This is a genomic window from Streptomyces pacificus, from assembly GCF_011766325.1.
Lineage (GTDB): Bacteria > Actinomycetota > Actinomycetes > Streptomycetales > Streptomycetaceae > Streptomyces > Streptomyces pacificus.
Genome location: NZ_BLLG01000009.1, coordinates 1 through 115343, shown reverse-complemented (window position 1 = coordinate 115343; position 115343 = coordinate 1). Strand labels below are relative to the sequence as shown.

The 115343-nt window shown below is 71.3% G+C and carries 97 protein-coding genes, 2 tRNA genes and 4 pseudogenes (1 of these 103 running past the window's edge); 46 read left to right on the top strand and 57 right to left on the bottom strand.

Features of this window, described 5'->3' with window-relative positions:
- From mfd to SCWH03_RS16710, 3 genes are all read right to left on the bottom strand, one after another.
- Positions 1-1258, bottom strand: partial view of a transcription-repair coupling factor gene (gene mfd, locus SCWH03_RS16720; RefSeq protein WP_173265050.1) — the 5' portion only. Its footprint begins 2273 nt before the window's first position; 1258 of the gene's 3531 nt are visible here — the first part of the coding sequence; its start codon is at positions 1256-1258; the stop codon falls past the left edge of the window.
- A gap of 546 nt (positions 1259-1804) precedes the next feature.
- Positions 1805-4378 carry an ABC transporter permease gene (locus SCWH03_RS16715; protein WP_173265049.1) on the bottom strand — a complete coding sequence of 858 codons (2574 nt, stop codon included), beginning with the start codon at positions 4376-4378 and terminating at the stop codon, positions 1805-1807.
- Complete coding sequence (locus SCWH03_RS16710) at positions 4375-5163, bottom strand: ABC transporter ATP-binding protein (RefSeq protein WP_173265048.1); 789 nt, start codon at positions 5161-5163, stop codon at positions 4375-4377. The genes SCWH03_RS16715 and SCWH03_RS16710 overlap by 4 nt, the downstream gene beginning before the upstream one ends.
- Before the next feature lie 698 nt (positions 5164-5861).
- Between SCWH03_RS16710 and SCWH03_RS16705 the strand changes: the two genes are divergently transcribed.
- Entirely contained in the window at positions 5862-7277 is a 1416-nt protein-coding gene (locus tag SCWH03_RS16705) for an MFS transporter (protein WP_443098661.1), read from the top strand.
- Between the two features lie 67 nt (positions 7278-7344).
- Here the strand turns inward: SCWH03_RS16705 and SCWH03_RS16700 are convergent, their stop codons facing one another.
- From SCWH03_RS16700 to SCWH03_RS16690, 3 genes are all read right to left on the bottom strand, one after another.
- Positions 7345-8232, bottom strand: coding sequence for a hypothetical protein (locus tag SCWH03_RS16700; protein ID WP_173265047.1), 888 nt, complete (start codon positions 8230-8232; stop codon positions 7345-7347).
- 444 nt (positions 8233-8676) lie between these two features.
- Positions 8677-11316 (bottom strand): SUKH-4 family immunity protein, encoded by a 2640-nt coding sequence (locus tag SCWH03_RS16695; RefSeq protein WP_173265046.1) that lies wholly within the window; start codon positions 11314-11316, stop codon positions 8677-8679.
- Positions 11317-11324: 8 nt separating this feature from the next.
- Positions 11325-12332: an SMI1/KNR4 family protein gene (locus SCWH03_RS16690; RefSeq protein WP_173265045.1), complete on the bottom strand. Its 1008-nt coding sequence runs from the start codon at positions 12330-12332 to the stop codon at positions 11325-11327.
- Positions 12333-12561: 229 nt separating this feature from the next.
- Between SCWH03_RS16690 and SCWH03_RS16685 the strand changes: the two genes are divergently transcribed.
- The gene (locus SCWH03_RS16685) at positions 12562-13083 is read left to right on the top strand and encodes a YwqJ-related putative deaminase (protein ID WP_173265044.1); all 522 of its coding nucleotides are present in this window, start codon (positions 12562-12564) and stop codon (positions 13081-13083) included.
- Positions 13084-13093: 10 nt separating this feature from the next.
- Positions 13094-13588, top strand: coding sequence for an SUKH-3 domain-containing protein (locus SCWH03_RS16680; RefSeq protein ID WP_173265043.1), 495 nt, complete (start codon positions 13094-13096; stop codon positions 13586-13588).
- 182 nt (positions 13589-13770) lie between these two features.
- Here the strand turns inward: SCWH03_RS16680 and SCWH03_RS16675 are convergent, their stop codons facing one another.
- Positions 13771-15156 (bottom strand): sensor histidine kinase, encoded by a 1386-nt coding sequence (locus tag SCWH03_RS16675; protein WP_173265158.1) that lies wholly within the window; start codon positions 15154-15156, stop codon positions 13771-13773.
- Between the two features lie 419 nt (positions 15157-15575).
- On the opposite strand from SCWH03_RS16675, the gene SCWH03_RS16670 reads away from it, so the two are divergent.
- From SCWH03_RS16670 to pth, 6 genes are all read left to right on the top strand, one after another.
- A complete protein-coding gene (locus SCWH03_RS16670; protein WP_173265042.1) occupies positions 15576-16448 on the top strand; it encodes a hypothetical protein in 873 nt (290 codons plus the stop codon).
- Between the two features lie 6 nt (positions 16449-16454).
- Positions 16455-16525: transfer RNA gene (locus SCWH03_RS16665), tRNA-Gln, on the top strand.
- A gap of 114 nt (positions 16526-16639) precedes the next feature.
- Positions 16640-18088: a bifunctional UDP-N-acetylglucosamine diphosphorylase/glucosamine-1-phosphate N-acetyltransferase GlmU gene (glmU, locus tag SCWH03_RS16660; protein WP_173265041.1), complete on the top strand. Its 1449-nt coding sequence runs from the start codon at positions 16640-16642 to the stop codon at positions 18086-18088.
- 126 nt (positions 18089-18214) lie between these two features.
- Complete coding sequence (locus tag SCWH03_RS16655) at positions 18215-19189, top strand: ribose-phosphate diphosphokinase (RefSeq protein WP_109294430.1); 975 nt, start codon at positions 18215-18217, stop codon at positions 19187-19189.
- Between the two features lie 205 nt (positions 19190-19394).
- A complete protein-coding gene (locus tag SCWH03_RS16650) occupies positions 19395-20000 on the top strand; it encodes a 50S ribosomal protein L25/general stress protein Ctc (protein ID WP_173265040.1) in 606 nt (201 codons plus the stop codon).
- Between the two features lie 105 nt (positions 20001-20105).
- Positions 20106-20705 (top strand): aminoacyl-tRNA hydrolase, encoded by a 600-nt coding sequence (pth, locus tag SCWH03_RS16645; protein ID WP_173265039.1) that lies wholly within the window; start codon positions 20106-20108, stop codon positions 20703-20705.
- 152 nt (positions 20706-20857) lie between these two features.
- Here pth and SCWH03_RS16640 read toward each other — a convergent pair whose 3' ends face one another.
- Together SCWH03_RS16640 and SCWH03_RS16635 are read right to left on the bottom strand one after the other, a co-directional pair.
- On the bottom strand, positions 20858-21070 hold the full coding sequence (locus SCWH03_RS16640) for a DUF397 domain-containing protein (protein ID WP_173265038.1): 213 nt from the start codon (positions 21068-21070) through the stop codon (positions 20858-20860).
- The gene (locus SCWH03_RS16635; protein WP_254076800.1) at positions 21067-21933 is read right to left on the bottom strand and encodes a helix-turn-helix domain-containing protein; all 867 of its coding nucleotides are present in this window, start codon (positions 21931-21933) and stop codon (positions 21067-21069) included. The genes SCWH03_RS16640 and SCWH03_RS16635 overlap by 4 nt, the downstream gene beginning before the upstream one ends.
- Before the next feature lie 112 nt (positions 21934-22045).
- Here SCWH03_RS16635 and SCWH03_RS16630 point away from each other — a divergent pair, with 112 nt between their 5' ends.
- Both SCWH03_RS16630 and SCWH03_RS29115 read left to right on the top strand, forming a co-directional pair.
- Positions 22046-22351 carry a hypothetical protein gene (locus SCWH03_RS16630; protein ID WP_173264972.1) on the top strand — a complete coding sequence of 102 codons (306 nt, stop codon included), beginning with the start codon at positions 22046-22048 and terminating at the stop codon, positions 22349-22351.
- A 68-nt stretch (positions 22352-22419) separates the two neighbouring features.
- A complete protein-coding gene (locus SCWH03_RS29115) occupies positions 22420-22626 on the top strand; it encodes a hypothetical protein (protein WP_254076799.1) in 207 nt (68 codons plus the stop codon).
- A 310-nt stretch (positions 22627-22936) separates the two neighbouring features.
- Here the strand turns inward: SCWH03_RS29115 and SCWH03_RS16625 are convergent, their stop codons facing one another.
- Positions 22937-23524 (bottom strand): NERD domain-containing protein, encoded by a 588-nt coding sequence (locus tag SCWH03_RS16625; RefSeq protein WP_173265037.1) that lies wholly within the window; start codon positions 23522-23524, stop codon positions 22937-22939.
- Between the two features lie 196 nt (positions 23525-23720).
- Between SCWH03_RS16625 and SCWH03_RS16620 the strand changes: the two genes are divergently transcribed.
- Positions 23721-24839, top strand: a complete 1119-nt coding sequence (locus tag SCWH03_RS16620; RefSeq protein WP_173265036.1) for an AAA family ATPase — start codon at positions 23721-23723, stop codon at positions 24837-24839.
- Entirely contained in the window at positions 24836-25507 is a 672-nt protein-coding gene (locus tag SCWH03_RS16615) for a DUF4276 family protein (protein ID WP_173265035.1), read from the top strand. The genes SCWH03_RS16620 and SCWH03_RS16615 overlap by 4 nt, the downstream gene beginning before the upstream one ends.
- 519 nt (positions 25508-26026) lie before the next feature.
- On the opposite strand, the gene ppc is transcribed toward SCWH03_RS16615, so the two are convergent.
- Positions 26027-28756 (bottom strand): phosphoenolpyruvate carboxylase, encoded by a 2730-nt coding sequence (gene ppc / locus SCWH03_RS16610; RefSeq protein ID WP_173265034.1) that lies wholly within the window; start codon positions 28754-28756, stop codon positions 26027-26029.
- Positions 28757-28974: 218 nt separating this feature from the next.
- Between ppc and SCWH03_RS16605 the strand changes: the two genes are divergently transcribed.
- The gene (locus SCWH03_RS16605) at positions 28975-29955 is read left to right on the top strand and encodes an acyl-CoA desaturase (RefSeq protein WP_173265033.1); all 981 of its coding nucleotides are present in this window, start codon (positions 28975-28977) and stop codon (positions 29953-29955) included.
- Positions 29952-30626, top strand: coding sequence for a TetR/AcrR family transcriptional regulator (locus SCWH03_RS16600; protein ID WP_173265032.1), 675 nt, complete (start codon positions 29952-29954; stop codon positions 30624-30626). The genes SCWH03_RS16605 and SCWH03_RS16600 overlap by 4 nt, the downstream gene beginning before the upstream one ends.
- A gap of 497 nt (positions 30627-31123) precedes the next feature.
- On the opposite strand, the gene SCWH03_RS16595 is transcribed toward SCWH03_RS16600, so the two are convergent.
- A complete protein-coding gene (locus tag SCWH03_RS16595) occupies positions 31124-31945 on the bottom strand; it encodes a trans-aconitate 2-methyltransferase (RefSeq protein WP_173265031.1) in 822 nt (273 codons plus the stop codon).
- Positions 31946-32076: 131 nt separating this feature from the next.
- Between SCWH03_RS16595 and SCWH03_RS16590 the strand changes: the two genes are divergently transcribed.
- A complete protein-coding gene (locus SCWH03_RS16590; RefSeq protein ID WP_173265030.1) occupies positions 32077-32574 on the top strand; it encodes a MarR family winged helix-turn-helix transcriptional regulator in 498 nt (165 codons plus the stop codon).
- Here SCWH03_RS16590 and SCWH03_RS16585 read toward each other — a convergent pair.
- Entirely contained in the window at positions 32533-33312 is a 780-nt protein-coding gene (locus tag SCWH03_RS16585; RefSeq protein WP_173265156.1) for a response regulator transcription factor, read from the bottom strand. The genes SCWH03_RS16590 and SCWH03_RS16585 overlap by 42 nt on opposite strands.
- Positions 33313-33559: 247 nt before the next feature.
- Here SCWH03_RS16585 and SCWH03_RS16580 point away from each other — a divergent pair, with 247 nt between their 5' ends.
- On the top strand, positions 33560-34006 hold the full coding sequence (locus tag SCWH03_RS16580) for a GNAT family N-acetyltransferase (protein ID WP_173265029.1): 447 nt from the start codon (positions 33560-33562) through the stop codon (positions 34004-34006).
- Between the two features lie 444 nt (positions 34007-34450).
- Here SCWH03_RS16580 and galE read toward each other — a convergent pair whose 3' ends face one another.
- The 3 genes from galE to SCWH03_RS28625 all read right to left on the bottom strand — a co-directional run bounded on the left by galE (position 34451) and on the right by SCWH03_RS28625 (position 37593).
- Positions 34451-35416, bottom strand: a complete 966-nt coding sequence (gene galE / locus SCWH03_RS16575) for a UDP-glucose 4-epimerase GalE (protein ID WP_173265028.1) — start codon at positions 35414-35416, stop codon at positions 34451-34453.
- 673 nt (positions 35417-36089) lie between these two features.
- Complete coding sequence (locus tag SCWH03_RS16570; protein WP_173265027.1) at positions 36090-36791, bottom strand: helix-turn-helix transcriptional regulator; 702 nt, start codon at positions 36789-36791, stop codon at positions 36090-36092.
- A gap of 574 nt (positions 36792-37365) precedes the next feature.
- Positions 37366-37593, bottom strand: a complete 228-nt coding sequence (locus SCWH03_RS28625) for a hypothetical protein (RefSeq protein ID WP_216854758.1) — start codon at positions 37591-37593, stop codon at positions 37366-37368.
- Positions 37594-37677: 84 nt separating this feature from the next.
- Between SCWH03_RS28625 and SCWH03_RS28620 the strand changes: the two genes are divergently transcribed.
- Entirely contained in the window at positions 37678-38304 is a 627-nt protein-coding gene (locus SCWH03_RS28620) for a DUF4573 domain-containing protein (protein ID WP_216854757.1), read from the top strand.
- Positions 38305-39186: 882 nt separating this feature from the next.
- Here the strand turns inward: SCWH03_RS28620 and SCWH03_RS16560 are convergent.
- The gene (locus SCWH03_RS16560) at positions 39187-40992 is read right to left on the bottom strand and encodes an ABC-F family ATP-binding cassette domain-containing protein (protein ID WP_173265026.1); all 1806 of its coding nucleotides are present in this window, start codon (positions 40990-40992) and stop codon (positions 39187-39189) included.
- A 273-nt stretch (positions 40993-41265) separates the two neighbouring features.
- Between SCWH03_RS16560 and SCWH03_RS16555 the strand changes: the two genes are divergently transcribed.
- Both SCWH03_RS16555 and SCWH03_RS16550 read left to right on the top strand, forming a co-directional pair.
- Positions 41266-42081, top strand: a complete 816-nt coding sequence (locus SCWH03_RS16555; protein WP_173265154.1) for a helix-turn-helix domain-containing protein — start codon at positions 41266-41268, stop codon at positions 42079-42081.
- Positions 42078-42323, top strand: a complete 246-nt coding sequence (locus SCWH03_RS16550) for a DUF397 domain-containing protein (RefSeq protein ID WP_173265025.1) — start codon at positions 42078-42080, stop codon at positions 42321-42323. Before SCWH03_RS16555 ends, SCWH03_RS16550 begins: the two co-directional genes overlap by 4 nt.
- On the opposite strand, the pseudogene SCWH03_RS16545 reads toward SCWH03_RS16550, so the two are convergent.
- Positions 42291-42566 (bottom strand): annotated as a pseudogene (locus SCWH03_RS16545) (acyltransferase family protein); the annotation flags it as partial. The gene SCWH03_RS16550 and the pseudogene SCWH03_RS16545 sit on opposite strands and share 33 nt — an antisense overlap.
- Before the next feature lie 170 nt (positions 42567-42736).
- Between SCWH03_RS16545 and SCWH03_RS16540 the strand changes: the two are divergent.
- On the top strand, positions 42737-43186 hold the full coding sequence (locus SCWH03_RS16540; protein ID WP_173265024.1) for a hypothetical protein: 450 nt from the start codon (positions 42737-42739) through the stop codon (positions 43184-43186).
- Positions 43187-43259: 73 nt separating this feature from the next.
- On the opposite strand, the gene SCWH03_RS16535 is transcribed toward SCWH03_RS16540, so the two are convergent.
- From SCWH03_RS16535 to SCWH03_RS29105, 6 genes are all read right to left on the bottom strand, one after another.
- A complete protein-coding gene (locus SCWH03_RS16535; protein WP_173265023.1) occupies positions 43260-43703 on the bottom strand; it encodes a hypothetical protein in 444 nt (147 codons plus the stop codon).
- Between the two features lie 107 nt (positions 43704-43810).
- Entirely contained in the window at positions 43811-46186 is a 2376-nt protein-coding gene (locus SCWH03_RS16530) for a hypothetical protein (protein ID WP_173265022.1), read from the bottom strand.
- A 13-nt stretch (positions 46187-46199) separates the two neighbouring features.
- Positions 46200-46640, bottom strand: a complete 441-nt coding sequence (locus SCWH03_RS16525) for a hypothetical protein (RefSeq protein ID WP_173265021.1) — start codon at positions 46638-46640, stop codon at positions 46200-46202.
- A 136-nt stretch (positions 46641-46776) separates the two neighbouring features.
- The gene (locus SCWH03_RS16520; RefSeq protein ID WP_173265020.1) at positions 46777-46956 is read right to left on the bottom strand and encodes a hypothetical protein; all 180 of its coding nucleotides are present in this window, start codon (positions 46954-46956) and stop codon (positions 46777-46779) included.
- A 304-nt stretch (positions 46957-47260) separates the two neighbouring features.
- Positions 47261-47704 (bottom strand): hypothetical protein, encoded by a 444-nt coding sequence (locus tag SCWH03_RS29110; RefSeq protein ID WP_254076798.1) that lies wholly within the window; start codon positions 47702-47704, stop codon positions 47261-47263.
- The gene (locus SCWH03_RS29105) at positions 47701-47994 is read right to left on the bottom strand and encodes an AAA family ATPase (protein ID WP_254076797.1); all 294 of its coding nucleotides are present in this window, start codon (positions 47992-47994) and stop codon (positions 47701-47703) included. Before SCWH03_RS29105 ends, SCWH03_RS29110 begins: the two co-directional genes overlap by 4 nt.
- Between SCWH03_RS29105 and SCWH03_RS29905 the strand changes: the two genes are divergently transcribed.
- Positions 47933-48322: a DUF397 domain-containing protein gene (locus SCWH03_RS29905; RefSeq protein ID WP_371872688.1), complete on the top strand. Its 390-nt coding sequence runs from the start codon at positions 47933-47935 to the stop codon at positions 48320-48322. The genes SCWH03_RS29105 and SCWH03_RS29905 overlap by 62 nt on opposite strands.
- Here the strand turns inward: SCWH03_RS29905 and SCWH03_RS16505 are convergent.
- The 7 genes from SCWH03_RS16505 to rsmI form a co-directional block, all read right to left on the bottom strand.
- Complete coding sequence (locus SCWH03_RS16505) at positions 48290-49615, bottom strand: acyltransferase family protein (RefSeq protein WP_173265019.1); 1326 nt, start codon at positions 49613-49615, stop codon at positions 48290-48292. The genes SCWH03_RS29905 and SCWH03_RS16505 overlap by 33 nt on opposite strands.
- Positions 49616-49773: 158 nt before the next feature.
- Positions 49774-50667 (bottom strand): 4-(cytidine 5'-diphospho)-2-C-methyl-D-erythritol kinase, encoded by an 894-nt coding sequence (locus SCWH03_RS16500; protein ID WP_173265018.1) that lies wholly within the window; start codon positions 50665-50667, stop codon positions 49774-49776.
- Positions 50664-51620, bottom strand: a complete 957-nt coding sequence (rsmA, locus tag SCWH03_RS16495) for a 16S rRNA (adenine(1518)-N(6)/adenine(1519)-N(6))-dimethyltransferase RsmA (RefSeq protein WP_173265017.1) — start codon at positions 51618-51620, stop codon at positions 50664-50666. Before rsmA ends, SCWH03_RS16500 begins: the two co-directional genes overlap by 4 nt.
- Entirely contained in the window at positions 51617-52999 is a 1383-nt protein-coding gene (locus SCWH03_RS16490; protein WP_308788877.1) for a resuscitation-promoting factor, read from the bottom strand. The genes rsmA and SCWH03_RS16490 overlap by 4 nt, the downstream gene beginning before the upstream one ends.
- A gap of 235 nt (positions 53000-53234) precedes the next feature.
- Positions 53235-54161 (bottom strand): TatD family hydrolase, encoded by a 927-nt coding sequence (locus SCWH03_RS16485; protein ID WP_173265015.1) that lies wholly within the window; start codon positions 54159-54161, stop codon positions 53235-53237.
- Positions 54162-54414: 253 nt separating this feature from the next.
- Entirely contained in the window at positions 54415-55041 is a 627-nt protein-coding gene (locus tag SCWH03_RS16480; protein ID WP_173265014.1) for a hypothetical protein, read from the bottom strand.
- 227 nt (positions 55042-55268) lie between these two features.
- Positions 55269-56174 (bottom strand): 16S rRNA (cytidine(1402)-2'-O)-methyltransferase, encoded by a 906-nt coding sequence (gene rsmI, locus SCWH03_RS16475; RefSeq protein ID WP_173265013.1) that lies wholly within the window; start codon positions 56172-56174, stop codon positions 55269-55271.
- A gap of 74 nt (positions 56175-56248) precedes the next feature.
- Between rsmI and SCWH03_RS16470 the strand changes: the two genes are divergently transcribed.
- The 4 genes from SCWH03_RS16470 (at position 56249) to SCWH03_RS16455 (ending at position 61929) form a co-directional block, all read left to right on the top strand.
- A complete protein-coding gene (locus SCWH03_RS16470; protein WP_173265012.1) occupies positions 56249-58012 on the top strand; it encodes a dolichyl-phosphate-mannose--protein mannosyltransferase in 1764 nt (587 codons plus the stop codon).
- 493 nt (positions 58013-58505) lie between these two features.
- Positions 58506-58661: a DUF6131 family protein gene (locus SCWH03_RS16465; protein ID WP_173265011.1), complete on the top strand. Its 156-nt coding sequence runs from the start codon at positions 58506-58508 to the stop codon at positions 58659-58661.
- Between the two features lie 776 nt (positions 58662-59437).
- Positions 59438-61102 (top strand): penicillin-binding transpeptidase domain-containing protein, encoded by a 1665-nt coding sequence (locus tag SCWH03_RS16460; protein ID WP_173265010.1) that lies wholly within the window; start codon positions 59438-59440, stop codon positions 61100-61102.
- A gap of 308 nt (positions 61103-61410) precedes the next feature.
- Positions 61411-61929: a YbaK/EbsC family protein gene (locus tag SCWH03_RS16455; RefSeq protein WP_173265009.1), complete on the top strand. Its 519-nt coding sequence runs from the start codon at positions 61411-61413 to the stop codon at positions 61927-61929.
- Between the two features lie 64 nt (positions 61930-61993).
- Here the strand turns inward: SCWH03_RS16455 and SCWH03_RS28615 are convergent, their stop codons facing one another.
- Positions 61994-62284 carry a hypothetical protein gene (locus SCWH03_RS28615; RefSeq protein WP_216854756.1) on the bottom strand — a complete coding sequence of 97 codons (291 nt, stop codon included), beginning with the start codon at positions 62282-62284 and terminating at the stop codon, positions 61994-61996.
- A 344-nt stretch (positions 62285-62628) separates the two neighbouring features.
- Here SCWH03_RS28615 and SCWH03_RS16445 point away from each other — a divergent pair, with 344 nt between their 5' ends.
- Both SCWH03_RS16445 and SCWH03_RS16440 read left to right on the top strand, forming a co-directional pair.
- Complete coding sequence (locus SCWH03_RS16445) at positions 62629-63258, top strand: hypothetical protein (protein ID WP_173265008.1); 630 nt, start codon at positions 62629-62631, stop codon at positions 63256-63258.
- Positions 63240-63992 (top strand): glycosyltransferase family 2 protein, encoded by a 753-nt coding sequence (locus SCWH03_RS16440; protein WP_173265007.1) that lies wholly within the window; start codon positions 63240-63242, stop codon positions 63990-63992. Before SCWH03_RS16445 ends, SCWH03_RS16440 begins: the two co-directional genes overlap by 19 nt.
- Positions 63993-64003: 11 nt before the next feature.
- Here the strand turns inward: SCWH03_RS16440 and SCWH03_RS16435 are convergent, their stop codons facing one another.
- Positions 64004-64792 carry a hypothetical protein gene (locus tag SCWH03_RS16435; RefSeq protein WP_173265006.1) on the bottom strand — a complete coding sequence of 263 codons (789 nt, stop codon included), beginning with the start codon at positions 64790-64792 and terminating at the stop codon, positions 64004-64006.
- Positions 64793-64854: 62 nt separating this feature from the next.
- On the opposite strand from SCWH03_RS16435, the gene SCWH03_RS16430 reads away from it, so the two are divergent.
- Positions 64855-65760 (top strand): polyprenyl synthetase family protein, encoded by a 906-nt coding sequence (locus SCWH03_RS16430; RefSeq protein WP_173265005.1) that lies wholly within the window; start codon positions 64855-64857, stop codon positions 65758-65760.
- A gap of 193 nt (positions 65761-65953) precedes the next feature.
- Here SCWH03_RS16430 and SCWH03_RS16425 read toward each other — a convergent pair whose 3' ends face one another.
- The 4 genes from SCWH03_RS16425 to SCWH03_RS16410 form a co-directional block, all read right to left on the bottom strand.
- Positions 65954-67114: a serine hydrolase domain-containing protein gene (locus SCWH03_RS16425; protein ID WP_173265153.1), complete on the bottom strand. Its 1161-nt coding sequence runs from the start codon at positions 67112-67114 to the stop codon at positions 65954-65956.
- A gap of 625 nt (positions 67115-67739) precedes the next feature.
- Positions 67740-68516, bottom strand: a complete 777-nt coding sequence (locus SCWH03_RS16420; protein ID WP_173265004.1) for an energy-coupling factor ABC transporter ATP-binding protein — start codon at positions 68514-68516, stop codon at positions 67740-67742.
- Positions 68513-69274, bottom strand: coding sequence for a cobalt ECF transporter T component CbiQ (gene cbiQ / locus SCWH03_RS16415; protein WP_173265003.1), 762 nt, complete (start codon positions 69272-69274; stop codon positions 68513-68515). The genes SCWH03_RS16420 and cbiQ overlap by 4 nt, the downstream gene beginning before the upstream one ends.
- A 14-nt stretch (positions 69275-69288) precedes the next feature.
- On the bottom strand, positions 69289-70401 hold the full coding sequence (locus tag SCWH03_RS16410) for an energy-coupling factor ABC transporter permease (RefSeq protein ID WP_173265002.1): 1113 nt from the start codon (positions 70399-70401) through the stop codon (positions 69289-69291).
- Between the two features lie 179 nt (positions 70402-70580).
- Between SCWH03_RS16410 and SCWH03_RS16405 the strand changes: the two genes are divergently transcribed.
- Both SCWH03_RS16405 and SCWH03_RS16400 read left to right on the top strand, forming a co-directional pair.
- Complete coding sequence (locus SCWH03_RS16405; RefSeq protein ID WP_173265001.1) at positions 70581-70946, top strand: SsgA family sporulation/cell division regulator; 366 nt, start codon at positions 70581-70583, stop codon at positions 70944-70946.
- 188 nt (positions 70947-71134) lie between these two features.
- Positions 71135-74299 (top strand): NACHT domain-containing protein, encoded by a 3165-nt coding sequence (locus SCWH03_RS16400; protein WP_371872687.1) that lies wholly within the window; start codon positions 71135-71137, stop codon positions 74297-74299.
- 308 nt (positions 74300-74607) lie between these two features.
- Here the strand turns inward: SCWH03_RS16400 and SCWH03_RS16395 are convergent, their stop codons facing one another.
- Entirely contained in the window at positions 74608-76773 is a 2166-nt protein-coding gene (locus SCWH03_RS16395; protein ID WP_173264999.1) for an MMPL family transporter, read from the bottom strand.
- A gap of 260 nt (positions 76774-77033) precedes the next feature.
- Complete coding sequence (locus SCWH03_RS16390; protein WP_173264998.1) at positions 77034-77621, bottom strand: TetR/AcrR family transcriptional regulator; 588 nt, start codon at positions 77619-77621, stop codon at positions 77034-77036.
- A 160-nt stretch (positions 77622-77781) separates the two neighbouring features.
- Between SCWH03_RS16390 and SCWH03_RS16385 the strand changes: the two genes are divergently transcribed.
- Positions 77782-81315 carry a S41 family peptidase gene (locus tag SCWH03_RS16385; protein ID WP_173264997.1) on the top strand — a complete coding sequence of 1178 codons (3534 nt, stop codon included), beginning with the start codon at positions 77782-77784 and terminating at the stop codon, positions 81313-81315.
- A gap of 165 nt (positions 81316-81480) precedes the next feature.
- Here the strand turns inward: SCWH03_RS16385 and SCWH03_RS16380 are convergent, their stop codons facing one another.
- On the bottom strand, positions 81481-82362 hold the full coding sequence (locus tag SCWH03_RS16380) for an SDR family oxidoreductase (RefSeq protein ID WP_173264996.1): 882 nt from the start codon (positions 82360-82362) through the stop codon (positions 81481-81483).
- 238 nt (positions 82363-82600) lie between these two features.
- Positions 82601-84145 (bottom strand): flavin-containing monooxygenase, encoded by a 1545-nt coding sequence (locus SCWH03_RS16375; RefSeq protein WP_173264995.1) that lies wholly within the window; start codon positions 84143-84145, stop codon positions 82601-82603.
- A gap of 187 nt (positions 84146-84332) precedes the next feature.
- Here SCWH03_RS16375 and SCWH03_RS16370 point away from each other — a divergent pair, with 187 nt between their 5' ends.
- Positions 84333-84950 (top strand): MerR family transcriptional regulator, encoded by a 618-nt coding sequence (locus SCWH03_RS16370; RefSeq protein ID WP_173265152.1) that lies wholly within the window; start codon positions 84333-84335, stop codon positions 84948-84950.
- 420 nt (positions 84951-85370) lie between these two features.
- On the opposite strand, the gene SCWH03_RS16365 is transcribed toward SCWH03_RS16370, so the two are convergent.
- Positions 85371-86180, bottom strand: a complete 810-nt coding sequence (locus SCWH03_RS16365) for an exodeoxyribonuclease III (protein WP_173264994.1) — start codon at positions 86178-86180, stop codon at positions 85371-85373.
- 50 nt (positions 86181-86230) lie between these two features.
- On the opposite strand from SCWH03_RS16365, the gene SCWH03_RS16360 reads away from it, so the two are divergent.
- On the top strand, positions 86231-86716 hold the full coding sequence (locus tag SCWH03_RS16360; RefSeq protein WP_173264993.1) for a GNAT family N-acetyltransferase: 486 nt from the start codon (positions 86231-86233) through the stop codon (positions 86714-86716).
- 191 nt (positions 86717-86907) lie between these two features.
- Entirely contained in the window at positions 86908-87879 is a 972-nt protein-coding gene (locus SCWH03_RS16355) for a trypsin-like serine peptidase (RefSeq protein WP_173264992.1), read from the top strand.
- Positions 87880-88126: 247 nt separating this feature from the next.
- Here the strand turns inward: SCWH03_RS16355 and SCWH03_RS16350 are convergent, their stop codons facing one another.
- The 3 genes from SCWH03_RS16350 to SCWH03_RS16340 all read right to left on the bottom strand — a co-directional run bounded on the left by SCWH03_RS16350 (position 88127) and on the right by SCWH03_RS16340 (position 90338).
- Positions 88127-89047 carry an aldo/keto reductase gene (locus SCWH03_RS16350; RefSeq protein ID WP_308788878.1) on the bottom strand — a complete coding sequence of 307 codons (921 nt, stop codon included), beginning with the start codon at positions 89045-89047 and terminating at the stop codon, positions 88127-88129.
- Positions 89048-89441: 394 nt separating this feature from the next.
- Positions 89442-89996, bottom strand: coding sequence for a hypothetical protein (locus SCWH03_RS29100; protein ID WP_254076794.1), 555 nt, complete (start codon positions 89994-89996; stop codon positions 89442-89444).
- Positions 89997-90338 carry a hypothetical protein gene (locus SCWH03_RS16340; protein WP_173264991.1) on the bottom strand — a complete coding sequence of 114 codons (342 nt, stop codon included), beginning with the start codon at positions 90336-90338 and terminating at the stop codon, positions 89997-89999.
- Between the two features lie 176 nt (positions 90339-90514).
- Here SCWH03_RS16340 and SCWH03_RS16335 point away from each other — a divergent pair, with 176 nt between their 5' ends.
- Positions 90515-90808, top strand: coding sequence for a GntR family transcriptional regulator (locus tag SCWH03_RS16335; RefSeq protein ID WP_173264990.1), 294 nt, complete (start codon positions 90515-90517; stop codon positions 90806-90808).
- Between the two features lie 214 nt (positions 90809-91022).
- Here the strand turns inward: SCWH03_RS16335 and SCWH03_RS16330 are convergent, their stop codons facing one another.
- The 3 genes and pseudogenes from SCWH03_RS16330 to SCWH03_RS29095 form a co-directional block, all read right to left on the bottom strand.
- Positions 91023-91970: a phosphotransferase family protein gene (locus tag SCWH03_RS16330; RefSeq protein WP_173264989.1), complete on the bottom strand. Its 948-nt coding sequence runs from the start codon at positions 91968-91970 to the stop codon at positions 91023-91025.
- 1209 nt (positions 91971-93179) lie between these two features.
- On the bottom strand, positions 93180-94442 hold the full coding sequence (locus tag SCWH03_RS16325; protein WP_173264988.1) for an MFS transporter: 1263 nt from the start codon (positions 94440-94442) through the stop codon (positions 93180-93182).
- 691 nt (positions 94443-95133) lie between these two features.
- Positions 95134-95472 (bottom strand): annotated as a pseudogene (locus SCWH03_RS29095) (ISAzo13 family transposase); the annotation flags it as partial.
- Positions 95473-95565: 93 nt separating this feature from the next.
- Here SCWH03_RS29095 and SCWH03_RS16315 point away from each other — a divergent pair.
- The 4 genes and pseudogenes from SCWH03_RS16315 (at position 95566) to SCWH03_RS16300 (ending at position 99257) form a co-directional block, all read left to right on the top strand.
- Positions 95566-95751: a hypothetical protein gene (locus SCWH03_RS16315; protein ID WP_173264986.1), complete on the top strand. Its 186-nt coding sequence runs from the start codon at positions 95566-95568 to the stop codon at positions 95749-95751.
- 116 nt (positions 95752-95867) lie between these two features.
- Positions 95868-96272 carry a hypothetical protein gene (locus tag SCWH03_RS16310; protein ID WP_173264985.1) on the top strand — a complete coding sequence of 135 codons (405 nt, stop codon included), beginning with the start codon at positions 95868-95870 and terminating at the stop codon, positions 96270-96272.
- A 75-nt stretch (positions 96273-96347) separates the two neighbouring features.
- A pseudogene (locus tag SCWH03_RS16305) lies at positions 96348-97342 on the top strand (IS5 family transposase).
- A gap of 208 nt (positions 97343-97550) precedes the next feature.
- Positions 97551-99257, top strand: a complete 1707-nt coding sequence (locus SCWH03_RS16300) for an IS1182 family transposase (protein ID WP_173264984.1) — start codon at positions 97551-97553, stop codon at positions 99255-99257.
- Between the two features lie 294 nt (positions 99258-99551).
- On the opposite strand, the gene SCWH03_RS16295 is transcribed toward SCWH03_RS16300, so the two are convergent.
- The 7 genes and pseudogenes from SCWH03_RS16295 to galU all read right to left on the bottom strand — a co-directional run bounded on the left by SCWH03_RS16295 (position 99552) and on the right by galU (position 105255).
- A tRNA-Ala gene (locus tag SCWH03_RS16295) sits at positions 99552-99625 on the bottom strand.
- A 132-nt stretch (positions 99626-99757) separates the two neighbouring features.
- Positions 99758-100819 carry a divisome protein SepX/GlpR gene (gene sepX, locus SCWH03_RS16290; protein ID WP_173264983.1) on the bottom strand — a complete coding sequence of 354 codons (1062 nt, stop codon included), beginning with the start codon at positions 100817-100819 and terminating at the stop codon, positions 99758-99760.
- Between the two features lie 141 nt (positions 100820-100960).
- The gene (locus tag SCWH03_RS16285) at positions 100961-101566 is read right to left on the bottom strand and encodes a GNAT family N-acetyltransferase (RefSeq protein WP_173264982.1); all 606 of its coding nucleotides are present in this window, start codon (positions 101564-101566) and stop codon (positions 100961-100963) included.
- A gap of 203 nt (positions 101567-101769) precedes the next feature.
- A pseudogene (locus SCWH03_RS16280) lies at positions 101770-102345 on the bottom strand (MogA/MoaB family molybdenum cofactor biosynthesis protein); the annotation flags it as partial.
- Positions 102342-102833, bottom strand: a complete 492-nt coding sequence (moaC, locus tag SCWH03_RS16275; protein ID WP_173264980.1) for a cyclic pyranopterin monophosphate synthase MoaC — start codon at positions 102831-102833, stop codon at positions 102342-102344. The pseudogene SCWH03_RS16280 and the gene moaC, both read right to left, overlap by 4 nt.
- A 55-nt stretch (positions 102834-102888) precedes the next feature.
- Complete coding sequence (locus SCWH03_RS16270; protein ID WP_173264979.1) at positions 102889-104349, bottom strand: molybdopterin molybdotransferase MoeA; 1461 nt, start codon at positions 104347-104349, stop codon at positions 102889-102891.
- 3 nt (positions 104350-104352) lie between these two features.
- Positions 104353-105255 (bottom strand): UTP--glucose-1-phosphate uridylyltransferase GalU, encoded by a 903-nt coding sequence (gene galU, locus SCWH03_RS16265; protein WP_173264978.1) that lies wholly within the window; start codon positions 105253-105255, stop codon positions 104353-104355.
- A 93-nt stretch (positions 105256-105348) separates the two neighbouring features.
- Between galU and SCWH03_RS16260 the strand changes: the two genes are divergently transcribed.
- Entirely contained in the window at positions 105349-105954 is a 606-nt protein-coding gene (locus SCWH03_RS16260) for a 5-formyltetrahydrofolate cyclo-ligase (protein WP_173264977.1), read from the top strand.
- On the opposite strand, the gene SCWH03_RS16255 is transcribed toward SCWH03_RS16260, so the two are convergent.
- Positions 105944-108943: a penicillin acylase family protein gene (locus tag SCWH03_RS16255; protein WP_173264976.1), complete on the bottom strand. Its 3000-nt coding sequence runs from the start codon at positions 108941-108943 to the stop codon at positions 105944-105946. The two genes, SCWH03_RS16260 and SCWH03_RS16255, sit on opposite strands and share 11 nt — an antisense overlap.
- A gap of 193 nt (positions 108944-109136) precedes the next feature.
- Here SCWH03_RS16255 and SCWH03_RS16250 point away from each other — a divergent pair, with 193 nt between their 5' ends.
- From SCWH03_RS16250 to SCWH03_RS16235, 4 genes are all read left to right on the top strand, one after another.
- A complete protein-coding gene (locus SCWH03_RS16250; protein WP_173264975.1) occupies positions 109137-110675 on the top strand; it encodes a potassium/proton antiporter in 1539 nt (512 codons plus the stop codon).
- Between the two features lie 1085 nt (positions 110676-111760).
- A complete protein-coding gene (locus tag SCWH03_RS16245) occupies positions 111761-112921 on the top strand; it encodes an MFS transporter (protein WP_308788876.1) in 1161 nt (386 codons plus the stop codon).
- Between the two features lie 68 nt (positions 112922-112989).
- Positions 112990-113364, top strand: coding sequence for an FmdB family zinc ribbon protein (locus tag SCWH03_RS16240; RefSeq protein WP_173264974.1), 375 nt, complete (start codon positions 112990-112992; stop codon positions 113362-113364).
- A 614-nt stretch (positions 113365-113978) separates the two neighbouring features.
- Positions 113979-114830 (top strand): S-methyl-5'-thioadenosine phosphorylase, encoded by an 852-nt coding sequence (locus SCWH03_RS16235; RefSeq protein WP_173264973.1) that lies wholly within the window; start codon positions 113979-113981, stop codon positions 114828-114830.
- Between the two features lie 53 nt (positions 114831-114883).
- On the opposite strand, the gene SCWH03_RS16230 is transcribed toward SCWH03_RS16235, so the two are convergent.
- Positions 114884-115264, bottom strand: a complete 381-nt coding sequence (locus SCWH03_RS16230) for an integrase core domain-containing protein (RefSeq protein ID WP_272491073.1) — start codon at positions 115262-115264, stop codon at positions 114884-114886.
- Between the two features lie 5 nt (positions 115265-115269).
- Between SCWH03_RS16230 and SCWH03_RS29900 the strand changes: the two genes are divergently transcribed.
- Positions 115270-115343 (top strand): DUF5372 family protein (locus SCWH03_RS29900; RefSeq protein WP_216854740.1); only part of this gene is annotated, 74 nt, incomplete at its 3' end.

The following is a 115343-nucleotide window of genomic DNA, read 5'->3' as shown; positions in this document are numbered from 1 at the left end:
ACGCCGTGCCGTGGCCCTCGGTCACGAACACCGTGCGCCAGCCGTCGGCGAGCCAGCCCTTGGTGTCGGCGAGCGCGCGGGCGGTGTCCCCCCGGTAGGTCTCCGGGGCGTGCATCCCGAGGGTCAGGGTGTCGCCGCCCGGCTCCTCGTCCGCCGCGAACGGCGACACGGACCACCACATCATGCCCAGCTCGCGCGCCCGGTCCCGGACGTCGGCGATCCCCCGCAGCGAGGCCGCGCCGAGGTCGATCGGCGCCTGGCCGCCGCCGGCCGAGGCGGCCCACGACGCCTGCAGGAACTCCTGCGAGGTGGCCACGAGGTCGGCGGCCCGGGTACGGACCCGCTCGGGGTCGCACACCACGGCCATCGAGCCCGCCGGCATGACGTCGAGCAGCAGCTCCATGTCGTCCACGAGGACGGGGGCCAGGGACTCCATGCCCTCGACGGCGATCCCCTCGGCGATCTTCCCCAGCAGTTCGCCCAGCTCCGGGTGCTCCTCGGCGAGGGCCGCTGCCCGCTGCCGGACCTCGCCGGTCAGCAGCAGTTCACGGCACGGCGGCGCCCACAGCCCGTGTTCGGCGACCTCGAGCGAACGCTGGTCGGCGACCTTGAAGTAGCGGATCTCCTCGACGTCGTCGCCCCAGAACTCGATCCGGAGGGGATGCTCCTCGGTCGGCGGGAACACGTCGAGGATGCCGCCGCGCACGGCGAACTCGCCGCGCTTCTCGACCAGCTCAACCCGTGAGTACGCCGCGGCCGCGAGTCCCGCGACGACGTCCTGGAGATCGGCGGTCCACCCGGTGCGCAGGGCCACAGGCTCCAGGTCCCCGAGGCCCTTGACCTGGGGTTGGAGCACCGACCGGACGGGAGCGACGACGACGCGGACGGGCCCGGTGGCCGGGTCGTCCGCGCTGGGGTGCGCGAGCCGGCGCAGCACCGCGAGCCGCCGGCCGACGGTGTCGGAGCGGGGGGAGAGCCGTTCGTGCGGCAGCGTCTCCCAGGAGGGGTAGTCGACGACCGTGTCCGGGTCGAGCAGCGACCGCAGCGCGGCGGCCAGGTCCTCGGCCTCGCGGCCGGTCGCGGTCACGGCAAGCACGGGCCGGGCGGCCTCACGGGCCAGGCCCGCCACGACGAAGGGCCGGGCGGCCGGCGGTCCGACCAGATCGACGTGGTGCCGGTGACCGTCGCCCGCGGCTTTCACCGCTTCGACGAGGGCGGGGTCCTTGACGACGGCGTCGAGCAGACCGTGCAGGCTCATGAAGGGTTATCCGTCCGGGGTCCGTAAGAGGGTGGGCAACGAGAGCGGCCCGACCCGTCTGGGTTTCCCTGTGTTCCAGGGCCGGGCCGGGACTGTCCAGGGTACGCCCGCCCGAAATCCGGTGGGACGGGTTGACCGGGGCCGGGGCCGGGGCCTGGGCCGAGGCCGGGGCGGAGGGGCGCGGGCCCGGCCGGGACGGCGACGCCCGACCGTGGGAACGGCCCGGCAGCACGCCGTACGCCGGGCCCGGCCGCGGCGCCGCCCGACCGCCGGCCGCCCACCGCCGCCGGCCGCCGGCCTCTCGCCCGGATCGGCCTCCCGCCCGCGCCGGGGTACCGGAACAGGCTGCTCCGGTACCCCGCGCAGGCCGGCGTCCGCGGTGGGCGGCCCTGCCGGGGGTGACCGCTTCGGCTCTGGGGCACCCGGCGCCAGAGAGCCCGCGGCCCCCGCCGCGGCGAACGCCCGCAGGGGCGGCGACGGCTCCGGCCCGGCGCGCGTCTTCCCCGCTCGCCGGGCCGGGCCCGCACACCGCGAACCGCTCCGCCGCTACTCGGTGGCGATGGCGTTCAAAACGTTCATCCGGCCGGCGCGGAACGCCGGCACCAGCGCGGCGAACAGTCCGACGAACGCCGAGCCGACGAAGACGTACAGAATCGTCGGCCAGGGGATGTCGAGGACGCCCAGCCCCTCCAGCGCGAGCAGCTTCTGCGCCGCGGTGCCCCAGCCCATGCCCAGGCCGAGGCCGAGCAGGGCCCCGAAGAGCGCGATCACGACCGACTCCAGGCGGATCATCCGGCGCAGCTGGCGGCGGGAGAGGCCGATGGCGCGCATCAGGCCGATCTCCCGGGTCCGCTCGACCACCGACAGGGCGAGGGTGTTGACGACCCCCAGGACGGCCACGATGACCGCGAGGGCGAGCAGCCCGTACACGATGTTCAGCAGCTGGCCGACCTGGTCCTTCAGGACCTGCTTGAAGTCCGTCTGGTCCAGCACCCGGTACTGCGGGTAGGCGGCGAGGGCGTCCTTGAGGGCCTCGTAGGTCTGCTGCTCCTTGCCCTCCTCGGCATCGGCGAACATCATCGTGTTCATCGGCATCCGCTCGGGCGTGAGGTACCGCTCGGCGGTGGTGACGGCCATGTACATCGAGCCCTTGTCGACGTTGGTGTCGTCGGAGGTGACGGCCGCGACCGTCAGCTTCGCGGTCTCACCGCCCGTGAACGCCACCGTCATCGCGTCGCCGACCCGCACCCCGTGCCGCTCGGCGTAGTCCTCGCCGACGGACATGGCGTCCTCGCCGTAGGCGGCGGCGAGATCCCCGGCGACGACCTCGCGTCGCAGGACCTGCGCGTACGTCGGGTCGGCGGCGACCAGCCACTCGTCGTCGCTCGACGTCCCGTCGGGAGCGGTGACCGTCGCGCCCACCCTCCGGTACTCGGTGACGCCGGTGACGCCGGGGGTCTGCTCCAGGGCCTTCTGGGCCTGCGGCACGATCATGCCGTTGGCCGACTGGACGACGAAGTCGGCGCCGACGGACCTGTCGAGTTCCTCCGTCGCCGAGGCGACCATCGACGAGCCGACGACCGACAGGCAGGCGACGAGCGCGAGCCCGATCATCAGGGCGGCGCCGGTGGCCCCGGTACGGCGCGGGTTGCGCAGGGCGTTGCGTTCGGCCATCCGCCCCACCGGCCCGAAGACCCGCAGCAGGACCGCGCCGAGGACCCGTACGACGACCCCCGCGAGCAGCGGGCCGACGACGATGAAGCCGACGAGGCTGAGGACGACGCCGGCACCGAGCCAGACCGAGCCCCCGGCGGCCTCGTCGGCCCGTGTCGCCGCCCACAGGGCGGCGCCGCCGGCACCGGTGAGGACCAGGCCGATGACGCCCCGGACGAGTCCGGCCCGGCCGTCGGCGGGGGTGCCGGCCTCGCGGAGGGCGGCCATCGGGGAGACCTTCCCGGCGCGCCTGGCCGGAATGTAGGCGGCGACGAGCGTGACGAGGACGCCGAGCACGAGGCCGACCGCGGGCGTCGTCCATTTCACGGTCAGATCCGCGGTGGAGAGGTTCATGCCCACCGACGACATGAGTTCCATCAGGCCGACGGCGAGCCCCACCCCGGCGCCGACGCCGGCGACCGAGCCGACGGCGCCGAGGAGCAGCGCCTCGGCCAGAACCGACCGGTTGACCTGGCGGCGGCTCGCCCCGACGGCGCGCATCAGGCCGATCTCGCGGGTGCGCTGGGCGACCAGCATGGAGAAGGTGTTGACGATGAGGAAGACGCCGACCAGGACGGCGACGCCGGCGAAGCCGAGCATCGCGTACTTCATGACGTCGAGGAAGCCGCTGACTTCCTCCCGGCCCTCGTCCGCGGCCTCGGCCTGCGTCTGGAGCGTGTACGGGCCGTCGACGGCCGCCGCGACGCTCTTCTTCAGCCGCTCGTGGCTCACCCCGGGTTCGGCATCGACCAGGATCTGGGTGAACTGCCCGGTTCCCCCGAGAAGTTGCCGCTGGGCGGTGGCGGTGTCGAAGTAGACGATGGCGGCGCCGGGGTTGGTGACCTTGAAGGACGCGATACCGGAGATCGTCGCCGTGAAGTCGCCGGTGACGGTGATGGTGCGCAGCCTGTCGCCGATCTGCAGGCCGTGCTTCCCTGCGGTGTCGGCGTCGACCATGACGTCGGTGGGGCCGCGAGGGGCGCGGCCGGAGGTGATCTCCATGGAGCGCAGATCGCCCCGGCCCCAGTTGGCGGCGATCGTCGGCGCGCCGGTGCTCGACCCCATGTTCTCGTTGCGGTCGTCGACGACGGTGACGCCCGCGGAGACGACGGCGCCCCTTGCGGACTCCACTCCCTCGGCCTTCTCCACGGCCGGCAGCAGCGAGGCGGGCAGGGTCTCCGGACGGCCGCTCCCCGGCGCGCCGTCGCCGGTCCCGTCCTCCTCGGGGCCGACCGTGACATCGGCGGCGGTGACCGCGAAGAGCTTGTCGAAGGTGGTGTTCATCGTGTCGCTGAACACGAGTGTCCCGGACACGAACGCCACGGACAGCAGTACGGCGACGGCGGACAGCGCCATGCGCCCCTTGTGCGCGAGGAAGTTCCGCAGTGAGGTCCTCAGCACGGTCACGAGGTCCGCCCCCGGGCGTCGAAGTCCTTCATGCGGTCGAGGACCTGCTCGGCGGTGGGGTCGAGCATCTCGTCCACGATCCTGCCGTCGGCCAGGTACAGGACGCGGTCGGCGTAGGAGGCGGCGACCGGGTCGTGGGTGACCATGACGATGGTCTGGGCGAGTTCGTCGACGGACCGGCGCAGGAAGCCCAGGATCTCGGCGCCGGAGCGGGAGTCGAGGTTCCCGGTCGGCTCGTCGCCGAAGATGATGTCGGGCCGGGAGGCGAGGGCGCGGGCCACGGCGACGCGTTGCTGCTGGCCGCCCGACAGCTGGCTGGGGCGGTGCTTCAGCCGGTCGGCGAGCCCGACGGTCTCCACCACCCGGTTCAGCCAGGCGGTGTCCGGCGCCCGGCCCGCTATGTCCATGGGGAGCGTGATGTTCTCCAGGGCGTTCAGTGTGGGCAGCAGGTTGAACGCCTGGAAGATGAAGCCGATCCGGTCGCGGCGGAGCCGGGTGAGCTTGGCGTCCTTCAGCGAGGTGATCTCGGTCTCGTCGAGGTGGATCTCGCCGGAGGTGACGGTGTCGAGTCCGGCGAGGCAGTGCATCAGCGTGGACTTCCCGGAGCCCGAGGGGCCCATGATCGCGGTGAACCGGCCCCGCATGATGTCCACGTCGACGTGGTCGAGCGCGACGACCCGCGTCTCACCGGACCCGTACGCCTTCACGACCTGTCGCGCCCGGGCCGCGACGGCCGCATTCCCTCCGGTACCCCCGTGCTTGGGAGTGGTCACAGCCGTTGCCACGGTAAGTCTCCTCAGTCAGTGAACGGTCAGCCACAGCCGAGGGCGCCGCTCGCGGTACGGGTCCACGGGAGGAGAACGACCCCGGCGCGCTCGCGCACAGCCGGGTTCCCACCCGGGCTCTCCCCCACCCCGCGGCGGCTCGGGTGGCCGTGCCGCCGGTACGGGTCAACGGTACGGAGGGCCCTGTGGTCCGCTCGTCCTCCCGGGGGACGAACGGTACCTGGACGAAAGTAGGGAGATCCCCCTAGGGGCCCGTTGGCCCCGCAACGGCCCGGGCCTTCGCGCGCAAGCCCCTCCCCCGGTGGGGCGCGAGGTGAGAGGCTGTGCCCGGCGGGAGATACGTGCATAGGGAAGGAATCTCGATGGGCGGGGGCGGGGACAGGGGCGCGGCGGATGGCATAGCCGGGGACGGTACGGACGGGGACAGTGCCGGCACCGGCACCGGCACCGGCACGGACGGGAGCGGGGACGGGAGCGGGAGCAGGGACGGGAGCGGGGACGGGAGCGGGAGCGGGAGCGGGGACGGGAGCGGGGACGGGAGCGGGAGCAGGGACGGGAGCGGGGACGGGAGCGGGAGCAGGGACGGCCGGCCCACCGGGCGGCCGTTACGCGAAGGCACCGGCCCCGGCGAGGACGGGCGGCCCACCGCCGGCACCGCGGGCCGACGCGGGCCGGTGGTCGCCGCGCTGATGCTCGGGATGGCACTCGCCGCCCTCGACGGGACGGTCGTGTCGACCGCGGTCCCCCAGATCGTCGGCGACCTGGGCGGCTTCTCCGTCTTCTCCTGGCTGTTCTCCGGCTATCTGCTCGCCGTCACCGTCACCCTCCCCGTCTACGGCAAGCTCTCCGACTCCTTCGGCCGCAAGCCCGTACTGATCGCGGGCATCGTGCTGTTCCTGGCCGGTTCGCTGCTGTGCGCTGCCGCCTGGAACATGGCCTCACTGATCGCCTTCCGCGTCGTCCAGGGGCTCGGCGGAGGAGCGCTCCAGGGCACGATCCAGACCATCGCGGCCGATCTGTACCCGCTGGAGGAGCGGCCCAGGATCGTGGCGAGACTGTCCACGGTGTGGGCGGTCTCGTCGGTCGCGGGACCCGCGGTGGGCGGCCTGCTCGCCGCCTACGCCGACTGGCGCTGGATCTTCCTGATCAACCTCCCCGTCGGCGGGCTCGCGCTCTGGCTGATCGCCCGTCACCTCGTGGAGCCGGTGCGGGAGCCCGGGCCGCGCCCCCGGGTCGACTGGCAGGGCGCGCTCGCCGTCTTCGTCACCGCGACGCTGCTGCTGACCGCGCTCGTCCAGGGCGGAGTGGCCTGGCCCTGGATCTCCGCCCCCTCGCTCGGGCTCCTCGCAGCGAGCGCGGCCTGCGCCGCCGTCACCGTACTCGTCGAACGGCGGGCGGCTGAGCCCGTCATCCCCGGCTGGGTGTGGCGGCGGCGCACCATCGCCTCCGTGAACCTGGCCATGGGCGCGCTGGGGCTGCTGATGGTCGCCCCGACGGTGTTCCTGCCGACGTACGCCCAGTCGGTGCTCGGACTCGGGCCGATCGCGGCCGGATTCGTGCTGTCCGCGATGACCCTGAGCTGGCCGGTCACCGCCGCGTACGCCAACCGCGTCTACAACCGCATCGGGTTCCGCGACACAGCCCTCGCCGGGATGGGCGCCGCACTGCTCGTCCTGCTGGCGTTCCCGCTGCTGCCGTACCCGGGCGAGCCGTGGCAGCCGGCCCTGATCATGCTGCTGCTGGGGGCGGCCCTCGGCTTCTTCCAGCTCCCGCTGCTCGTCGGGGTGCAGTCGACCGTGCCGTGGGCCGAGCGCGGGACGACGACGGCGTCCGTGCTGTTCTGCCGTCAGGTCGGGCAGAGCGTCGGCGCCGCGCTCTTCGGGGCGCTGGCCAACGCGGTGCTGACCGCCCGGCTCGGCGGTGCGGGCGATCTGGACTCGGTCTCCCGGGCGCTGGCGGACGGGTCCTCGAACGCCCCTCTGCGGCGCGCGGTGTCGGCGGCGGTCGACCTGGTCTTCGTCGGCGCCGCGGCCGCCGCGGCGCTCGGGCTGCTGGCCCTGCTGTTCGCACCGCGCAGGTTCGCGGTCCTCAAGGAACGGCGACCGGAGGTCTGACGTGCCCCGCCGGCCGAACGCGGTCACTTCGCGGCACGGGTCGGCACGGAAACCGCAAGCGGCGCAATCAGCCCTGGGACTGCGGGCGTTCCGTGAGGCCGGCCAGCACATCCCGGACGTGGTCCAGCTGCTCGTGGATCTCCTCGGCCCGCCGAACGTGCTCGCGGAGGACCCGGTCGGTCTCCCGGGAGACACGCGCCGCCCGCACACCGGCCTCCTCCACCAGGCGCGCGGCCAGCACCTGGGCCTCCTCCCGGTCGCGGCGCGCCGACTCCTCGGCCTCCGCGAACGCGCACAGCGCCTCCGACAGCCGGGCCTGCGCCCGCGCGGTGAGGGCCCCGTAGCGCTCCGCCGCCTCCGCGTCCCGCGCCGAGTGCTCCCGCTCCGCCTCGTAACGGCGGGACACCCGCATCCGGTCGAGTTCCCTGAGCAGGTCCGCGGCCCGGCACCCGGCCGCCTCCAGAACGGCCATCGCCTCACCGTGTTCCGCCGCGGCCTGCACCCGCGCCGCGTCGCGGAGCTCCTCGGCCTCCGCCCGCGCCGAAAGGACGATCCGCCGCGCCCGCGCGTCCGCCTCCTCGCGGGTCTGCCCCGCCCCCACGGCGGCCAGTTCCCGCAACCGGCGCGCCTCGGCCTCCACCGCCTCGCACACGGCCCTCGCCTCCTCCCGCGCGGTGGACAGCACCACGGCCGCTTCCTTCTCCGCCAGGTCGAGGACCTCCTGGGCGCACGGACCGGGTGGCTCGTGCGCCGGCGGTCCCAGCGCCTCGGCGAACTGCCGGAGCGACACCGCCTCCGCCGACAGCTCCCCCACCACCCGCGTCAGCCGTGCCGCCCGCCGCCGTGCCTCGTCCCGCTCCCGCCCGAGCGCGGAGACATACCGGTCGACCTGGTCCAGCCGGTAGCCGCGGCCGCGTACGGTGACGAAACCTCCCTGAGCCGGTCCCGCATTCATCTCTGGCTTACTCCTCCCGGAGCGGTCGACGCGGGAACATCGTGCTCGATCACGGCGAGGCGCCCATACCGCGACACTCCGCCGCACAGAAGTGCACACCGGACCCGAGGCATCGATCGAGCACCCGGACGGCGCACGCTCCGGCGCGCAGACCTGCCTCACCACCGGCTCGGCGTGCAGCCGGACGCGGCAGGCGCCAGGGGCCCGGACGCGGGAGACACCACCGGCCCGACCCACCGCCAACCCGTACGGCAGTGCCAGCGGCGCCCCGGCGGCAGCCGGCCGCCACCGCCCGCGGCGGCACCGCGGCACCGCGGCACCGCCGCCGTCAGCCGCCGTCGCGGCGCGACCGCCCCACGGCCGTACCAGGCGCCGCACCAGGCGTGCGGCGCCCCTCGTCCGCGAAACGGTCACGCCGCCCGTGACCGCCGCCCGGTCAGCGGATCAGAGCAGCCCGTCCCACATCTGCTCCAGCAGCACCGACCACCAGCTGTCCGGCGACGACAGCGCCGCCGGATCCAGCATGGCGAGCTGCAGCTGGAAGTCGACGGTCCACCGGCCCGCCTGCTCCGGGCTGAGCCCGAACCGCAGCCGCCACATCCGGCCCAGCAGCGCCAGCGAGCGGGTGAATTCCGGAAGACCGGTGTTGACGAACTGGGGTTCCGTCGGCTGCCCGCCCGCACCGCCCGCACCGCCCTCTACGGGTACCGCCACGATGTGCGCGGTACCGTACTGGACACAGATCGCCCGGCCGAAGTCGCTGCCCACGACCAGGTAGGCATTCGCGTCCGACGGCGGCCGCACCTGCCGCTGCGCCGCCAGCTCACCCAGCGTCGGCACCACCGGGTGCGCCGGCTGCGCCCAGAAGAACGGCCCGAGGTCCACGGGGAGCCCCGCCCACACCAGCGTCCGCGCCACGATCTCCGGCACACCCTGACGGGACACCGCCCGCTGGTCGTACCGGCAGATACCCTGCGGACCGAACGCCCCCACCAGCTCGTGCGCCACCCCCTCCGGCGGGAGGGGCGGGGCCTGCTGTACCCGCGGCAGCGGAGCGCGGACCGGGACGGGACGCGCCGGACCATCCGCGACCTGGTGCAACTCGCCCTGATGGGTCAGCAGTTGCCGCATGCCTGCCTGCCTGCCCGCGTGGTCCCTGCCGTACGGGGCGATGCTCGTGATCCTGGCCTGCGGCCAGGTCTCCCGGATCATCCGGGCGCAGTAACCCCCCGGCAACTCGCACGACTCCAGCTCGGTGTGCAGCTCGAGCACCTGGTCGCTGGGGACGTTCATCGCGCGCAACTCGTGGAACATCTGCCACTCCGGGTGCGGTGCACCCGGTGAGGAACGGCGGATGAGCTGCTGCTCGGACCCGTCCGGCGCGCGATAGCGCAGCACGGCCTGGTAGCCGGGGCCGACGGTCGGCACGGTGGCAGGCTGCTGCGGTGGCTGCTGCGGATAGCCGTACGCGGTCTGCTGACCGGACTGGGGCGCGTGCGGCACGGGCCCCGGAGGTGCCGGAGGTCCAGGCGGTCCCGGCGGCTGCGGAGGTTGCGGAGGTTGCGGCACTGCCCGACCGGCCGGTCCCGCACCCGGCCCCGCCGCATGGGGATCCGGATGCGGACCCGGATGCGGACCCGGGTGGTGATTCGCCAGCACCGTCGCCGCATGGTGCACCCCACCCGGCGGAGTGCCCGGGACGCCCGGCCGGCCAGGAGGCTCCGGCGCACCCGGCGGCCGCGCGCCCTCGGGGCCGGGCCGGGAGACGATCTGCGTCGGTACATACCCATCTGCGGGCCCACCCGGGCTGCCCGGCCCCGACCGGGGCGGCGTCACCCCGGGCTGGCCGGCCGGGGCGCCGGGCGGCCGGGCCGGTGGCGGAGGAATCGCGGGGCCGGTGCCGCGCGGTGGCACCGTGTTCCTGCTGGTCGCGGCGTCCGCCAGGTCCTCCGCTGAACGCGGCGCGTGGGTGCCGGGGGGCGGTGTGGCGCCGGAACCGCCGGAACCGCCGGTCCCGGCGCCACCCGCGGCAGCACCGGCACCGGCACCGGCACCGGCCGCCGCGGCGGCACCAGGACCAGCACCAGCACGCTGGGGGTCGGGGCCGGGCGGCTCCACCGTGCGCGGCGGTCGGCTCCCGTCGGGTGTCAGCGCCGTCGGCGCCTCCGCGCCCATCGAAGCCGGCCGGCCCGCCTCGTCGTCGGCACCCGCCGGCGGCGGGGAGAACACCGTCGCCGGCAGAGGTACGGAACCCTCGTCCGAGCCTGCGTTCGTGTCCGTCCCCGCCCACGGCGTCGCACCCGGCGGCGCGGCCTGCTGCATGTCGGGGGCGGTCGGCTCGTGCTCGCCGTCCCCGGGCCGGCCGGCGGCCGGGCCGGCCGCACCCACCGCCGCAGCGGGGGGCGTCCCCGGCGACCCGGCGACCGAAGCCGCCGCCGTACCCGGCCACGCGGTGCCGCCCACGTGCGAACCACGGCCGCTCGTCACCCCGCCCCCGGTCGCGTCCCGGGGACCGGCCGCGCCCTGCGCAGACCGCGCCGGGCCGGCGCCCCGCCCGCGGCCCGCGGACGCGTCCGCGGGCGACGTACCCGCAGCCGGGGCACCCGGCGCAGACGCAGCCGCCGCCGAAACACTCCCCGTCGCCCCCTCCTGCGTCGGCGCACCCGGCGCAGACGCACCCGTGCCACCGCGCGCACCCCGCTGGTCCGCCATGCCCAGCCTGTCGGCCGCGTCCTGCAACCACTCCGGCGGACTCAGCAGAAACGACGTCTGGTTCAGATCGATCCGCTCCGGCGGCACCGCGGCCGGCACCGGAGCTGCCACGGGAGCGCCGTACTCCTCCTCGTAGCGGCGGATCACCTCCCCCACCGGCAGGCCCGGCCACAGCGTGGCCTCCCCGCTGTCCCGGGCGATCACCATCCGCTGCCGGCCGCCGTCCGACGTCGCCCCCTCCGGACGGTCCTCCGCCCACACCACGAAGCCCGACCCGAACTCCCGCACCCGCACCTCCCGGTGCCGGTAGGCGGGCAGTTCGCCGTTGACCCACTCCTCCGCACGCTCCTGCGCCTGCGCGAACGTCACCATCGAGAAGTTCACTCCCCCACCGGGACGGCGTGCGCGAAGCCGCCGTCCACCATCAGGTTCGCCACGGTCTCCAGCTCCGGCGGATTCCCCACCAGCCTCTCCAGGAGCACGTCGAAGTCCTCGCCGCACGGCAGCAGCAGGCTCTCCACCCGCTCACCCGCTGTCAGGCCGTCCCGGTCCCGGGCGTCGTCGTAGGCGCAGAACCACACCGAACCCGCCGCCGCGCCGCGGACCTTGACCGCCAGCAGTCCGCCCTGGACGAAACCGACCCCCAGATAGTCCTTCGTCAGATGGTCCCGCAGACACTTGTTCATGTACACGAGGTCGTTGACCGCCGCCTCCTCCCGCACCGTGAAGAACGGCTGGTCCACCAGCAGCCCCAGCTCCGCGTCGAGCGCGACGCCCGCCGGGGCACACCCTCCGGCCGCCTTGAGGAAGGAGCGGTACGCACCCGGCAGGCGGTACCCCAGGTCCTCCTCCACATCGAGCAGTTGCCCCTCGGACACGGAGACCGCGCCCTTGGGCAGGCCGAAGTGCACCGGCCGCGTCTCCCGCAGCGGACGCGTCCCGCGCTTCCCGTGGTCCACGACCGCCGTCGCCACACCGCCGTGATGCCGCAGCAGGGCCTTCACCTCGACCGGCACCAGCTCCAGCCGGCGGCTCCCCGCCACGTGATGCCACGTCCAGCCGTGCGGCGTCGCCACCGGGGCGATCGTGTCCCACAGCTCATGACCGGCCCCGGCCAGCGCCGCGTTCGCCGACACGTAGTCCGTCAGGCGGAGTTCGTCGACGCCGAAGCCCGCCGGGGGCTCAGCGATCTCCGCCGCCGCCCGCGCATAGGGGGCGAAATCCGGAAAACCGCGCTCGTCCACCCGGACACCCCGAGGATGCCGCGCGGCCCTCACCGGGTCCGGGAAGTGAACGACCTGTCCGGCGTAGGCCGCGTTCGGCGGCGCTGCGTTCCCCGGGCCCTGGGGACCGGGAGGCGCTCCCGGTCCCATCCGACCTGTCGTCATGGCGCTCTGCCCCCTGCCGCGTCCTGCTGGTTCACCCCAGCCTATGCGCAGGGGCGGCAGCCGCCTGCGCCGCTCCGTTCCCGTAACGGCCCATCACCTCCGCGTGACGCTCCGACCAGGACAGGACGACACAGCCACACCTTTCGGCCACCCCGCTTCCGCGCCGCCGGACCCGTTTGGCAGGCTGTCCCAGCGACTCGGGGGGATTGCAGGGAGGAACAGCACCACGATGCACACGGCACCGCAACCGTCGCCGACAGCCACCACGGGTGACCCCAGGCTCAGCTGGAGCAGCGCGGAGTCCGCGGGGCGCCCGCCCGCACTCCGCTTCCGCCGCGACGGGATCCTGCCCACCGTCGCCGCCGCGCTCTCCGTCCGCGGCACGACCCTCACCTGCACCGCGGCCAGAGGGGACCAGCCGCCCACCCTCCATCCGCTGGTCCAGGACTTCCTCGACACCCTCACCAGCGGCCAGCGCGAGCGCTTCACCGGCAGATGCCCCGAGGCCATCCTGCTCTCCCGCCACATCGGCGCCACCGACGCCGCACGATCCAAGCGCGCCCGGCGCAAACCCCTCACCCCCGGCGAAGCCCGCCGCTCCCTCAAGCACGCCAAACTCACCACCCGGCGCATCCGGGAGGACGGCGACCCCCTGCACGGCGGCTACGCCGCCCCCTGCCGCTCCTGCGCGGCGATGCTCGCCCACTTCGGCGTGCGCACCGTCGAACCCGCCCAGACCGAGAACGGCTGAACGCACGCACATGCCCGACCACCCCCTCAGTACCACCCGATTCCCCGTCGGCGTCGACGCGGCCCTGCGCGACGCGGGCTGGCAACCGGGCCGCTGGGACATCCGACTCGCCGAGCGCTGGGCCGACACCCTCCGCGCCCATGTCTCCCCCGGAGGCCACCGGCACACCGTCTTCCCTGCCGCCGTCGAGGCCTGGGCCGAGTTCGGCGCCCTGCGCATCACCCCGCCGGGCCCCGGCCGCCAGACCGCACCCGCGGTCCTGCGCCTCGACCCTCTCGCCGGCCTCCACCTCGCCCGCACCCTCGGCGACCTGGGCCGCGCCCTCGGCACCGAGGTCGCCCCCCTCGGAGAGGAGGGCGACGCGCAAGCCGTCCTCGCCATCGACGCCGAAGGGCGCGTCTACAGCGTCGACCACACCGGCGACTGGTACCTCGGGCCCGGTCTCGACCAGGCCCTCATCTCCCTCGTCAGCGGCAACCTGCCCGCACGTCTCACCACACCCTGAGCGGACGGCACCGGGAACACCAGGGGCGGCGGAACACCAGGGGCGGGGGGCACCACGAGGGGGAGGCCGTATGCGCGACACCCAGGGCGGCGGGCCCAGGGCAGCGGACCCCACGGCGGCTCGAGCCGTGGCGGTGCGGGTCCCGGCGGTGACCCGCACCGCCACGGCTCGGCCCAAGGGACTCACCCCGCCGGTGACTCCGCCTGCGACCCCATCGGCAGCACCGCCGACACCCGGAAACCGCCCCCGTCCGTCGGCCCCGACACAAACACCCCGCCCAGCGCCGACACGCGCTCCCGCATGCCCACCAGACCGTTCCCCCCGCTCGGCAGACCCGCGTCCGCCGCGCCGCGCAGCGAGGGCCCGTTCTCCACCTGCATCGCGATCTCCGCCGCACGATGAGCGACCCGTACCCACGCCTTCGCACCCGCCGCGTGCTTGTGGACGTTCGTCAACGCCTCCTGCACCACCCGGAACGCCGTCTGCTCCACGTCCGGCCGGTACACACGCGGCTCGCCGTGCACCGACAGTTCCACGGCCATCCCCGCCAACCGCGACTGCTCCACCAGCGAACCGAGATCCGCAAGCGACGGCCCCTCCCCCGCGGCCGACGCCTCCCCGGCCTCCCCGGCCTCGCCGAACTCGCCGAACTCCCCGGCGGCCTCCCCGGCCTCCCCGGCCTGGACGCCATCGCCCGCCTCAGCCGCCTCAGCGGCAGCCGCGGCCGCCGCCCCCACCGCGGCCAGTGGCACCGGCTCGGCCGCCGCCCGCGCCACGGCCTCCTCACCGGACCTGAGCACCCCGAGCATCTCCCGCAGCTCCGTCAACGCCTGCCGGCCCATGTCCCCCACCAGCGCCGCGTTCCGCACCGCCTTCTGCGGATCCTTCAACGCCACCGCCTGCAACGCCGCCGCGTGCACCACCATCAGGCTCACCCGGTGCGCCACCACGTCGTGCATCTCGCGCGCGATCCGCGTCCGCTCCTCCGTACGCGCCCATTGCGCCCGCTGCTCCGCACGGTCGGCCAGCAGCGTCAGCTCCTGCTCCAGACTGATCGCCCGCTCCCGCAGGCTCTCCATCAGCCGCCGCCGCGCGCCCACGTAGAGCCCCAGCAGCAGCGGCGGGGCGGTCAGCCCGATCGACATCACGACCGACACGACCGGCACATACCAGGGCCCGGGATCGAAGTCGGCCGTCGCCACGTCCTGCCGGGTCCGCACGAACGTGACGACGAGCGTCCCCAGCAGCGACATCCCCGCCAGCGCCGCGATCACCCGCCGCGGCACCTCCGAGGCCGCGAGCGTGTACAGGCCGACGATCCCCATCAGGAAGCCCATCTCGGCCGGGGTGACCGCGATCGACACCAGCACCACGGCGACCGGCCAGCGCCGGCGCAGCACCAGCACCGACCCGGCGAGCAGCCCGAAGACCACCCCCACGAGCGCGGGCAGCGAGGCCCTCTCCGCGAACCCGGCACCCTCCAACGCGCACTCGGCGGCGGACAGGAGAGCGAGTCCCCCGTCCAGCACCGCACTCCGCCGGCGCCCCCACCGCAGCGATCCCCACAGCGCTCCTCCCGGCGATCCCCACGGCGATCCTCCCGGCGACGACCCGCTCCACAGGGCGCCCCGTGTGCCACCCCGCCCGCCGCCCGTCGTGTCTCCCGGCCCGCCCCCCGCAGACCCGCCGTCCCGCCTGCTTCCCGAAGCCTCGCCCCGCCCGCCCTCGCCCTGGCCGGTCCGTCCGCCCTCCGGCGCGCCTTTCCGCCCGCCTCCGCGCCCGCCTCCCGGCCCGCCGTCCGCAGAGTCCCGGTGTGCCCCCGTTGTGGTCATGTCTCACAGCGTACGAAAGCGGTCGAGCGGTTTTCCGGCGGCTTCCGCAGCACGAACCGCCGCCCCAGAGGGCCGTGAACCGCGACAATCGCCCGAACCGGCGAATCGGGCACGCTTTCGACCCGGACGCCCGCATTCGAGACGAGCCTGGACACATGACCTCCATGAGCGGCGGATGCGCCGACTTCGACGACCTCCGCAGACAGGCGATCGCGCTGCGCCGCGAGGGCCTCAGCCTCCGCCAGATCCGCGACCGGCTCCGCATCGGGAACAACGACATCCTCAACCGCCTGGTGAAGGGCGAGCCCCCGCCGGACTGGACCAGGCGCCCCCACGCGCGGGACGACCTCCGCGCGAAGGCGCGCGCACTCCGGAGCCAGGGGATGACCTACGACCAGATCCAGGTCGAACTGGGCTGCTCGAAGAGCTCGATCTCGCTGTGGGTACGGGACCTGCCGAAGCCGGTTCCGCGCACGCCTTCGGAGCAGGCGAGACTGGCCGCCCGGAAGCGCTGGGAGCACGAGGGCCCGAGGAGGGAGGCGGCGCGTCAGGCGACCAAGGACACCGCCCGGCGGGAGATCGGCACCCTGACCGAGCGGGAGTTGTTCCTCGTCGGGGTGGGGCTGTACTGGGCCGAAGGCACCAAGGACAAACCTCACGCCCGCCGAGAGAGGGTCATCTTCGTCAACAGCGACCCCGGAATGATCAGGCTGTTCCTCGCATGGCTCGACATGGTCGGAGTGGACCGAGGCCACCTGAGGTTCCACGTCATGATCCACGAGTCCGCCGATGTGCACGGCGCGGAGCGCTACTGGGCCGACGTGGTGGAGGCAGACGTCTCGGCTTTCGGCAAGACCACGCTCAAGCGGCACAACCCGAAGACCGTCCGCAAGAACGTGGACACGCGCTACCGGGGCTGCCTCGTCATCCAGGTCAGGCAGAGCGCCGAGCTATACCGTCGCATCGAGGGCTGGTGGTACGGCATAGTAGGGGCTGCATCCGCGACCGAGCCATCAAATCGGACATAGCGGTAATCCCGGGTCGTCTAAGGGCAAGACGTCAGATTTTGGTTCTGATCATGGGGGTTCGAGTCCTCCCCCGGGAGCAAGCCTGCTCGGTTCGGGCCCTGACCCCACGGTCAGGGCCCGCGCTCATTTCACGCCTGTACGCCCCCGGTATCCTTCGGGTGTCCACCACCCGAAAGCCGAAGGGCATTCCCGTGAGCGCCAACCGCCCGGCCGCCGTCGTCGTCCTCGCAGCGGGTGAGGGCACCCGCATGAAGTCGAAGACCCCCAAGGTCCTGCACGAGATCGCCGGGCGCTCGCTCGTCGGGCATGTCGTGTCCGCGGCCCGCGAACTCGAGCCCGAGCAGCTCGTCGTGGTCGTGGGACATGCGAGCGAGCAGGTCGAGGGGCACCTCGCAGCGCACTACGAGGGCACCCGCACGGCGTTCCAGGCGGAGCGGAACGGCACGGGGCACGCCGTGCGCATGGCGCTTCAGGAGCTGGGCCAGGCGCCGGACGGCACGGTCGTGGTGGTGTGCGGCGACACCCCCCTCCTCTCCGGTGACACGCTGTCGTCCCTGGTGGGGGCGCATGCCGCGGACGGCAACGCGGTGACGGTGCTGACGGCTCGGGTCCCGGACTCGGCGGGGTACGGCCGGATCGTGCGGGACGCCGCCACGGGCGCGGTGACCGCGATCGTGGAGCACAAGGACGCCTCCGAGGCCGAACGGGCGATCAGGGAGATCAATTCGGGGGTCTTCGCGTTCGACGGCCGGCTGCTGGCGGACGCACTCGGCAAGGTCCGTACGGACAACAGCCAGGGCGAGGAGTATCTGACGGATGTGCTCGGGATCCTGCGCGAGGCCGGGCACCGGGTGGGTGCGTCGATGGCCGGGGACCACCGGGAGATCCTGGGGATCAACAACCGGGTCCAGCTGGCGGAGGCGCGCCTGCTGCTGAACCGGCGGCTGCTTGAGCGGGCGATGACCGCCGGCGTGACGGTGGTGGACCCGGCGTCGGTGCTGGTGGACGTGACGGTGACGTTCGAGCGGGACGCGGTGGTCCATCCCGGTACGCAGCTGCTCGGTGCGACGCATGTGGCGGAGGATGCCGAGGTGGGCCCGAACACGCGGCTGCGGGACACGGTGGTGCACCGGGGTGCGCGGGTGGACAACACGGTGGCGGACGGCGCGGTGATCGGCGAGTCGGCGTCGGTGGGTCCCTACGCGTATCTGCGTCCGGGGACGCGGCTTGGCACGAGCGCCAAGGCCGGTACGTACGTGGAGATGAAGAACGCGACGATCGGCGACGGCACCAAGGTGCCGCACCTGTCGTACGTCGGCGACGCGACGATCGGCCATCACACCAACATCGGTGCCGCCTCGGTGTTCGTGAACTACGACGGCGAGGCGAAGCACCACACGACGATCGGCTCCCACTGCAAGACGGGCTCGGACAACATGTTTGTTGCTCCCGTCACAGTCGGGGACGGCGCGTACACCGCGGCGGGTTCGGTGATCACCAAGGACGTGCCCGCGGGTTCGCTGGCCGTGGCCCGCGGCCAGCAGCGGAATATCGAGGGCTGGGTGGCGCGCAAGCGCCCGGGCAGTGCGGCGGCGCAGGCGGCTCAGGTGGCCGGCGAGGCCGTGGAGCGCGAAGGCTGACCGAAAACGGGCGCGCCCATCTCGGCGTACCGTGATACGTGCACATGATTCGGCTGGCTCGCCGCACGGGACACGGGCGGATCGGCGGATCGGCAGCGGAGAAACACGTCTGAGGAGACAGTTGCTGTGACCGGGATCAAGACGACCGGCGAGAAGAAGCTGATGCTCTTCTCCGGCCGCGCCCACCCCGAGCTGGCCGAGGAGGTGGCCCACCGGCTGGGGGTCGGCCTGGTGCCGACGAAGGCATTCGATTTCGCCAACGGCGAGATCTACGTACGCTTCCAGGAGTCGGCGCGCGGCGCGGACTGCTTCCTGATGCAGAGCCACACGGCCCCCATCAATAAGTGGATCATGGAACAGTTGATCATGATCGATGCGCTGAAGCGGGCTTCCGCGCGGAGCATCACGGTGATCCTGCCCTTCTACGGCTACGCGCGCCAGGACAAGAAGCACCGCGGGCGCGAGCCGATCTCGGCGCGTCTGATCGCGGATCTGATGAAGACGGCCGGCGCGGACCGCATCCTCACGGTGGATCTGCACACCGACCAGATCCAGGGCTTCTTCGACGGTCCGGTGGACCATCTGTTCGCCCTGCCGCTGCTGGCCGACTACGTCAGCGCGAAGGTCGACCGCTCCAAGCTGACGGTGGTGTCCCCGGACGCCGGCCGGGTGCGGGTGGCGGACCGCTGGTGCGACCGTCTGGACGCACCGCTGGCGATCGTGCACAAGCGCCGCGACAAGGACGTGGCGAACCAGGTGACGGTCCACGAGGTCGTGGGCAATGTCGAGGGCCGGGTCTGCGTCCTCGTCGACGACATGATCGACACCGGTGGCACGATCTGCGCGGCCGCCGAGGCGCTGTTCTCCCACGGCGCCGAGGATGTGATCGTGACGGCCACCCACGGTGTGCTGTCGGGTCCCGCCGCGGACCGTCTGAAGAACTCGAAGGTGAGCGAGTTCGTGTTCACCGACACGCTGCCGGACCCGGGCAACCTGGAACTGGACAAGATCACCGTCTTGTCGATCGCCCCGACCATCGCGCGTGCCGTGCGCGAGGTCTTCGAGGACGGCTCGGTGACGAGCCTGTTCGAGGAGCAGTAGGGGGCCGCGGGCTGCGGACCGCCCGATCCGAGTGATCGAAGATCGATTTAGGCTGCGGCCTCCCTCCGGGTAGACTCAACGGGTTGCTCGGCGAGGGAGGCCGTACCGTTTCGCGTACGGCGGTCCGTTATCGACGCGCTCTTCGTGGCAGGCCGTTCGTGGCCGGGTGACTGTTCATGTTCGTCACCGCATACGAGGAGTGCACATGTCCGAGGTGAAGATTTCCGCCGAGCTCCGCAGCGAGTTCGGCAAGGGCGCCGCCCGGCGCATCCGTCGCGAGGACAAGGTCCCCGGCGTCCTGTACGGGCACGGTTCCGACCCGGTCCACCTGACGCTGCCGGGTCACGACCTGCTGCTGGCGCTGCGCACCCCGAACGTCCTGCTCGCGCTGGACATCGAGGGCAAGAGGGAGCTGGCGATCCCGAAGGCGGCGCAGCGCGACCCGCTGAAGGGCTTCCTGGAGCACGTGGACCTGCTGCTGGTGAAGCGCGGCGAGAAGGTCACGGTCGAGGTCCCGGTACAGGCCGAGGGTGACCTGGCGCCCGGCGGCAACCTGCTGGAGCACGTGCTGAACGCGCTGCCGGTCGAGGCGGAGGCCACCCACATCCCCGAGTCCTTCACGGTGTCCGTCGAGGGCCTGGAGGCCGGCGCCTCCGTCCACGCCAAGGACATCAAGCTGCCCAAGGGCGTGACCCTGGCGGTGGAGGAGGACGCGGTCGTGCTGCAGGTCCTGGCCGCGCAGGCCGAGGAGCCTGCCGCCGAGGCCGAGGAGGGCGAGGCCGCAGCGGCCGCCGAGGGCGCCGAGGCCTGAGCCGTACGCTCTGCTTGACGGGGTGGCGGGCCGCGCGGCCCGCCACCCCGTTCTCTGTTCTGGGACTCTGTGCGCACTGGAGGAGACGACCATGAGGAGACGGTCATGACGACGGACGACGCCGGCGCGCCCTGGCTGGTGGTGGGCCTGGGGAACCCGGGGCCGGGGTATGCCGGGAACCGCCACAACGTGGGGTTCATGGTCGCGGATCTGCTCGCGGAGCGGATGGGCGGGAAGTTCAAGCGCGCAGCCAAGGCCCAGGCGCAGGTGCTGGAGGGCCGGATCGGTCCCGCGGGTCCGGGGAGCCGCCGGGTCATCCTGGCCAAGCCGTTGTCGTACATGAACCTTTCGGGTGGTCCGGTGGTGGCGTTGCGGGACTTCTACAAGGTCCCCACGGCCCATGTGGTGGCGGTGCACGACGAACTGGACATCGACTTCGGGGTGCTGAGGCTGAAGCTGGGGGGCGGTGACAACGGGCACAACGGCCTGAAGTCGATGACGAAGGCCATGGGTTCGGACTACCACCGGCTGCGGTTCGGGATCGGGCGCCCGCCGGGGCGGATGCAGGTGGCCGACTTCGTGCTGAAGGACTTCTCCGGCACGGAGCGCAAGGAGCTGGACTACTTCGTGGACCGCGGGGCGGATGCGGTGGAGTGTCTGGTGACGGAGGGGCTGGAGCGGGCGCAGAGCACCTACAACTCCTGAGGGGTCCTGCAAGGCTCAACGCCGGCCGAGAACAGCGGACACCCGCGTCGGTTCGGCCAGCACAACCGCACAACCGCACCCATTGGACCACGCAAAAGCCCCGTCTCTCAGGTGAGCGACGAGGAGGGTACGTGGCGTTCGGAGCGAGGGAGTCAGCCTTGCCTGAGCATTCCGCCCTTCACCGCCTCCACGAAGGTCCCCCACGTACGGTTCGGGACGAGCAGCGCCGGTCCGTCCGGAACCTTGCTGTCCCGAACCGAAGTCAGACGAGGACTGTCAGCAACCTCGAGGCAGGCTCCGCCGTCGCCGTTGCTGTACGACGACTTGCGCCACACAGCGGTGGTCAGATCTGGTGCCAGGGTCATCGTTTCGCGTAGTCCTTCGCCACCGATTCGATCAAGTCGAGGGATGCTTCCGGCGGCAACGAAGCGGCCCTGGTCAGATCGTAGGCCCTCTGGTACTGGGCAACTAGTGCCGGTTCCTCGACCAGTTGCCCAGTAAAGGCGCTCTCGGTGTACACGACGGGTGGTGCGTCGTCGAAGGTCATGTGGATCGTCGTACCGTTGAGGAACGCTGCCGCACCAGCAGCGAAGGGGAGGACCTGCACGAGCAGCCGCCGGTTGGTTCGAGCGCCCTCTGCCAGTTCGGCCAGCTGGTCTGCCATGACTGCGCAGCCTCCCACGCGGACCCGAAGCGCTGATTCATGCAGCACGACCCACAGCAGTGGCGCGGCCGGGCAGTCGAGGAGGGCCTGCCGGTCCAGCCGTGTGCGGACGAGGCGCTCAACCACATCCTGGGATTCGAACCGCTGGGCCGCGCTCACCAGGGCCCGCGCATACCCCTCCGTCTGCAGCAACCCCGGCACCAGCATCGGCGCGTACTCACTGAGTGTCCGCGCCTGCTGCTCCAGCTCCGCCGCGTCCGCGAAGTACTCGGCGTGCTTCGACTTGCGCGCCAGACGGCACAGGCGCTGGAAGTGCCCGCCCGACTCGAAGACCTCGTCGAGCAACCTGGACACGTCCGGCTGGGGCAGCCGCTTCGCCGACTCGAACTGGCCGATGTAGGTGCCGGAGCAGAAGACCCGTTCCCCGAGCTGGTCCTGCGAATAGCCACCGGCCTCGCGTTCGCGGCGCAACTCGGAGCCGTAGAAGGTGCGCGGCGATGCATACGGGTCGAGCTGGTTGTGGATGGTCATCGGCCACGTTCCCCTCGGGTGTGCACGGAGCACGCGCGCATCGCGCGGCCGGGACGGAGTGGCCGCGACGGCAAACGCTGCCCGCAACGAGGCTGTTGGCACGCGCCCCCTACTGAGGGTAGCGCGAGACCGTCACGCTGTGAGCATGAACCGAAGCACCAACCCCCGTCCCACCTCCGCCGGACACGACGACTCCGCCAGGTCAGTCGTCGCGGACACCCCCCTCGCCGTCGCACTCCTCGCCGCAGACGATCTCGCCGAGGTACTCGGCCGCCTCGGCATCGCGCTGCCGTCTCTCCGCCCGGACCTCGCCTCGTGCACCACGACGACCGCCCCGCGCCCGCTCATCGAGCTGGGACGGGTGAACCTTCACACGGCCGCCCTCCTGACCGCCGCCCTGCGCACGGCGGCCGCGGCGACCACAGCACCGGAGGCGGGCGACCTGCCGTGAGCGGAGCCGCTCCGCCACCCCCCGGCACGATCGCCGTGGACGAGCGGACCCGCCGGGTAGGAGAGGTCATGGGATACGTCGGACCATACGTGCAGCTGCGGCCCCTCGGGGGCGGCCGGGAGTGGGACGCCCTGCCCGCCGAGGTCCGCCCGGCGACCCGGGAGGAACGGCTGCGCGCCGCACTCACCGTGGCCAACGCCCACAGCAGCCGGGGCGCGCTCGGCAAGGCACCGCCACCGGCTATACCGCCCGGACCACCTCCCCCGGGTCATTGACGACCCAGGCGTGATGGAGGCGGATCCACTCAGGGCGCCGGGCGTGTGTGGAGCGAGGTCGAGGTCGACGGTGTCGAGAGACTCCAGGAACTCGGCGGCGGTTCGCGGGCGGCGCAGGGGGTTGTAGTCGGTCGCGTTCCGCACGAGCTCGTCGACGTAGCCGGACAGGCCGTCGACGAGGGCGGAGGGGGTCCGGCCCTTGCCCTGCTGGAGCCGGGCGCCCAGCTCGGCCTGACTGTGGGCGGGCGGGCGTCCAGTGAAGATCAGGTATCCGAGGACGCCCAGGCCGAACATGTAGAGGGCGACGGGGTCAGGGGTCCTGGCGGTCAGTTCCGGGGCGAGGTAGAGGTCGGCGGCCTCGGAGACGTACGCGGCCAGGTCGCGCGACGGGACGATCTCGTGGCCGGTGGTGAGGGACCCGCCGGAACCGCCCTGGCCTCCCGTGGTGCGGGGGCGCCGCACGGCCGTCTGCCCTTCGGCGATCTGCAGGACGGGCCGGAGCCAGTGGTCCTCCTGGCCGTCGCCGCGCCGGCCCGGGCAGGACGTGGATCGCGCGGGCGTGCAGGGCGCGGTGGTACAGGCGGTGCCGGTGAGCGTAGTGCACGGCCTCGGCGAGCTGGCGCAGCAGGGCCGAGCGGGACCGGGCGTCAAGCCGGTCACCGTACTCGGAGGAGGCGACCGTGCCCTGCCAGCTCTTCAGCTCGACGAGGAAGAGCCCGGACGGAGCGGCGACCAGCAGGTCGACCTCACGGACATGGCCGCTGTGCGCGGTGAACGTGAAATTCGACCAGGCACGGTAGGGCTCTTCGTCAGGCAGCAGTTCCTTGAGATGCAGCAGCCCGCTGCGCTCGTGCTGGAACTGCGACTCGGTGACGGTAGTCCACCGGCCGTCTCGCATGACCGCGATCGCCCCTTTCCTTGTCCTCGGTCCCATGGCTGGACGTGTGGCCGGTTCTCAGCCGACGTACCAGCGTATCGGCCGGGGCCGACACTTCCCCGAGCGGCTGTGCACTCGTCTCCCGGCCCGCGCCAACAGATCACGTGTTGGCGGTGCTCAGGCCGATTGCCACGTGGCCTGGCCTAGGGTTGGGCCCATGCCGCCGCACAAGCTCTCCGAGGTGACCGTCGAGGGGTATGCCTCCATCCGGTCCAGCACCCTGGAACTGGGTGACGGCGTCACCGTACTCGTCGGAGCCAACGGGGCGGGCAAGAGCAACGTCGTCGGAGCGCTCGAGTTGCTCGGACGGATGGCGGACGGCGACCTGGCACTCGAGGTCGGCCTGCGAGGCGGGGCGCAGGCACTGCAGTTCGCCGGGCCGGGAGCCCCGAAGGGGATCAGGCTGCGGGTCAGTGCCTCCCCCTACCGCTATGAGGCACGTCTGCTTCCCGCAGCGAACGACACACTGGTCTTCGCCGAGGAGAAGGGCCACTACCAGGAGTGGGGACGCCCGCTGGTGGAGGACTTCGGCCGTGGCCACCGGGAGTCGCTGCTCCGGGAGAAGGAAGAGGAGCAGCTTTCGCGGCTGGCCGGCCCGGTGCGCGGCATCCTTGCCGGGTGCCGTGTCTTCCACTTCCAGGACACCGGCCGGGAGGCACCCGTCAAGCGTTTCGGCTACGCAGCCGACAACGAGGCGCTGCGGCCGGATGCCGGGAATCTGGCAGCGTTCCTTCTGCGGATGCGGGAGGGCGAGCCCAGGTCGTACCGGCGGATCGTACGAGCGGTGAAGTCGGTCGCGCCGTTCTTCCGGGATTTCCTGCTGGCCGAAGAGACCGGCGGCCGAATCCGTCTGCGCTGGACGCAGGAAGGCGTCGACGCGATCTTCCCGGCGGAAGCACTGTCCGACGGCACACTCCGGTACATCTGCCTGTGCGTGCTTCTGCTGCAGCCTGACCCCCCGGCGCTGCTCACGTTGGACGAGCCGGAACTCGGCCTGCATCCGTACGCGGTGGTACAGCTCGCGGACATGCTCCGCGCCACGTCCGTGCGAAGCCAGATCGTCATTGCGACTCAGTCCGTCACCCTGCTCAACCAGTTCTCACTCGACGACCTCGTGGTGGTGGAGCGCGAGGACGGGGCCAGTGCGCTGAGGCGCCCGGACCGCGAGACGCTTCGGGAATGGCTCGAGGACTACTCGCTCGGGGAACTGTGGGAGAAGAACGTCCTCGGTGGCCGCCCCGCACCGGAGCTTCCCCTTCGAGGCCGCCCGGCATGATCACCGTGGGAGTCCTGTGCGAAGGGCAGACCGAGGAGATCATGGTGCGGGATTTCCTCGGACCCGAGTTAGTGCCCCACGGCATCAGCCTGGTGCCCACCATTCTTCTGACGCGTACCGCGGCGGGTGGGCCCATGGGGCGCGGCGGGGTCAGCAAGTGGTCGAAGATCGAGAGGGACCTGCGACACCGGCTGAACAGCACCCCGCACTGGGCTGCGGTAACCACATTGATCGACTACTACGGCATACCGTCGGACAGCCCCGGCGTTGAGGACCGGCCGGCCGTGGGCGCACGCGCCAGGGTCGAGCATGTCGAAAGGGCCATGGCCCGACGCATCGGGCACCCGAGATTCATTCCCTATCTGGCTCTTCACGAGACGGAGGCTTGGGTCTTCGCGGCGGCCGAGCAGCTTGCGTACTGGGTGGAGGACCCGGCCGTCGCCGAGAAGGTGCAGCGCATCGCGGACGAGCTCGGAGGACCGGAGGAGGTCAACGAGCGTCCTGACACGGCTCCGTCGAAGCGGCTCCTGAAGCTGTATCCGGGCTATACGAAGACGCTGCACGGCCCCGCTGCGGTGACTGATCTCGGGTTGGCGGGGCTCCGAGCAGCCTGCCCGCACTTCGATGCATGGATCGGCCGCCTGATTGCCCTGACCGGGAAGGGTTGACCGGGCGCGGTCGGGTGCCGAAGGATCCGGCCCCATGAAGCGGAACTCCTCCGGCCGGATACTCGACCACGGCCGACGTGTGTCCATGGCCGCGGTGGCACTGCTGCTGATGGGCGCGTTCTTCGCGCTGTGAGCGCTGTGAGCGCTGTGAGGATTTCCCGCCCCGGCGGGCCGCCTGCAGAGCGGCCCCTGCCGGCCCGGGACCCGTGGTCGGCGGGCGGTGCCCGCCAGCCACGACACCGGCCGCGGCACCGGCGCCTGCCCCTCGGCCCGCCGCGCAGCCGATGGGTGGCCCTGCCGTGAAGGGCACGGGGTCCGGAAGCGAGCCCGGCGCCTGGAGGAGGGCGACGCAGCCCGGAAAGACGACGGGAGGCGGAACGATCCCGGCACCCGGAGGAGTGCGACGCGGCCCGGAAGGACGACGTGGCCCGGAAACGAGCCCGGGGCCCGGGACGGCTCCCGGGCCCCGGGCGACGGGGCCGTGCGATGCGGGGTGGTGCGGGGCGGTGCCGGCCGGTGTCAGCCCGTGTTGCGCAGTCCGGCCGCGACGCCGTTGACGGTCAGCAGCAGCGCCCGCGACAGCAGCGGGTCCGCCGCTTCGCCGCGCTCGGCGGCGGCGCGCTGCCGGGCGAGCAGGGAGACCTGGAGGTAGGAGATCGGGTCGAGGTAGGCGTCCCGGATCCCGAAGGTCTGCTGGAGCCCCGGGTTGGAGTCGAGCGGCCGCTCGCCCCCGGTGATGTACAGCACCTCCCGCACCGTGAGCTCGTGTTCGGCCTCGATGTCGCCGAAGACGTGCCTGAGTTCGTCCGGCACGAGGGTGTCCACGTAGTGGCGGGCGATCCGCAGGTCGGTCTTGGCGAGCGTCATCTCGACGTTGGAGAGGAAGTTCCGGAAGAAGTGCCACTGCTCGTACATCTCCGCCAGGACGGACTCCTGGCCCGCCTCCCGCAGGGCCCGCAGTCCGGAGCCGACGCCGAACCAGCCGGGCACGATCTGCCGTGACTGGGTCCAGCCGAACACCCAGGGGATCGCACGCAGCCCGTCCAGTCCGGCGCCGCTGTCGGGGCGGCGGGAGGGCCGGGACCCCAGGTGCAGTTCGGCGAGCTGGTCGACGGGGGTGGAGGCGAAGAAGTACGCGGGCAGGTCGGGGTCCTCGACCAGCCCGCGGTAGGCGGCGTGGGCGGCGTCGGAGACGATGTCCATCGCGGCGTCCCAGCGGGCGAGGGCGTCGTCACTCTGCCGGGGCGCGGTGTGCAGGGCGGACGCCTGGAGGGTCGCGGCGACCGTCAGCTCCAGGTTCTCCCTGGCCAGTGAGGGGATGAGGTACTTGTCGGAGATGACCTCGCCCTGCTCGGTCACCTTGATCTCGCCCTCGAGGGTGCCCCACGGCTGGGCCAGGATCGCCTCGTGGGTGGGGCCGCCGCCGCGGCCGACGGTGCCGCCGCGTCCGTGGAACAGCCGCAGCCGGACGCCGTAGCGGTGGGCGACGTCCCTGAGCCTGCGCTGGGCCCGGTGGATCTCCCACTGCGAGGTGGTGATGCCGCCGAACTTGGAGGAGTCGGAGTAGCCGAGCATGACTTCCTGGACGTCGTCGCGGAGGGCGACGAGCCGGCGGTAGGAGGGGTCGGCGAGCATCTCGTCGAGGATGACGTCGGCGGCCCGGAGTTCGTCGGTGGTCTCCAGCAGCGGGACGATGCCGATCCTGGCCCAGCCGGCGTGCAGATCGACCAGTCCCGCCTCGCGGGCCAGCACGGCCGCGGCGAAGACGTCGTCGGCGCCCTGGCACATCGAGATGATGTAGGACTCGATGACCTCGGGCCCGAAGCGCTCGAAGGCTTCCTTGACCGTGTGGAAGACGCCGAGGGTCCTGGCGCCCGCGGCGTCGAGCGGTGCCGGGGTGGGGGCGAGCGGCCGCCGGGAGCGGAGTTCCTTGGCGAGCAGCTTGCGCCGGTACTCGCGCGGCATGTCCGCGTAGCGCCAGGTCTCCTCGCCGAGCCGGTCGAGGAGCTGGCCGAGGGCGTGGTGGTGGGCGTCGGCGTGCTCGCGGACGTCCATGGTGGCGAGCTGGAGCCCGAAGGCGGCGAGGGTGCGGATGGTCCGGTCGAGGCGGCCGTCGGCGAACAGCCCGCCGCGGTGCTCGCGGAGCGACGTCTGGACGAGGGTGAGGTCGTGCAGCAGTTCGGCGGTGCCGAGGTAGTCGCGGCCCTGCTCGTGGGGGGTACCCTTGGCGAGCCGCTCGCGGGTGTTGACGAGCTTCTGGCGGACGCAGGTGGCCTTGAGCCGGTAGGGCTCCTCGGCGTTGAGCCGCTTGTAGCGGGGGCTGATCTCCGGGAGGCGTTCCAGGTCGGTCTGGAGGGACTCCAGCAGTTCCTCGGTGGCGCCGGCGTAGCGGATCGAATTGGACAGCAGCGCCCGCAGCGAGTCGACGGCCTCCAGGGCGTCGGTGATGCCGTGCTCGTGCTGGAGGATCAGGACCTCGCGGGTGACCTCGGGGGTGACGTTGGGGTTGCCGTCGCGGTCGCCGCCGATCCAGGTGCCGAAGGTGAGGGGACGGGTGCCGGGTGGCAGCTCGACACCGGCGCGCTCCAGCTCGGCGGCGAGGTCCTCCAGGACGTCCCCGACGGCGCCCGCGTGGAGCTCGTCGAGGTAGTAGATGGCGTTGCGGGCCTCGTCGGCGGGCTCGGGCCGCACGACGCGGAGCTCGTCGGTCTGCCAGATCAGGTCGATGCTCTCGGCGAGCCGCAGGTCGTGCCGTCGGCGGTCGGCGGGGTTGACCGGGGTCTCCAGCAGCTCGGCGATCCGCCGCAGCTTGTTGAGTACGGAGCGGCGGGCCGCCTCGGTGGGGTGGGCGGTGAAGACGGGCCGCACGTTGAGGTGGCGCACGGTCTCGCGCAGGTGCTCGGGGTCCGCCTCCTTGAGCATGTCGGCGGTGCGGGACAGCAGCCCGCCCTCGGCGGCGCGGCGCTCGCGCAGCTCGCGGCCGCGGTGCACCTGCTCGCCCACGTTGGCGAGATGGAAGTACGTGGAGAAGGCACGCACCAGCTTCGCGGCGGTGTCCAGGTCGGTTTCGCCGAGCAGTTCCGCGGCGGCGGCGCCGTCGGTACGGGTCAGGGCGCGTACGCGCTCGACGAGGTCGAGGAGTTCGGGGCCTTCCTGCCGTACGAGCGTCTCGCCCAGCAGGTCGCCCAGTCGGCGGATGTCGGAACGCAGCTCGGCGCTGGCGGATGAGGTCTGGTCGGCACTGCTCACAGGTGCGGCTCCTTGCAGTGTTTGAGCACGTCTGGAGGTTTTCCGGAGGCTTCGCGGACCGCGCTGTCCGACGACTCCAAGGATAGGTGTCCGCTCGCACGCCGCTCTCCACCGCCCCTCTCGCCGCGAGGCTTCACGCCCCCATACTTACGTTCCCGTAGGTTACGGTTCCGTAGCCACACGGTTCAGTCGCACCCTCACCTCCCACGGGACTCCCCATGACGACAAGCCCTGATGTGATCGACGACGCCCGGAAGTCGTCCGCGCCCGACCTTCAGTCCGCCACGCTGGGCGGCGACAGCAAGCGCTCGATCGAGCAGATCGCCCTGCTGCTGTTCATCACGGTGCCCTTCCTCGCGCTGCTGGCGGCGGTGCCGCTGGCGTGGGGCTGGGGCGTGAGCTGGCTCGACCTCGGCCTGCTGGTCGCGATGTACTTCATCGGCTGCCACGGCATCACGATCGGCTTCCACCGCTACTTCACCCATGGTTCCTTCAAGGCGAAGCGGCCGCTGCGGATCGCGCTGGCGGTCATGGGGTCGCTGGCCGTGGAGGGTCCGCTGGTGCGGTGGGTGGCCGACCACCGCAAGCACCACAGGTTCTCCGACGCCGAGGGCGACCCCCATTCGCCGTGGCGTTTCGGCGAGACGGTCCCGGCGCTGATGAAGGGCCTCTGGTGGGCTCACATCGGCTGGATGTTCAACGAGGAGCAGACTCCGCAGCACAAGTACGCACCGGATCTGATCAAGGACCCGGCGCTCCGGGCGGTCTCCCGCCAGTTCGCGCTCTGGACGGTCGTGTCCCTGGCGATCCCCCCGCTGGTCGGGGGACTGGTGACGATGTCGTGGTGGGGCGCGTTCACCTCGTTCTTCTGGGGCTCGCTGGTCCGGGTCGCCCTGCTGCACCATGTGACGTGGTCGATCAACTCGATCTGCCACGCGGTCGGCAAGCGCCCGTTCACGTCGCGCGACCGCTCGGGGAACGTGTGGTGGCTCGCGGTCCTGTCGTGCGGCGAGTCCTGGCACAACCTGCACCACGCCGACCCGACGAGCGCGCGGCACGGGGTGATGCGGGGGCAGATCGACTCCAGCGCGCGGCTGATCCGCTGGTTCGAGAAGGCGGGCTGGGCGTACGACGTGCGCTGGCCGAGTGCGGACCGGATCGCCGCCCGGCGCCGGGGGAAAGCCGCGGAGGCGGCATGATTGAGGGCGTGGCGATCGACGGCAGCAGCACCAGCGGAGAGAAGCCCCGGCGGGGGCGCAGGGTCAGGATGACGGCGGCGGAGCGCCGCCAGCAGCTGCTCGACATCGGTCGCACGCTCTTCGCCGCGAAGGGCTTCGAGGGCACGTCGGTGGAGGAGATCGCGGCGCGGGCCGGGGTGTCCAAGCCGGTGGTGTACGAGCACTTCGGCGGCAAGGAGGGCCTGTACGCGGTCGTGGTCGACCGGGAGATGCGCCAGCTGCTGGACATGGTGACCGGGGCGCTGACCGCGGGGCATCCGAGGGAGCTGCTGGAGCAGGCGGCGTTCGCGCTGCTGGACTACATCGAGTCGTACACGGACGGTTTCCGCATCCTGGTCCGTGATTCGCCGGTCGCCCAGTCCACGGGCACGTTCGCGTCGCTGATCAGCGACATCGCCACACAGGTCGAGGACATCCTGGGGCTGGAGTTCAAGGCCAGGGGCTTCGACCCGAAGCTGGCCCCGCTGTACGCGCAGGCGCTGGTGGGGATGGTGGCGCTGACCGGTCAGTGGTGGCTGGACGCCCGGAGGCCGAAGAAGGCGGAGGTCGCTGCGCATCTGGTGAATCTGGCCTGGCACGGGCTGGACGGGCTGGAGCAGAAGCCGCGCCTGATAGGGCACCGCAAGAGCTGACCGGGCGCCGGGCTTGCGAGGGCTTGCGAGGGCTTGCGAGGGCTTGCGAGGGCTTGCGAGGGCTTGCGAGGGCGAGGATACGGGCGCGGGTGCCTTTGCACGCCGGATGCCCGGAGCGGGCGCTCCCCGAACGCGCTGGTGCGCGGGGGCGCGTCAGGGCGTCCCGGTGCACGGGGGGGCGCGCAGGCACGCCGGGGCGTCGGGCGTCCCGGCGCCGGGCGCGCGCCACGCCCGGGCCTCGGGTGCGAGGGGGCGCGTAAGGGCATTCCGGCGCGCCGGGCGGGTGTGTGCGCGCCGGACGCACAGTGCGATGGGGCCCCACCGCACGTACCGGAGCGCGGTGCGGACCACAGCACGGTGCGTGCCGCAGCACGGTGCACAGGACGACCGGGTGGACACCCACGCACCGCGCCGGCTACCGCGGGGAGCGGGCCGCCGCTCTCACCGCACCCCCTCTCCCCCTCTCCCCTCTGCCCTCTGCCCCCGCCGCATCGCCCTCACCGCGGTTTGCGGGCGATGGCGAAGACGCGGCGGAAGGGGAACACCGTCCCGTGCGGCCCGGGCGGATACGCCTTGCGAAGCAGGTCGCGGTACTGGGAGAGGAACTCGTCGGCGGCTTCCCGGTCCGCTCCGAGCGCGGTGAGGACGGGGCGCAGCGCGGTGCCCTTCACCCAGTCCAGGACGGGGTCCTCGCCACTGAGCAGCTGGAGGTAGGTCGTCTCCCAGGTATCCGCTTCGCAGCCCAGGTCGGCGAGCCGGAGGAGGTAGTCGGCCGGGTCCAGCACATGGACGAAACGGCGTCCCTGGTCGGCGAGGCGGTCGCGCCACTGCGGCGTGTCGCAGAGTTCGCCGAGCAGCGCGTGACTGGGCAGGACGAAGTTGCCGGGCACCTGGAAGGCCAAGGTGCCGCCCGGAGCGAGGCCGTCGATCCAGGCGGCGAAGGACTCGGGGTGGTTGGGCACCCATTGGAGCGCTGCGTTGGACACGATGAGGTCGTAGGGCTCGTCGGGGGTCCAGTGGGCGGCGTCGGCGAGGCGAAAGTCGATCCAGCCACCGCCGGCCGTGGTTCCGGCGTACTCCGTCTCGGCGCGGGCGAGCATGTCGGGTGAGAGGTCGAATCCGGTGATCCGCGCATCCGGCCAGCGGTCGGCGAGGAGCGCGGTGACGTTGCCCGGGCCGCAGCCGAGGTCCGCGATGCGGGGTGGTCGATCCGCGTGGGGCAGTTCGGGTATCCGGCCGAGAAGGTCGAGGAAGGGGCGGGTCCGATGGCCGGCATGCCGAAGGTACTGCTGCGGGTCCCAGATCGGAACGGAATGCATACGTGCTCCCCCTTGCTGGAATGTTCGACGGAACCGGAAGTGGAGCTCCGGGCCGGCCCTGCCCGTGGTCCATCCAAACATATCTTGACCTCAAGAGACTTCACATCGACAGACCCTCTACACTGATCGCCATGGAGGACGAGGTCGACCGACTGGTCGCTGCCTGGCGCCGCGAGCGCCCCGACCTCGACGTGGAACCGCTCGAGGTCCTCAGCCGCGTCTCCAGGCTCGCGCGCCACCTGGACCGCGCGCGCAGGATCGCGTTCGCCGAGCACCATCTGGAACCCTGGGAGTTCGACGTCCTGACCTCGCTGCGGCGCGCTGGCGCACCGTACCAGTTGTCGCCCGGCCAGCTCCTCACCCAGACACTGGTCACCTCGGGCACGATGACCAACCGTATCGACCGGCTCGCCAAGAAGGGCCTGGTGGAGCGGCTCCCCGACCCCAGCGACCGACGCGGCGTACTGGTTCGCCTCACCACCGAGGGGCAGGACCGCGCCGACCAGGCGCTCGCCGGGCTCCTCGACCAGGAGCGTGCGATCCTGGTGGAGCTGTCCCGTACGCAGCGCGTCGAACTCGCCGGACTGCTACGCCAGTTGACCGCCCCGTTCGACAACGTCCCCGGCTGACGGCGCCAGCTCCGCGGGGCCCACCCCGGCCCTGCGGGCCAGTGCCACCGCCGCCAGGGTCGAGTGGACGCCGAGCTTGCCCAGCACGTTCTGCATATGGGTCCGCACGGTGTGCGGGGAGAGGAAGAGGCGCTCCGCGACCGCCTTGCGCCCCAGACCGGCCACCATGCACCGCAGCACCTCCCGCTCCCGCGGAGTGAGCGACTCCACGAGCCGCTCGCTCTCGGTGCGGTGCTTGCGCGCCGCAGTGAGTTCCCGCAGCACGCCGGTGAGCAGCGCCGGAGGCAGATGGGTCTCGTCGCGCAGCACTCCCCGGATCACGGTGAGCAGCCGCTGCAGCGAACAGTCCTTGGCCACCCAGCCCGACGCGCCCGCCTGGAGCGCCGGCGCCGCCCTGCGCGGATCGTCCTTCTCGGCGAGCACGACGGTGCGCACGGCGGGCCGGGCCGCACGGACCGCGGCGACCAGGGAGATGCCGTCGACGAAGCCGTCACCGTTGTCGGGAACGGCGCGGGCGACCACGGGGATCCGCGGCGCCGTCGCGATCCCCAGATCGGCGTCGACCAGCATCACATCGAATCTGCGCCCTTCGGCGGCAGCGCGCTCGAGGCAGCGCAGCGCGGCCGGGCCACTGCCCGCGGCAGCGACCTCGACGTCCGGCTCGGCGGCGAGTGCCGCTGCGAGGGACTCGGCGAAGATCCGGTGATCGTCCACGACGAGGACCCGGATACGGACCACAGACACCCCCAGGCTGCGTTTTCCGGCTGAGGCCACGCGTCGGCGGGCACGGCACCCGGCAGGAGGGGCGACCGTCACGGCCGCCGCCGCGATTGACCACTACCCCACCCCGGGCGTCGTACCCGACTGACTCGCCCTCTGATCAGCACCGGCCCCCACCGGTGCATGTGCATCAGAGTACGGCCGGTGGCCGTGAGAGGAAGGGACTTTGCAGAACTGGTTGCACGCTGTGTTTAGGGTGTGGCGCATGTTTCGTTTTGAGACTGAAGTCGACAAAGAGCGGCTCAGCCTGCTCGGCGAACGGCTCGAGGCCGCCAACTCCCAGCGCTCCTCTGCGATGCGCGCCCTGGAGGCGAGCCGGCACAAGGACGAGGTTCCGCTGCAGGTCTGGGTGATGGAGGAGGCGACCGGGGAGCTGGCCGCGGGCCTGACCGGCCGCACCTGGGCACGCTGGCTCCATGTCGACCTCCTCTGGGTCGACACCGCGAACCGCGGCGCGGGGCTCGGCTCCCAGCTCCTCACCGCGGCCGAGCGCGAGGCCCGCGTCGGGCGCGGCTGCTCCTGGTCCCGGCTGGAGACATGGGACTTCCAGGCCCCCGGCTTCTACCGGAAGCACGGTTACGAGATTGTCGGGCGGGTGCCCGACTATCCACCGGGCGTCACGGAGTACCTCCTGGCCAAGCACCTCGCCTGACGGCGGGAGCGCGGCGTGGTGATGCTGCCCGCAGACCCGGCCTCCCGGCCGGCGGAACGGGGGCGCAGGCCCGCGCCCGCCAGGGGCGCCCCGGGGCCGTCGGCCTCGGGAACCGGCCGCTCGGGCCCGCCCCACCCGGGGCGGACCGTCCTCCCTCGGGCCCGCTACCGCCTTCGGACCCGCTGCCGCGCTCGGGCCCGCCATCGCCTTCGGACCCGCCCCGTACTCAGGCCCGCCACCCCGTCGAAGCCCGCCGACCACCCGACCACCCGACCACCCGACCACCCGACCAACCGACCAACCGACCAACCTGGCCGCCGACCGCCCGGGACCCGTCAACGCTGGTCTGCTCTCCCATCACCCCAAGCCCGTCAACCGTTTCGAGGGCGTCACCCTTACTGCCGCCGAAGCCACCCGCCTTGCTGCCGGACCACACGGCCGCACTCATCCGCCGGCATGCCGGGCACGGGCGAAGTCCCAGGCGTCGGCCACGATCCCGGCGAGGTCCGGCCGCGACGGGGTCCAGCCGAGCCGCTTCCGCGCCACCTCGGAGGAGGCGACGAGTACGGCAGGGTCTCCCGCGCGGCGGGCTGCGGCCCTTTCCGGGACCGGGTGGCCGGTGACCTCGCGGACGGTCTCGACGACCTCGCGGACGGAGAAGCCGTTGCCGTTGCCGAGGTTGCAGATCAGATGCTCCCCGGGGGTGATCGCGTCCATGGCGAGCAGATGGGCCTCGGCGAGGTCGGCGACATGGATGTAGTCCCGCACACAGGTGCCGTCCGGCGTCGGGTAGTCGTCGCCGAAGACGGAGATCGTCTCGCGGGTGCCGAGCGCGACCTGGAGGACGAGCGGGATGAGGTGCGACTCGGGGTCGTGGCGCTCGCCGCAGTCGCCGTGCGCGCCGGCCACATTGAAGTACCGAAGAGATGCCGCGGCCAGGCCGTGCGCGGTGCACTCGCCGCTGATCATGTGGTCCACGGCGAGCTTGGAGGCACCGTACGGGCTGGTCGGCGCGGTGGGGGCGGACTCGGTCATCGGCACGGAGACCGGCTCGCCGTAGGTGGCCGCCGAGGAGGAGAAGACCAGCCTGCGGACTCCCGCGGAGCGCATCGCGGCGAGCAGCGCCATCGTCCCGCCGACGTTGTTCTCCCAGTACCTGCCGGGTTGCGCAACCGACTCGCCGACCTGCGAGAACGCGGCGAAGTGCAGGACACCGTCGAATGACGGGCCGATGTGGCGGGCCGCGTCCTGGACTCGCCCCTCGACGAAGTCGGCGCCCTCGGGGACGGCCTCGCGGAACCCCGTGGACAGATCGTCGAGGACCGTGACCTCGTGCCCTGCCTCCAGCAGGTGTGCGGTCACCACGCTGCCGACATAGCCGGCACCGCCCGTCACCAGGTACTTGCTCACTTGCTCGCCACCTTTCGCAGCCGAGGTGCCGCCGCATCCGGCGACACCTCGTCGATGAACAGCTCATGCCGGACTCGGACCGGCGAGGAACCCCGGTTTCCCGGGAGTACGCCGCACGGTGAAAGGCTCGAGGTGCGGCGCGAAGCCGTGCCCGCGGGGCCCGCGGGCCCGCCGCTACCGAAGATCCGGTCGAAGCGCCTCAAGAGTCCCAAGCGGACCTGTGGGGGCGCTGTGCGCAACACTTCGTCAACGGAGGGACGTGCAGGGCCGCCAGCGGCATCGCGGACGGGTACGGCATCGCGTGCGGGCACAGGGACGGCGTCGCGTACGACCGTGGGAGGGCCGTGGGTGCGGTAGGAGCGCTAGGAGCCGCGGGAACGACAGGAACGGTGGGATCCGTGGGGCAACGGGTCCCGGCCTTCGGCAGGTCTGGTGACCGTCTTCTGCCCCTGCGTGCAGAGCCAACATGCGACACAGAGCCGACAGGTCGTGGAGACGGCACGGATCGTGGAGACGGCACGCCAGTCATGCCGTACCCGGGTCAGTGGATGTCGGCCCCGCTTAACACTTCTCCCGTACGCCGCGCCGCGCCGCTCGGTCCCGGGCCGTGCCGCGATGCCGAGCAACGCGGTCCCCGCCGCCGCACACCGACGGCGTGCGGCGGCACGCGCCCTCAGTCGGCGTCGGGGTCAGGAGCCGCGAGCGGCGGGTGGCTCGCGGCGTGGTCCAGCAGACCGGTACGGGCCGCGAGGGCCGCGGCCTCCAGACGGGAGCCGACCCCCAGCTTCATCAGTACCCGCTGCACGTGGGTGCGGGCCGTACTCGGGGCTATGCCCATGCCCGCCGCGATGAGCCGGGTGTCCTCGCCCTCCGCGACGCGGACAAGTACCTCTACCTCTCTGGGGGTCAGCATGCGCAGCAGCCGCCGCCCCTCGTCGTCCGGCTGGGCCGCCGGGTTGAGGAGGTCGGTGAACGCTCCCTGCAGCAGTTGCGGCGCCACCGCCGCCTCACCTGCCCGCGCCTTGACCATGGCCCGCTCGACGCCCTCGATGCGCTCGTCGTGCCGCACATAGCCCGAAGCGCCGGCGGCGAAGGCCGCGGCTATCCCGCGCGGCGACGGCACGGGCCCCAGGACCACCACGGCGACCTGTGGCCGATCCCGTTTGATCCGTACGACGGGATCGAACGCACCCGGCTCCGCAGGTGCCGCCGTTCCCAACAGACATACCTCGGGCGCCCTGCTCACCACCAGTTCGGCCGCCCCGGCCGACGGCGCCGCCGCCGCGAGCACCCGGTGTCCGCGCAGCTTCAGCGCGGACGCCAGCGCCTCAGCAAGCAACCGGTGGTCGTCGACGACCATGAGCCGCACACCCATCGAACTCCCCCCTACCCCTGGAGCCGGCCCCCCGCCCCCAGCACTACTGACCCGGCAAGCTACACGCTTGTTCGACCTCGCGCTGCCCTACCGATCAGAAGTCCCCCGGATCGGGGAAACAGATCGTCTTTCGAAGGCAAGCCGGCGAAGCACGGGGCCCACGCTCGGCCGGACGGGGCCTCTTTCACCGGTTTCCTCCGGTCATGCCCCGTTCCACCAGTCCGGGGAGGAACCGGACACCTGCGGAGCAGGGCAGCGAAAGCCGAACTGCCGTCAGGGTGAGTCCGTGTCAACCACAGCCGCATCGTGCTCGGCAACCGACCGGTAAACCGTCTCGGGGCTGGTCCGCGGGTCTTCCGGGCTGCCAGAGGGCCACGCAGTCGGCAAGGTCGCACGCGTCCACCTCACTGGGGTTCACCGCGCCCACCGGAACGGGCCGGACCGACAACGGACATCCCACCAACCGCATCGGCCCACGGACACCCAGGGCGAGCCCGTTGGTCAAGCCGACGGGCCGCGCCACTCCATGGTCCCGGACGGAGCCGGGTTCAAGCGCGCTCCCCTCCGTTGCGTACTACAGGTCATCACACATCACATAGGCCCGGAACCCGCCGCCGAGCACCCCCACGGACGCGTGCGTGACCCAACCGGTAGCAGGTCCGGACTGAGCGCCGGGACCGGTGGGAATCGGCTTGTTCTCAATGACGTTGAGCGGGGCGACGAGGCCGACGGTGTCATAGCCACCGCCGGTGGCGACGTCGCCGGGGCGACATCGGGCTACCGACTGCACACCCACGTTCACGACACTCGGGGTGGCCCGAGGTCCCCTGATCACGTAAGAGGTGACCGTCCCCGAACCCTGCGGGCCCTGCGGACCCACCGAACCTTGCGGACCCTGCGGACCCTGCGGACCAACCCCCTGCGGACCCTGCGGACCATCAACACCAGCCACACCCTGCGGACCCACCGGACCAGCCACACCCTGCGGACCCTGCGCACCATCCACGCCGTCCACACCAGCCACGCCCTGCGGACCCTGCGCACCATCCACACCGTCCACACCAGCCACACCCTGCGGACCCACCGGCCCGACCGGACCCACCGGCCCGGCCACGCCCTGCGGACCCACCGGACCCACCAGACCAGCCACACCCTGCGGACCATCAACACCAGCCACGCCCTGCGGACCCTGCGCACCATCCACACCGTCCACACCCTGCGGACCCACCGGACCGGCCACACCAGCCACGCCCTGCGGACCCTGCGCACCATCCACGCCGTCCACACCAGCCACACCCTGCGGACCCACCGGCCCGACCGGACCCTGCGGCCCGACCGGACCGGCCACACCAGCCACGCCCTGCGGACCCACCGGACCCACCGGACCCTGCGGACCCTGCGGACCTCGATCTCCGTGGTCACCGCGCGGACCCCGGGGCCCGCGCGGGCCCCGATCGCCATCATGGTCCCGCCTGCCGTCCGGGTCAGCCGTCGTGGCCTTTTTCGGCCCTGACAGCCTCGGGCTGTGTTCAGTCCCCGAGCGCTGCACGGATTCGGAGACGGCCATCGTGTTCGGTACCAGGTTCAGCATCGCGGCCAGGGTTCCCGCCGAAATCGCGGAGATTGCCCTCGCCCGGCTACGGCTGATGGTTTTACGGTTCACCGGACATCCTCTAATCGGGAATTCGCAGTCGGGCAGGCCATGGTCACCGCATCCGCGGCGGAACACGCGTCGAACGCATCGGCCTTCAGCATGGTGTCCGCATCGACGGCGGACGAAGGGCGGTTTACCCGGCGTATGTCGACAGTCTCGGACGGCGCCATTGTCCGCAGAGGGCACTCCCAGTTCCGTGGATGGCCCGCGCGTCAAGTAGGCAAGATCACCCGCGCGGAGGCGTGAACAGTAAGCACACGGCAAGGAGGCCTGCCGCTGCAGCCGCCCCGCCGGGGGCGCGTGCCGCCGGGGCTGCTCGGGGGGCGGTCCGGAGGTCGTCCTCACCGCCGGCGGACTGCGGGCCGGGTGTCGCCGACGACGACGCTGAGGTCGGCTGCCGATGGGGCCGCCGCCATCAAGCTGATGCCTCCCGGCGGGCTTGCCCTCGGACAAGAGAGGCCACCGGCCGGGAGGGGGGCAGGAGCACCTCGGTCTACTGCGGGCTCGGTGGACGGGTGGCCGGGCGCCTTACGCGTCGGGCAACGGGGCGGGACCGGACTGTGTGTGGACCGGGCGTCGAGACCGGGCCGGGTGACGGGACCGGGCTGAACGCACGGGCCAGGCCTGGTCCGCCCCCGTACCTCCGCCCCCGTACCTCTGCCCCCGTCTGCTGTCCGCCGTCCGCCGGGGGAGTACCGCCCCTCGCGGCCGCTGCTGCTGCCCGAGAGCCGCGTGGTGCCGCTACGCTTCCTCGGCCAGTTCGAGCCAGCGCATTTCCAATTCCTCGCGTTCTCCGCTGAGTTCCCGCAGCCGCGCGTCGAGTTCCGCCACCTTCTCGAAATCGGTGGCGTTCTCGGCGATCTGCGAATGCAGCGCGGACTCCTTTTCAGAGATCTTGTCGAGCTGCCGCTCGATCTTCTGCAGCTCCTTCTTCGCGGCCCGCTGGTCCGCGGCGGACCTCTCCGTGCCGGCGGGCTTCGCGGGGGCGGCCGGTGTGGTGACCGCCGCCTGCAGCGCCTTCGCCCGGCGCTCCAGGTACTCGTCGATTCCGCGCGGAAGCATCCGCAGGGTCGCGTCGCCGAGGAGCGCGAGCACCCGGTCGGTGGTGCGCTCGACGAAGAAGCGGTCGTGGGAGATCACGACCATCGAGCCCGGCCAGCCGTCGAGGAGGTCCTCCAGCTGCGTCAGGGTCTCGATGTCGAGGTCGTTGGTGGGCTCGTCGAGGAAGAGGACGTTCGGCTCGTCCATCAACAGCCGCAGCAGCTGGAGCCGGCGCCGCTCGCCGCCGGACAGGTCGCCGACCGGGGTCCACTGCTTCTCGTTCGAGAAGCCGAACTGCTCGCAGAGCTGGCCGGCGGTCATCTCCCGGCCCTTGCCGAGGTCGACGCGGTCGCGGATCTGCTGGACCGCCTCCAGGACCCGCAGGTTCGGGTCGAGTTCGGTGACGTCCTGCGAGAGGTAGGCCAGCCGCACGGTCTTGCCGGTGACGATCCGCCCGGCGGCGGGCTGCCGTTCGCCGTCGCTGCCCGCGGCCTCGGCCATGGCGCGGAGCAGGGAGGTCTTGCCCGCGCCGTTCACACCGACCAGGCCGATACGGTCACCGGGGCCGAGCTGCCAGGTCAGATGCTTCAGCAGGACTTTCGGCCCGGCCTGGACGGTGACGTCCTCCAGGTCGAAGACAGACCTGCCGAGCCGCGAGGTGGCGAACTTCATCAGCTCGGAGGTGTCGCGCGGCGGCGGCACGTCCTTGATCAGCTCGTTGGCGGCCTCGACGCGGAAGCGGGGCTTGGACGTCCGCGCCGGGGCGCCCCGGCGCAGCCAGGCGAGTTCCTTGCGGACGAGGTTCTGCCGCTTGGTCTCCTCGGTGGCGGCGATGCGCTCCCGCTCGGCGCGGGCGAAGACGTAGTCGGAGTAGCCGCCCTCGTACTCGTAGACCGTGCCGCGCTGGACGTCCCACATGCGGGTGCAGACCTGGTCGAGGAACCAGCGGTCGTGGGTGACGCAGACCAGCGCCGAGCGGCGCGCCCGGAGGTGGTCGGCGAGCCAGGCGATGCCCTCGACGTCCAGGTGGTTGGTGGGCTCGTCGAGGACGATCAGGTCCTGCTCGGCGATCAGCAGTTTGGCGAGCGCGATCCGGCGCCGCTCGCCGCCGGAGAGCGGGGCGATCACGGTGTCCAGGCCCTGTGGGAAGCCGGGCAGGTCGAGCCCGCCGAACAGGCCGGTGAGCACATCGCGGATCTTGGCGTTGCCGGCCCACTCGTGGTCGGCGAGATCGCCGATGACCTCGTGGCGGATGGTGGCGGCGGGGTCGAGCGAGTCGTGCTGGGTGAGCACCCCGATGTGCAGTCCGCCGCTGTGGGTGACCCGGCCGGTGTCCGGCTCCTCCAGCCCGGCGAGCATCCGGATCAGGGTCGTCTTGCCGTCTCCGTTGCGGCCGACGACTCCGATGCGGTCCCCCTCGGAGACGCCGAGCGACACTCCGTCGAGCAGGGCACGGGTGCCGTACACCTTGCTGACTGCCTCGACATTGACCAGGTTGACGGCCATTTCTCTCCTGACAGGGGGATCGATCGACCTACCAGGGTAGTCGGGGCGCACCGCGCGCGGTCCGCGCGTACGGTGCGCGACCGTACACCCGTGAAACATGGACGGTACGTATCTGATCGGCCACGCTGGGTGAGTCGAGCGAGGGGGCGTCGCCCGGCCGCGTCGGCGTCATCGGCGGCGTCATCGGCCTCGTCGGCGTCATCGGCAGCGGGGGCGCATCTCGACGCACCTCGACGCACCCGTAAGCACCTGGAGGTGTCGGAAGTGGCCGCAGTGAGCGACGAGCCCGTGCCGTCGGACAGCCTGAAGACGTTCGGGGCGTTCGTGCAGGGCCTGCGGGAGCACGCGGGGCTGACACGGGAGGTCTTCGCGCCGATGGTGGGCTTCTCCCGGCACACGGTGGCCTCGATCGAGCTGGGCCGCCGGATGCCGGACACGCAGTTCGTGGAGCTGGCGGAGGTGGCGCTGGGCAACACGGGTGCGCTGCGGCGGGCGTTCGGGCATCTGACGCGGCAGCCGGGGCTGGCGTCGTGGTTCCGCGAGTGGGCGCGGCGGGAGCGGACGGCGGTGAGCCTGTGCACCTACGAGTGCCGGATGGTGCCGGGGCTGCTCCAGTCTGAGGGGTATCTGCGGACCCTGTACGAGAACGAGGTACCGCCCCTGTCCGACGAACAGGTGGAGAGCCAGATCGCCGCCCGGCTGGAACGGCAGCGGCTCCTGCGTGAACGGCCCAACGTGCCCTTCAGTTTCATCGTCACGGAGGCGGTCTTCCGGCAGCGGCTCGGTGGTACGGAGATCACCCGGCAGATGCTCGACCATGTGCTGGCGAGTAGCGCCCCGCGGAACGTGACGCTTCAGATCATGCCGACCGCCTGCGAGTTCCACGCCTGTCTCGCGGGAATGTTGCAGCTCCTGGAAGGGCCGGACGGGAAGCGGTACGCCTACTCCGAGGGGCAGAAGAACGGCCGCCTGATCAGCGACCCGAAAGAGGTGGTCCCGCTCCAACAGGCGTATGACACACTGCGCTCACAGGCCCTCACCCCCAGCGAGTCACGGGGTCTGCTGGAGCGAATCCGAGGAGCGCTATGAGCACCGCAGAACTCGCCTGGTTCAAGTCCAGCTACAGCAGCGCCCAGGGCGACAGCTGTGTCGAAGTCGCCCTGGACTGGCACAAGTCCAGCTACAGCAGCGCCCAGGGTGACGACTGCGTCGAGGTCGCCGCCTGCCCCGGTACCGTCCACGTCCGCGACTCCAAGGTCCCCGACGGCCCTCGGCTCGCCGTCCCCGCCGCCGTCTGGTCAGCCTTCGTCTCGGCGTACGGCGAAGCCTGACCGTTCCACCAGCCACCAGCCCGCCAGCGCCGTCGCGACCGCGGCCGGGGCGCTGACGGGCACGGCGATCAGGGTGGCCGTGCGGCCTTCGAGCAGACCGGCGAAGCCGACCATGGACAGGCCGAGCACACCGAGCAGGCAGAGGGTGATGCCGAGCGCGGCGAGCGGGCCCGAGCCGGGCCGGACCGGTGCGGGTGAGGGCTGTTCGAAACCGCGGAACACGGCGACCAGCAGCGCCGCGACATCTCCGGCATGATCGTGACCGCGGACCCCCTGCACACCGTCGCCACCCGCGCCCTCCACCTGCACCGCCGCGGCGCCTTCGCCTCTTCCCGGTCGAGGAGAACCGGCCCACTCTCTTCGCCCGACTCGACGCCCTCGACTGGGACGAGCACACCAACACGGCCATCACGGTGCACCGCACCGAGGAGACGAACAGCCGCCGTCACGAGATCCGCATCGTGCGCGTCCAGCCCCTCGCCGACGGTCAGGTCGCCTTCCCGCATGCCACCCAGGCTCTGCTGACCGAGCGGTACACCACCGGCCGCGGCGACGGAAGACAGCACGCCGTGGCCGAACTCGGCATCACCACCGCACCCGTTGCCACAGCCGACGCCGCCACCCTGGCCCGCTGCACCCGTGATCAGTGGTCCATCGAGGCCCAGCACTTCGTGCGAGACGTGACCCTCGGCGAGGATGCCTGCCGGGCCCGCACCGGCAGCCTGCCCCGGGCCCTCGCGACCTTCCGCAGCCTGGCGACCAGCCTCGCCCACCTCGCCGGATGGACCAACAACGCCGCCGCCCACGACCACTACCGCAACCACCCCGCCGACGCCCTACGCGAACTCGGTCTCACCGGATGAGCACGCATCACGCCTGCCGGCATCCGTCAGGCCAACCGACCTGACATCACCTATTCAAGTTCAGCGGCCGGCTTCACTGAGCGCAGCCAATTTCATCCCTAACACCGGGTACAAACTCTTCCACGAACTTCCGAACACCCTCAACACTTCCGTCTCCTCCATTCAGCCTCTCGGAGTCGATCTTGATATTGAGAGTGACATAAGGCGCGATGGAGTTGCATTCGGCGACGACAAGCGCGCCTTGATCTCCGACGACCGAATGACCCGCAAACGGAAAGTCGGTCAATTTCTCTCGTGCAGTGAATTGAGAGGTCAGCTCCGACAACTCTTGCGCCGATGGCGACCTGTCGGCCGGCTTGATGACTACATCGAGAGCATGATACTTATCCACGTAGATATCGCAGCGGGCTTCAGTCCAGCCTAGTGGGTCATGCTCTTCCTTCAGCTCCCGCCCTTCCGGCAGCACAGAAGAGAGGGTAGTCTTTTCGATAGGGATGCCACAAACCTCGCTCGGCATCGAATAGATCTCCCCCCTTCCGTCACATCCGGCCAAAAAGATGGCGCCAGTCATCGCGGAGGAGGCAAGAAGGGCCCCGCACATTCGCCTTTTGAACATAATTTCCGCTAATCCCAGTCAAGGTAAGCCGCCGCATCGGAGCGGGAAGAAGTGTACGACTGCTTGGCTTCGCGTCTCATGGCCTGCCAAGCATCCCAGTTCGGGTCATTTTCCCTGTTCTCGTCGTCCTTGATATTGACTCCACGCGATTCTGCCCACTGGTCAATGAGTGCGTAAGCCCCCGTAACCCCTGAGGAGTAATTGTCCGTGTTCTCCTCTTTAGCCTTTGCTTCGGCCGTGGAGATGACATCCTTGGACCACTCGTATGTGATGGCGTCGACCAGGCGCTGCGCTGAATCTCCAACCACTGGGATTGCGGTCACTGGGGCACCAATAGAATGGTATGCGTATCGCGCAGTGTCATTGATCTTGCCGACCTCCCCATCCCTCTCGTCATAAATAACATCAGCCCCTATGGAATTCATGGCGCCGAGCACAGCCCCTGCGTCGCTCGCAGGGTTCTTCCACCGCTCATGCCCCTCCCCACCGGCGGATGGCGCTTCGGCAAGTTCCTGCATCGTGTAGTTGCGATGAGAATCATAAAGAAGCGCGTAGCTTTGATCGTCTCCCGAAATGCCTCTCATAACGCGTATCAGAGAATCCTTGCCGACGGTGATTCCGGCATCACCGCCTTCATTCCAGATATGATCCATCCCGCTGGGGCTTCCATGCTTGGAGCCGCGCTCTGCCAGAATGTGATGCGTGTCCTCGACATAGTCAGCGAGCGACCTCCCAAGGCCCTTGCGCAAATTTTCAGGCAGGCCTTCACCTTGCGCCTTGGGGTTCTCCTTGTCCGTCCCCATATCCAGGACATTGATCGTCTCTTGCATCACACGTGCCTGGGCGGGCGTGTGAGGACCTGGCGCACTTCCAGGCTCACCTTCTCGTAGGGGAGGATGTCCCGTAGCCGCGGCTTCGATCACACGCGCCAACCCGTGCCGGTTGTCGGCGTCCGCGGAGTCCGCCGTGGTCACCTCAACCTTTCGGTACTCATAGTTGTCTACGAGATCCCAGTCGCGCCCCCCTTCATCAAGCAGATAATGTAGCCGTTCCCTACCCTCTGGTCTTCCTGGATCGAGGTAACCGGTAGCCCCATCAGGGTCACGACTCAGTACGCTCAGCGTCCCGTCCACCGGGTCATTGGCGAACCATCCGTCTTTTCCGCTGAAGGAACCCCGGAGATCCCAGATATCAGGATCCTTCTTCTCCATGGCAATCATGTCGTCGGTGATGTCCGCGATGAACTGGGCGGAATAGCCGTCTCCCTGCTGGATGAGGGTGGCGAGACTCTGGTAACCCCGGACGCCCTGGCCGGCTCCCTGCCCAATATCGACCTTCTCGCCTGCCACCTTGAGTTCGTACTTGTCATCGCCGATCTCGTTGAGGTCCTGGCGACATTTGAGGTAGAAGTCGGACGCCGGGGTTCTCTTCCAGCTGTTGAACGCCTGCTGATAGGCGTTCGTGCCGTAACGCAGCGCCTTCCCGTTGGCGTCCTTGAATTCGGGCACACGGGTAGCGGTGGCAAGGGAGTGGGCGAGACCGGAGTTGATGCTCAGATAGGCACGCTTGTCCTGGGTGTCATCGAAGTGGGCGAGGTCGTAAATCTTGTTGGACAACTTGAGGGTGTTGTCAAGGCCGAGCGAGTTCAGCATCGTCTGGCTGAAGACCTTATCGCCGCCGTTGTCGCGCATCAGGCGCTGGTACGCCGCGAGGTCGCCCTCGGTGAGTTCATCTCCGCCCAGAATGCGCTTGGCGTATCTTTCGGCCTCACGGGCCTCGACGACCTCGATGTCACCCACCGCGATCGCGTTGAAGCCCCCACCCCACACGCTCTCAGCTATGGTGCCGAAGAGGCCGCTCTTGATGCCTGCCGCGTCGTGGAGAGCGATCTTCACGCCCTGGTCGGCGTCATCGACAGCCTGAACCGCCTGCTTGATGGACCGCGTCCAGTCCTCCTCGAGCTGGCCGGCGTCGTGGACCCACTTGTCGTAGTCAGGGTCGTTGCGATACAGAGTCAGCTTGTCGAAGTCATAGTGCGCACGGCCCTCCGTATCGATGGTGAGGTTCTTCGTCCTAGCCTCATCCGTTAACTCTCGGACGTGCTTGACCAGGCCGAGGAACTGTTCGTGCGCGTCGCGCAGGATGGACGCGAAGGCCCGAGCCTGAGTCTGGCCCGCTTCGAACTCCTTGCGCGTAGCCGCGAACCTGTCCGAAGCGGCCGCTGCGCTCATCCCCACCCAGACACCGTCGTTGGCGACGCTCTCCACCTTGCTTCGGTACAGCGTCGCCAACTCGTCGAAACCGTCGGCCACTCCGTCCCAATCCTTCGCCGCTGTGACCAACGGCCGAAGGTTGACCGTGATAACGTCCTGGTAAGTCAGCATCGCCCTACCCCCGTCAATCGTTAGACGTCGCGCCGCGGATCAGACGACTCGTATCGATCGGTGTGAGCGTGCTGTGGACGCCCGCATCGACCTGCTGCAAGGCGCCCTTCGTCTGCGCCAGCGCGCCTTGGTCCTGCCCGAGACGGGACTTCAGGTTCGCCAACTGCCGGGCCCACTTCTCGTGCGCATCCTTCAGCCCGGATCCGGTATCCCACCCCATGAACTCCCGCTCGGCCGCATGGTTGGACTCGTCGGCATGCCCGCCGGCCTTGTCCACGCCAGGCCGGACGTCCTCCCCCAACGACCTGATCGCTTCTCTCATGCCAGGCGAGTTCGTACGAAGCATCGCGCCGTCGCCCGAACCCGTTCCCGCATCGGTGCCGTCCAGCCGCATCTCGCCTTGGTGCCGCGCCACCACCTCGGCCTTGATCTGCTCCCACTCATCCCATGCCACCGCCGTACTCCCTTCCCCTGCTTTGTTGTCGACCACTGCCAGTGTGCTGGGATTGCGAAGCCCGCCTAGGGCGAATCCCCACAGCGGTGGCCGCGCCCGCGAGGAGCGCCGCGGCGCCGACGCCCGTTAGCCTATGCTAGGAGAACTCGGCATCTTCGGCGTCGGCCGGTAAGGCGATCGCGGCCTTCTGCTGCTCGTCGTCGCTGTTCGGCCGCGGGTCCTCAGCAGCCGGGGACTTGGCGGCCGCGGAGAGGACCGTGAGGGGGTACTCGTCAGCGGGGCCAAGGTCGCCCAGGTTTGTCACGGCGATGACCACCGCACCAACGATCCCCGCCGCGGCCAACCACTCGCCCCACCACCAAACCCCGACAAATGCGTCGCCCAGGCCGAGGCCGCCAGGCGCAAGGTGATCGGCGGGTTGAGGCTCGACCCGCCACGAACGACGGCGGCCTGTTCCTCTGGCGCCAGGAAACCGGACTGGACCGGTCCTTGCTGCTCGGCGGGCACCTCACCCACCGGCTCCTCAAGGGCGACCCCCCGCAAGATCCTCCTCGGTGACCGTGGCGTCCGGCAATCACCGGGCACCGGGCCACAAGCCCGATCCGGACACGCTGGCACGCTTACCCCACTTCACGTGACGCTCGAGCCTCCTGGACGACCTGCGCCGGCGGGGCGGCCGGTTCACCACGGGCGCCTGCGGCAAGGGGTCCCGCCTGTGGCAGCACGTCGACCGCCACAACGACCGGATCGCCGTCGCCGATCCGCGGCTGGCCGTCCACGACGCCATACTTGATCGACTGCCGAGCGGCCGGACCGTCGAAACAGCCAAGATCCCAGCAGCCTGGCGCCCTCACACGACTCACAGCCGGCCCGGCTCCACGATCTCCTCGCCCTCGTTCTGAAGCTCTTCGAAGCGGGCAAAGAAGTCCCTCCAGGGCCTCCGGCGTCACAACCACCGCGTTGGCGTCTTCCCGCTCGTTGCGCTCCACCAGCTTGCGCAGCAGCTCGTCGCGCTCCACCGGGAAGCACAGCAGCCGCCACCGGCCGTCGGCCGAGGCCTTCATCGCGTCGCGGTCCTTACGCAGCCACAGCCCGTGGTCCCACACCACATCCCGGCCCTCGGCGACCAGCTCTCGGCGAGCCGCTCGTGCAGCTCCGCGACGACCGGAGCCTCCTTCACGAAATAGGTGTTCTCCGGGTAGTCGACGCCGTACCGACCGTGCCGCCGATGGACGACTTCGTCCACCGACAGCCGCACAACGCCCTGCGGCTCCAACTTGCGCTGGGCATAGATGGTTTTCCCCGAGCCGGTGAGCCCCTCCAGCAGGAACACCACCGGAGTGCGCTTGGCCACCGCCAACCCCTCTCAACGCCAACAGCGTCCCTCGGCCAGCCTGCCACCGTCGGCAGGCCCAGGACCCCGTTCCTCCTCACCACCACCCGAAGGAGCCGCCGGTGTCCGCCGCCGCCTTCGCCCGCACGCTGCGGGCCTGCAGATGATCGACCATGTGCTGGCGAGTAGCGCCCCGTGGAACGTGACGCTTCAGATCATGCCGCGACCGCCTGCGAGTTCCACACCTGTCTCGCGGGAATGCCGCGACTCCAAGGTCCCCGACGGCCCTCGGCTCGCCGTCCCCGCCGCCGTCTGGTCAGCCTTCGTCTCGGCGTACGGCGAAGCCTGACCGTTCCACTAGCCACCAGCCCGCCAGCGCCGTCGCGACCGCGGCCGGGGCGCTGACGGGCACGGCGATCAGGGTGGCCGTGCGGCCTTCGAGCAGACCGGCGAAGCCGACCATGGACAGGCCGAGCACACCGAGCAGGCAGAGGGTGATGCCGAGCGCGGCGAGCGGGCCCGAGCCGGGCCGGACCGGTGCGGGTGAGGGCTGTTCGAAACCGCGGAACACGGCGACCAGCAGCGCCGTGAGGAGCGCCGCCGCGGCTATCCGTAGCGGGGTCTGCGCCCACCAGGCGGCCGAGGCCGGTTCGGGCAGCGTGACGCCCGCGGCGAGCAGCGCGCCGTAGACGCCGAGCATCGCGGTCAGATGCCACAGGAACGCGGTCATGGCGACGCCGTTCGCGGCGACGACGCCGCGCCAGACCCGGGGGCGGGCCACCAGCCGGGCGCCGGGTCCGCGCAGCAGCTCCACCGCGCCGACCAGCCACAGGCCGTGGCAGAGCAGGGCCAGCGTGGGCGGGGCCATGTTGGAGACCTTCTCCCCCGGCATGCCGACCATGGACAGCGGGTACGGCCCGGCCGCCACCAGCAGCGCGGCCCCGCCCAGCCCCGTCGCCGCCAGCGCCGAGGGCAGCCGGAGGCGTCCGTCGGCCCGCAGGAAGCCGAGCTGGTGCACGGCCAGCCAGACGAAGGCGAAGTTCAGGAACTCCACGAAGGGGACGCCGAGCACGAAGCGGAGCACGTCGACCAGGACCGCGCCGGCGACGAGCGCTCCGAACGCACCCCAGCCGTACCGCTCGTGCAGCGTCAGCAGCGGCGGGGTGAAGGCGACCATCGCCAGATAGATCCCGATGAACCAGAGCGGCTGGGTGACGAGCCGTAGCGAGACACCGGTCAACCCGCCGCCACCACCAAGCAGTTGCACCAGCAGCGCCACCGCGCCCCAGACGAGCACGAAGACCATGGTGGGCCGCAGCAGCCGCCGCAGCCGCGCCACCAGAAACGCCGCGTACGGCGAAGCGCCGTCACCCGCGGGGTGCCTGCGGCGCAGGGAGCGGTAGGAGAGAGCGTGCGAGAAGCCGCCGACGAAGAAGAACACCGGCATGATCTGCAGTGCCCAGGTGAGGAGTTGGAGCTCCGGCACGAGGGCGAGCAGATTTCCGGCGCCCTCGGCGGTGACGGCGGCCATCAGCCAGTGCCCCAGCACGACGGTCCCGAGCGAGACGACCCTCAGCAGGTCGACATAGCGGTCCCGGGTGTCCGGTGTCGCCTCGGCGAGTGTTCGTACGCGTGATCCCATGCGCCCACGGTCCGGCGCGTGAGCGCGTGGGCGCGAGGGCGTTCGTACTCAACCGGTGCCTGAGTATGCGCGAGAGGCCGTGCCGGGCTCGGCGGCTGACGGCTGACGGCTGACGGCTGACGGCTGACGGCCAGCCAAACCGCCAAACCGCCAAACCGCTACAGAATCGTCGCCCCCGGGGCCGGGGCCTCTGCGACACGCGCCGTGCGGCAGGTGCCGGACGCGAGCAGCGTCTCGGCGATCTGCCCCGCCGCGTCCGCGTCCTTGGCGAGGAACGCCGTCGTCGGCCCCGAGCCCGAGACCAGTGCGGCCAGCGCCCCCGCATCGGTGCCGGTGCGCAGCGTGTCCGCGAGTGCCGGGCGCAGCGAGAGGGCGGCGGGCTGGAGGTCGTTGACGAGTGCGGCGGCCAGCGCGCCCGGGTCGCCGGTGCGCAGGGCGTCCAGCAGCAGCGGGGACGCCACCGGCGGGGGGACGTCGACGCCGTCGTGGAGCCGGTCGAATTCCCGGTAGACCGCGGGCGTGGACAGCCCTCCCTCGGCGACGGCGAAGACCCAGTGGAACGTCCCGCCGACGGGCAGCACGGTGAGCCGCTCGCCGCGGCCGGTACCGAGCGCGGCGCCCCCGACCAGGCTGAACGGCACGTCGCTGCCAAGGTCGGCGCAGATGTCGAGGAGGTCCTCCCGTGGGGCGCCGGTGGACCAGAGGGCGTCGCAGGCCAGCAGCGCGCCCGCGCCGTCGGCGCTGCCGCCGGCCATTCCGCCGGCGACGGGGATGTCCTTGTCGATGTGGATGTGCACGGCCGGGTCGATGCCGTACCGGGCGGCGAGCAGTTCCGCCGCCCGGGCGGCGAGGTTCGTCCGGTCCAGCGGCACCTGGTCCGCTCCGGGGCCCGAGCAGCTCACGGTCAGCGAGTCGGCGGGGGTGACGGTGATCTCGTCGTACAGCCCGACGGCCAGGAAGACGTTGGCCAGGTCGTGGTACCCGTCGTCGCGGACCCCGCCGACGGCCAGCTGGACGTTGACCTTGGCCGGTACCCGTACGGTGACGCTCACTCGACTCCCCCGGCTTCCTTGACGCCCCCGGGCCCCCCGGTTCCCCCGGCTCCCCTGGCTTCCTTGACGCCCCCGGGCCCCCCGGCTCCCCCGGCGCCCTTGTGTTCCGCGATCCGCGCGAATTCCTCCACCGTCAGCGACTCGCCCCGCGCCTGCGGCGGGATCCCGGCCGCGACCAGCGCCGCCTCCGCGGCCGCCGGGGAGCCCGCCCAGCCGGCCAGGGCTGCCCGCAACGTCTTGCGGCGCTGCGCGAAGGCCGCGTCGACGACGGCGAACACCTCGTCTTTGGTGGCGGTGGTCTTCGGCGGCCCGGGGCGCCGGACCAGGGAGACCAGCCCGGAGTCGACGTTGGGCGCGGGCCAGAAGACGTTCCGGCCGATCGCCCCGGCCCGCCTGACCTCGGCGTACCAGTTCGCCTTCACGGACGGGACGCCGTACACCCTGCTGCCGGGGCGGGCGGCGAGCCGGTCGGCCACCTCGGCCTGCACCATGACCAGCGTCCGCTCGATGGTCGGGAAGCGGTCCAGCATGTGCAGCAGGACCGGGACGGCCACGTTGTACGGGAGGTTGGCGACGAGCGCGGTGGGCGCGGGGCCGGGGAGTTGCCGTACCCGCATCGCGTCGGAGTGGACGAGCGCGAAGCGGTCCTTCCGGCCCGGCATCCGGGCGGCGATCGTCGCGGGGAGCGCGGCGGCGAGCACGTCGTCGATCTCGACCGCGGTCACCCGGTCCGCGGACTCCAGCAGCGCCAGGGTGAGGGAGCCGAGCCCCGGGCCGACCTCCACGACCACGTCGTCGGGCTGCACCTCGGCGGTGCGGACGATCCGGCGGACGGTGTTGGCGTCGATGACGAAGTTCTGGCCGCGCTGCTTGGTGGGGCGTACGCCAAGGGCCGCGGCCAGTTCTCGGACGTCGGCGGGGCCGAGGAGGGCGTCGGGATCGGTGGTGCTCACCGGTACAGCCTACGGCCGCAGTGCGGCCACGGACTCGCCCCCCGTTGTACGTAGAGCTTCTTCGCCCGGTACGTCTGCTCCTCCGGGGAGGCGTCCTGCGGGCGGCCGCGGCCGCCGAGCGACCGCCAGGTGGCGGCGTCGAACTGGTAGAGGCCGCCGTAGGTGCCCGACGGGTCCACCGCGTCCGGGCGCCCGCCGGACTCGCACTGCGCGAGCGCCTTCCAGTTCAGCCCTTCGGCGCCGCGGACCGAGTCCGGCAGCCGCCTGGTGCCGACTCTCACCTGCCGGGCGACCGGCTCCCGGACGACCTCGTCGGAGAGCTTCCGGGGCTTGTGCCGGACGCCGTTCACCGTCCGCACGGCGTAGGTCACCCGTCGCTTGCCCGCGCGACCCGCCCGTGCGACGACCTCCGTCCCCCGGTCCAGCCGCGGGTCGTCGGTCCGCACGGTGACGTAGGGGATGGGCTCCTCCCGGACCTCCTCGGTGTCCTTGATGCGCATGACGGTGATCGTCTGGCCGTCGCGGGGGAAGCTGTCCTGGGGTACGGAGATGGTGTCCTGGCCGGCGAGGCTGATGCCGGCCTCCCGGACGGCCTCCCGCGCGGTCGCCGCGGTGGTGCGGACGGTGTGGGACCGGCCGTCGGCCGTCACGGTGACGGTCCGCTCGGTCAGCACGTCGACATCGAGGCCGCTGCGGGAGATGGGCCGGGATCGCGAGACGGAGGTGTACGCGCCACCGGCCCGCACTCCGACCTGCTGCAGCGCTTCCTCGACGGTGCGGGCGGTCGTCCACACCTGCCGGCTGTGGCCGTCTACCGTGAGGGTGACGGGGCGGCCGAAGCGGACGACGACCTCGTCTCCGTGGCTGAGTTCGGCGTCCGGGTCCGGGGCGACGATGTCGTGCTCGCCCACGGTGAGCCCCTCCTCGTCGAGGAGTTCCTCCACGTCGTCGGCGAACGTGTGCAGGGTGCGGGGCACCCCGTCGACACTGAGGCGGACGGCCTTGTCGGCGGCGACGAAGGAGGTCGTGCCGCCCGCGAGGAAGGCGACGACGAGGGCCTGCGGGATGAGGCGGCGCAGGCCGTCCGGGCCACCGAGCAGGACGGCAGCGCGTCTGCGGCGGCGGGCGGCGCGGCGGGCCTCGGCGCGACCGCCGGCCGGGGCGAGGGGAGCGGAGGGAACGGCGGGAACGGCGGGAACGGAAGGAGGGGCGGGAACGGAAGGAGGGGCCGAAGCAGCAGGAGCGGCGGGCCGGGCGGCGGCCGGAGCGGGTGCGCCGGCGGAGTCGGGCGACGTGCCCTCGTGGGCGGGTGCCCGGCCGGGAGGGCCCTCCGGTGGGCCGGGCCGGAAGGCCGCGACCGTCGGCGCGTAAGGCGACACGGCCCGGGCCGGGCCGTGGGACGGCACCCCGGCAGGCGCCGGCGGCGGCGCGGGAGGCCGGGGCTCCTTGTGCCGGGCGGCGCGGCGACCGCCGCGCGTGGCACGGTGACTGCCCTGCGAAGTGCTCACGAGGCCCGGACCCTAGCCGCTGATCGTCACTCCCCAAAGCAGGCCGGTTACCCGGTGTCGCCATGCCATGCCAGAAAAGCCCGGTAATGCGATGATTCGTTATCTTTCAGTAATCGAATGCGCGAGCCGTGTTCGAAGCGATCGCCTCCGACATGGCGTCCTCGCCGATACCCCGGACCGCGGCCATCGCGCGGACCGTGACCGGAATGAGATACGGCGCGTTGGGCCGGCCGCGGTAGGGCGCGGGCGTCAGAAACGGCGCGTCCGTCTCCACCAGGACCAGGTCCAGCGGGGCTACGGCGAGCGCGTCCCGCAGCGGCTGGGCGTTCTTGAAGGTGACATTGCCGGCGAAGGACATGAAGTACCCGGCGTCGGCGCAGATCCGCGCCATCTCCGCGTCTCCCGAATAGCAGTGGAAGACGGTGCGCTCCGGGGCGCCCTCCTCGGCCAGGATGCGCAGGACGTCGGCGTGGGCGTCGCGGTCGTGGATGACCAGAGCCTTCCCGTGCCGCTTGGCGATCTCGATGTGGGCGCGGAAGGACCGCTCCTGGGCGGCGATGCCCTCCGGGCCCGTACGGAAGTGGTCGAGCCCGGTCTCGCCGACGGCCCGCACCACCTCGAGTCCGGCCAGCCGGTCGATCTCCGCCAGTGCCTCGTCCAGCGCGGCGTCCCCGCCGCCCGGCCGCCCGGGCTGCCGGCCCCTGCCCGCCCGTGTCCCACCGCCGCCCTGGCCGGGGCTCCTCGGTGACGGGCCCTCGACCGGGACACCGCGGACGATGCGTGGCGCCTCGTTCGGGTGAAGCGCGACCGCCGCGTGGACGTTCCCGTACCGGGCGGCCGTTTCGGCCGCCCAGCGCGACCCGTCGAGGTCGCAGCCCACCTGGACGACGGTCGTCACACCGGTCTTCGCCGCCTTCTCCAGCGCCTCCTCGACGGTGCCGCTCTGCATGTCCAGATGGGTGTGCGAGTCGGCGACCGGTACGGCCAGCGGCGGGGGCGGAGGCGGAGGGGCGTCGTGGGGCTTGGCACTCATGAGCACGATCGTACGAGGGCCATGGCCACGGCCTCACTCACGGCCGCGGAGATCTCCGGGAGCGCACGCTCGACGGCCCGTCCGCACCCCGGGCCTCCCCTCACCCGCACCTGCCCTCACCCCCTCCCCCTCCCCCTGCCCGTCCCCGCGGGCCGCCATCCGCACGGGCCGGCCGGCGGCCGCACTCCCGCACCCACGCTCCACGGCAACGGCAACGGCAACGGCAACGGCAACGGCAACGGCAACAACCGACTCACCTGCGGCGGCAGAGGCCGCGCAGCATCCCGCCCAGGCCCCGGCGCGGTGCGCCCCCGGACGCGGGGGTTTCGGCCGCGACGCTCTCGGCATCCGCATCCCCCACCGCGGCGCCCTCGGCCCTGGCGGCCAGGGGCCCGGCATCCGGGGTCCCCGCCCCGTGCGTCCCCGTACCCCCGGTCCCCGCCCCGGGGGAGACCGCCCCGTCCGCCGTCCCGTCCCCGTAGCGGCCGATGTGCCGCTCCCCGGGCCGGCGCCCCGGGGTCCTGGGCTCCGGCACGAACGCCGGAACCGGCCCGGCCATGGCGAAGTGGGGAGGCGCGAGGTGCTGGCGGCGCAGCGACTCCGCCAGGCCCGACACCTGCCCCGCGCGCATGATGCGGGCCTTGTGCCCGCCGCAGTTGGGGCAGGTCAGCCGGTTCAGCGGCGAGGGTGCGAGCCGGCCCTCCACGCGGTAGGTGAAGAGCGGCCGGCCCGCGCCGTCGATGTGGTGCTCGATGTCGTACGTCTGCTCCCAGCCGTAGCCGCACTGCATACAGGCGAAGGCGTAGGACTCCTGCACCGTCTCGGGTGCGCCGACCGGAAGAGGTCCCGCACCGCTCCGGGTGCCCGCTGTGTCGGTCATGCCAAGCTCCTCCCGATCCACTGCCCCGGCCCGGCGGGGGCACGTCGGCTGCCCCGGTTCGGGGATACGTCCGCTGCCCCCGGTTCGGCGGGGATACGTCCGCTGCCAGTGGACTCCTGCCGGCACCCGACGGCATCGGGCATTCCGGTGTATTGGCGAGGATTTGGGAGGCGCTTTTCCGGGGAGCGTGATCACGCGGTCCCGGCTTTGCCTTTGACGACAGGCCTTTACCGCGCGGCGGTCCCGTTCCTTCCGCCGCCGTTCGAGGAGCCCGTTCGGCGGCCCTCCTCCGCCGCGTTCTTCGCCGCCACGACCGCGTCGAACACCTCGCGCTTGGGCAGGCCCGCCCCGGCGGCGACCGCCGCGATGGCCTCCTTGCGCCGCTCGCCCGCCTCCTCGCGCACCCGCACCCTGCGCACCAGTTCGTCCGCGTCGAGATCGGAGGGGCCCGGGGCCGGGGCGCCCTCGACGACGACGGTGACCTCCCCGCGCACCCCCTCGGCCGCCCAGGCCGCCAGCTCACCGAGGCCGCCGCGCCTGACCTCCTCGTACGTCTTCGTCAGCTCCCGGCAGACCGCGGCCCGCCGGCCGGTGCCGAACACCTCGGCCATGGCGGCGAGCGTGTCGTCGAGGCGGTGGGGCGCCTCGAAGTAGACGAGGGTGCGGCGCTCGTCCGCCACCTCCCGCAACCGGCCGAGCCGCTCGCCCGCCTTGCGCGGCAGGAAGCCCTCGAAGCAGAACCGGTCCACCGGCAGCCCGGACAGGGCGAGCGCGGTCAGCACGGCGGACGGGCCGGGCACCGCGGTGACCCTGATGTCCTTCTCGACGGCCGCGGCGACCAGCCGGTAACCGGGGTCGGACACCGACGGCATCCCGGCGTCGGTGACGAGCAGCACCCTGGCGCCGCCCTCCAGTGCCTCCACCAGTTCCGGCGTACGGGCGGACTCGTTGCCCTCGAAGTAGGACACGACCCGGCCGCGGGTGTGCACGCCCAGCGCCTGGGTGAGCCGGCGCAGCCGCCGGGTGTCCTCCGCGGCGACCACGTCGGCGCTCTCCAGCTCGGCCGCCAGCCGCGGCGGGGCGTCCGCCGCGTCGCCGATGGGAGTCCCTGCCAGTACGAGTGTTCCAGTCACCGATCCAGTCACAGGAGCAATCCTCGCAGGGCGGGCGCCGCCCCTCGCACAGACGCGTTCCCTACGATGGCGCGGTGACCAGTACCGCCCCACGGGCCGCGCACGGTCAGGACGCGGCGGAGCAGCCGCAGTCCTGGCAGCAGCGCCTGCGCAGATTCGGCCATGTGCCCAGGCCCGGCGTCGGGCTGCGCGAGCGGCTGGTGCCGCCGTACACCAGGCCCTCCGACCGGTTCTGGTCGCTCCTGGGCGTGCCGCCGGGCGCGGCCCGGCGGGTGGAGCGGCTCTCGGCGTGGGGTGGGCCGCTGCTGGTGGCGCTGGTGGCCGGGCTGCTGCGGTTCTGGCAGCTGGGCAGCCCCAAGGCGGTGATATTCGACGAGACGTACTACGCGAAGGACGCCTGGGCGCTGATCAACCAGGGGTACGAGGGCTCCTGGCCGAAGGACGTCGACAAGGCGATCCTGGCGAACCCGGACGCGGTCCCGATCCCGTCGGACCCCGGCTATGTGGTGCACCCGCCGGTGGGCAAGTGGATCATCGGGCTCGGCGAGCAGATGTTCGGCTTCACCCCGTTCGGCTGGCGCTTCATGGTGTTCGTGCTCGGGACGCTGTCGGTGCTGATGCTGTGCCGGATCGGCAGGCGGCTGTTCCGTTCGACGTTCCTCGGGTGCCTCGCGGGCGCGCTGATGGCCGTGGACGGGCTGCACTTCGTGATGAGCCGGACAGCGCTGCTCGACCAGGTGCTGATGTTCTTCGTGCTGGCGGCCTTCGGCTGTCTGCTCGTCGACCGCGACCGGGTGAGACGGCGCCTCGCGGACGCGCTCCCGGTCGACGCGGAGGGCGTGCTGCGCCCTGATCCGAAGATCGCGGCGACCCTGCGGCTGGGCCCGCGGCCGTGGCGGATCGCGGCCGCGGTGATGCTGGGGCTGGCGATCGGCACCAAGTGGAACGGCCTCTACTTCCTGGCGGCGTTCGGCCTGATGACCCTGCTGTGGGACGTGGGGGCGCGGAAGACGGCCGGCGCGGTACGCCCGTACCCGGCGGTGCTGAGGCGGGACCTCCTGCCGGCCCTCGCCGGTCTGCCGGTGGCGGTCGTGACGTACCTCGCCTCCTGGTCCGGCTGGATCTTCACCGACAAGGGCTACTTCCGGGACTGGGCGGCGACGGAGGGCAGGGACAGCCCCTGGAGCGCGGTGCTCCCCGACTGGTTGCGAAGCCTCTGGCACTACGAGACCGAGGTCTACAGCTTCCACGTCAATCTGACGTCCGGTCACACCTACCAGTCCAACCCGTGGAGCTGGATCGTCCTGGGCCGCCCGGTCTCCTACTTCTACGAGGACCCGGCGGCCGGCACGGCGGGCTGCCCGGTCACCGCCACCGACAAGTGCGCCCGCGAAGTCCTGGCGATCGGCACTCCCGCGCTGTGGTGGATCGCGTGCTTCGCCGTCGTCTACGTCCTGTGGCGCTGGGCCTTCCGCCGCGACTGGCGCGCGGGCGCGATCGCGTGCGGCATCGCGGCGGGCTGGCTGCCGTGGTTCCTGTACCAGGAGCGCACGATCTTCCTCTTCTACGCGGTCGTCTTCGTCCCGTTCCTGTGCCTGGCCGTCGCGATGCTGCTCGGCGCGATCATCGGCCCGGCCCGGCGACCGCTCGTGCCCGCCGCCCCACCGGACACGGGGCTCACACCGGCCGAGCGCCGCCGGACCGTGGGCGCGGTCACGGCGGGTGTGCTGGTGCTGCTGGTCGCCTGGAACTTCATCTACTTCTGGCCGCTGTTCACGGGCGATCCGATCCCGATGGACGACTGGCGGGCCCGGATGTGGCTGGACACCTGGGTGTAGCCGCGTCAGGCAACATTCGCCCTGTTGGCGAGGGCCTTGACGGCCGGGGGGACAGCCGGGGGACGGCCCCCGTGACCACACGCGCAAGACCCGCTCACCTACCCGTGCCGGACCGCGGACCGCGGACCACGGACTGCGGACTGCGCACTGCGCACTGCGGACTGCGGACTGCGGACTGCGGACTGCGGACTGCGGGTCCGGCGGTCCCGCGCCCGGCGGCGGTTCCGCACGGCCCCGCACGGCCCCGCCGCCGGGGACGGGGCCGCCCCCGAACGTGGCCGCCGGGCGATGGCGAGGACCAGGGGCCGGGCCGCGCGACGGCCCGGGACGATCCGGCTGCCCGCAACGGCCTGAAGGCGGGAGACTGCGTACCGTCCCGTCGGCGCGTGGCTCCGGCGGCGCATATCAGGGCAAAAGATCAGTCACGCCGTTCGTTTGCGAAGGCCCGGAGCGGCAATGTTCGGGGTGTGGGGGTCCCGGCTTGGAGGAGCAAATGATCATCGTCGGACTCATCCTTCTGATCATCGGACTGGTCACCGGTATCGGCGTCCTGTGGACCATAGGGATCATCCTGATCGCGGTCGGGGCGCTGCTCTGGGTACTCGGGGCGATGGGCCACGCGGTCGGCGGCCGACGGCACTTCTACTGACGCCGGCCGGCAAGGCCTCGAGCCTCCACCACTGGCCCACAGCAGTGTGAACGGGGACCTCCCCCGAGCGGACGCGGCGTCGTACGGCTCTCTGCGGCATATGCGGTCGGCATCGCCCCAGGGCCGGCTCACTGGGCTCCCGGGGCGCTCCGTCTGGGTCACCGACGGCGGACACGCTGACCGCAGAGCCTGGCCTCAGGGACTGACCAATCGTCACTCCCGTTAGGAGTGATGGCTGTTCCCGACTCCCTGGTCACGAACTGCCACGCTGCGTGCCGGCTACCCCACAATGCGGCGCGGGGTGACCGCGGCGGGGACGCCGAGTCGGCGCCTCCGGGCGCACGCCGGGCCGAGCGGGAGGGGTCCCGCCGGTCGGGGCCGGTCCGCCGCCGGCCCATCCCGCGCTCGACGACCCGCTGTGAGCGCGGTGCCGGCGGCCGCGGTCCAGTGGCCCGCGGCACCGGGACGGGCCGCGAGACAGGCGGCGACGCCGGGCGCCGGCCAGGCGCCGGAGTCCAGCAGTCCGGCGAGGAGATGGCGCTGACAGCCCGCGGACGGCCGGACCCACACCACGCCATGGAGCGACCAGGGGGCCGTGAAGGTCAGTACGGGCACACCGTCCAGGGCTCCCGGCCCGGCGAAGGGGTCGCGGGCCGCGCTCTCCGACGGCACAGTCCGGTAACGCTCGTCCGCCGCGTCACTGCTGTCACGTAGAGTGCCACACATACTTTCGAACGCGTTCAAGGGCACGGGGAGCCCGGGGGAGGGACCGCGGTATGCGCAGTGGAGCCAAGATCGCCGTCGTGGGTGGTGTGTTCGTGCTGTTCGCGGGCGGTGTGGGGTACGGCGCCCACAGCGCCCTGGGGGGTGGCGACGACGGCGCTGCGGAGTCGAAGTCCGTTGCCGTCACGAAGAGATCGGGGCCGCCGAGCACCGACGAGATCCGCACGACCGCGGAGGACTTCCTCGCGGCCTGGGCGTCCGGGGAGGCGGCGCGGGCCGCGCAGCTCACCGACAACGCCGTCGAGGCGGAGCCCCTGCTCAGCTCCTTCCGCGACGGTGCCCACGTCAGCGACATGACGGTGAAGCAGGGCAAGCCGATCGGGCCGAAGGTGCCCTTCACGGTCAGTGCCACGGTCTCCTACGAGGGAGCGGTCAAACCCTGGACGTACGCCTCCGAACTCACGGTCGTGCGCGGCCTGACCACCGGCCGTCCGCTCGTCGACTGGGCTCCGTCCGTCGTCCATCCGCAGCTCGACGAGGGGGCGCGGCTGAAGACGGGCACCGCGGCCGAGCCGCCCATCAGAGCCGTCGACCACAAGGGCAGGGAACTGACGAAGGAGAAGTACCCCTCGCTCGGCCCGGTGCTCGACCACCTGCGGCAGAGGTACGGGGACGAGGCGGGCGGCAAGCCGGGCGTGGAGCTGGTCATCAGCCGCCCGGGCGGCGCCGGCAGCTCGGACAGCTCAGATAGCTCAGATAGCTCGGGCACCGTGGACAGCACGGTGCTGACGCTGGCCGAAGGCGAGCCCGGCGAGTTGGTGACGACACTCGACGCCGACGTCCAGGCGGCGGCCGAGCAGGCCGTGAAGCGGCACAGCGAGGCATCGGTCGTCGCGATCAGGCCGAGCACGGGCGAGATCCGCGCGGTGGCCAACAACCGCGAGGACGGATTCAACGCGGCGCTCGGAGGGCAGCAGGCGCCCGGTTCGACGATGAAGATCGCAACGGCGGCGCTGCTGCTGGACAAGGGGCTAGTCGCCGCCGACCGGAAGGCGGAGTGCCCGAAGAACGCGATGTACCAGGGGCGGACCTTCCACAATCTGGACCACTTCGACATCCCCGACGGTACGTTCACCCAGAGCTTCGCGCGCTCCTGCAACACCGCCTTCATCAAGCTGATCGACGACGTCGGCGACGACGCGGCGCTGTCGAGGCTGGCGCGTGACACCTTCGGCATCGGGCTGGACTGGAGCACCGGGGTGCCGACCTTCGACGGGTCGGTGCCGGAGGGCAGCGGAGGGGAGGCGGCAGCGCAGTACATCGGCCAGGGAACGATCCAGATGAACGCGCTGACCGTCGCCTCCATGACCGCCACGGCCAAGAACGGCGGCTTCCGGCAGCCCGTCATCGTGCCCCGCTCGCTGGACGGCCGCGAACTGGCGGCAACGAACCGTCAGTTGTCGGGATCGGTGTGGCGGCAGCTGCGGGACATGATGCGGGCCACCGCCCAGTGGGGCTCGGGCGCGGAGGCGATGGCCGGCGTGCCGGGCGACAAGGGGGCGAAGACCGGGTCGGCGGAGGTGGACGGGCAGGCCACGTCGAACAGCTGGTTCGCCGGGTTCGCCGGAGACCTGGCCGCGGCCGCGGTGGTCCAGGCGGGCGGACACGGCGGTGACGCGGCCGGACCGCTGGTGGCGTCGGTCCTCAAGTCCGGCTGACGCCGACGGCGGCGGGGCGTGGTGCCGGGCGGGGCCGGGGGCGAGGCAGGACCTGTGCGAAACCGGAAACGGGGTCAGGACCGGGGTCAGGACCGGGGACGGGACCGGGGACGGGACCGGGCAGGGCCGAGACCCGCAGGACGAGGCCCATGACCTGGACGGGGGCCGCGCCGGCACCCACCGCCGCGTGTGATCGGCCCGGCCCACCTCACCTCACCTCAGCTCACCTCAGCTCAGCTCCGAACGGGCGTACCGCTGACCGAAACCGTGTCGCGTGGCCGGGTCGGCCGCCGCTACCGTTACCGCCCATGAGTACCGCCGAGTCCCCCGCCCACCCCCGTTTCGCCGAGGCCCTCCGCACGCTCGGCCTCGACGTCGACGTACGCCGCTTCCCCGACGCCACGCGGACGGCCGCACAGGCCGCGGACGCGATCGGCTGCGATGTGGCCGAGATCGTCAAGTCGCTGGTGTTCGTCGCCCGGGGGATCCCGGGAGCTGAGGGCCCCGAGGAGGGCGAGCCGGTGCTGGTGCTGATGGACGGCTCGTCGCGCGTCGACCTGGAACTGGTGCGGCGGGAGCTGGGCGCCACGGCGGTCCGGCGGGCCGACGCTGACCTGGTACGGGAGACGACCGGTTACGCGATCGGCGGTGTGCCGCCCTTCGGGCACCGCACCGCGACCCGGGTACTCGCCGACCGGGGACTGCTCGACCATGCCGTGGTGTGGGCGGCGGCCGGTACTCCGCACACCGTGTTCGCACTCGACCCCGCGTCCCTGATCGCACACGCGGGCGCGAAGCCGGTCGACGTGCGCGAGCGGGAGGCGTGACGTTCGCGGTCGCGGCGGCGGCCCTCGCCGCGGCGGCCCGGCCCGCGGCACGAGCGATGAACCGTTAGCCGACCACCACGTCGAACCCGGCGCCGACGGTGGGCTGCGGCACCCGGAGCGCGGCCACCCCGTCTGGGCACCCGGCAGGGGCGGTCCGGATCGCACAGCCTGGCCCCGCAGCGGAAGGACGGCGGTCAGACGGATCATGGTGCCATTCGGCGATCGCAGCGGGGGACTTCACCCCCCGGGCCGCTGCAGCGGCAAACGGCGACGGCGACGGCGACGGCGACAGCGACAGCGACAGCGACAGCGACAGCGACAGCGACAGCGACAGCGACAGCGACAGCAGGAACATACTGCACCCGGGTGAAAGCAGCCCCAGCCTGCGCGGTCGGGCAGACGGGGACAGCGGGACCCGAGAGATCGCGGGAGTTCGTGGGGGCGGACTTCAACGCGACGTCGCCTTCGCCTTTGCTCTGCCCGCCGAGACCCGATGCGAACCGCGTCTCACAGGATAAACACGCGTCACGCCTGTCGGGAACGGGCCCGTTTCAGGCTTTCGCTCCCCGAGACGGCCGGACCACATAACCTTGGCTGAGGAAACGGAAGGCGCCGCCCCGGAAGACGGCGGCGATGATGCCCGCTCGCGGCCGACGGCGGCCTGGGTTTCACCCGTTCGGATTACCTGAGGGAGGTATCGTGACTGATCGGCAGGAATCCGTCGCAAAGCGCACTGCTCTGCTCGCACTCAAGGTTCTTGGCGGAGCCTGCTGGGTTGCGGCATATCGCGAAGCGATCACAGAGACCGAGGAAGAAGGCACCGAACTACTCCCAGAAGCCGCTCTCGCCTTCAATCTCGCCTGGGAGGCCATCTACTCCTCAGGTGGCATCTGGACTTGGCGCAAACTGTCACTTGAAGATCGCGTTCAAACCATCATCAACATTTCGTGGCTGGTGTACGACGTGAAGTGGCTGCAGGCAGTGCGCCGACATGGCACACATGTGCGTCCGGGGCTCATCGCGATGGCCGTCACTTACCAGCTGGCCTTCCTTTCCAGGCTTCCCCCGGGTGAGGCGGCCAGAATTTCAGCCCTTTGGCAAAATCTCGGCTTTTCTGCATACAGCGCACTCACAGAAGCGCAGGTCGACGAGAGAGCCAGTAAGTTCGCCCTGCTCAGGGCCGTCGGCACAGCCGTGCCCACCGTCACCTCGGGAATCCTGCGCGGTGTGGAGCCCAGATACCTGACTCCCGGTCTGGGGTGTGTCGCTTTTGATCTACTGCGCATTTCCAGGAACGGGAGGGAGAGGGGATGGCCTTTCTCTCGATAGTCATCCCCACCCTCAACGAAGAAGGTTACCTGAGGCCGTTACTGGATTGCTTGGTCGAAGAATCCGGGCAGGTGAACTTCGAGGTAATCATCGTCGACGCGAGCACAGGCGACTCAACGACGGAATTGGCCAGACGCTATGTGAGGCAACTTGCCATCAGAATTGTTAAATCACCGGTCGCCGACATAGGCACCCAAAGAAACATCGGGGCCACCATGGCGAAGCACGAGTACCTTCTCTTCCTCGACGCCGATGTCGTCCTGGGGCCACGGACGATCGAACGGTGCCTGCGAAGACTGGATCCGCAAGAACTGCGCGTGATCTCGGTCCGCCATTATCCCGACATCAGCAGCATGAAGACTCACGCCACCCTGCTGCTCATTTATCTTCTGATATTCTTGGCGCGACTGCTTGGCTATCCGGTCACGAACGGCGATTTTATGATGACCAACCGGCAAACCTTCCGCGCGGTGAATGGGTTCAAGGAAGGTTTCCTTCTCGGCGAGGACACGGATTTCGGCATCCGCGCCAAAGGGATGGGGGCCCGGCACTCCATCGAGTGGCGTGCGCATATTATTGCAAGCTCGCGGCGCCTCACTGTGACGTCTGCCCCGAGGCTCGCGTTCACCTGGGCGGCCGCCTATCTGCATGTAGCGCGAGGTAAAGGGCCTGTGGGGATACGTGCGAACGACCGCGGATACCCCTATGGGAAATGGCAGGCCGGACCCTTGTGACTGCCCCCCTGTCAGGGAGACGCAAACCGATTCCGTCGCGCACGGCTCTCCAGGGGCGCAAAGATGAAGAGTTGAATGAGCATCAGAACGAGCATGCCGGCGCTCCACTCCACTCGCACATAGTGCGCGGGCGCCACGAAGAGCAAGATCCAGAATATGAATGCCGTCTGGACGATGCCCCGTACCACCCAGATCACGCGCTGCCTGAGGCTGATCACCGATCCGATGGCAATGGGGAACATGGTGTCTGCGAAAAGAATGCCAGATATGAGGAGAAGCTGATTCACGGTCGGGGTTCCGATCGTGGCGGCAAGGAAGTAGAACTGCGCCAAGGCTGCTGTCAGCGTCACATGGACCAGGGCTCGCCTGACTGATCTCCCTACCGGGATCAGGAAGTAGAGGCGGACATTGTTGACGTAGTAAAGACCCATCCACGTGAGGACGGCGAGAAGCTGGCAGACCAATATGACTTGATCGGGTTCTACGCGCACATAAAAACTCCCTGGATCGAAGCGAATCCGGGGAGGTCCTGTGGAGAACTTCTGGATACTTGTCTCAAAGGCCCGTTGCACGCAGATCGCATAAAAAGCAGCGATCGCAATCTTGTACGGTTCCCAGAACACATCCCGCCTGGACCGCTCCGAATCCGTCACATCGGGTGGAGCCGCCGGCCGGCTGAACTCGCCACCTCCCCTTTTCACCGCGACCGGTCGGGAGCGAGAACTGCGCAAAGCATAGAGGGAAATCATCAGGAAGGCTAAGGCGGCGACACGATTCAAGCCTGTCCGGCGGATTGACATGACTGAAGTGTACTCGGTACCTTCGTGCCGGTAAGCCGGAAACTAGAGAACACGAGTTCGACTTGAGCTATGATTCTCGATGGGGTGACGTACGCGAAGAGGTTCGCCGGAGTCTGGATAGGCGACTTCGACAGCTGGGTCTTCCTGAAGATGCTTCTTCCAGAGTTTCGCACGGTGGGCGTTTCAATCGGGCCGTCCTCTTCCTCATGCTGGCCGATCCGGATGTGGTGAAGAAAAGGAAGCGGCGGGTCGCAGTGGATCTGGCTGTGGCGCTGGAGATGATCCACAAGGCGAGTGTGATACGCGATGACATTGAGGACTCGGATGTGGTCCGACGGGGGCTTCCCACCGAGTCGGCCGTCACCGGGATACCAGGCGCACTGGCGATGTCTGACGTTCTCCTGGCGGGTGGACTCGCAACCATTCAACGTCTGGAGCCGACGGCGATCAAGAAGGTTCTCGGCACACTGGAGAGTATGGCACGAGGTCAGTTCCACGATGTGCAAAAACCTCTGGATTCTGGCGATCCGTTCGGCATCGCAGAGTTAAAAACAGGGAGCCTTGTTGCGCTGGCGTTCTGGATGGGATCCCTGCATTCCGGGCGCGGTCGACGAGATCGGAAGGTCCTGAGCGCCCTGGGAATGCATCTGGGAACCGCCTTCCAGCTGACTAATGACATAAACAACGTATTGCGCGATGAAGGTCGGGGAAAACCGCCTGGGTCGGACTTGACAGAGCGCAGAAATTCCGCCATCGCATTACTTGCCAACCAACATTCCGGTGAATACCCGAGCGAGATCGACTCTTCCGTGCATGTAGCTGTGGAGCGGACTTACCTGGAAATCGATCGGCGACTCTCCGAGGCGAGGAGACTGGCCTCTCTATTGAAGAGCCCACTTCCCTGCGAGATTCGCATGCTGGTTTCAGATGACAAGACCGCGCGGTCATTCGTGGGTGACCAGCAGTAAGAAGGGCGGCATCCACCGGTGGTACGCCGAACGCACCTGCGGCAGCGGCGTGTTCAAGCAGGGCAGCCGACTCCCCTGTGCTCCGGTCCGTTCCGTTCCGATGCAATCAGTTCTGATCCGATCCGTTCCGTCCCGCCGTACGGCACGCCGTCCCGCCCGGTGCGCCGCATGGCGGGACGCCGCACGGCCCCGGTCATGTCGTCGAGCGGACCGCCCTGACCAGAGCCTGCGCCCGGGGGTCGGCCGTGACACCCTTGCGCATCCCGTTGGTCACATAACCGACGGCGACACCGGACTCAGGGTCGGCGAAGGCGAGCGAACCGCCGTGGCCCGGGTGGCCGAAGGAGCCGGGGCCCAGCAACGGCGAGGCCGGGCCGTGGAGCATGAAGCCCAGGCCGAAGCGGGTGCCGACGACGAGAACCCGGTCGGGGCCGGTGGACTCCTCGGTACGGGCGAGGGTCAGCGTGGCGGGGGCGAAGAGCCGGTTGCCGTCGACCGCGCCGATGGTCGCCGCGTAGAAGCGAGCCAGCGCACGAGCGGTGGAGACGCCGCCCGCGGCCGGGAGTTCCGCGGCGCGGTAGCCGGGGTCGTTCTCGTCGGGCATCGGGGCGATCGCGCCGAAGGCCCGGCGGGTGAGGGAGTGGGGATCGCGATAGGCCTCGGCGACGGAGCGCTTGGGCCGCAGCTTCATGCCGCCGCCGGATCCGGTGGACGGCTCCTCGATCCGGCCGATCCTGCCGATGCGGTGGGCCTCGTCGTCGGGTGCCCCGATCCAGAAGTCCAGACCGAGCGGGCGGGCTATCTCCTCGGCCGTCCAGCGGCCGATGGTCCGCCCGGTGACCCGGCGGACGAGTTCCGCCAGCAGCCAGCCGTAGGTCTGGGCGTGGTACCCGTGATCGGTCCCGGGTTGCCAGGCGGGTGCCTGCGCGGCGACGGCGCGGGCCCCGGTCGTGCCGTCGGCGGCCTCCGCCGGGGTGAGCGGCCGGTCGAGCGCGGGCACCCCGGCCCGGTGCGACAGCAGATGGCGTACCAGCGCCCGCTCCTTGCCCGCGGCCTTGAACTCCGGCCAGTACGTGCCGACGGGCGCGTCCAGGTCGAGTTGCCCGCGCTGGTGCAGCAGCAGCGGCACGGCGGCGGCGACGCCCTTGGTTGCCGAGCGTACGACCTGCGCGGTGTCCACGGCCCATGGATCGGTGCCGTCCACGTCCCGGGTGCCGCCCCAGAGGTCGACGACCTTCACACCGTCCCGGTAGACGGCAACGGCCGCGCCGCGCTCCCCGCGCGTCGCGAAGTTGCGTATGAACGCGTCCCGGACGGGCTCGAAGCCTTCCGCGACCGTGCCCCGGACATCCACGTCCACGTCCCGTCCACCCCTCCCTGCCGTTCCGCACTGCCGTTCCGCACTGCTGCCCCGCCCCATCATGGTGCAACCTCCCCGGAGGGTGCGGGGGTTCCGGGTCGGTCACCTGCGGCGCCGGTATCTGCGTCGATGCCGGCGCCGCCATGGCTGGGCTTGGCTGGGCTTGGCGAACGGAACCGGGCGCGACCGGTGGACGTGCAGCGGCCTCGCGAAGCCTCCTCAAGCAACTGCAATCGCCTGAAGCACCGGGGAGTCCCCGAAGTCGAGCAGAATCCCACGAAGACCCCGCAGGGTGGGCGAGGTGCGGCAGGGTGGGCGAGGCCGCGTTCCCGGGGGTGCGGACGGTGCGCCGCGGGCGCACCGCACCGCGCGCTCGGCTTCCGGTCGGGCCGCTGCCGGGCGCCCGGCAGCGACTCCGCGTACGACATCCTTCGCCCGCAGGCCCGCGCCCGGCGGCGGCTCCGCGCCCGTAGGCCCGCTCATCTGCCGGCCGTATCGTGCACCCGCCCGCGCACCCCGCTCACGCGCCGGTCACACCCTGCATGCGCCGGTCGCACCGCATACGCGCCCGCGCTGCCGCTTCGCGCCCCTTGGCCCGCTCACGCGCCGGTGACCCCTTTCACGCACCCGTCGTCACGGCGCGCGGATCGAAGCCGAAAGGCAGCTCAAGCCGGTGCGCGCGCATGAGTTCCGGGTCCGCGAGCAGGTCCTGGGTACGCCCGTCGGCGGCGATGACGCCCTCGCTGAGGATCACCGACCGCGGGCAGAGCTCCAGCGCGTACGGCAGGTCGTGCGTCACCATCAGGACCGTGACGTCCAGCGAGCGGAGGATGCCGGCGAGTTCGCGCCGGGAGGCCGGGTCCAGGTTGGACGAGGGCTCGTCGAGTACGAGGATCTCCGGCTCCATGGCGAGGACGGTGGCGACCGCCACTCGGCGCCGCTGGCCGAAGGACAGGTGGTGCGGCGGCCGGTCCCGGTACTCCGTCATCCCCACCCGGTCGAGCGCCGTGCGGACCCGCCGCTCCAGGTCCTCCCCGCGCAGGCCGGCCGCCGCCGGACCGAAGGCGACGTCCTCGCGCACGGTCGGCATGAACAACTGGTCGTCCGGGTCCTGGAAGACGATGCCGACCCTGCGCCGGACCTCCGCCATGTGCTGCCTGCCGACCGGAAGCCCGGCGACGGCGACCGAGCCGGCACCGCCGCCGAGGATGCCGTTGAGGTGGAGGACGAGCGTGGTCTTCCCTGCGCCGTTGGGACCGAGCAGGGCGACCCGTTCACCGCGGCCGACGGTCAGGTCGACCCCGAAGAGGGCCTGGTGGCCGTCGGGGTACGCGTACGCCAGCCCGCGTACGTCGAGCGACGGCGGGACGGCGGCCGCCGGGGGGTGCGAGGTCATGGGCTCCAGCCAAGCAGACGGACGGCGAGTGCCGAGAACGGGAGTACGGCGGCGTACGCCCACTGCCTGCGGGACGCGGCCACCTCGTCGATGACGGGCATGGTGCCGGTGTAGCCGCGGCTGACCATCGCCAGGTGCACCCGCTCGCCGCGTTCGTAGGAACGGATGAACAGCGCGCCCGCGGACTTCGCGAGCACGCCCCAGTGGCGCACGCTCCGGGCCTCGAACCCGCGTGAGCGCCGGGCGATGGACATCCGCCGCATCTCGTCGGCGATGACGTCGCCGTAGCGGACCATGAAGGAGGCGATCTGCACCATCAGCGGAGGCAGCCTCAACCGCTGCAGTCCGAGCAGCAGGGAGCGCAGCTCGGTGGTCGACGCCAGGAGGACGGAGGTGGCGACGCCCAGTGTCCCCTTGGCGAGGATGTTCCAGGCGCCCCACAGTCCCGGCACGGACAGCGAGATCCCGAGCCACTCGGTGCGCTCCCCCGGCACCAGGAAGGGCATCAGCAGCGCGAAGGCGACGAACGGGACCTCGATCACCATCCGGCGCAGCACAAAGCCCGCCGGGACACGGGCCGCCGCGGCGACGGCGGCCAGCAGCAGCGCGTACAGGCCGAAGGCCCAGACCGCCTCGCGCGGGGTGGAGACCACGACCAGTACGAAGCAGAGGGCCGCGGCGATCTTGCAGTGCGGCGGCAGCAGATGGACCGGTGAACGCCCGTGCCGGTACAGCTTGTGCGCGTGCCCCGTGCTCATTCCGGCTCCGCTCCTCAGGCCCGTACGGATTCCTCGCCGGCCTCACCGGCCTTGTCGGTGTCGAGGCGGCGCCGGCGGACCACGAGGAAGACGCCGGTGCCCGCGGCCAGCGTCGCGCCGACGCCGATCACTCCCGCGAGGCCGCCGGAGACCCGGGCGTCGTCGAGTCCGCTGATGCCGTAGTCGGCGAGCGGGGAGTCGGCGGAGGCGTGGTCCGCGACCGCGGTGTCGATGCCCTTGTCGGCCGCGACCCTCTCCAGTCCGTCGGGGTCGGCGGAGGCGTAGGAGGAGACGAAGCCGGCCAGGACGAGGGAGATCACCAGGCCGGCGAGCAGCACCGGACGCGGGGAGGCGGCGGACGCGGGTACGGCGTCGGGCGAGGCGTCGACCAGTTCGCCGTCCACCTTCAGTTTCAGCGGCGCGGAAAGACCGCGGGCGCCGTGGACGAGGTCGGGCCGTACGGCGAGGACGGTGCCGACGGTCAGCGCGGTGATCACGGCCTCGCCGACGCCGATGAGGACATGGACACCGGTCATGGCTCCCAGGACCGTGCCGACGGGTACGTCGGTGGTCCCGCCGATCGCGTAGAGGAGGGTGAAGGCGATCGCGGACGCCGGCACGGAGACCAGGGCCGCCAGGAAGGTGGCGACCGTCACCGACCTGCGTTTGCGGGGCAGTACCCGCACCAGGACACGGAACAGGGTGTAGGCGACAACAGTCGTCACGACGCCCATGACCAGGATGTTGACGCCGAGCGCCGTGAGACCGCCGTCGGCGAAGAGGACGCCCTGGAGCAGCAGGACCACGGATATGCACAGCACCCCCGTGTACGGCCCGACGAGGATCGCCGCCAGCGCCCCGCCCAGCAGATGGCCGCTGGTCCCGGCCGCCACGGGGAAGTTGAGCATCTGGACGGCGAAGATGAACGCGGCGACGAGTCCCGCCAGCGGCGCGGTCTGCTCCCCTCCGTAGCCTCCATAGTTCCCATTGCTTCCGGAGCTTCCGGCGTGGGTGGTACCGCCGAGCTCCCGCCGGGCACCGCGCAGGCTCACGGCGACGGCGGCGGCCGCGGCGACCCCGGCCGCCGCGGAGACGGGGAGGTCGATGAATCCGTCGGGGACATGCATGGCTGGCTCCGCTTCCGGGACAGGCCGCCTCGGCCCGGCTGGTCGACCGTCCGATGATGCGTCCTGTTGCGAATCAATCGCAAGAGCGTATCAGCGACAGATGCCAGCACCATGCCCGAGCTTACGAGGAGGAATACGGGGCATGAGAGGACAAAGAGAGCGAAAGCGGTGAGCGAGCGATGTCTCACAGTGTGGAGAGCCCCTCCGTCATAGAGCACGCCGAGGCCCAGATCGTCAACGACGCCCCTCACCACCGGTCGGTGCCGGTGGCCCTCCGCTACGAGCCCGGCGGGGATGCCGACGCGGTGCGGTGCGTCTTCCCCGGCGGTACCGAATGGACGTTCCGCCGCGACCTCCTGGAGGCGGGTCTGCGCGCGCCGGCTCGCGGGGGTCCGGTGGCCGTCTGGCCGTGCGGCCGCGCCCAGGTGATCGTGGAGTTCCATTCACCGGACGGAGTTTCAGTGATCCAGTTCGACGCCCGCCCCCTGGCGCGTTTCCTGCACCGCACCCGCGGGGTGACGGCCGCGCCCGCCACCAGGGTGTGACGACGCCGGCGACGCGTCACCGGATGCGTGACGGGCCCGGAGTCCGGGCCCGTCACGCATCCGGGCCGAAGGGGCGTGCCTCGGATCCGGGCCAGTTCCGCCCGGCACGCGCGCCGGTTCCTCAGGCATCGCCAGTCTGACGCCGTTAGGCTGGAGCCTCCAGAGGAGTCGGCTGAGGGGGAGGCCGGGTGGACCCTACGGCCGTCGGCACCAGGATCGCATCCGGCCTGGTGGGTCCCATGGTGAAGCGACTGTTCGCCCAGCAGGGTCCGGGCGCCGGGTTGGTCGACAGGCCCGTACGGCTTTCGGCGCTTGTGTCCTTCCGGGGTGAGAAGCGGACACTCGGTGACGGGGAGCTGCGCAAGCTCGTCAAAGCGACGGTGGACCGAGCGGTGCAAGAGACGGGCGAGGCTCCGATCGGCGAAGGGGAGTCGGCTGCCGTCGCACGGGCGCTGGAACGGACACTGACAGCACTGGGCGACCTGGACATGGACGATGTTCAGGCAGTACGGCTTGGGCACGAGGCGCTGGCAGACAGTCTGCACGCGGAAGCTGGCGGTGACGAGCTCCTGCTGCACCTGAGCCGCGACTCCGAGTTGCTGTACTTCCGTCTCCTCACCGGTGCCTGCCTGCATATCCTGCACTTCTTCACCCAGCGCTCGACCTTCGTGCCCCGCACCCTCGTCGAACAGAGCCAGCGGCTGGACGAGCTGATCCGGATCACCGGCATCCTGGCCGAGCGCCTGACCTCGCGCACCGCGCAGGACGCGGCCTTCGAGCAGCGGTACGCGCGGTACATCGCCACCAGGCACAGCAGCGTCACCATCTACGGCATCGACCTCGACGAGCGCAGCGACTGGCCACTAGACACGGCGTACCTGAGCCTGGAGGCGGACCGGAGTGCCGAGGGCTGGGAGGAGCCCGGCCAGAGGTTCGGCGCACACCGTCTTCCGCCCGCCCCCCAGCCCGTCGAGCAGGCCCTGGCGGGGCACGCACGCGTGCTGCTGCGCGGCGTCGCCGGCTCCGGGAAGACCACACTCGTCCAGTGGCTGGCCGTGACGACCGCCCGCCAGAAGGAGCTCCCAGGGCGGCTCGCCCATCTGATGGGCCGCGTGCCCTTCGTTCTCCCCCTGCGCACCCTGACCCGGGGCGGGGCCCGGCTCCCCGCCCCCGGCGACTTCCTGAGCGCGGTCGGCTGCCCGCTCACCGGCTCCCAGCCGCACGGCTGGGCGGACCGGGTGCTCGCCGCCGGGCGCGGGCTACTGCTGATAGACGGCATCGACGAGGTACTGGAGCAGGAGCGGGGCCGCACCCGGCGGTGGCTGGCCGACCTGCTCGCCGCGTTCCCGGGCAACCTGTGCCTGGTGACCTCGCGTCCCTCCGCCGTGCGGGCCGAGTGGCTGTCCGGTGAGGACTTCACCGAACTCACACTCTCCCCGATGAGCCGCGAGAGCATCGCGGTGTTCGTCGGCCGCTGGCACAGGGCGGCGGACGCGGACCCGGCGCTGGGCAGGCGTCTGCTGGACGCAGTCCGCACCAAACAGGACCTGGGTCGGCTCGTGACCAACCCGCTGATGTGCGCCCTGGTCTGCGCCCTGCACCGCGAACGCCGGGGATTCCTGCCGCGCGGCCGCAAGGCCCTGTACGACGCAGCGCTGTCCATGCTCCTGGAACGCCGGGACCGTGAACGAGACCTGGCCGTCGAACTGGATGAGGAATCCCAGGTCGAGCTGTTGCAGCGGCTCGCCTACTGGCTGATCCGCAACGGCCGGGCGGAGATGGAGCGAGCGACCGCCGTGCACCAGTTGGAGCGGCTGCTGCCGTCGATGCCGCACGTCGCCGAACAGGGCTCGGCCCAGGACGTCCTCCGGCACCTGCTCGTCCGCAGCGGCCTGCTGCGCGAACCGGCCACTGGGGCCGTGGACTTCGTGCATCGCACGTTCCAGGACTACCTGGGGGCGCGGGCGGCCGTGGAGGAGCGGGACTTCGACGTACTGATCGCCCATGCCCATTTGGACCAGTGGGAGGACGTGGTCCGGCTGGCGGTCGCGCACGCGCGGCCGGGCGAGCGGGCTCGGCTGCTGACCGGGCTGCTGGAGCGGGGGGACCAGGAGGAAGAGCACCGGACGCGGCTGCATCTGCTGGCGACGGCCTGCCTTGAGCACGCGGCGAAGCTCGACCCGGGGGTGCGGGAGGAAGTGGAGCGGCGGGCAGGGGAGTTGATTCCGCCGCGCAACTTCGGCGAGACCCGCAGCCTGGCGGACCTCGGGCCGATGGTTTTGGAACTGCTGCCCGGTCCGGAAGCGGTGGAGGACGGGCTCGCCGCGGCCCGGGTCGTCCATACCGCGGCCTTGGTCGGCGGTGATGCCGCCCTACCGCTCCTGATTCGGTACCGGGAACACGAGAGCGAAGACGTCCGCATCCAACTCGGCCTCATCTGGGACAGGTTCGACACCGAGGCATACACGCACGAAATCGTCCGGCACCTGCTGAAGTCGCCGAAGACCCCCGTCCACGTCCGTACGCCGGAACAGCTCGCGGCACTGGGCAGTCTTGGCGGTCACGGGAGTGTCGATCTCATCGGCGACTTCACCCCTGCCCAGATCCGGGAAGCGTTCGGCACGCGACAGGCCCGGAGGCTGGGGCTGGCCCTCAACTCCGCCACCGATCTCAGGTTTCTGTCGCGGTATCAGGATCTGCGCGCGCTCTACCTCCAGGGATGTCCAAACATCTCATCCCTCGACTCGCTGTCCCGGCTGCCTCTGGAAACGCTCGTCCTATTCGATCTCCCCGAGGTCGAGGACCTCAGCCCCATACGCGAGCTCACCGGGCTCACCACGCTCAGTCTCGGTTCTGGCACGCGGTGGCCGGGGCTCGGAGTGGTGTCACGAGAGGCGCCCCTGCAGTGCCTGTTCCTCTCGCCGGACGCGCATGACCTCTCCTCCCTGGTCGAGTTTCCATCCCTGAACCAGATAGGCCTGGACCTGGGCGTCCCGCTCGCCCCCGAGGACTGGGAAGCCATTGCGAGCCTGGCGAAGCTCCGCGTCCTCAGCCTGAATCCCACCGAACTCGCCGACCTGGAGTCCACGGGCCTTCGCCTGGACGGTGTCGCCTTAGTCCACCTGATCAGCGACGGTGCGTCAGTGGACCTGAGACCCGTCGTCGCGGCTTTCCCGTCCATGACCACGCTGCAGGTACACAACACCGTGGATGTCGATCTGGCTCCCTTGGCCGCCCACCCCCGACTACGCGAGGTGTTCACGACCCACGTCCGCGGCCTTCTGAACGCCGACACTCTTCCCGGGGCCGTGCAGCTCAACTCCCGTCCTGTCAACAGGGTCGGGACGCGGTGATCACGGAGGTCCGTCCGGGCAGGGCTGCCGAGCCCCAGAGCGGGGGCCTTGTCGCCGGCGCGTGCGATCAGGAGCAGGCCGCGGCATCCGCGGCACCTGGTCTGCCGGCAGATCCCGGTAACGTCGGCAGACGCCTGTAAACGCCCCGACGGCCCGTGCGCTACCCGCGCCCCCTCCGCTCCCGCGGTCCCGGTATCGCCGGACCGGACTGGGCAGAGCGGGGCGGAGCGGGGCGGAGCCCGGGTTCCGGCCCCGGCTGGGGCGCCCGCGCCCGGACCGGGCGGCGAGCCGCCCGGTCCGGTCCGTCGTCAGGTGCCGACCAGCTCCCGCTCCTTGCCGCCGTCCCCGGCAGGGGCGCCCGGACCGCCCAGTTTCTCGCCCTCGACGTCCACGCTCGGCAGTGCGCGGTCCAGCCAGCGCGGCAGCCACCAGGCCTTGCCGCCCAGCAGCGCGAGCACCGCCGGCACGATCGCCATCCGGACCACGAAGGCGTCGAAGAAGACCGCGATCGCGAGGCCGAAGCCGATCATCTTGACCATCTGCTCGCTGGAGCCGATGAAGCCCGCGAACACCGCGATCATGATGACCGCTGCTGCGGTGACCACCCGGGCCCCGTGCCGGAAACCGGTGACGATCGCCTGGCCCGGCCGCTCGCCGTGCACGAAGGCCTCTCGCATTCGCGTGACCAGGAACACCTCGTAGTCCATGGCGAGCCCGAAGACCACACCCACCATGAAGATGGGCATCATCGACATGATCGGGCCGGTCTGCTCGACGCCGAAGAGGGAGCCGAGCCAGCCCCACTGGAAGACCGCGACGACCGCGCCGAGGGCGGCGACCACCGAGAGCAGGAAGCCGAGTGCCGCCTTCAGCGGTACCAGGACGGACCGGAAGACCACCATGAGCAGCAGGAACGCCAGTCCCACCACGAGCGCCAGATAGGGCGCCAGGGCGTCGTTCATCCGCTGCGAGAAGTCGATGTTCATCGCGGTGGCGCCGGTGACGTGCACGTTGTCGCCGGTGGTGTCGCGGATGGTGCGGACCAGGTCCTCGGTCTCCGTGGAACTGGGCCGGTCCTCGGGGATCACCGTGATCATCGCGGTGTCGCCGGCCTTGTTGTAGGTGGCCGGTGTGACGGCCGCGACCCCGTCGAGCGCCGCGATGTCCTTCGCCGTGCCCTCCGCCGCCGCCTTGTCGCCGTCGACGACGACGAGCAGCGGCCCGTTGAAGCCGGGGCCGAAGCCTTCGGAGAGCAGGTCGTACGCCTTGCGCTGGGTGGTGCTGGTGGGCTGGGAGCCGTCGTCCGGCAGGCCCATCTCCAGTGACGCGGCCGGCACCGCCACGGCTCCGAGGCCCACGACGGCGGCGAGCAGCACGGCGACCGGGCGCCGCAGGACGAACCGGGCCCAGCGCGTACCCATGTTGGGCTTGTCGCCCGCGGGCGCGGTCTGCTTGCGGACCTTGCGGCCCAGCACCCGCTTGCCGGCGAAGCCGAGCAGGGCCGGGATCAGGGTGAGTGCGATCAGGACGGCGATGGCGACCGTGCCGGCGGCCGCGAAGCCCATCTTGCTCAGCATGGGGATATTGACGACGGCGAGGCCGACGAGCGCGATGACCACGGTCAGTCCGGCGAAGACGACGGCGGAGCCGGCCGTGCCGGTGGCCCGACCCGCGGCTTCCTCGTGGTCGCGTCCCTCCGCCAGTTCGGCCCGGTAGCGGGAGACGATGAAGAGCGCGTAGTCGATACCGACGGCGAGCCCGATCATGGTGGCGAGGGTGGCCGTCGTGGAGCCGAGGTCGAGGGTGTTGGCGAGGGCCGTGATGGTGGAGACGCCGATGCCGACCCCGATGATGGCGGTGAGCAGCGGAAGTCCGGCCGCGACCAGCGAGCCGAAGGTGATCACGAGGACCACGGCGGCGACGCCGACGCCGATGACCTCGGACGCGCCGGTCTCCGGGGCGGCCAGCAGCGCGTCACCGCCGATCTCGACGGTCAGCCCGGCGTCCCTGGCCTTCTCCCCGGCCTCGGTGAGGGCCTCCCGGTCCTCGTCGGTCAGCTCCATCCCGCTGACCTTGTAGGAGACCTGGGTGTAGGCGATGGTGCCGTCCCGGCTGACCGCCTTGGCCTGGTAGGGGTCGACGACCGAAGCGACCTGGTCCGAACCGGACTTGAGGTCGGCGACGGCCTTTTCGACCTCGGCCCGGTGGGCGGGGTCCGTCATCTTCTCGCCGTCGGGCGCCTTGAAGACGACGCGTGCGGTGGCGCCGTCCGCGCTGGTCCCGGGGAAGCGCTCCTCGAGCAGGTCGAAGGCCCTCTGGGCCTCGGTACCCGGTATGGAGAAGGAACTTGACGCGGCGGTCGGCGCGGAGGAGGCGGCGACCCCGGCGAGGGCGAAGAGCCCTACCCAGAGCAGCGCGACAAGCCGTCGCCGCCGGAAGGCGAACCGCCCGAGTTTGTAGAGGAAGGTGGCCACGAGGAGATCTCCCGGTCAGGTCGTAGGGGTGAGGGGCAGGTTTGACCAGCCCGACGACGTGAGCGGTGCGCGTCAGGTGGGACGGTGCGGAACTGCGGGGCGGGGAGGGGGTCGCGCGGGATCGCGGGGTGGTTCACGCAGGTGCCTCGCGTGAGATGAGCTGCGTGAGATGAGCTGCGCGGGACGGGCTGCGCGGGATGGGGATGGTCTCGCGCGGGGCCGGGCGGGGTGGCGGGGTAGGGAGAGGCAGGCAGGGTACGTCAGTCGCCTCCGGCGGGAACGCCAAGGGCCGGGAGTACGACCGCGTCCAGGTACTCGTGCAGGACGGTCTGGTGCATGGGCTCGTCACTGATCAGCGGATGGGCCACGAACGCGCCCACCAGCATGTGCGACACGTACTTCAGGGCGGGGGTGTCCGCAGAGAGCTCACCGCGGGCGACCGCCCGCTGCAGCAGTACGTCGAGTCCGGTGATCTCGGGCTCGATGAACAGCTCGCGCAGCGCCTGCCGCAGGTCGTCGTTCTCGTGGACCGCCCGGGCGAGGCCGCACATCAGCGCGTTGTCCCGCTCCATCTGGCCGTCGTCCGCCTGGGAGACCATCTCGTGGAGGTCGCCGGGCAGACTTCCGGTGTCGATCCGGGAGATGTCCACCGGCTTGCTGTTGCGCAGCGACATGGCGACCAGTTCGGGCTTGCTCCCCCACTGGCGGTAGAGGGTGGCCTTGCTGGAGCGGGTGCGTGCGGCGACGGCGTCCATGGTGAGGGCGTCGTAACCGACCTCGCGCAACAGGTCGAGCACGGCCTCGTACAGCTCGGCCGCGCGCTCGGGCGTGAGTCTGCTGCGAGCCATGACCAACCTTCCGAACGAAACGGTTTCGTACACGACGAAGGTACCGCACCGCGATGCGAAACGAAACCGTTTCGTACGTGTCCTGGGCCACAGTCGCACCGCCCGGGAAAGACCGCCCCCACAAGTTGCCGGGCCCTCCTCGCGCGGAAAGCATTTAGGGGTGAGCCACGACGTCGCGTATCTCCGCTTTCCGCATCTGCACGACGACTTGCTGTGCTTCGCAGCCGAGGACGACCTCTGGATCGCCCCCCTCGCCCCGGCGGGCCGGGGTCCCGGCCGGGCCTGGCGGGTCACCGTCGACCGGACCAGGATCGGGCACCCCCGCTTCTCCCCGGACGGCAGCCTCATCGCCTACACGAGCTGGCGCAGCCTCGATCCCGAGGTGCATCTGGCACCCGTCGGCGGCGGCCCCGCACAGCGCCTCAGCTACTGGGGCTCGACCGACACCCGGGTCTGCGGCTGGGACCCGGACGGCAACATCCTCGCGGTCTCCTCGCACGGCCAGCCCTTCTCCTACTTCTCCTGGGCCTACAAGCTGCCCACGGACGGCGACCCGGGCAAACGCCTGCCCTGGGGGCCGGTATCCGACATCTCCGTCGCCGACACCGAAGGACAGCACCGCACCCTGCTGCTCACGGGGAAGCCGCCGCACGAACCGGCCGGGTGGAAGCGCTACCGGGGCGGCGCCATGGGGCGGCTCTATCTGCACGGCGAACGGCTGCTCGCGGACATCGGCGGCCATCTCGACTCCCCGATGTTCGTGGGCGGTCGCATCGCGTTCCTCTCGGACCACGAAGGCGTCGGAAACCTTTACTCCTGCCTGCCCGACGGCACCGATCTGCGCCGGCACACCGACCACGACGCCTTCTACGCACGACACGCCTCCAGCGACGGCAGCCGGGTCGTCTACCAGTGCGCCGGCGACCTGTGGATCGTGGAGGACCTGGCGCCCGGCTCCCAGCCGCGGAAGCTGGACGTCTGGCTCGGCGGCCCGCGCGCCGGACGCCGGCGCCACCAGGTCCCCGCCGCCAGCAATGTCGCCGGCCTCTCCGTCGACACCACGGGCCGGGCCAGTGCGGTCGTCGTACGCGGCAGCCTGTACTGGCTGACCCACCGCGACGGGCCGGCCCGCACCATCACCGACACCCCGGGCGTACGGGTACGGCTGCCGGTGATGCTCGGCAGCGGCGGCGGACAGGTCGCATACGTCACCGACGCGGACGGGGAGGACGCCGTCGAGATCGCCTACCTGCCCCGGGCCAGCGGCGACCGGCCGCCCAGGCGGCTGGCGTCGGGGCGGCTGGGCCGGGTGCTGGAGATGGTCTCCGACCCGGCCGGTGAGCGGCTCGCGATCGCCTCGCACGACGGGCGGCTGCTGCTGATCACGGTGCCGGAGGAGGAAGAGGAAGGGGCCGGGGAGGTACGGGTGGTGGGGACCGCAGGCGAGGGGGATTCCGGAGACGGGAAGGACAGAAAGGGCGGAAGGCACGGAAGGCACGGAAGGCACGGAAGGCACGGGAAGGATGGCGAAGCGGGCGGCGCCGGTACGACCGGAACAGGCACACCCGGAACGGTCAAGCCCGAAACAAGCACGCCTGGAACGGACACACCCGGAACAGACACACTCGGAACAGTCACACCCGGAACAGACCCGAGCGACACCGAGGGCTCCGGCGACGGCCTCGTCACCGAGCTCATCCGCTCCGTCAACGGCCCCGTGCGCGATCTCGCCTTCTCCCCCCAAGGGAGCTGGCTCACCTGGTCGCACCCCTTCATCGGCCGCACCCTGCGGCAGATCAAGATGGCCCGCATCACCGGCCCCGGCCCCCGCACCGTCGTCGACGTCACCAACGGCCGCTTCGAGGACGAGTCCCCCGTCTTCACCCGTGACGGCCGCTATCTGGCGTTCCTGTCCTGGCGCGGCTTCGACCCGGTGTACGACGTGCACACCGGCGACCTGTCCTTCCCGCTGGGCTGCCGCCCCTACCTCGTACCGCTGTCGTCGGCGACGCCGTCGCCGTTCGCGCTGCTGCCCGACGGGCGGCCGGCGGCCGGCGGGCTCGACCCCACGGAGGCCGACGTCGGGGAGGGCGCGGCGATGGTGGAGGTGGAGGGGCTGGAGAGCCGGGTCACACCGTTCCCCGTGGCCGCCTCCAAGTACTCCTCACTGCACCCCGTGGCGGGCGGCGGGCTGGTCTGGCTGCGGTGGCCGATCTCCGGCGCGCTCGGCGAGACGTTCGCCAACCCCGCCGACCCCTCGCACCGGCCGACCCTGGAGTACTTCGACATCCCGAAGGCGCGCAGGACCGAACTCGTCGCGCACCTCGACTGGTTCGCGGTCAGCGGCGACGGTTCCCGGCTGGTGGTCTTCGACGACGGCGAGCTGCGTGCCGTACCGGCGACCGAGTCCGGCGACGGTGACTCCACCGTCTACCTCGACATGCGCCGGATCCTGCACGAGGTGGACCCGCCCGAGGAGTGGCGCGGCGCGTACGAGGAGGCCGGCCGGCTCATCCGCGACTACTTCTGGGACCCGGGCATGTGCGGGATCGACTGGGACGCCGTGCTGGAGCAGTACCGTCCGCTGCTCAAACGGGTCGCCTCCCCCGACGAGTTCGCCGACCTGCTCCGTGAGGTGCTCGGCGAACTCGGGACGTCGCACGCCTATGTCACGCCCGCGCGCCGCAACGAGGGGCCCCCGCACTACCAGCGGGCCATGGGACTGCTCGGCGCCAACCTGGCACGCAGGGACGAGGGCTGGACCGTCGTCCGGATCCTGCCCGGCGACTCCTCGGACTCCAAGGCGCGTTCCCCGCTGGCCGGTACCGGGATCCGCGAAGGCGCCGTGCTGACGCATGTCGAGGGACGCCCGGTGGACCCGCTGACCGGCCCCTACCCACTGCTGGCCGCAGCAGGGGGAACGACCGTGGAACTGACCTTCCGATCGGCCGACGGCGAGGGCCCGCCGCGGCGGGTGGCCATCGCCCCGCTGGTCGACGAGCGCCCCCTGCGCTACCAGGACTGGGTCGCCAAACGGCGGGCGGTCGTACGGGAGATGAGCGGAGGTGCATGCGGCTACCTCCACATCCCGGACCTCGGCGGCTCCGGCTGGGCGCAGTTCAACCGCGATCTGCGGATAGAGGTGTCGCGGCCGTCGCTGATCGTGGACGTGCGCGGCAACGCGGGCGGCCACATCAGCGAGCTGGTCATGGAGCAGCTGAGCCGCAGGATCCTGGGCTGGGACCTCACGCGCAACGCCCAGCCGGTCTCGTACACCTCGAACGCCCCGCGCGGACCGATCGTGGCACTCGCGGACGAGGCGACCTCCTCCGACGGGGACATGATCACGGCGGCGTTCAAACTGCTGGGCGTGGGACCCGTGGTGGGCCAGCGCACCTGGGGCGGAGTGGTCGGGATGACCGGACGGCACCGGCTCGTGGACGGCACGGTGATCACCGTGCCGATGAACGCCGCATGGTTCGAGGCGTACGGCTGGTCGGTGGAGAACCACGGCGTCGAGCCGGACATCTTCGCCGAACGGCCGCCGCTGCACTGGGCCGAGGGCAAGCGCACCGATCTCGACACCGCGGTGCAGCTCGCGCTCGACCGGCTGGCGCAGGATCCGACCAGGACACCTCCGGGGTACGAGAACGCCCCCGACCGGCGCCGCCCTCCACTGCCGCCACGGCGCTGAACGACGGGACTCGGGGGACGCGACGCGGCGGCCGCGCCCCACGGCCGGATCCACGGGCAAGGGGCGCACCCCGTCCACCGGGTGCGCCCCGGCCGGCCCCCGGGGCCTCGACCAGACCGGCATGTGCATGTGCATGTGCATGTGCGGATATTCCATGCGCTTCGATCAGTTACGCTCCGTACGTTCCCGCTCGTCAGCGGCCCCGCCGGCACCCACGAGCCCCGTCCGCATCCCGCTGAGCCGCGACTCGACACGCGCCATCTCCCGCCGGCCGGCCAGCCCGACGAGAGCCGGCAGGCCGCCGCGGACCGACTGCATCCCGCGCAGCCACCACTGCGCGTACACATGGGCGGAGCGCCGTTCGATCCCGGCGACGAGCCGGTCCACGGCCGGGCCCGGCGGGTAGGTGCGGTTCGACGGCCACGGGAGCCGCTGCCGCAGGTCCCGCATCACGTCGTGCAGGTCGGCCCCGCGCACCATGTCCGTGTCGGTCCAGGACAGATACCCGACGCCCACCTTCACGCCCTTGTGGCCCACTTCGGCACGCAGGCTGTGGGCGAAGGCCTCCACTCCCGACTTGGAGGCGCAGTACGCCGTCATCATCGGCGCCGCGGTGATCGCGGCGAGCGAGGCGATCTGGAGGTAGTACCCGCGCGACTCGACCAGCAGCGGCAGGAAGGCCCGGCAGGTGACCGCGCTCCCGACGAGGTTCACCTCGATCACCCGCCGCCACGCCTCCGGGTCGGAGTCCGCGAACGGACCTCCCGTCGCCACACCGGCGTTGGCGACGACGATGTCGACCTTGCCGAAACGCTCCCCGACCTCGGTGGCCACCCGGGCCATCGCCTCGTGGTCGGTGACATCGGCGTGCCAGTGGCCGCACTCGCCGTGCAACCGCCCGGCGACCGCCTTGAGTTCCTCCGGCTCCAGGCCGACGAGGGCGACCCTGGCCCCGCGCGCCGACAGCTTGCGGGCCAGCAACTCGCCCACGCCTCGGGCGGCTCCGGTCACCACGGCAACCTGTCCTTCGAGACCGACCCTGGTCATACCGCCTCCTCCTGCGTCGTACGGGTGCCCGGCCCCGCGGGGCCTCCCGCGCCGTCAAACGGCCCCGCTGCGCGGCGGCCTCCCGTACCGCAGGGCAGTGGCGCGGCGCGTCGGCCCACCGCACCGCGAAGCGGCCCCGCAGTGCGGCGCCCTCCTCCGGAACCATTCATGTGCCCACCTCCGGAACCGCTCACGCACCCACCTCCGGGACCACTCGCGTGCTCTGCTCCGGAACCGCTCACGCGCCCTCCTCCCCCACCGCCGCGGGTGCGACTCCGCTGCTCCCGGCAGCCCGGTCCGCGACCGCGGTGCGGGGCGCGCGGATCACCTCGTACTCGGAGAGGTCGACCGTGCGCGTCTGCCGCCGGAACTCCCCGGTCGTACCCGGCCAGAGGGTGGTGTTGCGGCCGCTCGCGTCGAGGTACCAGCTGGAGCAGCCGGTGTTCCACACGGTCCGCTTCATCCGCTCCTGGACCCGCCGGTTCCAGGCGCGGACGGCGGACGGCCGGGCGCCGAGCGCGACCCGGCCGCCGAGGACGTCCAGCTGGCGCAGATAGTCGGCCAGGTAGTTCAGCTGGGACTCGATCATCAGGATCATCGAGCTGTTGCCGAGGCCCGTGTTGGGGCCGATGATCGTCATCCAGTTGGGGAAGCCGGCCGCCGTGGCACCGCGCAGCGACTCCATGCCGTCCTTCCAGGTCTCGGCGAGGGTGCTGCCGTCCGCGCCCACCACCCGGTCGGCGATCGGCAGGTCGGTGACCCGGAAGCCGGTGCCGAAGACGATCGCGTCGACCTCGGCCGCCGCGCCTCCTGACGACACGACCGTGGAGCCGCGCACCTCGGCCAGCCCGGAGGCCACGACCTCGACATTGGGCCGGGCGAGCGCGGGATAGTAGTCGCCGGACAGCAGGATCCGTTTGCAGCCGATGCGGTAGGACGGGGTCAGTTTCGCCCGCAGCGCCGGGTCCTTGATGGACTTGGCCATGTTGGCCTTGGCCAGCGACTCGACCAGGCCGAGCCGTTCCGGACGCTTGGTGAACGCACTGACCTGCAACTCCCTGATGCCCCAGAGCAGTCCGCGGCGGATGGTGGCGGTGAGCGGCAGCAGGCGGTGCAGCCGGCGCTCGCCGTCGCCGATGGCCCGGTCCATCCGCGGCATCACCCAGGGCGGGGTGCGCTGGAACAGCGTCAGCTTCGCCACCAGCGGCTGGATCGCCGGCACGATCTGGATGGCGGACGCACCGGTCCCGATCACCGCGACCCGCTTTCCGCGCAGGTCGTAGTCATGGTCCCAGCGCGCCGAGTGGAAGACCCTCCCCGGGAATCCGTCGAGTCCGGGGATGTCGGGGACCTTGGGGTCGGACAGCGGTCCGGTGGCGGAGACCACGACGTCGGCGGTGAACGCGCCCCGCGAGGTCTCGATCTCCCAGTGCAGTTCGCCGGTGTTCCAGCGCATCATCAGCACGTCGTGGCCGAAGCGGAGGTGCGGGCGGATCCCGAAGGTGTCGCTGACGTGCTCCAGGTAGCCGCGGATGTGCTCCTGCCCGGAGAACGTCCGGGGCCAGTCCGGGTTGGGCGCGAAGGAGAACGAGTAGAGGTGGGACGGCACGTCGCAGGCGCAGCCGGGGTAGCCGTTGTCCCGCCAGGTCCCGCCGACCGAGTCGGCCCGCTCCAGCACGACGAAGTCGGTGATCCCCTCGCGGCGCAGCCGGACGGCGGCACCGAGACCGCCGAAGCCGGACCCGATCACCGCCACGCGCACGTGCTCGTACCGCTGGCTCATGCCGCCTCCCGGCTCCCGCAGACAGACTCCCACCGAACCATGCCAGCAACCACTGGCACGATGGGAGGGTAAAGCCTCCGCATACCGAGCGGTAGAGGTGGGACCGAACCGGTTACCAGCGGTACAACATACGCTTGCGGGCGTGACGGACAAGCAGCGCACGGATCGCGGCACCCGCGAGTACCGCATGGGGGAACTGGCCGAGCGGGCCGGGATCACGGTGCGCACCCTGCGCTTCTACCGCGAGCGTGGGCTGATCCCCCCGCCCCGCAGGGAGGGCCGGATCGCCTGGTACGACGACCACCACCTGGCCCGGCTGCGGACCATCGCGGCCCTGCTGGAACGCGGCCACACCCTCAGCGGCATCGCCGACCTGGCGTCCGCTTTCGACAGCGGGCGCGATGTCGGCGAGGTGCTGGGCCTCGGGGAGCCCAGCGAGGAGACACCCGTCCGGCTCACCCCGGAGGCCCTTTCCGACTACTTCGAGGGCGAGACCACCGCGGAGAACCTCTCGGCGGCGCTCGACCTCGGCTATCTGGCCACCGACGGCGACGAGCTCGTCCACATCAGCCGCCGGCTGCTCGACGTCTCGTCCGCACTGGTGAAGGAGGGCGTCCCGCTCTCGGCGGTCCTGGCGGCCGGCCGCGAGGTACGCGGCCACGCCGAGGCGCTGGCCTCCCTCTTCGTCGAACTGCTGCGTCCCCACGCCGCCGAGGGTGACCTGCAGCGCCTGCGCCCGCTGGCGAAGAGCGTGGTGGACGCGGAGCTCTCGCTGGCGTTGGACCGCCGCCTGCGGGGATCCTGACCGGTGGGGCCGGGCAGGCGGGCGCACCGCAGGGGGCCGCCTACCCCCTCCCGGGCCCGTCCGCAGCACGGGTCCCGGCAACACCGCAGGTCCCGACCGCACCACGGGCCCCGACCGCAGCACGGGTCCCGACCGCAGTGCCGTGCCGCCGCACCCGCCCGGTGCGGCGGCACCGCGAGCCCGCGACGGCCGCACGGGCGACCCCACGACCAGGGGTGGCGGACCACCGGTCACCCCGCCCTGGGTCGAGGGCTCGGCCCGGGGCCGGAACCGCGGTCCGGAGCGGAGGTCCGGCACCGCGGGCCCGGCGTACAGGCCCGGCACCGCGGGCCCGGCACCGCGGGCCCGGCACCGCGGGCCCGGCACCGCGGGCCCGGCACCGCGGGCCCCGCGTGGAGATCAGGCACCGCGGGCCCGGCGCTACGACTCGAAGACCGCCGTCACCGGCGCGTGGTCGCTCCACCGCTCCGCGTGGCTCGCGGCCCGCTCCACATACGCCTTCACACACCGCTCCGCGAGGCGCGGGTTCGCCACCAGCAGATCGATGCGCCAGCCGGTGTCGTTGTCGAAGGCGCGGCCCCGGTAGGACCACCAGGAGTACGGGCCCTCCTGCTCGGGGTGCAGGGCGCGGACGACGTCCACGTACCCGCCACCGGTCTCGCCGTCCGCGTACACCCGGCCGAGCCACTCCCGCTCCTCGGGCAGGAAACCGGAGTTCTTCCTGTTGCCGCGCCAGTTCTTCAGGTCGGCCTCCTGGTGGGCGATGTTCCAGTCACCGCATACCAGCACATCGCGGCCGTCCGCTGCCGCACGCTCCCGCAGATCCCTCAGATACGGCAGGAACGCGTCCATGAAGCGGTACTTCTCGTCCTGGCGTTCGGTCCCGACCTCACCCGAGGGGAGGTAGAGGCTGGCGACCGTGACGCCGGGCAGATCGACCTCGGCATAGCGTCCGCTGCCGTCGAACTCCGCGCTGCCGAACCCGGTCCGCACCGCGTCCGGCTCGCGCCGGGTGAGGACGGAGACGCCGGCGCGGCCCTTGGCGGCGGCCGGGACATGCGCCGCGTGCCAGCCCTCGGGGCTGCGCACCTCGTCGGGAAGCTGGTGGGGCTCGGCCCGTACCTCCTGGAGGCACACCACGTCGGCGGGGGTCCCGGCCAGCCACTCGACGAAGCCCTTCTTGGCGGCGGCCCGCAGCCCGTTCACATTCACGCTGGTCACAGTGAGCACCCCGGAACAATAACCGGAGAGCCGGCCCGCATAGATGTACGATATCCTGCATGGATATCCGGCGGACGCGCTTCGACCACCCCGACGCCGTCACACTCAACGACCAGGTGCAGCTGGAGTACGCCGAGCGCTACGGCGACGAGGGCGATGTCACACCCCTGGACCCCTCGATGTTCGTCCCGCCGCGCGGACTCTACCTGCTGGCCTACGACGGGCTCGGCCGCCCGGTCGCCTCCGGCGGCTGGCGCACCCAGGACGAGAACGCCGAGGGGTACGCGAACGGCGACGCCGAGCTCAAGCGGATGTACGTCGTCCCCGGGGCGCGCGGCCTCGGCGTGGCACGGCGCGTCCTGGCGGCACTGGAGGAGGACGCCCGCACGGCCGGCCGCACCCGCATGGTCCTGGAGACCGGCACCGCCCAGCCCGAGGCCATCGCGCTGTACGCCTCGAGCGGCTACGAGCCGTGCGCCAAGTTCGGCCACTACCGCGAGCACGAGAGCAGCCGCTGCTTCGCCAAACCGCTCACCCCGCACTGAGCCCGACGCGGGGTATCCCTCGGCACCCCGTCGATGAACCGCCTCAACAGCCGCACCCGTCCCGGCAGTCAGGGCGAGAACAATAGCCCTGGCGCGCTCCTGACAATCTCGTCGGGCCGTGGCAATCTGCCTCACGAACGTCGATCCGCACCGTTCTCATCCCCCACCTGCCCCGGCAGAAGGAGACATGCGTGAGACGCCATCGCACAGCCGCAGCGGTCCTGTTAGCCGTCGGCGCTCTGCTCACGGGCGGCCTGACCGCCACCACCGCCGCCCACGCCGCCACACCGGACCCGTCCCCCGCCCCGAGCCCCGCGGCCCACCACGCCACGGCCGCCGAGCAGCAGAAGGCCCGCACCTTCTGGACCGCCGAGCGGATGCGCGCGGCCGCCCCGCTCGACCTCACCCTCGGCGCGGACGCGCTGAAGACCCTCAAGGCCCCCGAGCCCGGGGCCGTGACGACGACCGTCGCCCCGACCGCCTTCCCCCAGGCGGGCGGCCCCTGGACCGGTGGCGGCGCCGTCGTGAAGACCTCAGGCCGGCTCTTCTTCACCTTCCAGGGCCGCAACTCGTCCTGCTCGGCCAACGCCGTGACCAGCCAGAACGGCAGCACCGTCATGACGGCCGGCCACTGCGTCAAGTACCAGGGAAGCTGGCACGGCAACGTCGTCTTCGTGCCCGCCTACGACAACGGCCAGGCCCCGTACGGCCAGTGGACCGCCACCAAGACGCTGACCACCCCGCAGTGGCAGGCGACGGAGGACATCAACCACGACATCGGCGCGGCCGTGCTCGCCCCGCTGAACGGCCAGAACCTGACCGCCGTCACCGGCGCCCAGGGCCTCCAGTTCAACGGCGGCTACAACAAGCAGATGTACGCCTTCGGCTTCCCGGCCGTGTCCCCGTACGACGGCTCGAAGCTGATCTACTGCAGCGGAAACAGCTCCAAGGACTGGCTGTTCACCCAGGACCACAGCCTCGGCTGCAACATGACCGGCGGCTCCAGCGGCGGCCCCTGGTTCACCGGCTTCGACGAGACGGCGGGCACGGGTCTGCAGGTCTCGGTGAACAGCTTCGGCTACATCTTCCTGCCGAACCGGATGTTCGGCCCGTACTTCGGCGATGAGGCGAAGGCGCTGTACGACACCGCCCAGACCTCCTGACCACAGGGGCCGGCGGGGGCCGCCCAACTCCCCCGCCGGCCCGCCGGACGCAGACCGCAGACCGCAGACCGCAGACCGCCGTGACCGTGCACCGTGCGGGAACGAGAGCGAGCGCGGCCGGCAAAAGGGGGCAAAAGGGCACGGCGGGTACGCAAGCGCCGCGGAGCCGGCGGAAGTGAGCGCGCCGGGCCGGGTACGGGACCCTGGAGACACGAGACCGGCGGGTACGGCAGCGCCGTCGAGCCGTTCAGGGAAGCGGCACGCCGCGGGCCGCCAGCCAGAGCGCGTACCACTCCTCGTGGTCGAGGTCCGGCTCCCGCCGCGCGGCCTGCCCGCACGCGCGGATGCGCTCGGGGCTGGCGGTGCCGATCACCGGGGAGATCCGCGCGGGGTGGCGCCGCAGCCACCACAGCAGCACCGTCTCCGGTGTCACGCCCTTCCGTTCGGCGAGGGACGCGACGAGCCCGGCCGCGGCCTGCTCCTCCGGCGTCTCCTGCCGCCCGGTGAAGCGGCCCTGCGCCAGGGCGCCCCAGGCCTGGATCTCGATGCCGTTGTCCCGGCAGTACTCCAGGGTGCCGAAGGGGAAGCCGTTCGAGGCGGCCCCGGGGGTGTTCACGACCACCCCGGCCTCCAGCCAGTCGCGCCGCTGCAGACTCATCTCCAGCTGGTTCGCGACGAGCGGCACCTCCAGCCGGGCCCGCAGCGTCGCGATCTGCGCCGCCCCCATGTTGGACACCCCGAACCGCCGCACCAGGCCCTGCCGGTGCAGCGAGGTCAGCGCCTCGGCGATGTCGTCGGGGTCGGCGAGCGGGTCCGGCCGGTGGAGCAGCAGCACGTCGATCACATCGGTGCGCAGCCGTGCCAGACTCTCCTCGACCCGCCGCACGACGGTCCGCCCGCGCAGGTCGTAAATCCCCGGGCGCTCCCCGTCCGCGAGCCGGATACCGCACTTGGTCTGCACGACGATCCGCTCCCGCAGCCCCGGAGCACGGGCCAGGACCTCGCCGAACACGGCCTCCGCCTTGCCGTGCCGGTAGATGTCGGCGTGGTCGAACCGGGTGATGCCGATGTCCAGCGCCGCCTCGACCGCCGCCTCGGCGGCGGCTATGTCGCCGGGGCCGTACGGTGCGGCGTCCCATGTCCCGCCGAGCCCCATACAGCCGTACAGCAGCCGATCACCCGCGACGCCTGCCGTGCCTGGCGCGGCTGCCGTGCTTGCCCTGCCTGCCGTGCTCGCTGTGCTGGTCGTGCTTGCCGTGTCCGTCTTCGTCGTCACCCGGCGACCCTACTGGCCACGGCTACGCGGAGGCGGCGGGAGGGTGCGGGTGGCCGCTGCCGTCCCTGCACACACAGGGGACGCCGAACCCGACGGGGACACGACAGGGACACGACGGGAACGGACCCGACAAGGGCACGAGGGGGTCGCCTTGCACGAGGGGGCGGGCTCACAGGCCGCCCACCCCCTCATGATGTGCCGAGCCGCCCGGACCGCCCGCGCTCAGGGCCGATGCCGGCCCACGGCGCCCGGGGCCGCCGGTCGCCCCCGGCGGGCGGGTCCCGGGTCAGCGCCCTCGCGGCTCCTTCACCGTGGGAGCGCCACCTCCCTCGGCCACCACCCGAGGCCCGCCCTCGGGGCGCACACCGCCATCGCGGTCACCGCATTCGTCACCGTGTCCGGCGGCTCGTCCGGCGGTCGGTTCGCCGGGGTGGTGGTCGCCACTGCCGGTGCCCCCGTCGGAGCGGCCACCGGCACCGGAGAGCCGCATCCCCCGGGACTCGGCGACCCGCAGGGCATCCGCCAGGCACTCGGCGAGCCGGACACCGGCGTACTGGACCTCGCTGTACGGGGACATGGGATCCGCCAGAACCTTCCCGGCGTCCGCCAGGACCTGCCTCCCCACCGCCAGTTGCGTGGCCTCCACCTCGTCGGCGAACCGCGACAGATAGCTGCCCGGGTCGTCGGTGACCAGATGGCACGGTTTGCCCTCCGGGGACGACCACGGCAGCAGACGCGCGGCAGCGGCGGGGCCGAGGGCGGCGAGGGGCGAAGCGCCCCGACCCCGAGCGGGCGCGGAGGTCGTCGCCGAACGCGTCGGCGGGTTCGTGGGAGTCTCCATTCAGGCCATCACCCCTTCGGCACCGATCACATGCCGGTCGAACTCGATGCCCAGGTCCGCGGCGAGGGCGAGCCTCCGCCGCCGCTGGAGCACGCCCTCCCGGTCGCACGCGAGGAGATAGGGGCGTACGAGGGCACTGGCCCCGCCGTCCAGCGGGGCGCCGAGCCCGTACGGTGACCGGGCGGCGGGGAGGCGGTCGGCAAGCCGGCAGGGACGGATCGCGTCCGTCCGTGGTGCGATTGCCGGGCGCGCCCGGCGTGCGCCGTCGCGATGGCGCCCGGCGCCGGGGCCGAACACCAGCCCCAGCAGCCACGCGGCGGGCCTGCGGATAAGGTCGTGCATGTCGACGCTCCTCGAAAGCGTTGGCCGTGCCCCGGGGCCCTGCCAGGCCGCCGGGGCTTTCGTTGTCCCGACCCACTCTGCACTAGGAAGCATAAGGTAGCAACCTGATGCATGCTGATGCATCAGGACGTTGCCGTATGTGGTGCGCTGCTACGAGGCGTCTTAGCGTGCAGAACATGGCAGATGACCGCGACTGGAGGCCCGACCCGGCGAGCCACGTCTACGTGTACCTCCAGGTCGTGCACCACATTGCCGAACAGATCCGTAACGGCCGCCTTCCCGTGGGAGCACGGCTGCCCGCCGAGCGCGACCTCAGCGAGCAGTACGGCGTAGCCATCAACACCATCCGCAGAGCCGTCCGCGAACTCCGCGATCAGGGCCTCGTCATCACGGTTCCCATCAAGGGCACCTTCGTACGAGCAGAGCGGCCTCGACCCACCCCACCCGCACCTGACGAGCCGACCGACTGACCTTCCGCGGCCGGCGGTCCGACTGCCCCGGGCGAGGACAGCCGCCCCACTCGGCAACACACTGCCGTCGCCACCGTACGACCCGGACGCCCAGCGTCGCGGGGAAGCGCTCACCGGCGGTACCCCGGCACGCCCCACTCCTCGCGGCCTCCACCGCAGGCGCCGCTCCACCCCGTCGACGAACAGCGCGACCGTCCAGGCGACCGGGATCCCCTCAGCCCAGCAGCGCTCGTACGACATCGGGCCGGTTCAGGGCCGCGGCGCACCAGGCGAAGTGCCCGTCCCTGCCGTCGGCGTCGTACGCGTTCGCGGTGACCAAGGCGTACGCCGCGCGGTAGACCAGGAGCGCCTCCCGCTCGCAGCCCAGGCGCTCCTCGATCCGCGCGTACAGATCGAGTTCGGTCTCCAGGGCGCGCTCCCCGTACATGTCGAAGACCGAAGCGGCGACCGAGGCGTCGAACACCGGGTCCCCCTCGGTGGTGAGGAAGCCCCAGTCGAGGACCGCGGTCGGGGTACCGGCGGGATCCACCAGGACGTTGCCGGGAGTCAGGTCGCCGTGGACGACGGACCGCCGGCCGCTGTCGACCTCGCGCAGTCGGCACCGCAGCGCGATCACCTTCTTGTCGAGGTCCTCGACGGCCGGTTCGAGTACACCCCTGAACCGGGAGGCACGACGCTCGGCCAGCGCGTGGAGGGCCTCGGGAAAATCCTCGGCCGCCTCGTAGAGCGGGACCGCCTCGTCCATGACCGGCAGAGCCCGCCCTTCGGGCAGCGGCCCGCACTTCGCGAGCCGGGTCAGCACGTCAAGGAGCGCCGACCGGGCCCCGCCCGGGGTGATGCGGCCGGATTCCAGGCGGTCGGCCAGGGGCGTGCCGACGAGCCTGCGCTCGATCGTGACGCAGCGGCCCTCGACGAGGCGGACCTCGTGGATGCGCGGCACCGCGAACCCGAAGGGGACGCCGACGAGCACGTCGTAGAAGACCCGGGTCCGCCGCAGGGTCGCCGCCGACTCGCCGAACCAGACCTTGGCGACCCGGTCCCGGCCGATGTCGTAGACGAGCCCTTCCATTCCCTGCCCGATCAGCCGGGGCTCCTCGTCCCGGGTCCAGCGGCGCACGAGACGGGTCGCCTCGTCACGGGTGAGCGCGGCGGGGAAGTACATCGGTCCTCATTCTTCCGGGGATTCGTACCCTGCTCGGGGCGGGGCGGGGCGGTCACCACGCTATGCGACACGGGGGGGGCGGCTGGAGCAGGCGAAAGCGGGGCGAGCGGGTGCAGAGGAAGGGTTCGCCGGGCCCGCGTCGGCGCGGTCCCGGGCCGGTAGTCCGAGCTGTGCGGATCGTCGCGGGCTCCGCCCGCCCCAACGCACCGCTCCGGCATCCGCCCTCGGCCCTCGGCCCTCGGCCGCGAGACACCACGGCTCTGAGCAGCATCTGCCGAGGGGGAACCTCGATGGTCGGGTAGCCCGGGACGTCTCATGTCGCGCTTTCTCTGACCGGGCCCATGCACCTCGCAGATGAGGGCGTCCGCGATCACTACGCTTCCGCCCTTGCGGCCGGTGACGCTGAAGCCCGCTTCCTTGGCGTCGGCAGTCACGCTCCTGGCCTGCTGCTGGATGCGCTTCAGCTCGGTGTGCGCGTCATCGAGGACACTGAAGATGCTCTGCGCCTCCGCGTGGAGGTCCGCGAACTCCTTCACCGTCTTGCCGACGAAGTCCCGGGTCACACCCGCGTTGACGCCCTCCCACCGTGCCTTGCCAGCCTTCGCCTTCATACCGTCGCGAGCCTCGCCGCCGAGCCGCTGCATCTCCCCGGCCACACGCTTCCAGTCGGTGACCGCCGTCCCCAGTTTGCCGAGGTCGACTTCCATGAGCTCGTTGTAGCCCATGCAGTGGTCCGGCAGCCGACTCTCCGACGCCGATTTCGAGTCCATTCCGGCTGCCCCGGGCCGCGACCTGTATTCCGTCCCCACACCACTCGACATGGAGCGGCATCCACCGGCCAACCTCTGATCGGGCAGCATCACAGCCACACAGCACCATCACCAGCCCCGGGCGACCGAGGCCGGTTCGCATGCCCCGGCAACGGTCAGATGCCTGACCAGCAACCCGCCAGACCCGATACGCCGCCATCCACCACCCCGAACAGGCATCGAACGCCCCCGAAACGACGAAGATCCCGCCCGATCTTGCGATCGGACGGGATCTCGTCACCATTCCTGAGCGATTCCTGAGCTAACTCAAGCACGGCCGTGCGTGAGGTGTTCACGAGTGGGTCTGCCCAGCATCGGAGAAGCAGTCTGAAGGTCGCTTCCCAGTTGGCCAGAGATCGTTTCCCACCATCAGCGTCGCCGAAAAAGCTGTCGACTCCCATTAGCTGGTGACGTCCTCGCTGTCCTGGTTCTCGACTCGATCTGATTCTCCGAGGTCGGTGGCTGCTACCGGTGTCCGCCCACGGCTACCAAGGAGGCAGCCGATCGCGGCGATGGCCGCTGCGGCCCCGGCAACGAGTAGCAGGACGCGGTGGTCCACGACCACAAGCAGACCCGCTCCGGCAGCCAGGGCAACGGCATTGGGGGCATAGAGAAGAGTGTTGGCGGTGGCCGCCACTCTGCCCAGAAGATTGTCCGGGGACTCACGCTGGACGGCCGTCAGAGCTGCGATCAGCACGCAGGGCAGCCCCGCGCCGATCATCGCACTGGCAAGCAGAACAACTGGCTCCGAGGGAATGACGCGCAGGGCGACGCCCACTGCGAAGAGTATGATCCCGGCTGCGGCGAAGACCCGTTCGGGCATCCGACGCAGCAGAGCACCGGCGAACAGCCCGATGACCACGGAGCCGATGCCCTGCGCGGCGTAGAGGACGCCGGCGAAGGCGGGCGGACGGTGAAGACCGGTATCGACCACCGCATAGACCGACGCTCCGTTCAGCCCGGCCACGCCCATGGTTGCGGCCCCAGCCAGCACCAGCCGCCATAGAACCGGGTGGTGTCGCAGATAACGGATTCCCTCGACGGCCTGGGCGCTCCATCGTTGGGCTTTAGCCGGGTGGGGCACGGGTTCTGACACGCGTATGAGGGCGAAAGCTATGGCGGCAAACACGAAGGTGAACGCGTCCAGCAGGGCCACTGCGGTGCCGCCGAATTGGACGAACAGAAACGCGCCCAGAAGTGGGGCGACCAGTTTCATGCCCTCGTTCGCCGTCATCCGCAGGCCGTTGAAGTCGCCGCGCAGTCTCTCCGGTACAGCGGTCGCTACCAGTGCGGCCTCAGCCGCGTCCAGCAGCACCGAGCTGGTGCCGTACACGATCAGTACAGCAAACAGAATCCAGATCTGGTCGCTGGAGTGGACGGTGAGAAGCGGCAGCAGTACCGCGGCCATGCCGAGATTGGTCCAGATCAGCAATGGACGCCGGCGCGCCCGGTCGGCCAGAGTCCCGATCAGCGGGCCGAACAGAATGGGAGCCCATACGCAGAAGGTCGTCAGGGCCGCCAGACTGTCCGATCCGGTGAGCGACTTGGCCCACACACCGGCTGCCAGGGCCATAGCAGAGCTACCGAAGCCCGAGACCACCACACCGCTCAGGTAGAACAGCACATTGCGGTCGCGTAAGACCCGCCCCCCGCCCCAGCCCATCCCCTTGACCCTTCCGCCGTCATCAGGACCCGGGCGTCCCCGCCCGGCGTACGGAAAACATTCTGCCCGCGAGCATCAGGGCGGAGGCAGGCCGTGCCCGTAGCGGTGAGCCTTGACCGAACATGAGACCCGCTGTGGTGAGCGGGAGTTGCCTATCTGCGGTTCGCTGCGAGCGCAAGGCGATCACGGGCGGTCGATTGGGGACATCTGCGGTCACCCTCTGCGATCTTGCTATGCCCGCCCCTACGTTTGGCTGGGGCTCGGAGTGCCATCGAGGGCTCGGGGATCGGCAAGCGAAGGCCTGACCGGGATGACGCCACTGTTCGAGCGTCTGGATCAGGAAGAGGCGCTTGTTCGTGGCGAGTTGGCCACGCTACGCGAGAAGGTCACGGTGACCGAGGAGCGGCTGGCCCACCTGACGATCACGCGGGAGACGCTGCTGTCCCTGGGCGGCGAGGACTGCGGCAACCAGGACGACGCCACGCAGCAGGCGCCGGAGAGGCCCGCAGCCGAGCCGATGCCGCGTGGCCTTGCCTCTGATCCCCAACCTGCCGGTGAGGAAGTACCTGCCGATGGGCCCGCCTCGGCCGGCCCGTTGGAGTGGGAAGTGGCGCGAGAGCAGATGCTGGTGCTGCTGGCGGGGGCGGGTCGGGCGATGAAGGTGCAGGACATTGCATCGGCGATCGGCGATCCACGTCAGCGGCCTCATCGGATCACCCTGTGTGTTGTCCTCGACCAGCTCCAGCAGGGCCGGCACCAGGCCCGGGTCCTTGTCCGCCAGGGCCGGGCGGCCTGCTCCCGGCCGTCGCACCCGCCCGCCCGACTGCGCGTCGGCGTCGAGTTCGGCCAGGCCCCGGCTGACACAGCCCTTCGAGACCCCTGCGGCTCGCGCCACCGCGGCGATCCCACCGTGCCCCAGCTGGCGGGCCTCCGCGCCATAGAGGATTCGGCGCTGCCGCTCGTTCAGATACGGCGTCACCGCCTCAAGCTTCGCCCGTAACAATCCCGTCGATCCCTCAAAGAACCTCATACCACGTCAACGAGCCAAACTACCCGAAGCAACCCACTAATTCATCGACGGCCCCACAGCCCTCGCTCTGGTCACGGATTCATTACATAATGTGTGGTCATCGGCGCGACCAAGCTGGGAGCCACGCTCGGCGCGACGATCGCCACGGCCATCGCGCCCGGCGTGGGAACCGTCGTCGGCGGCGCCATCGGCGCCGCCGCGGGAGCCGTCACCGGCATCCTGGCCACCGGGCCCATCAACAACGCGATGACGAAGGGCTGGAAGAAGCTGTTCGGCTGATCGCAGGCCGGAGAACAGCGCCGGGTGGGCTCCCGAGACGATGACATACCCTCGGAGCCCACCCGGCGGTCCCCCGCAAACGGGGAAGCTCACTGGACAACGGGAGAGAGCACGCCATGCAGTACGCCCTCGGGCTCCTCTTCGCGCTCGGGTCCGCCTTCATGACCTGGCAGTGCGTCCGGCTGTGGAAGGACCCCAGCCTGGTCGGACACTTCATGAACACCTTTGCCTTCATGCCGTTCGGCAAGGAGGTCAAGCGGGGCGAGGTACGCTCGCTCGCCCTGACCTCAGGCTCGCTGTGGGGCATCACGGTGCTGCTGTTCATGGGCCTGACCGATGTGGACATGTCGGGCGCCTGGACCGTCGTCTTCGTCATCGCTCTGGTGACGGTCCTGGGTGCCCTGGCATGCGAAGTCTGCGTCGTCCTTTTCAACGCGCCGAAGTTCGTCGTACCGCCCCACATGAGGTCCGACCTCGGTTCGATCGCCACGCACCGCAAGAAGCGGCGGGAACAGCGCTAGGGCCTGTTCCAGGTTCGGATCATAGGTTTGGGGATTCGCCGGTGCCGGGCGGCCTGGTTCTGGTAGTTGTCGAGGATGGCGCGTGGTGATCTCTCGGATGGCGAGTGGGGGTTGGTCGAGCCGTTCTTGCCGGTGGGCGAGCGCGGCCCGGTCCCTGACCTGCGGCGGCTGTTCAACGCCGTGATGTGGCGGTTCAGGACCGGGGCCCCCTGGCGGGATGTTCCTGAGGAATACGGCTCATGGTCGACCGTCTACGGCGCGTTCCAGCGGTGGGCGGTGGCCGGGACCTTCCAGACGCTGATGGAGGCAATGATCGCCGAGGCGGCGGCTCGTGGGCAGGTCGATCTCGACCTGGTCAGCGTGGATTCCACGGTCGCGCGCGCTCATCATCACGCGGCAGGGATGGCCGTCGATCCCGAACTGCTGGACGGGCTGGAGAAGGCCGTCGCCGAGGAAAAGGGGGTTCAAGAAAGGGACAAAGCGCACCGGTGGCTCCGCCGGACGAAGGCGGCGACGATGTGACGCGTGAGGAGCGGCGGCGTTTACGGCGGCGGCGCAGAGCCCGGCTGCGTGCGGCTGAACTGGGTCGTTCCCGGGGCGGGCTGACCACCAAGACCCACCTCGCGGCCGAACGCCGTTGCCGGCCGCTGTCGTTCGTCGTCACACCGGGACAGGCCGGCGACAGCCCCCGCTTCGTTGCGGTACTGGAGCGCATCAAGGTGCGTGGCCCGGTCGGCCGCCCGCGCACCCGGCCCGGCGCCGTCGCTGCGGACAAGGCGTACTCCTCCCGCGCCAACCGCGCCTACCTGCGGCGACGCCGCATCCGCGGCGTCATCCCGGAGAAGGCCGACCAGGCCGCCAACCGCAAGAAGAAGGGTTCCCGCGGCGGCCGACCGGTCAGTCACGACCCGGACCTGTACAAGGACCGCAATACCGTCGAGCGCTGCATCAACAAGATCAAGGAGTGGCGGGGCCTGGCAACCCGCTACGACAAGACCGCCACCAGCTACCTTGCCGGACTCCACCTACGCGGTGCCATGATCTGGATCCGCAGCCTCCGACCGACATGATCCGAACCTGGAACAGGCCCTAGAAGCACGGCAATGCGAAGTGCCCCAACCGGCTCGGCCGGGGCGGGGCACTTCGTCTTAGTGGTCGGTTCATGAGTCTTTGAGTGGATCTGCGACTCTGGTGCGCAATTCCTGACGCGGAGTCCGATGGCCGCGGCGTGATCGGCCCTGCGGCCGGTTCCCCGTTCCTCGGCCGCAGGGGTGAGAGATGTCGATGCAGCCCAAGGCCCTGCCACCGGTACCGGAGCAGACCGCGAAGATCGCCCGCAAGGCTTTCCCCAAAGGGAGCCTGCCGATACGGGTCCGCGACCGGCTGGCCGAGGTGTTCGCCGACGAGCCGTTCGCCGAGGCGTTCGGTACGCGCGGCACCCCTGGGCTGTCGCCGGGTGTGTTGTCGCTGGTGACGGTGCTGCAGTTCGCTGAGAACCTGACCGACCGGCAGGCCGCGGCCATGACGGTGCGGGCCATCGACTGGAAGTACGCCCTCGGGATGGAGCTCGCCGACACCGGTTTCGACCACACCGTGCCGCCCCGCTCCCGCGCCTGCCTTGCCGAACACGGCCTGGAGCGAGTGGTGTTCGACCGGCTGCTGGAGTACTGCAAGGACGCCGGCCTGGTGGCCGCCGGTGGCAAGCAGCGCACCGACGCCACCCACGTCATCAGCGCGGTGCGGGACCTGAACCGCACGGAGCTGGCCGGGGAGAGCGTCCGCGCGGCCCTGGAAGCACTCGCGGTCGCGGCACCGTCCTGGTTGTCGGACACAATCGACGTGGCGGAGTTCGCCCATCGCTACGGCGAGCGGATCAACGGCTGGACGATGCCGTCGTCCCAGACCAAGCGCGAGAAGCTGGCCCACGTCTTCGGCCAGGACGCCCTGACGCTGTGCCGGGCGGCCTACGCGCCTGCCGCCCCGCCCTGGATCCGCGACATCGAGGCCGTGCAGACCCTGCCGCAGGTGCTGGTGCAGACCTACTACCTGCACACCGATGCGCGCGGGCGGGAGGTGGTCAGGAAGCGGGAGGCCGAGACAGGCGGCGTCCCGCCCGGCAGTATCCGCCTGGCCTCCCCCTACGACACCGACGCACGCTGGGCCGCCAAGGGCGAAGACCTGTTCTGGTGCGGCTACAAGATCCACCTGACCGAGAGCTGCCACGCTCCGGCCGAAGCCGAAGCCGGGGGCGGCATCCTGCCTCCGAACCTGATCACCGATGTGATGACCACCGACGCCACCGTGCCGGACGTGAAGGCTACCGCCCCCATCCAGCAGCGGCTCGACGAGCACGGACTGCGGCCCGGTGAGCACTACCTGGACTCCGGCTACCCCTCCGCCGACCTCATCCACGACGCCGCGAAGCAGGGCACCGACATGGTCACCCCGGCCCCGCTCGACCACTCGGCAGAGGCCAAAGCCGCGAGCGGCTTCGACAAGGCCGCCTTCACCGTCGACTGGAAGACCCGCCAGGCCCGCTGCCCCGAAGGACGGACCAGCAGCGGCTGGTATCCCGTCACCCAGCACGGCCGCGACGCTATCGTCGTGGAATTCGCCAAGGCCGACTGCCGCACCTGCCCCTCCCGCGGCAAGTGCACCGCAGCGGCCCGCGGCAACCGCATGCTCACACTGCGGCCGAAGGAACTGCACGAAACCCTCGCCGCCGCCCGCGCCGTGCAGAAGACCGACTCCTTCAAGACCCGGTACAAGCTGCGGGCCGGGGTGGAGGGCACCGTCAACCAGGCCCTGGACGTCACCGGGATCCGCCAGGCCCGCTACCGCGGACTGCCCAAGGTCCGCCTCCAACACGCCCTCTCCGCCACCGCCATCAACATCGTGCGACTCGACGCCCACTGGGCCGGGCAGCCCCTGGACCGCTCACGCAGCAGCCACCTCACCCGACTCAGCTACAAACTCGCCAGTTGACACACGAATTGCGCACCAGAGTCGCCCTGGACGGCCCCCGCCGAGCTGAAACAGCCCCACACGCTGAACAACCACACACCGCGATCACGGCCAGCCCCGCGCCCTCGGGGCTGGCCGTGCTGCTCCCAACACGGCGCGGCAGGCTTCCCGCACGCCGACGACGCCCGGCCTCCGCCATTCACCACCCCGAACACCCTCGAACACACCCCACAAACGACGAAAATCCCGCCCGATCCGAAGATCAAACGGGATTTCGTCAACCGGCCTTGAGCTAGCTCAAGAACGGCGCCTGCGTGGACCTGAGGGGATTTGAACCCCTGACCCCCTCGATGCGAACGAGGTGCGCTACCGGACTGCGCCACAGGCCCTTGCAACGGGTGAAACCTTAGCACCCCGATCGGGGTGCTTGGAAATCCGTTCCTCGCTGGTCGGGCCGGGCGGATTCCCGGAGGCCCGGACGCCTGCCCGGCCCGGTGGCGCCACCCGTCGGCCGGGGGCCGCTACTCGTTCGCGGCGCGGGGCCGGTCCTCGTCCGCGTACTGGTCGAAGAGCGGCGTGCGGCCGTGTTCACGGGTGCGGCGCGGCGGGGTGGTGCGCTGGCGCGGGGGCTGCGGGGCGGAGGACGCCGCCGGATCGGCCGTCGAGGAGCGGGCCGAGCTCCAGGTCTCCGGGTCCGCGACGTCGATGCCGCTCGTGGCGCGCGGGGCGACCGGTGCGGTGACGTACGTGGGGAGCGGCACCGGGACCGGGTCCCAGCTGTCGCCGCGCCCGGGGCCCGGGTCGCGCTGCTGGTCCACCCACTCGGCGTGGTCGGTCTGCTCGACCAGGGCGCGGCGGCCCGCCTCCTGCGGCGAGACCGCGGGGGCCGGCTCGGGTTCGGGCCGTGCCGGGGCCGCGTCGTCCTGGTCGCGGGCGGCGACGGGCCGGCGGCGCGAGCGGGTCTCCCGCAGCCGCTGCGCGGCCGCCTCGGCATGGCGCCGGTCCATCACGTACACGAAACGGCGGCGCTCCTGGGCCCGCAGATAGGCGATATAGGCACTGAGGAGGAGCGCGGGGACCGCCGGCGCCCACAGCAGGCCCAGTCCGCCGACGGCGGCGACGATCGCGCCGAGCGTGAAGGCGAGGAAGAGGAGCACGGTGGTGCGACGGCGGCGGGCGAGCACCTTGGAGCGCCGGGCGCGTTCCGCTGCCGCGGTGCCGTTCGGCCGGGGTGCCCGCTCCCTGCGGGACCGGGCCGGGACGGGCGGCACGGCCACCCGCGCCTCGGTCCTGGCCGGGGGCGCGGCGAACTCCCGGACGTCGACGGAACTCAGCCGGTCCGTCTCGGACGCCGGGGCGGTGCCGGTGTCGGTGGCGGGGTCGTCCTCGGTGGTGCGCTCGCGCAGCTCCTTGGCGTACCGGCGCTCCATTCCCGCCCGTCCGGACAGCAGCCGGATGGCGGTGCTGAAGCGTTCGGTCGGACGGGCCTCGTTGAGCTCGTCCTGCCTGCGGAGCCACATCGGCACCAAGTAGGCGGCCCAGGCCCCGACGATGACTGCGTAAATGAGGCCGCTGCTGCTCACGCATCACACCGTAGAGGGATTCGCGCGGGCGCATCGGCCAATCGGCCCGGTGTGTCGCACGATCTGGCTGATCCGACTGCCTTTTTTGCGATTCTTCAGATCAACGGGCGATCGAGGAGCGGCGAAATTCGAACGCCTATTTCATTTCTCGTGTCGGGCGGATCGCGCGTGATGCCAGCGGCGCAGGAGCCCCCCGGGAACCTCCTCCGCCGTGAGCGCGAACACCAGATGGTCCCGCCATGCTCCGTCGATGTGGAGATAGCGCGGGCGGAGCCCTTCCTCGCGGAATCCGAGCTTCTCCACCACCCTGCGGCTCGGCCCGTTCTCGGGACGGATGCAGATCTCGACACGGTGCAGGCCGATGCGGTGGAAGCAGTGGTCGACCGCCAGCGCCACGGCCGTGGGCATCACCCCCCGGCCGGCGACCTCGCGGTCGACCCAGTAGCCGACGTGGCCCGAGCACATCGAGCCCCAGGTGATGCCGGCGACGGTGAGCTGGCCGACGAGGCCGCCCCGGTACTCGACCACGAACGGCAGCATGCGCCCGGCATTGGCCTCGGCGCGCAGATGGCGCACCATCTGCCGGTACGTGGGGCGCTGCACGACCGGCCCGCCGGGAGCCGGCGGTGGGACGGTCGCCTCCCAGGGGCGCAGCCACTCCCTGTTGCGCCGGTTCACTTCCCGCCATGCCCGCTGGTCACGCAGTTTTATCGGGCGGAGGGTCACGTCTCCGTCCGCCAGGACCACGGGCCAGGAGTGGATGTTCAGCGGGGGCTCCCTGCGGAGCCCGACGGCCCGGCGGGTTCGGCGGGCACGGCGGGCACGGTGGGCGCGGTGGTCGCGGGGGGCCCGGCAGGTTCGGGCGGCGCCGCGGGCACGGCCGGTTCAACCCGTTCCGGCGGTTCGGCCGGCTCGGCGGGTACGGCCGGTTCAGCCGGTTCAGCCGGTTCAGGCTTCGCGGCCGACGGCGGGTGGTCTCCGCCGTGCAGCTGGTCCACGGCGTGCGGCAGCATCCGGGACAGCACGGCCAGCCCGTCGCGCACGCCGCCCGAGGACCCCGGGAGATTGACGATCAGGGTGCGCTCCGCGACCCCGGCGAGGCCCCGGGACAGCGCCGCGGTGGGCAGCTTCGCGAGACCGTGGGCGCGGATCGCCTCGGGAATGCCGGGGATCTCGTAGTCGAGGACCCTGGCGGTGGCGTCCGGGGTGCGGTCGGTGGGCGAGATCCCGGTACCGCCGGTGGTGAGGATGACGTCGTACGCGGCTGCCACGCCCTCCCTCAGGGCCTTCTCGACCGGCTCCCCGTCGGGAACCACCCGGGGGCCGTCGACCTGGAAGCCCATCCGCGCGAGTCCCTCGGCCAGAAGGGGTCCGCCCCGGTCCTCGTACACCCCCGCCGAGGCCCGGTTGGAGGCGGTCACGACGAGCGCTCGGCGCGGCGGGTGAACCGGCCCGGCGGCCCGGGGCCCGGAACCGGACGCCCCGCCGGCAGCGGGGCCGTGCGCCTCCCCCGCCCGCGGGGTCATCGCCCGGCCTCCGGGCGGGACCAGTGGCCGGACTTCCCGCCGGACTTCTCCTCGACCCGGACGTCGGTGATCACGGCGGCCTTGTCGACCGCCTTGACCATGTCGACGACCGTCAGCGCGGCCACGGACACCGCGGTCAGGGCCTCCATCTCGACGCCCGTGCGATCGGTCGTCCGCACGGTGGCGAGGATCTCGACGGCGTCGTCGGCCACCGAGAGATCCAGTTTCACTCCGGAGATCGCCAGCGGGTGGCACAGCGGGATCAGGTCAGGTGTGCGCTTGGCGCCCATGATGCCCGCGATCCGGGCGGTGGCGAGGGCATCGCCCTTCGGGACGCCCTCCCCCCGCAGCAGTTCGACGACGCGCGGCGAGACCAGGACCCGGCCGCTCGCCCGCGCGGTGCGCGCGGTGACGTCCTTCTCCGAGACGTCGACCATACGGGCCGCGCCCGCCTCGTCGATATGGGTCAGTCCTCGCTGCGCACTCATGGCTGTGGCTCCCGGTCACTGTGTGGTGAGACACGCTACCGCCACGGCCTCGCGCTCATCCGAGCAGGACCACCTCCGTCTCCGTGCCCGGCTCGACGGTGGTCGTGCCTTCGGGGACGACGATGAGCGCGTTCGCCCGGGCGAGGGCCGCGACCAGATGCGACCCGCTGCCGCCGACGGGGGCGACGGTGCCCTTCTCCGCATCGTAGGCACCGCGCAGGAACTGCCGCCTCCCCTCGGGCGAGGTCAGCGCCTCGTCCGTGCGGAGCTCCGCGCGCACCCGCGGCCGGTGCACGTCCTCCAGGCCCATCAGGGCGCGGATCGCGGGGCGGACGAACAGCTCGAAGGACACGTAGGAGGAGACGGGATTGCCGGGCAGGGCGAGCAGCGGGGTGCGGTCGGGGCCGATGGTGCCGAAGCCCTGGGGCTTGCCCGGCTGCATGGCGAGCCTGCGGAAGTCGACCCCGCCGGCAGGGCGAGGCCGCCCGCCCGGCCCGACCCCGCCGCCCCGCTCCTCGTCACCCGGCTCCTCCGCACCCGGCTCGTCCGCACCCGGCTCATCCTCGGCGGCGGCGGACAGCGCCTCCTTGACCACGTCGTACGCCCCGACGCTGACCCCGCCCGTGGTGACCAGGAGATCGGCGCGGATGAGCTGGTCCTCGATGGTGGCGCGCAGCTCGTCGGCGTCGTCGGTGACCGCGCCGACCCGGTAGGCGATGGCCCCGGCCTCGCGGGCGGCGGCGGTGAGCGCGAAGCTGTTGGAGTCGTAGATCCTGCCCGCGCCCAGCTTCTCTCCCGGCTGGACGAGTTCGCTGCCGGTGGACAGGACGACGACCCGGGGCCGCGGCCGCACCCGCACCGTGCCGCGGCCGATCGCGGCGAGCAGGCCGATCTGCGGCGGCCCGAGGACCGTGCCCGCCGGCAGGGCGAGGTCGCCCGCCCGGGCGTCGCTGCCGCGGCCGCGCACATGGGCGCCGGGCGCCGCGGGCCGGTACACCCGCACCTCGCCCGTCGCGCCCTGCGGGGCGGCGCCGGCCGGGCGCATGGCCGTGGCGGGCCCGCCGCCCGTGCCGCCGTCGGTCCACTCCACGGGGACGACGGCCTCGGCACCGGGCGGCAGCGGGGCGCCGGTCATGATCCGGGCGGCCTGCCCGGGGCCGACGGTGCGTGCCTCGCCGCTGCCCGCGGCGATGTCCCCGACGACGGTGAGCACGGCGGGGGCGTCCTCGCCCGCGCGGGCGATGTCGGCGACGCGGACCGCGTAACCGTCCATCGAGCTGTTGTCGAAGGGCGGCAGTGCCACGGTGACCGTGACGTCCTGCACCAGCACGCAGCCCAGCGCGTCGGACAGCGGAAGGTCGATCGGGTCCAGCGGCTGGATCGCGCCGAGGACATCCGCCAGATGGTCGTCCACCGACCACAGGCCCCGCCGGCCGCCGGGGACCTGCCCGGCCGGTCCGTCCCCGGCCGGGGTGGCGGGGCCGGAGCCCGTGCCGGGTGCTGCCGTGCTGCTCACGTGCTACATCTCCTCGGTGACATAACGGCGAAGCCAGGCTCGGAAGTCCGGGCCCAGGTCTTCACGTTCGCACGCGAGTCTGACAATGGCCCGCAGATAGTCGCCGCGGTCGCCGGTGTCGTAGCGGCGGCCCTTGAAGACGACGCCGTGCACGGGCCCGCCGATCGCCTCGTCGGCGGCGAGCGTCTCCAGGGCGTCGGTGAGCTGGATCTCGCCCCCGCGGCCCGGCCCGGTCTCGCGGAGTATCCCGAAGACGGCCGGGTCGAGGACGTAGCGGCCGATGATCGCGTAGTTGCTGGGGGCCTCGGCCGGGTCGGGCTTCTCCACCAGCCCGGTGACCCGGACGACACCGTCCTCGCCGGTGGCCTCCACGGCCGCGCAGCCGTACAGGTGGACCTGGGAGGGCTCGACCTCCATCAGGGCGACGACACTGCCGCCCGCGCGCTCGCGGACGTCGACCATCCGGGACAGCAGCGGGTCGCGGGGGTCGATCAGGTCGTCACCGAGGAGTACCGCGAAGGGCTGCTCGCCGACGTGGGGCGCGGCGCACAGGACGGCGTGGCCGAGGCCCCTGGGGTCGCCCTGGCGCACATAGTGCATGGTGGCGAGGTCGCTGGACTCCTGGACCCGCGCGAGGCGCGCGGCGTCGCCCTTGCGGCTGAGCGCCTCCTCCAGTTCGTAGTTGCGGTCGAAGTGGTCCTCCAGGGGGCGCTTGTTGCGCCCGGTGACCATGAGAACATCCGAGAGGCCTGCGCCGACGGCCTCTTCTACCACGTACTGGATCGCCGGCTTGTCGACGACGGGCAGCATCTCCTTGGGAGTGGCCTTCGTGGCCGGCAGGAACCGGGTGCCGAGGCCTGCGGCGGGGATGACGGCCTTGCTGATCCTGGGGTGCGACTCACTCATGCGGGCACCATATCCGGTGGCTATGGGAAGAAGATGAGGGTCCGCTTAACTCCTCCCCATACGGTCATATTGACAGGTGATTGCGAGGTTGCCATGGGCTCCGAGATGTCAGGAAAGGGCACGCTTCGACGTGAACTGCTCGACGCACGACGCCTGCTGTCCGCTGAAGACGTCCGCGAGTCGTCGCTGGTTCTCGCCCGCCGCGCAGTGGAGCTTCCGGAGCTGGCGGGCGCCCGCACCGTGGCCGCCTATGTCTCCGTGGGGCGCGAACCCGGCACGCGCACGCTGCTCGACGCGCTGCGCACGCGGGGCGTGCGGGTGCTCCTCCCGGTACTGCTGGACGACAACGACCTCGATTGGGCGGTGTACGAGGGGCCGGACCGCCTGGTACCGGCCCGTCGCGGCCTGGCGGAGCCCGCGGGTCCGCCGCTGGGACAGAGGGCCGTACTGGAGGCGGACACGGTCCTGCTGCCGGGACTCGCGGTGGACGAGCGGGGCATGCGGCTCGGCCGCGGCGGCGGCTCGTACGACCGGGTCCTCGCCCGGCTGGAGGCGGCCGGGGCCCGTCCCGCCCTCGTCGTGCTGCTGTACGGACACGAGGTGGTCGCCCGGGTCCCGGAGGAACCGCACGACCACCCCGTACACGCCGCGGTGACCCCGGAGGGCGTCCACCGCTTCGCGGACCGGCCTACGGCCTGAGCACCAGCGTGTCCTCCGTCGCCGCTTCGACCGCCTTGCCGGTGTAAGCCCAGTCGAGCAGTTCGCCCTTGGCCCACTTGTCGGTCTGGTCGGTGTAGTGGTCGCTGTAGGCGTGGCCGGAGGCACCCGTCAGATTGATCCAGCGGGACTTGTCCCAGTCGCCCACGTTGACGACCATCCGCATCGACGGGACCCAGGTCACGTCGTAGCCGGCGGCCGCGTTCCAGCCGGTCGCATCGACCGCGGCCTCTCCGCCGCCGAGGCTCCACGGGCCGCGGTTGAGCATCCACCGCAGTACGCCGGGGCCGGAGGTGCCCAGCGTCTGGTTCTTCAGCGTCAGCTGGTGCAGCCTGCCCCAGCTCCAGCTGCCGACGTCCTTGCCGAGCTTGGCCGTCAGCTCCCAGCGTGCGTCCTTCATTGCCCGGGCGAACAGCTCGTCACGGGTGGTCGTGGCCGGGTCCTTGCGGGTCCTCGGCGCCTGCCACCACTCGCTGTCCTCGACGTCTATCAGCGCGCGGACCACTTCGTACCAGCGGTCGCCGCCGTCCGGCTGGGCCGAGTCCGCGTCGCGCTGGCCGCACTCGCGCACCAGCGAGTTCAGGTCGTCGACCGGGCCGGTGCTGTCGGCCGGACGGACGTTGAGGCACTCGCCCCGGATCCGCAGCTCCTTGGGCAGCTTGTTGCCGAAGGCCAGCCTGAGCACATGGCGCCAGACGCCGTTGAAGTAGGCGGCGGCCCCGGAATCCGGCTCCTGGGTGTAGTCCCAGCCCTCCAGCAGCTTCTGCGCCTCCCGCACATACGGGTCCGAGACGTCGATCTTCAGCAGGTGCGGAGTCAGCAGCTTGGCGATCTCGCTCTGGTTGTCCGTCTGCATGGTGCGCATGTCGTCGGTCGAGATCTTCCCGCCGTCCTTGGTCTTCGCCTCGATCAGGTCGTGGATCCGCTGGCTCCGGGAGCCGTACCCGTAGTCCCCGGTGATCAGATACGGGTACGTCCCGTCGTCCACGACGGCCTGGTTGGCGGTGACGATGTAGCCGCGCTCCGGGTTGTACTCGTACGGCAGCTCGTCGAAGGGGATGTACCCCTTCCAACCGGAGGTCGGGTTCCAGCCCGGGGCGGGCATCGAGCCGTCGAAGCCCTCGGCCCGGACCGGGATCTTCCCGGGAGCCTGGTAGCCGATGTTGCCCTCGGTGTCCGCGTAGACCAGGTTCTGCGAGGGGACCTCGAAGTCCTTCGCCGCAGCGCGGAAGCCCTCGAAGTCCTTCGCCCGGTTGAGCTTGAACACCGCGTCCATGGAGTTGCCCGGATCCAGCGCCGTCCAGCGCAGCGCCACCCCGAAGCCGTTGCCGCGGTCGGGGGCCGGGGTCGTCACCGGTGCCCGCTCGCCGACCCGCTCCAGCTCGGAGCTGCGGTCGGAGATCAGCGGTCCGTGGTCGGTCTCCCGGACGGTGATCTTCTTGCTGCCGCCGCCGGCGATCCTGATCGTCTCCTCGCGGACCTTGAAGGGTTTGGTCCGGCTGCCGGACAACCACCCCGTCTGGGAGACCTTCTCCAGGTAGAGGTCGGTGACGTCGGCACCGAGGTTGGTGAAGCCCCAGGCGATGTCCTGGTTGTGGCCGATGACCACGCCCGGCATGCCGGAGAAGGTGTACCCGGCGACATCGAAGGAGCACGTGTCCGAGACGGCGCGGCAGTGCAGGCCCATCTGGGCCCACAGCGACGGCAGCTGCGGCGCGAGGTGGGGGTCGTTGGCGAGCAGCGGCTTCCCGGTGGTGGTGTACGCGCCGGAGACCACCCACGAGTTGGAACCGATGCCGCTGCCGTTCGGGCCGAGCAGGGCCGGGATCCGGTCGAGCACGTCGGAGAGGCCGGAGAGCTGCGTCTGTGTGCCCTGGTCACTGCCCGACCCGGTGTCCGACCCGGTGTCCGACCCGGTGTCCGAACCGGTGTCCGAACCGGTGTCCGAACCGCTGCTCAAGGCGCTGCCCGAGCCGCTGGCCGAGCCGCCTTCCGAGGTGCTGTCCGGACCGCTGCCCGGAGCGTCCTCCGGGCCGGCTACCGCGTCCGCACCGCCGTCGGCTGTTCCGCCTCCCTGCGACGACGATCCGGCGCCCGCGGAACCGGAGAAGTCCGAGGAGCCCGAGGACCCCGGGGAGTCCGGGGAGTCCGGGGAACCCGAGGAGTTCCGGGCATCCGTGGAGGGTTCCGCCTCCGGGTCCCACTTCCCGGCGCCCTCGTCCACGGCACCGGCCGTAACGATCGGCTGGTGCAGGTCGTACGGGTACGCCGGGTACAGCTGCTCGATCTGCTGTTCGGTCAGCCGGCTGGTCATCAGCGAGCGGTCGATCTCCTCCTGCATGTTGCCGCGCAGGTCCCAGGCCATCGCCTTCAGCCAGGCGACCGAATCGACCGGCGTCCACTTCTCCGGCCGGTAGTCGCCGGTGAGCCCCAGGGCCGCGTGCTCCAGCGAGAGGTCGGCTCCGTCACGGTCCGCCAGGTAGGCGTTGACGCCGTCGGCGTAGGCCTGGAGGTACTTCTTGGTCTCGGGCGCGAGTTTCTCGTCGAACTCCTGCTGAGCCACCCGGTGCCAGCCGAGGGTGCGCAGGAAGGCGTCCGTCTCGACCTGCCCCGCACCGAACATCTCGGACAGCCGGCCCGCCGTGACGTGGCGGCGCACGTCCATCTCCCAGAAGCGGTCCTGCGCGTGCACGAAGCCCTGCGCGCGGAACAGGTCCTCGTCGGTGCTCGCGTAGAGCTGCGGAATCCCGTTGGCGTCGCGCTTGACGTCCACCGGGGCCGACAGGCCGTCGAGCCTGATCGTCCCGGTGGTCTGCGGGAAGGACGCGCGCACGGTGCCGACGCCCCAGTAAGCACCGCCGCCGACACCCGCGACCAGCGCCAGGGCCAGGGCGAGCACGATCAGGCGGGCGCGGCGGCCCCGCCTCCTGGCTGGCTTCTCGGCGGAGGAGGCGGTTGTGTTGGAGGGCATCGCTGTCCTTCGAGGGCAGGGTGATCCTGGAGGTGCAGGAGCAACCTTAGGCGCAGCGATCGGCGGGTCCGGACGCGGTATCAGTAACGCTGCATCACCCCCGCGGCATTCGAACTTACTGGCGATCAACAAGGGAAATCGGCCATGGGAGCGTCAAGATTGCGTTAAAGATTAGGTAAGGTAACGAAGTGTCGTGTGCCGGAGGCACGATCCGGCAGGCGCACGAGGGAAGGATCGGCCGCTGACTGTCCACCAGCTCAACGCACTTCTGCTCATCTGCTCGCTCGTCCTGCTCATCGCCGTCGTGGCCGTGCGCATCTCCTCCCGGAGCGGGCTCCCCAGCCTGCTCCTCTATCTGGGCATCGGCATCGCGATCGGGCAGGACGGCATCTTCGCCGTCGAGTTCGACAACGCCGGACTCACTCAGGTGATCGGCTATGCCGCTCTCGTGGTGATCCTGGCCGAGGGCGGTCTGAGCACCAAGTGGAAGGAGATCAGACCGGCCCTGCCCGCGGCGGCGATGCTGTCGACCGTCGGCATCGCCGTGAGCGTCGGCGTCACGGCCGCAGGAGCCCACTACCTGGTCGGACTGGAATGGCGGCAGGCACTGGTCATCGGCGCGGTCGTCTCCTCGACGGACGCCGCCGCGGTCTTCTCCGTATTGCGGAGGGTGCCCCTCCCCGCCCGCACCACGGGTGTCCTCGAGGCGGAGTCCGGCTTCAACGACGCTCCCGTCGTCATCCTCGTCATCGCGCTGTCCACCACCGAACCCGTCGAGGCGTGGTACATCCTCATCGGAAAAATCCTGCTGCAGCTGGCGATCGGCGCCGCGATCGGTCTCGCCGTCGGCTGGCTCGGCGCGCTCGGGCTGCGCCATGTCGCCCTTCCCGCGTCCGGCCTGTACCCGATCGCCGTGATGGCCATCGCGGTGACCGCCTACGCCGTCGGTGCCCTCGCCGACGGCAGCGGCTTCCTCGCCGTCTACCTCGCGGCGATGGTGCTCGGGAACTCGAGACTGCCCCACTGGCCGGCCACCCGCGGATTCGCCGACGGACTCGGCTGGATCGCCCAGATCGGGATGTTCGTCCTGCTCGGACTGCTCGTCTCCCCGAGCGAGCTGCTGCGCGACTTCTGGCCCGCCGTGGTCATCGGGCTGGTGCTGACGATGGCGGCCCGGCCACTGTCGGTCTTCATCAGCCTGCTGCCGTTCCGCATCCCATGGCGCGAGAAGACCCTGATGTCGTGGGCCGGACTGCGCGGCGCCGTGCCCATCATCCTGGCGACCATTCCGCTGGTGTCCGGGATCGAGGGCAGCGAACGAATCTTCAACATCGTCTTCGTGCTCGTCGTCGTCTACACGCTGCTCCAGGGGCCGACGCTGCCCTGGATGGCGAAGGCGCTCAAGCTGGGGGACGGCCCGGAGGCCGCCGACCTGGGAATCGAGTCGGCGCCGCTGGAGCGGCTGCGCGGGCATCTGCTGTCGGTCGCGATCCCGGAGGAGTCCCGTATGCACGGCGTGGAGGTCGGCGAACTCCGGCTGCCCCCGGGCGCCGCCGTGACACTCGTCGTCCGCGAGGGCAAGAGCTTCGTACCGAGTCCCACGACCGTCCTGCGGCGCGGCGACGAACTGCTGGTGGTGGCGACCGACCCGGTGCGGGACGCGGCCGAGGCACGGCTGCGGGCGGTGGGACAGGGCGGCAAACTGGCCGGCTGGCTGGGGACGCGCGGTTAGGGTCTGCTCTCGGAGAGGACCTCGACCCGTCGAGACCCCCTTCCCAGGCAGGCCTCAGCGGAAAGGCCGGAGGTGGATCGATCAGGGGCCCCGGGGCCTGATCGGGCCGGTAAGCCCTTCGTACGGGAGAGACCGGCACGGGGCTGGGCCGAGGCCGCGAGGGCAGCCGCGATACGGCACGGGGCAGCACAGCACCGCGCAACAGAGCGAAGCACCGCACAGCACCGCGCAGCACCGGACAACACCGCGCAGCACCGCGCAGCACCGCGCAGCACCGCGCAGAACGCAGAACGCAGCACGCAGCACGCAGCACCGACAAGCGACCGAGGGGCAGCCGCGGTACGGCAGCACCCGCGCGAGGCGGGGCCCCGGGCGAACTCCCCGGGCGCTCCCGGGATCGGCACAGGACCATGCCGCGGGGCAGGCACATGGGCCGGCGGCGGGAGAGGCCGCCCTGCGCGAACTCCCCGGGCGGGATACCGCCCCCGCGGGGGCGGTATCCCGCCCGGAGCCTCCGCACCCCAGGTCAATCCCAGGTGCCGCTCACGTTGCGCTGCCGCAATCCGAGGCGGCCCATCGACGGGCCCTGTAACATGAAGGCGCACTGATCGACCAACTCTGCCTGACGCAGAGCTGGCGCGACCGTATGGCGGCCGAGTGACCCCCCGCAGCGGGGCCCGGTATCCACCGCAGTTCCGCGCAAGAGGACAGCTCTCGGCGATCCCCGGCACCCCGGGAAAGCGCTACCAGGCGGCAGAAAGGCAAGGGCCGTGGAGTCCACGGTCACTCCTGGCACGCCTACCGGCACGCCCCCGAACGCTCCCCCGGCGCCGTCGCCCTCGTTCTCGCCCTCGTCATCCGTCTCGTCCCCGTCGCCTCACTCGTCCTCGTCCCCGTCGCCGTCCTCGCCGTCCTCGCCGTCACACTCGTCATCTCCGTCGGCCTCGCCGTCCTCGCCGTCGCGCAGGCGGCCACTGTCCGGGCCCTCGACCGGCGGCCGGCGCCCCGGCTACGGGCAGCTGCTCCGCACTCCCGGCGCGTGGACCTTCCTGCTCCCCGGGTTCGCCGCCCGGCAGCCGTTCGCGATGCTGACGATCGGCATCGTCCTCCTCGTCCAGCACACCACCGGTTCGTACGGAGACGCCGGAGCCGTCGCCGCCGTCACCGGCGTCTCCATGGCGCTCTTCGCCCCGCAGAGCGGCCGGCTCGCCGACCGCTTCGGGCAGCGGGCCGTGCTGGTACCCGGTGTGCTGGTGCACACAGCTGCCGTCGGAGCGCTGACCGCGCTGGCGCTCGCGGGCGCCCCCCTGTGGGCGCTCTTCGCCGCCGCGGTACCGACCGGCGCCTCGGTCCCGCAGGTCGGCCCGATGGTGCGGGCCCGCTGGGCCGCACGGCTCGGCGGGTCCCGGCTGATGCCCACGGCCGCGGCGTTCGAGTCGGTCACCGACGAGTTCACCTTCGTGGTCGGACCGGTCCTCGCCACCGCCCTGTGCACCGGCGTCCACCCGGCCGCCGGACTGATCGCCGAGGCCGGACTGACCCTGGCCGGCGGTCTGCTGTTCGCCGCCCAGCGCCGCACGCAGCCGGCCTTCGGCAGCCCCGGCCCCGGCGGGCGGGCGAAGCGTGCTTCGGCACTGTCGGTGCCCGGCGTCCGGGTCCTCGCCGTCGCCTTCCTCGGCATCGGTTCCGTCTTCGGCGGTATGCAGGTCTCGCTCACCGCGTTCACCCAGGAAATCGGTCAGCCCGGTATGAACGGTCTGCTCTACGGGCTGTTCGCCGCGGGCAACATGCTCGCGGGAATCGCCGTGGGCGCGATCGCGTGGAAGTCCGGACCCCGGCGGCGCATGGTAGCGGGTTACGCGGGCCTGGCACTCGCCGCGTCGCTGCTCTGGACGGCGCACTCCGCGGTACTGCTCGGCGGTCTCGGACTGGTCGTCGGGGTCTTCATCGCGCCCGCGCTGATCGGCGGCTTCACGCTGGTCGAACCGCTGGTGCCGGCGTCGGCGCGGACGGAGGCCTTCACCTGGCTGACCGGATCGGTGGCTCTCGGCCAGGCGGCAGCGGTGACCGTCGCCGGCCGGCTCGCCGACACCCACGGCTCGGCCGCCGGTTTCCTGGTACCGCTGGCGGGCACCGTGCTCGCCCTGGCCACCCTGGTGGCGCTGCGTTCCCGCCTGGTGCCGCGCCCACACACCCTGACGGTCGCACGTGGTGTCGGTCACCGAGTGCCCGTGACGGTGGACTGAGACGGGGGAATACGTCAATATGGACCATCGTTAGCACTCATCGAGTGAGAGTGCCAGGAGGAAGACAAGTGCCGACGTACCAGTACCAGTGCACCGAGTGCGGCGAGGGCCTCGAGGCGGTGCAGAAGTTCACCGACGACGCCCTGACCGAGTGCCCGGGCTGTCACGGACGCCTCAAGAAGGTGTTCTCGGCCGTCGGCATCGTCTTCAAGGGCTCCGGCTTCTACCGCAACGACAGCCGCAGCTCCTCCTCGGGCAGCACGCAGTCGACCGCGTCGGCGAAGTCCCAGGGGTCCGCGTCCGGGACTTCTTCCACGTCCTCGTCGTCGGATTCGTCGTCATCAGGGGCGTCGTCATCAGGGGCGTCGTCGGACTCGAAGTCCGCGGCCGCCTCCTCCGGCTCGTCGTCGTCCACCACATCCGGCAGCACGACGGCCGCCTGATCCCTGGACTCGCAGGGTCCCCGCAGCCTCCGGGCGGCGGGGACCTTCCGCATGGGCCCCTTCCCGTGCTCTCGTACTTCCGCCTTCCGCGCTCTCGTACTTCCGCGCTTCTGCTGTGCACCCCTTTCCGCGCTCTCGTCCGCGCTCCCGCATGCCCCCGTACCCGACCCTGACCCTGTGGACCCGACCCTGTGGCCCGCCTCCGCGCACCCGCCGAGCTCGTACGACGCATCCCGAGAGCAGGACGCCCGGTGAGCGGTCGGCGGGAGCGGCGAGGGTCCGTCCGCAGGCAGGGGATACGGCGCAGCGGCCGGCGGACCGGGGCGGGCGGAGCCGATGGCGACCGCCGCCGGACAGCAGCGTGCGGTGGCCGGCGGGTCCGTCGGCAGCACCCGGGGCGGCACGGTAAGCCCGGCGTGACGCGCGGTCGTCCGGCGGGGCGGCGCCCCCGAAGCGCCGGGCGACCCACAGGTGCGGTGCCGTCCGGTGCCGTCCGGCGCCGGACGGCACCGGACGGCACCGGACGCGGGAGGCAACTGCGAGGGGTCCGGGCATGGTGTGCGGCGCGGGGGAGGGATACCGGCCCGCGTACGAGCACGGCTACTGTGACGGCCATGGCCAACACAGAGAGCGCAGAGCGTGCGGAGATCGGCGTCATCGGCGGCTCGGGGTTCTACTCCTTTCTGGAGAACGTGACCGAGACCGAGGTCACCACGCCCTACGGCAGCCCGAGTGATTCGCTGTTCTTCGGTGAGATCGCGGGACGGAAGGTCGCCTTCCTGCCCCGGCACGGCCGGGGCCACCGCCTGCCGCCGCACCGCATCAACTACCGCGCCAACCTGTGGGCCCTGCGGTCGGTGGGCGTACGCCAGGTGCTCGGGCCGTGCGCCGTCGGCGGCCTGCGGCCGGAGCACGGACCCGGAACCCTGCTCGTTCCCGACCAGTTGGTGGACCGGACCAAGTCCCGGGCCGACACCTACTTCGACGGTGAGCCGCTCACGACCGGCGAAGTGCCGAACGTCGTCCATGTGTCCCTCGCCGACCCCTACTGCCCGACGGGGCGGCAAGCCGCACTGGCTGCGGCGCGGGGACGCGGCTGGGAGCCGGTCGACGGCGGAACGCTCGTCGTGGTCGAGGGACCGCGCTTCGGCACCCGCGCCGAGTCCCGCTGGCATGCCGCCATGGGCTGGTCGGTGGTGGGGATGACCGGGCACCCCGAGGCCGCGCTCGCCCGCGAGTTGGAGCTCTGCTACACGTCCATGAACCTGGTGACGGACCTCGACGCCGGGGCGGAGAGCGGCGAGGGCGTCTCTCACGAGGAAGTGCTCGCGGTCTTCGCCGCGAACGTGGACAGGCTGCGGGACGTGCTGTTCGACGCAGTGGCGGGACTGCCTGCGAACGAGGAACGCCACTGCCGCTGCACGAGCGCGCTGAACGGCCTGAAGACGGGCATTACGCTGCCGTAGCACGTGGAGGGGCCGGGCCGGAAGATTTCAAGTCCAATGAGACGGTTGTGATGCTATGAGGTTTGTGGTGCGGGTTCCCTGCGCTTGGCCGGGTCGTTGATCCAAGCGGTCTGGGGTATCTGGGGTGGTCGGGGGCGTCGGCCGAAGCGTTCGGGGTGGCGGGCGTATGCCTCGGCAAGGGTGACGGCCCGCTGGTCGCGGACCTCATCGGCGGTGCCGAAGTGGACGGATGCGGGTGTGTGCCAGCCGATGCCCGAGTGCCGGTGCTCATGGTTGTAGTACGCGATGAACGCGTCGAACCACTCGCGGGCGTGGGCCAGGGAGTCGAACCGTTCGGGATAGTCGGACATGTACTTCGTGGTCTTGAACTGGGCCTCGCTGTAGGGGTTGGCGTGATCCGTCGACTGCTCAGGTTCCGGACTCTGGAGATGCAGGCGGGGTGCGGGTGACGCACCCGTTCCACCCGCTGTTTGGACGGGAGTTGGAGTTCATCGAGCGCCGTCAGTGCTGGCG

What these genes read in the sequence shown, in the direction of transcription:
- SCWH03_RS16595 (WP_173265031.1), bottom strand. Translation starts at nt 31,945, where the DNA reads ATGCATTCCGTTCCGATCTGGGACCCGCAGCAGTACCTTCGGCATGCC.
- SCWH03_RS16485 (WP_173265015.1), bottom strand. Translation starts at nt 54,161, where the DNA reads ATGAGTGCCAAGCCCCACGACGCCCCTCCGCCTCCGCCCCCGCCGCTG.
- SCWH03_RS16370 (WP_173265152.1), top strand. Translation starts at nt 84,333, where the DNA reads ATGGGGGAACTGGCCGAGCGGGCCGGGATCACGGTGCGCACCCTGCGC.
- SCWH03_RS16420 (WP_173265004.1), bottom strand. Translation starts at nt 68,516, where the DNA reads ATGACCTCGCACCCCCCGGCGGCCGCCGTCCCGCCGTCGCTCGACGTA.
- SCWH03_RS16455 (WP_173265009.1), top strand. Translation starts at nt 61,411, where the DNA reads ATGAGTACCGCCGAGTCCCCCGCCCACCCCCGTTTCGCCGAGGCCCTC.
- SCWH03_RS16695 (WP_173265046.1), bottom strand. Translation starts at nt 11,316, where the DNA reads ATGGTGACGTTCGCGCAGGCGCAGGAGCGTGCGGAGGAGTGGGTCAAC.
- SCWH03_RS16460 (WP_173265010.1), top strand. Translation starts at nt 59,438, where the DNA reads ATGCGCAGTGGAGCCAAGATCGCCGTCGTGGGTGGTGTGTTCGTGCTG.
- SCWH03_RS16570 (WP_173265027.1), bottom strand. Translation starts at nt 36,791, where the DNA reads ATGGGTGTGCGGCTCATGGTCGTCGACGACCACCGGTTGCTTGCTGAG.
- SCWH03_RS16580 (WP_173265029.1), top strand. Translation starts at nt 33,560, where the DNA reads ATGTTTCGTTTTGAGACTGAAGTCGACAAAGAGCGGCTCAGCCTGCTC.
- SCWH03_RS16590 (WP_173265030.1), top strand. Translation starts at nt 32,077, where the DNA reads ATGGAGGACGAGGTCGACCGACTGGTCGCTGCCTGGCGCCGCGAGCGC.
- SCWH03_RS16685 (WP_173265044.1), top strand. Translation starts at nt 12,562, where the DNA reads ATGCACACGGCACCGCAACCGTCGCCGACAGCCACCACGGGTGACCCC.
- SCWH03_RS16670 (WP_173265042.1), top strand. Translation starts at nt 15,576, where the DNA reads ATGACCTCCATGAGCGGCGGATGCGCCGACTTCGACGACCTCCGCAGA.
- SCWH03_RS29110 (WP_254076798.1), bottom strand. Translation starts at nt 47,704, where the DNA reads ATGAAGGCCTCGGCCGACGGCCGGTGGCGGCTGCTGTGCTTCCCGGTG.
- SCWH03_RS29100 (WP_254076794.1), bottom strand. Translation starts at nt 89,996, where the DNA reads ATGGAGACTCCCACGAACCCGCCGACGCGTTCGGCGACGACCTCCGCG.
- SCWH03_RS16360 (WP_173264993.1), top strand. Translation starts at nt 86,231, where the DNA reads ATGGATATCCGGCGGACGCGCTTCGACCACCCCGACGCCGTCACACTC.
- SCWH03_RS29905 (WP_371872688.1), top strand. Translation starts at nt 47,933, where the DNA reads ATGGTTTTCCCCGAGCCGGTGAGCCCCTCCAGCAGGAACACCACCGGA.
- SCWH03_RS16375 (WP_173264995.1), bottom strand. Translation starts at nt 84,145, where the DNA reads ATGAGCCAGCGGTACGAGCACGTGCGCGTGGCGGTGATCGGGTCCGGC.
- SCWH03_RS16680 (WP_173265043.1), top strand. Translation starts at nt 13,094, where the DNA reads ATGCCCGACCACCCCCTCAGTACCACCCGATTCCCCGTCGGCGTCGAC.
- SCWH03_RS16255 (WP_173264976.1), bottom strand. Translation starts at nt 108,943, where the DNA reads ATGCCCTCCAACACAACCGCCTCCTCCGCCGAGAAGCCAGCCAGGAGG.
- SCWH03_RS16700 (WP_173265047.1), bottom strand. Translation starts at nt 8,232, where the DNA reads ATGAATGCGGGACCGGCTCAGGGAGGTTTCGTCACCGTACGCGGCCGC.
- SCWH03_RS16300 (WP_173264984.1), top strand. Translation starts at nt 97,551, where the DNA reads ATGTCGATGCAGCCCAAGGCCCTGCCACCGGTACCGGAGCAGACCGCG.
- SCWH03_RS16615 (WP_173265035.1), top strand. Translation starts at nt 24,836, where the DNA reads ATGATCACCGTGGGAGTCCTGTGCGAAGGGCAGACCGAGGAGATCATG.
- SCWH03_RS16650 (WP_173265040.1), top strand. Translation starts at nt 19,395, where the DNA reads ATGTCCGAGGTGAAGATTTCCGCCGAGCTCCGCAGCGAGTTCGGCAAG.
- SCWH03_RS16605 (WP_173265033.1), top strand. Translation starts at nt 28,975, where the DNA reads ATGACGACAAGCCCTGATGTGATCGACGACGCCCGGAAGTCGTCCGCG.
- galU (WP_173264978.1), bottom strand. Translation starts at nt 105,255, where the DNA reads ATGAGTGAGTCGCACCCCAGGATCAGCAAGGCCGTCATCCCCGCCGCA.
- moaC (WP_173264980.1), bottom strand. Translation starts at nt 102,833, where the DNA reads ATGAGTGCGCAGCGAGGACTGACCCATATCGACGAGGCGGGCGCGGCC.
- SCWH03_RS16625 (WP_173265037.1), bottom strand. Translation starts at nt 23,524, where the DNA reads ATGCGAGACGGCCGGTGGACTACCGTCACCGAGTCGCAGTTCCAGCAC.
- SCWH03_RS16330 (WP_173264989.1), bottom strand. Translation starts at nt 91,970, where the DNA reads ATGTACTTCCCCGCCGCGCTCACCCGTGACGAGGCGACCCGTCTCGTG.
- SCWH03_RS16465 (WP_173265011.1), top strand. Translation starts at nt 58,506, where the DNA reads ATGATCATCGTCGGACTCATCCTTCTGATCATCGGACTGGTCACCGGT.
- SCWH03_RS16405 (WP_173265001.1), top strand. Translation starts at nt 70,581, where the DNA reads ATGTCTCACAGTGTGGAGAGCCCCTCCGTCATAGAGCACGCCGAGGCC.
- SCWH03_RS16440 (WP_173265007.1), top strand. Translation starts at nt 63,240, where the DNA reads ATGGCCTTTCTCTCGATAGTCATCCCCACCCTCAACGAAGAAGGTTAC.
- SCWH03_RS16410 (WP_173265002.1), bottom strand. Translation starts at nt 70,401, where the DNA reads ATGCATGTCCCCGACGGATTCATCGACCTCCCCGTCTCCGCGGCGGCC.
- SCWH03_RS16325 (WP_173264988.1), bottom strand. Translation starts at nt 94,442, where the DNA reads ATGGGCTGGGGCGGGGGGCGGGTCTTACGCGACCGCAATGTGCTGTTC.
- cbiQ (WP_173265003.1), bottom strand. Translation starts at nt 69,274, where the DNA reads ATGAGCACGGGGCACGCGCACAAGCTGTACCGGCACGGGCGTTCACCG.
- SCWH03_RS16705 (WP_443098661.1), top strand. Translation starts at nt 5,862, where the DNA reads ATGGCACTCGCCGCCCTCGACGGGACGGTCGTGTCGACCGCGGTCCCC.
- SCWH03_RS16600 (WP_173265032.1), top strand. Translation starts at nt 29,952, where the DNA reads ATGATTGAGGGCGTGGCGATCGACGGCAGCAGCACCAGCGGAGAGAAG.
- SCWH03_RS28615 (WP_216854756.1), bottom strand. Translation starts at nt 62,284, where the DNA reads ATGTTCCTGCTGTCGCTGTCGCTGTCGCTGTCGCTGTCGCTGTCGCTG.
- SCWH03_RS16535 (WP_173265023.1), bottom strand. Translation starts at nt 43,703, where the DNA reads ATGCCGAGCGAGGTTTGTGGCATCCCTATCGAAAAGACTACCCTCTCT.
- SCWH03_RS29115 (WP_254076799.1), top strand. Translation starts at nt 22,420, where the DNA reads ATGGGATACGTCGGACCATACGTGCAGCTGCGGCCCCTCGGGGGCGGC.
- SCWH03_RS16505 (WP_173265019.1), bottom strand. Translation starts at nt 49,615, where the DNA reads ATGGGATCACGCGTACGAACACTCGCCGAGGCGACACCGGACACCCGG.
- SCWH03_RS16390 (WP_173264998.1), bottom strand. Translation starts at nt 77,621, where the DNA reads ATGGCTCGCAGCAGACTCACGCCCGAGCGCGCGGCCGAGCTGTACGAG.
- SCWH03_RS16435 (WP_173265006.1), bottom strand. Translation starts at nt 64,792, where the DNA reads ATGTCAATCCGCCGGACAGGCTTGAATCGTGTCGCCGCCTTAGCCTTC.
- SCWH03_RS16340 (WP_173264991.1), bottom strand. Translation starts at nt 90,338, where the DNA reads ATGCACGACCTTATCCGCAGGCCCGCCGCGTGGCTGCTGGGGCTGGTG.
- pth (WP_173265039.1), top strand. Translation starts at nt 20,106, where the DNA reads ATGACGACGGACGACGCCGGCGCGCCCTGGCTGGTGGTGGGCCTGGGG.
- SCWH03_RS16480 (WP_173265014.1), bottom strand. Translation starts at nt 55,041, where the DNA reads ATGACCGACACAGCGGGCACCCGGAGCGGTGCGGGACCTCTTCCGGTC.
- SCWH03_RS16640 (WP_173265038.1), bottom strand. Translation starts at nt 21,070, where the DNA reads ATGACCCTGGCACCAGATCTGACCACCGCTGTGTGGCGCAAGTCGTCG.
- SCWH03_RS16260 (WP_173264977.1), top strand. Translation starts at nt 105,349, where the DNA reads ATGGGCTCCGAGATGTCAGGAAAGGGCACGCTTCGACGTGAACTGCTC.
- SCWH03_RS16380 (WP_173264996.1), bottom strand. Translation starts at nt 82,362, where the DNA reads ATGACCAGGGTCGGTCTCGAAGGACAGGTTGCCGTGGTGACCGGAGCC.
- SCWH03_RS16560 (WP_173265026.1), bottom strand. Translation starts at nt 40,992, where the DNA reads ATGGCCGTCAACCTGGTCAATGTCGAGGCAGTCAGCAAGGTGTACGGC.
- SCWH03_RS16530 (WP_173265022.1), bottom strand. Translation starts at nt 46,186, where the DNA reads ATGCTGACTTACCAGGACGTTATCACGGTCAACCTTCGGCCGTTGGTC.
- SCWH03_RS16630 (WP_173264972.1), top strand. Translation starts at nt 22,046, where the DNA reads ATGAACCGAAGCACCAACCCCCGTCCCACCTCCGCCGGACACGACGAC.
- SCWH03_RS16335 (WP_173264990.1), top strand. Translation starts at nt 90,515, where the DNA reads ATGGCAGATGACCGCGACTGGAGGCCCGACCCGGCGAGCCACGTCTAC.
- SCWH03_RS16690 (WP_173265045.1), bottom strand. Translation starts at nt 12,332, where the DNA reads ATGACGACAGGTCGGATGGGACCGGGAGCGCCTCCCGGTCCCCAGGGC.
- SCWH03_RS16235 (WP_173264973.1), top strand. Translation starts at nt 113,979, where the DNA reads ATGGCCAACACAGAGAGCGCAGAGCGTGCGGAGATCGGCGTCATCGGC.
- SCWH03_RS16310 (WP_173264985.1), top strand. Translation starts at nt 95,868, where the DNA reads ATGCAGTACGCCCTCGGGCTCCTCTTCGCGCTCGGGTCCGCCTTCATG.
- SCWH03_RS16620 (WP_173265036.1), top strand. Translation starts at nt 23,721, where the DNA reads ATGCCGCCGCACAAGCTCTCCGAGGTGACCGTCGAGGGGTATGCCTCC.
- SCWH03_RS16550 (WP_173265025.1), top strand. Translation starts at nt 42,078, where the DNA reads ATGAGCACCGCAGAACTCGCCTGGTTCAAGTCCAGCTACAGCAGCGCC.
- SCWH03_RS16245 (WP_308788876.1), top strand. Translation starts at nt 111,761, where the DNA reads ATGCTGACGATCGGCATCGTCCTCCTCGTCCAGCACACCACCGGTTCG.